Source organism: Mycobacterium yunnanensis (assembly GCF_025823185.1).
In the GTDB taxonomy this organism is placed as follows: domain Bacteria; phylum Actinomycetota; class Actinomycetes; order Mycobacteriales; family Mycobacteriaceae; genus Mycobacterium; species Mycobacterium yunnanensis.
Genome location: NZ_JACKVK010000008.1, coordinates 670,312 through 785,654, shown reverse-complemented (window position 1 = coordinate 785,654; position 115,343 = coordinate 670,312). Strand labels below are relative to the sequence as shown.

Genomic DNA, 115,343 nt, shown 5'->3' with positions numbered 1-115,343 from the left:
ACTTCTACGGCCAGGTGCTGGGCTGGAGCTTCGACCCCGGCCGGATCGACGACGGCTGGGAGCCCCGCGGCGTCCACCCCATGGCGGGCATGGCGGGCGGCAGCACGACGCCGGCGACCGTGCCGATGTGGACAGTCGACGACGTCGTTGCGGCGGTCGGTCGGGTGCGCGAGGCGGGTGGCACCGTGCTGCAGGAACCGTCCGCACAGTCCTACGGTCTCTCGGCATTGTGCGTCGACGATCAGGGCGTGCGCTTCTACCTCGGCCAGTTCTAGTGACTTCGGCGTGATCAGCGGCGGTCAGCGCCGGTGATCACGCCGACATCACGCGAGGACGTCGGCAATGGGCGCGCCGGCGGCGATCTTGGCGCGGGCCTTCATCACCTTGCCCGGCATGCCACCGCCCACGACGCCGACGACGGCGCCGTCGCGCTCGTAGTAGGCCAGGAACTTGCGGCCGTCGTCGTCGACGAGGTGCACGACGTCGTCGGCCTCCGGCTCGCCGAGGCACTGAATCTTGACGTCGTACTGGTCGCTCCAGAAGTAGGGCACCGTCACCGTGGACGTCGGCTCCTGGCCAAGCATGGCGGGCACGATGGCGCGGGCCTGCTCGGCGACGTTGCTCCAATGTTCAACGCGCACTTGCTCACCCAGAGCGTCCTTCCACGAGGCGACGTCTCCGACCGCCCACACGTTGGGCGCGCTGGTACGCCCGGCCGCGTCGCAGAGCACGCCGTTGTCCACGGCGATCTCGCTGCCCTCGAGCCAGTCGGTCGACGGACGGGAGCCGACGCCGACCACGACGACGTCGGCGTCGAGTTCGGTGCCGTCGGACAATACGACCTTCTCGACGTGACCGGTACCCGCGACCTCGGTGACGCCCACACCGCACCGGACGTCGACGCCCTCGGCGCGGTGCAGTCGCGCAACCAGCTCGCCGATCTGCTCACCGAGCACCGAGGCCAGCGGCGTGGGTTGCGGTTCGACGAGGACGACGTCGACGCCGAGCGCTCGCAGACTGGCCGCCACCTCGCAGCCGATGAAACCGGCACCGATGACGACGGCGTTCTTCGCCGAGCCGGCATGCGCGCGCAGCGCCAGGCTCTCGTTGAGGGTTCGGAGCACGCGGATGCCCTCGAGGTCGGGAAACGACGGAATCCGCTTGGGCACCAAGCCCGTTGCGATCACGAGCTCGTCGTAGGGAACGGTCTCGCCACTGGCCAGGGTGACCGTTCGAGCCGCGGTGTCCAGAGACGTCGCGGCCGAGCCGAGGCGGACCGTGATGTCCTTCTCCTCGTAAAAGGAGGCGGGCTTGAGCGTCACGTCGTCGGTCTCGGCGCGCAGCACGTCCTTCGACAGCGGGGGCCGGTCGTAGGGGAGGTGATCCTCGTCGCTGATGAGGGTGATCGGCCCGCCGAACTCGGCGCGGCGCAATTGCTCGGCGGTGCGCAGCGCGGCCAGTCCGCCCCCGACGATGACGATGCCCGCGGTAGTAGTCACGGGGCTTTTCTTACACGACGGTCGTCGTCTCCAGTGCGCCACCCATGCTCAGACGGGCGCGCGCTCGATGATGTTGGACAGCACCACGATGCTTTCGCTGCGCTCGATGTCGGCACTCGCGCGAATGCGTTCCAGCGCTTCCTCCAGATGGCGCATGTCGCGGGCGAGCACGTGCAGGATGGCGTCGGCCGTGCCGGTGACGGTCGCCGCGCTCACCACCTCGGGAATGCCGATCCACGCCTTGCGCAGCTCGGCGGGGGCGATCGTGCCGTGGCAGAACACCTGCACGTATGCCTCGGTGTTCCAACCGATTGCGTTGCGGTCGACGACGGTGGTGAAGCTGCGGATGACCCCGTCGTCGAGCATCCTGTCGACCCGTCGCTTCACCGCGGGCGCGGACAGGTTGACCCGCTGCCCGATCTCGGCGAAGGTCGCTCGGGCATGGTCGGCGAGCTCGGCGAGGATGAGCTCGTCGGTCTGATCCAGCCGGTCCACGGCGTCTCACTTTCTTAAAACAACAGATCGCCGCAATCCTAGCTTTGGCACAACGGATCGCGCATCGACACGCAATGAGTGGCGATTGATTGCGTCAGGACACCGCCATATCGTTTCTGGCATGACGATCGCTGATCTTGCCGGCACCCCGGCGCCCGAAGCCGCCTCCGCGACGGCCCGCGTCCGTACCCCGCGTCTGCGCCGGTACGCCATGACCGCTCCGACGTTCTTCGCCGTGGAGTACGCGATCAATCCCTGGATGGACACGTCGACGCCAGTCGACGCCGCGCTGGCCGTGCGCCAGTGGGATGCGTTGCGCTCGACGTACCGCACGCTGGGCCACACCGTCGAGATGGTCGAACCCGTCGCCGGCCTGCCCGACATGGTCTACGCCGCCAACGGCGGTCTGGTCGTCGACGGCGTCGCCGTCGTCGCGCGCTTCGCCTACCCGCAGCGCGCCGGGGAGGCCGTTGCCTACGCGGATTGGATGAGCAGTCGCGGCTTCACGCCGCACGCCACCCAGTACGTCAACGAGGGTCAGGGCGACCTCCTGGTGGTCGGCCCCACCATCCTGGCGGGCTACGGCTTCCGCACCGACCTGCGGGCCCACGCCGAGATCGCCGAGCTCACCGGCCGGCGCGTCGTCAGCCTGGAACTCGTCGACCCGCGCTTCTACCACCTCGACACCGCGCTGGCGGTGCTCGACGACAGCACCGTCGCCTACTACCCGCCCGCCTTCAGCGACGACGCGCGAGCGCAGCTGCGTCGACTGTTCCCGGACGCCGTCGAGGTCTCCTCCGCCGACGCCTACGTCCTGGGCCTCAACGTGGTCTCCGACGGCAAGCACGTGCTGCTGCCCGCCAACGCGGTCGGCTTCGCCGAACAGATCGGGGAGCTCGGCTTCGAGCCGATCGGGATCGACCTGTCCGAATTGTTCAAGGGCGGCGGATCCGTCAAATGCTGCACGCTGGAGGTGTACTCGTGACCATCCTGGAAACCGTCATGACCGGAGAAGGAGACCTCACAGGGCCAGTCGGCTCCTCGCGCGAGCGCTCGTCGGCGGCTGCCATCGCGGTCGACGAGCGCTACGCGGCGCACAACTACTCGCCGCTTCCCGTCGTCGCCGCCTCGGCCGAGGGCGCCTGGATCACCGACGTCGAGGGCCGCCGCTACCTGGACTGCCTGGCGGCGTACTCGGCGGTCAACTTCGGCCATTGCAACCCCGAGGTCCTCGCCACCGCGCACGCCCAGCTCGACACCGTCACCCTGATCAGCCGGGCCTTTCACTCCGACCGGCTCGGCCCGTTCTGTGCCGCACTCGCCAATCTGTGCGGCAAGGACATGGTCTTGCCCATGAACAGCGGAGCCGAGGCCGTCGAGAGCGGCATCAAGGTCGCCCGCAAGTGGGGCACCGACGTCAAGGGCGTGCCCGCCGACCAGTCGAATATCGTCGTGGCGCACAACAACTTCCATGGCCGCACCACCACCATCATCAGCTTCTCCGACGACGAGACCGCCCGTCGCGGCTTCGGGCCCTACACACCCGGTTTCCGCGCCGCGCCCTTCGGTGACGCCGATGCGTTGGCCAACGCGATCGACGAGAACACCGTCGCAGTCCTGCTGGAACCCATTCAGGGCGAAGCGGGCATCATCGTGCCGGCCGACGACTACCTGCCGCGAGTGCGGGCGCTGTGCACCGATCGTGACGTGTTGATGATCGCCGACGAGATTCAGGCCGGTCTCGCCCGCACCGGTCGGACCTTCGCCTGCGACCACTGGGGCGTGGTGCCCGACGTGTACCTCCTCGGCAAGGCCCTCGGCGGTGGCGTCGTGCCGCTGTCGGCGGTGGTGGCCAACCGCGACGTGCTCGGCGTGTTGCATCCCGGCGAGCACGGGTCGACGTTCGGCGGCAACCCGCTGGCCGCCGCCATCGGGACGACGGTGGTGACCATGCTCGAGCGCGGTGAATATCAGTCGCGCTCAGCCGAACTCGGACGACGACTGCACGCCCGCCTCGGCCAACTCGTCGGCCACGGGGTGCTCGCGGTGCGCGGAATGGGCCTGTGGGCCGGCGTCGACGTGGACCCACGGATCGGCACCGGAAAGTCCGTCAGCTTGCGGTTGGCCGCACGCGGTGTTCTCGTAAAGGACACACACGGTTCCACCCTGAGGTTCGCCCCGCCAATCGTCATCACCGAGGAGGAGATCGACTGGGCCGTCGACCAGTTCGCCACAGTTCTGGCCGAGGCCCTCGCATCACCAACGGCCGCCACCGCTTGACGCCTGCCGAGGAGGCACCATGGCATCACCCACACCGTCGGTTAGCTTGACCGAACAGATGCTGCGTCGCCGCCCAATCATGGGCGCACCCGTCGCACACGGCGCCTCCCAGGAACTCAAACGCACCATCGGCGTGTTCCAGTTGACGATGTTCGGCGTGGGCGCCACCGTCGGCACCGGCATCTTCTTCGTACTGTCCGAGGCAGTCCCCCAGGCCGGGCCCGCGGTGCTGCTGTCGTTCGTACTCGCCGGCGTCGCCGCCGGTCTTGCCGCGATCTGCTATGCCGAGATGGCCTCTGCGGTGCCGGTTTCCGGGTCGACGTACTCCTACGCCTATACGACCCTCGGCGAGTTCGTCGCGATGGGCGTGGCCGCCTGCCTGCTACTCGAATACGGGGTGTCGACCGCCGCGGTGGCCGTCGGGTGGAGCCAGTACCTCAACAAGCTGTTGCAGAACGTCTTCGGCGTCAGCCTGCCGCAGGCCATCACCGCAGCGCCGTGGGACGACGACCCCGGGATCGTCAACCTGCCCGCCATCGTCTTGGTGGTGATGTGCATGCTGCTGCTGATCCGCGGTGCGTCGGAGTCGGCCAGGGCCAACACCATCATGGTGCTGATCAAGTTGGGCGTGCTGGCGATGTTCTCCGTCATCGCCTTCACCGGCTTCACCACCGACCACTTCGCCAACTTCGCGCCGATGGGCACCGCGGCAGTGGGGCTCGCGGCCGGCACGATCTTCTTCTCCTACATCGGTCTCGACGCCGTGTCCACCGCCGGTGACGAGGTCAAGGATCCACAGAAGACCATGCCGCGCGCCATCATTGCCGCGCTGCTGATCGTCACCGGCATCTATCTACTGGTGACCTTCGCCGCCTTGGGCGCGCAGGACTGGACGGGTTTCGAGGGCCAAGAGGCCGGACTCGCCCAAATCCTGGACGACGTCACGGGATTGACGGTCTGGAGTACCGTGCTCGCCGCGGGTGCGGTCATCTCGATCTTCTCCGTGACGCTGGTGACCATGTACGGCCAGACGCGCATCCTGTTCGCGATGGGTCGCGACGGGCTGCTGCCCTCGATGTTCGCCAAGGTCAACCCCAAGAGCATGACGCCGGTGAACAACACCATCGTGGTGGCCGTCGTGGTGTCGATCCTGGCGGGGTTCATCCCCTTGGACAAGCTCGCCGACATGGTGTCGATCGGGACCCTGACGGCCTTCATCGTGGTGTCCCTCGGGGTGATCATCCTGCGCAGGCGCGAACCCGATCTGCCGCGCGGGTTCAAGGTGCCGCTGTACCCCGTCACGCCGATCCTGTCGATACTGGCGTGCGGTTACATCCTCTACAGCCTGCACTGGTACACCTGGATCGCGTTCGGCGCGTGGGTCGCCGTGGTGCTCGCCTACTACCTGGTGTGGGGACGGCATCACAGTGCGCTCAACGACGGCGGCGGTGGCGTCGTCGCGCCGGCGCCCGGGGTGGACGACGTCGAGATCGTCTCGCGCAGGGACGAGAACTAGTGACCGTCCAGCGAGAAGCGAAGCGAGATCGCGCATGACTTCCCAGCGAGAAGCGAAGCGAGATCGCGCATGACTTCCCAGCGAGAAGCGAAGCGAGATCGCGCATGACTGTCGTCGTCGGCTACCTGGCGGGCAAGGCGGGGACCTCGGCCCTCAACCTCGGGGTCGAAACGGCCAGAACACTGAAGACGTCACTGTCGGTGGTCACCGTCGTGCCCAAGCCGTGGACCACGCCGTCCCCTGCGCGCGTCGACGCCGAGTACGCGCAGTACGCCGACCGGTTGGCCGCCGACTCCGCGACGCAGGCCAAGGAATGCATTGCCGAGATCGACGCCAGCCTCGAAGTCAGCTTCCACAAGTACGCGCACCGCTCGGCGCCGGGCGGGTTGCTGCAGGCGGTGGCCGACATGAATGCCGAAGCGCTGGTGTTGGGTTCGGCGTCGGACGGCAGCCTGGGCCGCGTCGTGGTGGGCTCGACCGCCGACCGGTTGCTGCACTCCTCACCGGTGCCGCTGGCGATATCCCCGCGCAGCTATCGGGGCGCCAAGTCCCACGGGTTGACGCGGATCACCGCCGCCTACCCCGGCACCCCGGACTCGTTGCACGTCGTACGGCGCAGCGCCGCGCTCGCCGAACAGCTGCGGATCCCGTTGCGCGTCATCACCTTTGCGGTGCGCGGTCGCACGATGTATCCCCCGGAGGTCGGGTTGGATGCCGAGACGTCGATCTTGGAATCCTGGGCGTTGGCGTCACGCGAGGCGTTGGCGGCGTTGAAGACCGACGGCATAGTCGGTGACGACGTGACCCTTCAGGTGGTGACGGGCAACGGGTGGGACCGGGCTCTGGATGCACCGGACTGGGATGACGGCGACCTCCTCGTCATCGGGACCTCGCCGCAGGGACCGATAGCCCGAGTGTTCCTGGGCTCGAAGGGCACCAAGATCGTGCGCCACAGCCCGGTCCCGGTGCTGGTGCTGCCGAACTAGCCCGTCTAGTACTTCATCGTTCCGCGGTCGACGGCGATCTGAGAGCCCGAGATGGTGGCCGACGCGTCGCTGGCCAGCCAGGTCACCACGTCCGAAACTTCCTCGGCCGTCATGAACTCCTGCAGACCCTTCTTGCCGTCGTGGTTCACGGGGTGGAACGGCATCGGCGAGAAGCTGTGGATGTAGGTCGGGTACTTGCCGAAGATCTCCATCATCGCCTCGGGCTCGACCATCGGAGTGTCGATGGAGTACGGGTGAATCGAGTTGACGCGAATGCCGTACTCCCCCACCTCTAGTGCCAGTGAGTTGGTGAGGGCGACCAGTCCGTGCTTGGACGCCGCGTAGTGACTGTTGCCGGGTGTGGCCTTGAGCCCGGCCGACGAGCTGACGACGATGATCGATCCGCCGTTACCGGCCTCGATCATGGCGGGCACCGTGGCGCGGATGGTCCGCCAGGTGCCGTTGAGGTTGACGTCGATGACGCTGTCCCACTGCTGTTCGGTCATCTCGAACATCCGGCCCCAGCTGAGCACCCCCGCGTTGGCCACCACGACGTCGAGCCGACCGAACTGCTCAATCGCGTCGGCGACCACCTGCTGCTGGGCGGCGAGGTCGCGGATGTCGACCTCTCGAGCGAGCACCTTGCGGCCCGTCGCCTCGACGGCACTGGCGGTCTCGGCGAGGTCGGCCGAGGTGGCCGCCGGGTAGGTGATGGTGTCCGACACCGGCGCGCACACGTCGATGGCGACGACGTCGGCGCCCTCGTTGGCCAAGCGGATGGCATGGGCCCGGCCTTGTCCGCGGGCCGCGCCGGTGACGAATGCGACCCGTCCCTCGAGTGTGACTGCCATCAACCGACCCTTCGTCGTCCGTGCACGATGCCAGGTGCAGGCTAGCAGCCAAAATGGAACGTGTTCTAGAACGGGTCAGAGTTCGGCAATGATCTGCTGTCGCTTCGCGGTGTATTCGTCCTCGGAGATGGTGCCCATTGCGCGCAGCGTCTCCAGTTCCTGCAGGCGCTGCGCGGTCGACGGCCCGGCCGGAGCCAGCGGCGCGGCGGGCGCTGGTGGCGCGGCGGGCGCTGGTGGGGCGGCCGTGTGGGCGGCCGGAGCATTCCGTTGGGCGGCGGCGCGCCTGACCACGTTCATCACCTGCTGCCGGACAGCGGGATTGGAGCGAATGTCGACGGTGCCGTTCATCGGCACTCCGTGCGCCTTGAGGATTTGCATGATCTCCATCAGCGGTTCCGACTGCCCGGACAGGTCGTAGGTTCGGTCACCGTCTTCGGCAAGGGTGAATTGGGCGGGCATCATGCCGCCCACCAAAGCGCTTCGGTTCCAGTCGATCTCGTATTCGTTGGTGGCTGGGTCGACGAGCACCACCAACTTTCGCCCGGTGATGAGCGGCAGCCGCGTTACCGACGCAATGACCTTGTCCTGAACGTCGAAGGGTCGCAGGCCCGGTCCCTCGACGTGCAACCCGATCTTCACCAGCGGTTGGTCGTTGATCCGCGTGCCGGTCTCACCGATGGAGGTGACGCTCGCGAGCGCCAATACACCGTTGGCCTCGAGCATCTGGGTCTTGGCAGCCGAGCGCGCGCCGTAGTTCGCCAAGGCGAGGGCGACCAGGACGTCGACCACGGTGATGACCAGGCCGGTCCAGAACATCCAGCGCATCGAATCGCCGAACATGACCTGCCCGACGGTGAAGTACACGCCGAGGAAGATCGGGCCGACCAGTCCGCCGCACAGCAGCACCAACAACTGCGCCTTCACGTACCGCCCCACCATGGCCATCCTCCTCGTCGGCTGGGCCGTCGTGCGACAGACTATCCGTCGGAGGACAGTTCCGGAATCTCCACGATGAGGAACGAGAAGTTGTCGTGGGCGCCGTTGCGGCGGGTGGTTTCGATGATGGTCTCGGCCAACTCGTCGAGGTCTGGCTGCCGGACGGCCTCCCGCAATTCCTCGGGTGACATCACCCCGCTGACACCGTCGGAGCACAGGAGATACGTACCCGCTTCGACGGGCCGCACCTCGAGGTGGGGCTGAACCGGCGGGATCTGCCCCAGCGACTGGGTGATGATGTTCGTCGGACGTCCGTTCACGTCGAACACCGAGTCGTCGATGGAGATCTGGGTCAGGACGCCGTCGGTGATCGAGAAGACCGGGCTGTCACCGACGTTGAAGATGACGAGCCCTCCGTCGAGCAGACACAGGCCGGCCACGGTCGTCCCCAGCCCCTGCAGGTCGGCGTCGACTCCGACGGCGCGTACCTGCTCACTGGTCTCGACGAGGGTGTCCTCGATGTCGGACGGGTCGACCCAGTCCACCGACCGCTCGGAGATGACCGTCAGGGCGACCCGACTGGCGAGGTCGCCACCCGCATGCCCGCCCATACCGTCGGCGACGGCACACGTGAACGGTGCGGTCGGCGCGAAATCCATTGTTACGAGGGATCCTTCGCGGGTCTGGCTCAGCCATCCCGCCACCAGGATGGCGTCTTCGTTGCGTTTGCGCACCAGCCCGAGATCGGTGAATGCACGCACGTTGATCACGGACAACCCGCACCACCTTCGTCGACTGACCAGCTTGGTCCGCTCATCGTGCCAGACCACGAGGAAATCACAGCACCTGCCACGACTTCCAGGGCGAGCGAAGCGACGGGGAATTCAAACAAGGGCGAGCGAAGCGACGGGAAATGAAATCAAGGGCGAGCGAACACGAAAGCGGCGCCCACCCTTTCGGGTGAGCGCCGCTTTGCGGAGTAGCTAAGTCAGATCATCACTTGATGATCTTGGTGACGCGGCCGGCGCCGACGGTCTTGCCGCCCTCGCGGATCGCGAACCGCAGGCCCTCGTCCATGGCGACCGGCTGGATCAGCTTGACGCTGATGTCGACGTTGTCGCCCGGCATGACGATGTCGGTGCCCTCGGGGAGGGTCACGACGCCGGTCACGTCCGTGGTGCGGAAGTAGAACTGCGGGCGGTAGTTCGACAGGAACGGCTTGTGACGGCCGCCTTCTTCCTTGGACAGGATGTAGACGCTGCCCTCGAACTCCGTGTGCGGGGTGGTGGTGCCGGGCTTGACCACGACCTGGCCACGCTCGACGTCCTCACGCTTGACGCCACGAACCAGGAGGCCGACGTTGTCGCCCGCCATGCCCTGGTCGAGCAGCTTGCGGAACATCTCCACACCGGTGACGGTGGTCTTGGTGACCGTCGGGCGGATGCCGACGATCTCGACCTCTTCGTTGACGTTGATCACGCCACGCTCGACACGACCGGTGACGACGGTGCCACGACCGGTGATCGTGAAGACGTCCTCGACGGGCATGAGGAAGGGCTTGTCGGTCTCACGGACGGGGTCCGGGATCGACTCGTCGACGGCGTCCATCAGGTCCTCGACGGACTTGACCCACTTCTCGTCGCCCTCGAGCGCCTTGAGCGCCGACACCTGGATGACCGGTGCCTCTTCGTCGAAGTCCTGGGCGGCCAGCAGTTCGCGGACCTCCATCTCGACGAGCTCGAGCAGTTCCTCGTCCTCGACCATGTCGGACTTGTTCAGCGCGACGAGGATGTAAGGCACGCCGACCTGACGGGCGAGCAGCACGTGCTCCTTCGTCTGGGGCATGGGGCCGTCGGTGGCGGCCACCACCAGGATCGCGCCGTCCATCTGCGCGGCACCGGTGATCATGTTCTTGATGTAGTCGGCGTGACCGGGGGCGTCGACGTGTGCGTAGTGACGCTTGTCGGTCTGGTACTCGACGTGCGAGATGTTGATCGTGATGCCACGCTCACGCTCTTCGGGCGCATTGTCGATCTGGTCGAATGCGCGCGACTCGTTCAACGCCGGGTACTTGTCGTGCAGCACCTTGGTGATTGCTGCCGTCAACGTGGTCTTGCCGTGGTCAACGTGACCGATGGTCCCGATGTTGACGTGCGGCTTCGTCCGCTCGAACTTCGCCTTCGCCACTTCTGTGTCCTCCTGGACTTCGATGATGCTTGTTTAAAGGTTTTCGGTTTTCAGTTGTGTGGTCTTGCGTGAGGATACCGGTTACTGACCGGTCGCCTTCGCGATGATCTCCTTCGAGACGTTCGCCGGAACTTCGGCGTACGAATCGAACACCATGGAGTAGTTCGCCCGGCCCTGGGTCTTCGACCGAAGGTCTCCGACGTAACCGAACATCTCCGACAGTGGTACGGTCGCCCGCACGACGCGGGCCCCACTGCGCTCCTCCATGGCTTGAATCTGACCACGGCGAGAGTTGAGGTCGCCGATCACTTCACCCATGTAGTCCTCGGGCGTGGTGACCTCGACGGCCATGACCGGCTCCAGGATGACCGGCTGCGCCTGCGCGGCAGCCTTCTTCAGCACCTGGGAACCGGCGATCTTGAACGCCATTTCCGACGAGTCGACGTCGTGGTACGCGCCGTCGAGCAGGATCAGCTTCAGGTTCACCAGCGGGTACCCGGCGAGCACGCCGTACTGCATGGCGTCCTGTGCACCGGCGTCGACCGACGGGATGTACTCGCGAGGGATGCGACCGCCGCTGACCTTGTTCTCGAACTCGTAGGTCGCGCCGTCTTCGCCGCTGAACGGCTCGATGCTGACCAGGACCTTGGCGAACTGGCCGGAGCCACCCGTCTGCTTCTTGTGGGTGAACTCGACCTTGTCGACGGACCGCTTGATGGTCTCCTTGTAGGCGACCTGCGGCTTGCCGACGTTCGCCTCGACCTTGAACTCGCGACGCATGCGGTCGACGAGGATGTCGAGGTGGAGCTCGCCCATGCCGCCGATGACGGTCTGGCCGGTCTCGTTGTCCTGGTGGACCTTGAACGTCGGGTCTTCCTCGGCCAGCTTCTGAATGGCCAGGGACAGCTTCTCCTGGTCACTCTTCGTCTTGGGCTCGATCGCGACCTCGATCACGGGATCGGGGAACGTCATCGACTCGAGGACGACCTGCTGCTGCGGGTCGCTCAGGGTGTCACCGGTGGTGGTGTCCTTCAGGCCGATCACTGCGTAGATGTGGCCGGCAGCGGCCGTCTCGACCGGGTTCTCCTTGTTGGAGTGCATCTGGAAGAGCTTGCCCAGACGTTCCTTCTTGCCCTTGGTCGCGTTGATGACCTGGGCACCGGAGTCGACCTTGCCCGAATACACCCGGACGTAGGTGAGCTTGCCGAAGAACGGGTGCGTCGCAACCTTGAACGCCAGGGCCGAGAACGGCTCCGAGGTCGACGGCTTGCGGGTGACCAGTTCGTCTTCCTTGCCGGGCACGTGGCCGGTCACGGACTCGACGTCCAGCGGCGACGGCAGGTAGTCGATGACGGCGTCGAGCATGGGCTGAACGCCCTTGTTCTTGAACGCGCTGCCGCACAGCACCGGGTAGATCTCCGAGCTGACGACCATCTTGCGGATCGCGCCCTTGATCTCCTCGATCGTGAGCTCTTCGCCACCGAAGTACTTCTCGAGCAGCGCTTCGTCGGTCTCGGCGACCGTCTCGAGCAGCTTGGTGCGGTACTCGTCGGCCTGATCCTGCAGTTCGGCAGGGATGTCGATGGTCTCGTAGGTCTCGCCGAGCTTGGTCTCGCCGCGCCAGACCTTGGCCTTCATCTCGACCAGGTCGACGATGCCCTCGAAGCCACCTTCGGAACCGATGGGAAGCTGAATGGGCAACGCACGGGCGCCGAGGCGCTCCTCGATGGTGCGCACGGTGAAGTAGAAGTCCGCACCGATCTTGTCCATCTTGTTCACGAAGCAGATGCGCGGCACGTCGTACTTGTCGGCCTGGCGCCAGACCTGCTCGGACTGCGGCTCCACGCCTTCCTTGCCGTCGAAGACGGCTACGGCGCCGTCGAGCACCCGAAGCGAGCGCTCCACCTCGACGGTGAAGTCGACGTGACCGGGGGTGTCGATGATGTTGATCTGGTTGCCGTCCCAGAAGCAGGTGGTAGCGGCCGAGGTGATGGTGATACCCCGCTCCTGCTCCTGCTCCATCCAGTCCATCGTGGCGGCACCGTCGTGCACCTCACCGATCTTGTAGCTGATACCGGTGTAGTAGAGGATGCGTTCGGTCGTCGTCGTCTTACCGGCATCGATGTGCGCCATGATGCCGATGTTGCGGACCTTGGTGAGGTCGGTGAGCACGTCCTGTGCCACGGCGTCTTCCCACTCTTTCTTGCTTGTTGGTTGTCGATGAACGGCCGGCGGGCCGAATCGATCAGCCGCCGGCGACGATCACCAGCGGTAGTGCGCGAAGGCCCGGTTCGCCTCGGCCATCTTGTGGGTGTCCTCGCGTCGCTTGACGGCGGCACCCAGGCCGTTGCTCGCGTCGAGCAACTCGTTGGCCAGGCGTTCGACCATGGTCTTCTCGCGGCGTTGCTTGGAGAATCCGACCAGCCAACGCAGCGCCAGCGTGGTGGACCGCTCGGGGCGGACCTCGACGGGCACCTGGTAGGTGGCGCCACCGACACGACGGCTGCGGACCTCGAGGGCCGGCTTGACGTTGTCGAGAGCGCGCTTGAGGGTCACGACCGGATCGGTGCCGGTCTTGTCCCGAGCCTGTTCCAGCGCTCCATACACAATGCGTTCGGCGAGGGATTTCTTCCCGTCGAGCAGAACCTTGTTGACGAGCTGCGTGACCAGCTGCGAACCGTAGACCGGATCGTTGACCAGCGGGCGCTTGGGTGCGGGCCCCTTACGCGGCATTAGCTCTTCTCCTTCTTGGCGCCGTAGCGGCTTCGTGCCTGCTTGCGGCTCTTGACGCCCTGGGTGTCGAGCGAACCGCGAATGATCTTGTAGCGAACACCGGGGAGGTCCTTCACACGGCCTCCACGAACCAGCACCATCGAGTGCTCCTGAAGGTTGTGGCCTTCACCCGGGATGTAGGCCGTGACCTCGATACCGGTGGTCAGCTTGACGCGCGCGACCTTCCGAAGTGCCGAGTTCGGCTTCTTCGGGGTGGTCGTGTACACGCGGGTGCACACGCCACGGCGCTGCGGGCTGCCCTTGAGGGCCGCGGTCTTGACCTTGGCAATCTTGTCCCGGCGACCCTTGCGGACCAGCTGGTTGATGGTTGGCATGTACCGGCTTCCTGTGTTGCTTCGTGAAACTGCTCTGCTGTCTTACGGTCGTTCTCAAGTCTGTGTACTGCGGTTACGCCCTGCCGTACTACCCCGCGGCCGGGTGTGTCGCACGCGCTCGCGCACCGAATCTCGTCGATGCGTCGTGGACATGCGAATTGGCCCGGCGTGCAGGCTTGCTTGCTGGCATCACAGCCGCAAGCGCCCTAACGGCCAGGCACGATCGACCACGATACCCGGCCGCGGGGGCTCGGGTCAAAGCGCGACGACTCTACCCCCGACCTGGGCGATTCCCACCGATTCTAGAGCCCGCGGCAAGCCCTCAGCTCGATTCTCTGCTCTTCGCGCAAGCGCTCATCGCCCTCATCGCGCCTCCATGCCGGCCGCCAGCCTCAACACCATGTCCGTGAACACGGCGTCGGTGTCGATCGCGTCCATCACGCCCGTCATCTCCAGGAGCACGAAACCGTGCAACGCAGACCAGAACTCAAGCGCCGCGAAGAAGCCGTCCTCACCCTCAAGGCCGAACGAACCCAGCACCGCGATCACGGGTTCGGCGGCGGCGCGGGTCGCCGCGGTGTACTCCGGGTCGTCGCCACCGAGCGGCATCCGGGTGAAGGCCGAATACCTGCCGGGATGGTGGTGGGCGTAGCTGCGGTAGGCACCGGCCATCGCGACCACCGCGTCGTCCCTGGTGCGTCCGACGCCCACGGTCTCGAGCATGCCGATGATGTCTTCGATGACCCGCATCCGGACCGTCCGGCGCAGGTCCTCGAGGCTGTCGACGTGGTTGTAGAGCGACGGGCCCTTGGTGCCGAGCTGCGTCGCAAGGGCGTTGATGGTCAGCGCGTCCCAGCCCTCGCGGTCCAGGAACGTCAACGCCGCGTTCACGATTGCGTCGCGGCTGAGCTTGGTCGACCTCGCAGGCGGCCGCACCCTGCCCATGCCGGATGTCGCGTCCGACCGAGCTGCCATGGGGTCAAGTCCTTCTCATCGGCGGGTGAGCGTCACGTGTCCTTCGAGTGAGGACGGTCAATGACTGTAACCCGCGGGACGGTGGGCTAGTCAGTTCACTGCGTCCCGGCTGAGCTGGGCCAGAGCGCTGGTGCTCGAGCGCAGATCGGGCACGTTGCCGAGGGCGACCGGCTGCGGCCCGTGCCGCGTTCCAGCAATCGCTTGGCGGCTACCCGACGACAACGGCGGAACTACCGCCATGGGGAGTACTGCGCGACGTAGAGTCGTCGATGAGAAGATCCTGGCCGCGTCGCAAGGGGGACCACCGTGAGTTGGAAGGCGTCGAGCACGTCGCTGGGCCTGAGCGTGGTCGCGGTCGTCGCAACGTCACTGGCCGCCGCCCCGGCCGCCAGCGCCAAGAACGGCGACACCCACATCACCGGCCAGGGCGTCGTGCAGACCTTGGACTGCAACGACTCCGCGCTCATCGTCGTGGGCACCGGCAACCAGATCACCGCGGTCGGCACCTGCTGGGGCGTCTCGGTTCAGGGCTCGGCCAACGTCGTGGTGGCGGACAACGTCGTCAACGACATCACCGTGTACGGATTCGACCAGACGGTGCTCTATCACCAGGGCGAGCCCTTGGTCTGGGACCGCGGTCGCGAACTGGGCATGACCAACCGCATCGATCGGGTACCCGCCTAGGCATGCACGTTCGTTCCTGGAGACTCCTCGTGGCAGCGATGGGGGCGACGGTACTGGCGGGTTGCTCGGACTCCGGAGCTCCGACCGTGACCGCAGGCTCCTCCGGGGTGCAGGTCGAGATCGCCAACACCATCAACTACGGCTCGGTCGGCACGACCACCGAGATCGACTGCGCCGACGGTAAGTCGCTGACCGTTGGCGGCTCGAACAACACCCTCCAGGTCAAGGGCAGGTGCACCAACGTCAACGTCGGCGGCGCCGACAACAAGTTGACCTTCGCCGAGATCACCGACGCCCTCAACGTGGTGGGCCTTAACAACACGGTGAGCTACTCCGCCGGTCAGCCCAGGGTCGAGGACACCGGAGCCGGCAACTCGATTCGACGGGGCTGAATCACTCCTTGGCGCCGTGACGACCGGCGCCGTCAGCGAAACGCCGTGCCCCCGATAGTGATTCGGCCGCGACGCGCGACATGCTGCCGAATTCGACGTCCATCGCCTCGGCCTCGGACATCCCCCACTGCCCCAACGCCGAGAGACGGTCTGCGCGCAGACACTGCTGCGGCAGCGCGGCCAGGTCGGCGGCGAGCGCCTCGGCGGCCTGACGGGACTGCCCGGGAGGCACGACGCGGTTGGCCAGCCCGATCGCGAACGCCTCCGCGGCGTCGACGCTGCGCCCGGTGAGGATGAGGTCCATCGCGCGACTGTGCCCGATGAGCCGCGGCAAGCGGACGGTGCCACCGTCGATGAGTGGCACGCCCCAGCGGCGGCAGTACACGCCGAACACGGCGTCCTCCTCGACCACCCGCAGATCGCACCACAGCGCGAGTTCGAGCCCGCCGGCTACGGCGAACCCGCTCACGGCGGCGATGACGGGCTTGGACAGGGTCATCCGCGACGGCCCCATGGGTCCCGGCCCGGTGCGATGGACCGGGTTTGCCTCCGGCGTGCCGAAGGCCTTGAGATCGGCTCCGGCGCAGAAGGTTCCGTTGTCACCCCAGAGCACGGCGACGGCCGCGTCGTCGTCGTGGTCGAACTCCTCGAAGGCGGCGTGCAGGGCCGCCGCCGCCGGTCCGTTGACCGCGTTGCGCGCCTCCGGACGGTTCATCACCACCGTGGTGACCGGTCCGTTGCGCTCGACGCGTACGCCGCCGGGATGAGTCATGTGGCCTCCATCAGTTGGGTGTCGTCGCGACGGGCCACCAGTTCGGCGGCGAAGTCGTGGTAGGCCTGCCGCAACTGCGCGCCCGGCCAGTCCGCCGGCAGCAGCTCGGCCGGGAGCACCGGATCCGACAGCAGATGACGGACGGTGGCCGCGGCGGCCACGAACCGCGTCGGGACGTCCTCGGCGTCGGACAGTTCGGCGAGCAGGCGACCGCCGGCAGCCGCCCACCCGGGTAGATCCCACAGCGCGGCGACCAGACCGGCGGGATCGTCGTCGCGCGCGTCGAGCACCCGCACCCGGTCGCGCACGTCGTCGGTCAGCTGCAGGTCGAGGTTGGCCGGTCTCATCCACACCCCCTCACGCAATTCGCCGAACCGCTCGTCCTGCAACGTCGTCCGCAGTGTCGCCCGGCTCCGGGCGTCGGTGCCGACGCTGGTGATCACCAGCGTGCGCCACGTGCCGTCCCACCGATGCTGCCGAGGGTTCAGCGCGTCGTCCTGGCGCCGTTGCCTGGCGAGCAACCGGTCCGACAGGCGGTAGCCGTCCGCGGAACGCACCAGGTCACCAGCGCCGACCATGCGCGTCAGCGCCACCCGCAGCGTCGGTTCCCGGATGCCGAAATCAGATGTCAGGGTGATCAATTCGGCCGCCGACGCCCAGGCCGGGTGGGCGCCGAGCAGTACGCTCAGCACGACGGACCTGGCGGTCAGCCGGGCCAGCGTACGAGCCACCCGGTCACACCCCCGACGTCGCGCGACCGGCGTCGCCGAACGGCTCGTCTCGAGATCTGACCGCGTCGCGGAAGCCCCGCGCGGTGGCCTCGGCGACGAAGGCGTGCCCCTCCGGCGTGTGACGCGCGACGCCGTCGAACACGGTGCTGACCATGCTGCTGGTGGCCACGCCCTGGTTGAACAGCGCCGTGTTCAACGCCAGCTTGGCCATGATGAGCTGGTTGACCGGCATGGCGGCGATGCGCGCCACCAGGCGCTCGGTACGTTCGTCGAGATCCTCGGGGTCGGGTGCCTCGACGGCCAGTCCCCATTCGGCGGCCTGAGCGCCGCTGATGCAATCGCCGGTGAACAGAAGGCGTTTGGCGCGCTGATCGCCGAGGCGGTGGGCCCACAGGCCGGCGGCGGGCACTCCCCAGACCCGCATCGGCGGATAGCCGATCTTGGCGTCCGAGGCGGCGATGACCTGGTCGGCGTGCAACGCGATGTCGGTGCCACCGGCCACGCAGTAGCCGTGGATCTTCACCACCGTCGGCTTGTCGGCGTGCATCAAGCTGGCGAAGCCACGGACGAACCGGCTCATCATCTGGTAGTCGACCATGGGGTCCCACGGTTGATCGGGCAGATGGTTGACCGCCTGGGTCTTGCCGTCGAGCACCGTGCCCTTGTATCCGCCGGTGCCGCCCGCCGAGGACGTACGGTCCGCGTACGCCGACAGGTCGAACCCGGCGCAGAACCCCGCGCCGCGGCCGGAGATCAGCATGACGTGCACGTTGGGATCGAGGTCGGCGCGCTCGACCAGCGCGGAGAGCTCCAACGGGGTGTCGGCGACGATGGCGTTGCCCTTCTCGGGCCGGTTGAAGGTGATGCGGGCGACCCGGTCGGTGACCTCGTAGGTCATCGTCTTGAGGTCGTCGAAGTCGACCGGCCTGATGGCGTGCGTCATGCGCCGGTCACCCCTTCACCAGCGCCCGCTCGATGATCGGCGCCAGGTCCAGTCCGGTCGGCAGCGTGCCGAACGCGCCGCCCCATTGGCCGCCGAGCCGGCTGGCCAGGAAGGCCTCCGCGACGGCGGGGTGCCCGTGGCGCACGAGCAACGAGCCCTGCAGGGCCAGCGAGATGTCCTCGGCGATCTTGCGGGCCCGGTATTGAATGGTGGCAAGATCCTCCAGCTCGGCGCGCAGCGAGGTGACGTGCGCGTCCAGCCGCGGGTCGTGGCCCGCCGTGCGACTCAGCTCGTCGAACATCACGTCGACGCATTCGGGCCGAGTTGCCATGGCGCGCAACGTGTCCAACGCGCTGACGTTGCCAGAGCCCTCCCAGATGCCCATAAGCGGCGCCTCGCGGTACAGCCGCGGCATGCCCGATTCCTCGACGTAGCCGTTGCCGCCGAGGCACTCCATGGCCTCCGCTGCGTGCGGGGTGGCGCGCTTGCACACCCAGTACTTTCCGGCGGCCAGGCCGATCCGGCGCAACAGCGTCTCGCGCTCGTCGCCGCGGGTGGCCGCGTCGGTGGCACCGGCCATCCGCATCGCGAGCACGGTCGCCGCCTCGGCCTCCACGGCCAGGTCGGCGAGCACGTTGCGCATCAGCGGCTGGTCGATCAGATACTCGCCGAACGCCTTTCGATGCTGGGCGTGGTGAATCGCCCGGGTGAGACCGGTGCGCATGCTGGTGGCGCTGCCCAGCGTGCAGTCCAGCCGGGTCAGGTTGACCATCTCGATGATGGTCGGCACCCCGCGGCCTTCCTCGCCGACCAGCCAGGCGGTGGCGCCGTCGTACTCCACCTCGCTGGATGCGTTGGCGTGATTGCCCAGCTTGTCCTTGAGGCGCTGCAAGAACATTCGGTTGCGGCTGCCGTCGGGGAGTATCCGCGGAAGGAAGAAGCACGACAATCCGTTGGGGGCCTGGGCGAGCACCAGGAACACGTCGCTCATCGGGGCGGAGGTGAACCACTTGTGACCGCGCAGCGAGTAGCTACCGTCGCCGTTCGGGGTCGCCTCGGTGGTGCCGGCGCGCACGTCGGAGCCGCCCTGCTTCTCCGTCATCGACATGCCCGCGGTGATGCCGGCCTTGGTGGTGGGGATCTTCAGCTCGGGGTCGTAGGTGCGGCTGGTGAGCAGCGGCTCGTAGAGTACGGCCAGCTCCGGGTTGTGCCGCAGCGCCGGGACCACGGCGTAGGTCATCGAGATCGGGCAGACGTGCCCCGCCTCCGGCGTCCACACCGACGTCTTGGCAGCACGTACCACGTGGGCACCCGGCCGGTCGTCGGCCCACGGCGCCGCGTGCAGGCCGTGTCCGATCGCGACGGTCATCAACTGGTGGTACGCGGGGTCGTAGTCGACCTCGTCGACGCGGTGCCCGTATCGGTCGTGGGTCTGCAGGGTCGGCTGGTGGCGGTCGGCCAGCTCGCCCCACCGTTGAGCCTGACCGCTGCCGGCGAGCGCGCCGAGTTCGAACACCTCGTCGGCGCCCCATTGGCCGCCCTCGCGGATCAGGGCCTCGGCGAGCACGGGCGACGTCGCAGGGTTGTAGTCCTCCAACGGCGGAACCTGGTTGGTGACGACGTGCGTATCTGACATGCCAGTCACTGTTACATTTTTTCGACAACCGCACAAGGTTCGTAATGACAGCCGTGACCGCATACTGATGCCATGGAACCCAACTCCGTCGTTCACGCCGCGACGCTGGAACTCGACCACGAAGCCGTGCCCGCCGGGCAGGCCGTCCGCGGCGAGCCCACGACGGCCGCGACGGCCGTCGACGAGTTCTGCAGCCTCGAGGTCGGCGTGTGGGAGATGTCGCCCGGTGTGATGAACGACGTGGAGACCGACGAGGTGTTCGTCGTGATCGCCGGCGCCGCCACCGTCGAATTCGTCAGTGGCAGAGACCCGTTGGAGCTCGGCCCGGGTGACGTCGTCCGCCTCGCCGCGGGGACCGAGACCGTGTGGACCGTGACCGAGACGCTACGGAAGGTCTATCTCGCCGCCGGATGACGCGCGCGCTCGCCGCCGCGTTTCGTAGCGGTGCAGCACCGCCACCGCGACCGCCGCGAGTGCCCACCCCAGCAGGACGTCGACGACGTAGTGCTCGGCGCTGTACACCAGCGCGAACGCCATGACCACCGGGTAGGCGACCAGCACCGGCCGCCACCGGCGGGTGACCCTGGACCAGAGGAACGCCGACACCGCGGCCGTCATCGCGGCGTGCAGTGACGGAATGGCTGCCACCAGGTTGACGCTGGCTTGCCCCTGATCGATCAGCGCGCTCGCCGTGTGCAGGTGCATGCCGTCCCATCCTCGGCCCACGATGCGCTCCACCCAGGGGTTGGCCCCGTCGTGGCCGGGCGTCATCGTGCCGAGCAGACCGCCGTCGGAAACGCCGCGGCCGGAGGCGAACATGCACGGCGGGGACGACGGCCCGGCGGCGACGTCGGCGGGGGTGCATCTGGCCGCCGCCCACGGTGGAGCGGCGGGTAGCAACGCGTAGATCGCCAGCCCCGCGAACGACACTCCGACGAACAACCGCACGAAGGCCTTCCACTCCTCGCGGTCGCGAAGCCACAGCACCGCGGCCACGGCGTACGGCAGCACGAAGAACGACATGTAGACGATGCTGAGGACGACCTCCCACCCGGGCGGATCTGGCATCTTCAAGCGCTCCTGCAGCCACACCGTCGGCATCACCCCGGAGAACAGCCAGCGGTCGGCGTCGGCCTGCCAGTGCCACAGCGTCGGACGGCCGATCAGCGTGGCCGCACCCCTGCTGAAGTCGTAGGCCACCAGAACCAACGCGAACGGCAGCCAGTCGCGGACGAGGTAGAGGACGCGCCGACCCTGCCCGATGCTCGCGGCGGCGAGGCCGGTGCAGATGTACAGGAAGAGCAGTTCTCGGTTGAATGCGATACCCCGGGTGACCGTCAGGTAGGCCACCACCACCACCCAGACGGCCACCCCCACCCACCGTGCACGACGGAGCCGGCGGTCCCGAGCGTCGGCCGCATCCTTGGCCTGCACCTCGGGTGACGACGCGTCGAGTACGGACACGGGAACCTTTCGCCGTCGGGAGGGGAATGAGTTCCCGTGGAGGGAGTCGTCAACCCTGCCGACATCCGACGTTCACGAAGTTGACGCCAGAGGCGTCTGTGGGACTCGGCCTGGCCAGACACCCGGTCACGAACACCGCTAATTTGCGAAGAAATCAAGACCATCTGAGGAGCAAACAAGATCAGTCATTTCAGGCTACCCCGTACATAAACCACTGAGCTGCTTTTTTCCCATATTTGGGAGTCTTTAGCAAATTTCCTAAAACGTTAGCAGCAACACTCTCGCGTGATAACGTAACGATCACAGCGAGATCACTGCAACGCAGCGGTGCGCCAAGGCAAGGGGGGGCCGTGAAGTACAGCAGTTTCGTGGGACGGGTAGGGGCCTTGGCCGTCGCACTGGGAATCGGTACGGCGGTGGCCACCCCGGGGGGTGTGGCCACCGCCAGCGCCGACACGAGCGGCGACTCGACGACGTCCGCAAGTCAAACCACAGACACCGGCGACACGGCGGATCCCACGTCGGCGCCCCAAACCGACACGCCCGGCTCGTCGCCCACCAACGCGGGACCAACGTCCGCTCCGACGGCGCCGGAAAGCGGTACCGGAAACGAGGCGAGTTCCGCGACGTCGGTCGAGGTCGCGCCCGGCGTGACGGTGTCCCATTCCGGCGGTGCCCTGACGTCGACGCATGGGTCCGCGTCGGCGTCGAACACCGCATCCAGCGCTGCCGCGCGCGCGACCAGTTCGAAGGGCGTTCAGAGTCCGCAGCCGACCACCACGCAAAAGCTCCAGACGTCGACGTCCTCGGCTGCCACGACGACGTCGGTTCGGTCGCAGGTGTCGAACCCCTCCACGACGGAGACGCCGGCATCGGTGTCGGCATCGGCGTCGGCCCGAGCCGTCGAATCTCTCGCCACGACGCCGGTTGCGCCGGCCGCCGCCGTGGTCGCGAGCCCGGCGCAAAGCGTGGTCGCCACCGTCCTGAGCAAGGTCGTCGCACCCGCGCTCAACGCCTGGCTGACCACCCTGCAAACGGGATGGGCCGAATCGCCACTGGCGTGGATGGTCCTCGCGGCGACACGACGTGAGATCGACACCACCGCCGCTCCGACCCAAACCGCGCCCGCTGCCATGCGGTTGGCCGCCACGCAGACCGTGGCCGCGGCAGTGGTGAACCAACCCCCGACGGCCCAGGTGACGTTCTCGACGCCCAACCCACTGACCGGGCTCGTGACGGGCACCGTCGTCGCGACCGACCCCGAGGGCGTCAAGCCGACCGTCACGCTGACGACCAAACCCGCCGACGGAACGCTGGTCTTCGACGCCACCAAGGCCACCTTCACCTACACCCCGACGACCGCACAACGCATCACCGCGGGCGCCACGCCACAGGTCGACACCGTCGCGATGACCGTCACCGTCTCCGACGGCGTGAACAAGGTGCCGGTTCAAGTCAACATTCCGATTGCGGACATCCCGCTCGTGGTGCGAACCGACGTTCCGGTGACCGGCGCCGGGGCGGTCGCCGCGACCGGTACGCGCGCCTACGTGACCAATCGAGACGCCGGCACCGTCACGGTGATCGACACCGCAACGTCCAAGGTGATCGCCACCTACGCCGCCGGGTCGGCCCCCGATGCCGTGGCCGTCAAGCAGGATGGCACCAGGCTCTACGTCGCCAGCTCGACCAAGAACACGCTGACGGTCCTCGACGCCGCGACCGGAGCGGTCAAGGCCACCATCGCCGTCGCCAAGCCCACCGCCGTCACGATGAGCCCCGCCGGCGATTCCGTGTACGTCACCAGTTACGACCCGGCGAAGGTGCTGCGCATCAGCACTTCGACCAACGCCGTCGCCACCACGACGGCGATGCCGACCGGTTACCGTCCGACGGGTCTGGCCGTCAGCCCCGACAACACCCGCGTCTACGTCACCGCCGACGCACCGACCGGTGGCACCTCGGTGCTCACCTTCGCTCCCACCGCGACGACCACCACCGTCCTGGGGAAGACGACCAGCAAGGCCACCGTGTTGACGGTGAGCCCCGACAACGTTCGGGTGTACGTGGGCGCCGAGGACGGCACGGTGTCCGTCTTCGACACCAGGACCAAGGCGCTGGTGGGCATCGTCCCGACCGGCGGCTTGCCCACGGCCGCAGTGGCGGTCACCCGGGACGGCACCGCGTTCTTCGTGACCGACGCCGCCGGACGCGTCGGCGCCTTCTCGGCCACCACCGGCGCAATCCTGAGCGCCATGGCCACCCGTGCGACGAACGACGTCTCGCAGCGTCCCGGAGTCGCCTTCAACCCCGACGCGACGGAGATGTACGTCACCGATCGTCCGGCAGGCGTCGTGCACGTCGTCTCGTTGACCGCGGTGAACGCGAATCCGGTGGCGGGCGTTCCGACCAAGAGCGCACCCAATGCCACGACCGGTGTCATCACCGGGACGTTGGGCGTCACCGACCCCAACGGAGACCCGTTGAGCTACACCGTGACCGGGGCGCCGACGAAGGGCACCGTCGTGGTCAACGCGAACGGCACCTTCACCTACACGCCCACCGCCGCTGCCCGCCATGCGGCCGCGACGACGGGCGCGACGCCGAGCCTCACCACCGACTCGTTCTCGGTCACCGTGTCCGACGGCAGGCGCGGCGTGGTCGTCACCACCATCGGGGTCGACGTCAGCCCGACGAACGTGGCGCCGACGGTCACCAAGACCGTCGGCCTGCCGAACGGCACCACGGGGGTCGTCACGGGCAGCGTCGCGGCGACCGACCTCGACAAGGACGTCGTGACGTACACGCAAGGCACCGCGCCCACCAAGGGCACCGTAACCCTCACGGCGACAGGTGCTTTCACTTATACGCCCACCGCCGCCGCCCGGCACGCCGCACAGAGCCCGACGGCCACGGCAGCGGACAAACAGGACACCTTCACCGTCTCCGTCGACGACGGGCACGGCGGGGTCGTCGCCACGGCGGTCACCGTGAGCATCAGCCCCGTCAACTCCGCGCCCACCGGCGGCTCGGGATCGGTGACGCAGACCAACACCACGACCGGAGCGGTCACCGGCGTGCTGACCGCGGTCGACCTCGACGGTGACAAGTTGACCTTCACGTCGGCCACGCCGCAAAGGGGCACCCTGACCATCGGGGCCAACGGCAGCTTCACCTACACCCCGACCACCGCGGCGCGCGACGCGGCATCTGCGCCGAACGCCTCCGCCGCGGTGAAGAGCGAGGCCATCGCCATCACCGTGACCGACGGGTACGGCGGGACGTCCACGTTCACCTTGACGGCCCCCATCACGCCGTACCTGACCGGCAACCGCCCACCGGTGGCGGGCACGGCGACCGTGACCAGTTCGTCGTCGGCGATCGGCACCGTGACGGGCACCGTCGTCGCCACCGATCCGGACGGCGACGCGCTCACCTTCGGATTGAAGACTGGGCCCACCAAGGGCGTGGTGAAGGTCGACGCGACGACGGGGGCCTACACCTACACGCCCACCGTCGACGCCCGCTACGCCGCGCTCGTGACCCCCGGCGTGGACACCGACACGTTCACCGTCGACGTCAAGGACGCGGCGGGCGCCTCCACGACCGCGACGGTCTCGGTGACGATCGTGCCGCCGAGCGCCAACGCCGTCGACCAGCGTCCGACGAGCGTGGCAATCCACGTGCCGGACCTCCTGTTCTACTCGCAGGCAGACCTCGACAAGGCTCTCGACACGTTGCAGTCGGTCGGCATCACCGACATCCGGGTGCTGGTGCCGTGGGCAGCCGTTCAGCCCCTGCCCGGGTCGAACGACTGGAGCGCGGTCGACCGCGTGATCAACGGCGCCGCGGCGCGCAACATCAAGGTGCTCGGCATCCTCAACTCGCCGCCTGTCTGGGCTTCCGTGGCGAACACGCTGCCGCTGGCCGGGATGCCTGCGGACAACGCCCAGTTCGCCGCATTTGCCGGTGCCGCCGCCGCTCGCTACAAGGGAAAGGTCACGGCTTGGGAGGTGTGGAACGAGCCGAATGCCATCACGTTCTGGCAACCCGGGCCCAATGCAGCGCAGTACGCCGCGTTGCTGAAGGCGGCCTATCCCGCCATCAAGGCAGCTGACCCCGACGCCGTCGTGGTCGCGGCATCGGTGGGTTCGACGATCGACTGGTTCGGCCTCACGGTGAACCCGGTGCGATTCGTCGACGAGATGTACAAGGCGGGTGCCGCTGGCTACTTCGACGCACTGTCATTCCACCCCTACCAGTACACGACCCCGTTTTCCCAGGGCGGGTACATGTATGAGTCGCCGATCAGTCAGGCCAACCGGATCTACGCCTTGATGGTCGCCAACGGTGATGGCAACAAGAAGATTTGGGCGACCGAGTACGGCGAGCCCTCCTCGGCCGCCGGCAACGACAACCAGGCCTCGTATTTGGGTGACTTCCTGCGAAGCTGGCGCACCCTGTCGTTTGCCGGGCCGTCCTTCATTCACACACTGCTCGACAACGCGAGCACCGATCCGGCGGAGGCGTCGTTCGGCCTGTTCAACGCGGACTGGACCCCGAAGCCGGTGGTGTCGACGGTGAAGACCGTGATCGCCGAGAACGACGCCATCGAGGCGGCCAAGAACGCCAGCGCCATGTGAAGCCCGTGGGTCAGACGTTCTCCCGCAGGAACGCGATGTCGTCCTTGCGCCCCTCGTCGGAGGTCTCGCAGATGACGGGGGCGTCGGCGGCCTTCACCACGGCGACCAACAGCTGCGGGTCGATCTGACCGGTGCCGAAGTTGGCGTGCCGGTCGGCACCCGACCCTGCGGCGTCGCGAGAATCGTTGCAGTGCACCAGGTCGATGCGACCAGTGATCGACTTGATCCGCTCCACGGCGTCGACCAGTGCCTCGCCGGCTGCCCACGCGTGGCAGGTGTCGAGGCAGAAGCCAATGCCCTTGTCGCCGATGTGATCCCACAACCGGGCGATGGTGTCGAAGTGGCGGGCCATCGCATGGTCGCCACCGGCGGTGTTCTCCAGGTACACCGGCACGTCGGTCGTCAGCGAGTCCAGCGCCTTGACCCACCGCTCGAAACCGGCTTCCACGTCGTCGTCGTCGGCGTGCCCACCGTGGACGATGACGGCCGTTGCGCCGACGTCGGCGGCCGCATCGCACGTGTCCTGCAGGATCTTGCGCGACGGGATGCGCACGCGGTTGTTCGCCGACGCCACGTTGATCAGATACGGGGCGTGCACGTAGAGCGGCACACTGGACGCGCGCAGCGCCTCGGCGTCATCCCGCGGCTTCGGCTTCTTCCAGCTCTGCGGGTTGCCGAGGAAGAACTGGACGACCTCGGCACCCTCCGCCGCGGCGGCAGCCAGTGGGTCGTCGTCGTGGACATGCGATCCGATCAGCACGGCGCCAGTCTAGGTCCGCCGCCCGACACGTCAGGCCAGCGGTGCGTCGGCCCTGATGGGCGCCAGGTGAACCGGTCGACGCGCGTCAGGCACACCCAGCAGCGTGCCGTCCTGCTCGACCGCGGTGGCCCCGAACCGCAGGGCGTTGGCCAACGCGTCGGGACCGCCGCCGGGCACGGCCAGGTAGCCCGCCAGGAACGCGTCTCCCGCACCGACGGTGTTGACGACGCGCCGGGCCGGTGCGGTGCCGTGGAGCGCGTCGGGCAGGTCCGCGTCGACCAGCACGGCGCCGGCCCCGCCGAGACTCACCAGGACGGTCCGCACGCCCCGGTCGAGCAGTCTGCGCGCCGCGGCCTCCACGTCGCCCAGGGTGCGCAGCTCGATGCCGAGCACCTCGGCGAGTTCGTCGGCGTTCGGCTTGACCAGGTGCGGCGCGCCGGCGGGGTCGGCCAGTACCGCCGACAGCACCGCACCGGACGCGTCCACCCCCACCCAGCGGCCGGCCGCGCGTGCCTCGGCCACCGCGCGTGCGAGCCGGCTCGGAGTGAAGCCGGCGGGCAGGCTGCCCGCCCAGAGCACCCGGTCGGCGACCGCCGCCGCGGCACACAGGGCGGCGACCTCGTCCTCGGTCACCGTGGGGCCGGGCTCGTTGACCTTCGTGCTTCTGCCGTCGGCCTCGACCAGGGAGACGTTGCTGCGCACCTCACCGGCGATCGGCACGCCGACCACGTCGAGACCCACCTGCCTGAGGGCCGAGACGATCTCGCGCCCCGTCCCACCGCCAACGGGAAGCACCGCCCGCACCGGCACGTCGACGCCGTGCAGCGCGAGGGCGACGTTGACGCCCTTGCCGCTCGGTTCGGTCATGGTGGTGGTGGCGCGGTTGACCCCTCCGGGTACGAGCCGCGGGAGGTGCAGGGTGCGGTCGAGGCTGGGGTTGGGCGTGACGGTCACGATCATCGATCGGCCACCTCGACGGTGACGCCCGCGGCGCGCAGCCGGGTGCGGTCCGCGGCGGCGGCCCCGGCATCGGTGATCAACACGTCGACGTCGTCGAGAGTGGCGTGCCGGGCGTGACTGACGTGACCGAACTTGCTCGAGTCGACGAGGAACACCCGCTGCCGGGCCGCGGCCAGCATCTGGTGCTTGACGTCGGCCTCGTCGGGGTCGGGGGTGGTGAGTCCGCGGTCGAAGGACAGTGCGTTGGTGCCGAGGAAGGCGACGTCGGCGTTGACCGTGGCCAGCGCCTGGCCCGTCAGTCCCCCGACGGCGGCCATCGTCGCCGGCCGGATTCGCCCGCCCAGTGCCACCACCTCGACGCCGCGGGCGTGCAGTGCCGCGCCGACGGGCCAGGAGTTGGTGTAGACGACGAGTCCGCGGTCGGTCGGCAACGTCTCGGCCAGGCGCAGCGTGGTGGTCCCGGCGTCAAGCAGCAGCGAGCCACCGTCGGGCACGAATCGCAGTGCCCGCCGGGCGATCGAGGACTTCTCCGCCAGCCGAACCCCCCGGTCGGCGACGTGCGGCTCGGCGCGGCTGGGCTCGCAGGGCACCGCACCACCGTGGACCCGTCGCAGCAGGCCACGACCTTCCAGGAGGGCGAGGTCCTTGCGCACGCTCTCGGCGCTGACCGCGAATCTGTCTGCCAGGGCGGCACTCTCGGCCCGGCCATCGGCCTCGAGGAGCCGCAGGATTTCCGCGTGCCGTTCGTCGGCGAACCACGTCCTGGTCATGACCGGCCCAGGTGCTCGTCGACGTCGAGTTCGCCGCACGCTCGCGCGGCCAGGGTGGCCGCGCCAAGGGCACCCGCCTCCTCGACGCTCGACACCTCGAGCGGACCGAACCGAGAACGCTTGGCGCGCATCACCTCTGAACTGTGCCGCCACCCTCCGGTCACCACGACGCGCACGGCGGGGCCGACGACGTCGTCCATGGCGCGGTGCAGCGCCAACGCCTCGTCGGCGGCCGTGGCGACTACCGAGCGCCACTCGGCGCCCGGTCCGGTGCCGTCCTCGGCGGCGGCGGCGGCGTCGAGCTCGGCGACGTCGGCACCGAGGCGTTGCAGCGTACGCAGTTGCGCCAGTCCACCCTCGGTGCCGCCGAGCAGACTCCAGTGGCCGGGCTCGACGCTCGGGTCGGTGGTGATGCCCGTCAGGGCGAGGCGGGCGACGTCGGCCGGTGACGGTATCGGGGTGATGGTGCGCACCAACGCCTCCGCGGTGCCCGACGAATCCAGTTCGTAGCCTTGGCTCGTCGCGCGGGCGCCGAGGGCAGAGGCCTGGTGGTCGTGACCCGCCAGGGTCAAGACCGCGCCGCTCAGCAGCGGGCTCACCACGTCGGAGCGCACGACGCCGACCGGCACCCCGGCGGACACCAGGGGCGGCATCAGTTCGCGGCGCGCCCCCGACCACTGCAGCGCCGCGTCCCACCAGTCCCCCGCCGCGACGTCGAGCCAGCCGGTGCGGCCGGCGAGGGAGAGTTCGATCACCGCGTCGCCGCCGAGTCGGCGCACCACCCACCCACCGACGTCGAACCGCGTCGTGGCGTCGCGGGTGGCTGGGGCGTTGCGCAACAGCCAGCGGTGCTTGGTCAACGAGAACTGGCCGCGCAGTGGCTTTCCCGCGACGCCGCCGAACTGCTCGGCGCCGATGGTCGCGTCGAGGTCGGCCACCTCCTCGCCGTCGCGGTCGTCATGCCAGGCGATGACGGGGGCCAGCGGCTGCTCGCGTGCGTCGACCAGCACGCCGGACTCCCCCATGCACGTCACCCCGACGGCCGCAACCGCGACACCGGCGTCCTCGGCCGCGGCACTGAGCGCGCCGGAAGCGCTGCGCCACAACGCCTCCGCGCTCATCTCGGTGCCGTCGGCGGTGGTCTCCCACGTCGTGGGCGCCCGCCCGCTCCCCAGGACTCGGCCGTCGCGATCGTAGACGACGGCCTTGCTCGACGTGGTGCCGACGTCCAGTCCGGCGTATGCCGTCATCGCTCTCCCACCATTGCCCATTTGGATCTGCATGGATATGGTTGCGTTTGATTGGACATCAGTCAAGCCCGGACGGGAGACCCCAATGCCGCTGGTCACCACGGCCGAACTGCTGCGCACGGCCGTCGCCAACGGCGGTGGCGTGGCGGCGTTCAACGTCGTCACCCTCGAACACGGGGAGGGCATCGTGGCCGGCGCGCAGCGTGCCGGCGCGCCGGTCATCGTGCAGGTCAGCGAGAACACCGTGGCGTTCCACGGTTCGCTACGCCCGGTCAGTGCCGCGCTCGCGGCCTTGGCGGCCGACGCCGCCGTCCCCGTCGGCCTGCACCTCGACCACGTCGAGGCACCGCATCTGTGGGATCAGGCGGGCACCTGCGGCTACTCCTCGGTGATGGTCGACGGCGGCGCCCTGCCGTACGACCGCAACGTCGCCGTCACCGCCGAGGCCACCACCGGGCTGCACGCTCAGGGCCTGGCCGTCGAGGCCGAACTCGGCTACGTCGGCGGCAAGGACACCCAGGTGACGAGCGCCCACGCTCCCGGGGTGCGCACCGACCCCGCGCAGGCGGCCGAGTTCGTCGCCGCCACCGGGGTGGACGCCCTCGCCGTCGCGGTCGGCAGCTCACACGCCATGACCACGCAGACCGCCGAGCTCGACCTCGAACTCATTGGGGCGCTGCGTGATGCGCTCACCGTGCCGTTGGTGCTGCACGGCTCCTCGGGGGTGCCCGACGACGCGCTGCGCGCCGCGGTGCGGGCCGGCATCGTCAAGGTCAACGTCGGGACGGCGTTGAACGTCGCCTACACCGGTGCGGTGCGGTCCGCTCTGGCTGCCGACGACGCCGTCGACCCCCGCAAGGCCCTGCGGTCGGCACGCACGGCCGTCGCCGACGCCGTCGCCCACCTGCTCGACGTCGTCAGCCACTAGCCTCAGTTCGGGCTCAGCAGTTCGACTTGTACGCCGCGGCGCCACCCGGTCCGTCGAGATTGTCCTTGGTGATGATGGTGAACCCGGTCTGCACGTTGGGCGTGCTCTTGCCGCCGTCCAGCGCGGTCACCGCTTCGTCGACGCCGAATCTGCCGATGGCACCGGGATCTTGGGCGACGAGGGCCTGCACGGTGCCTTCCCGCAGCGCTTGAATCTGGTTGGGGCCGGCGTCGAACCCGACCACCTGCACCTGCCCGCTCTTGCCCGCCTGCTTGATGCCGGTGGCCGAGCCCTCGGCGCTGAACAGGTTCACCGCGAACACGCCGACCAGATCGGGGTCACGCTGAAGCTGCGCACCGATCAGCTGCGCCGCGGTCGCGGGATCGTTGTGGCTGTACTGCACGCCGACGTAGTTGAACTTCGGGTCGGCCTTGACGGCGTCCTCGAAACCCTTGGCGCGCGCGTCGGTGGTCGAGACGCCGGGCTCCAAGCCCATCACCATGACCTTGCCGCCGTCGGGGTGCAGCTGCTTGATGGCGTCGAACGCCGCCGCGCCGCCACCCTCGTTGTCGCTCGAGATCGCCGACGTGGCAAAGGACGGGTCGGCGGTCGTGGTGTCGACGAGGATCACCTTGATGCCCGCCGCGGCGGCCTGCTGCAGCGGCTGCTGCATGGCCTGAACGTCGGTGGGGGCCACCAGAAGTGCGTCGGGCTTGCTGGCCACGATCGAATCGAGGATTGGCTTCTGCAGTGTCGGGTCGAACTTCTGCGGGCCCTGGGTGTTCACCTTCACGCCCAGCTTGGCTGCCTCGTCCTGCGCACCGCACTGCATGGTGATGTAGAACTGGTCGCCGACCACGCCTTGCAACAGCGCGATGTCGTACTCCTTGCTGGCCTTGGGCGGCGCGGTCACGGTGGTGACCGCCGCCTGCGGGGAGGCCGACGACGAGGCGGCAGATCCGCCGGTCGAGGTACCGCTCGGTTCGGATTGGGGCTTGGACGACGTGCACGCGGCCATCGGCAACGCGAGCGTCATGACGCTGGCGACGAACACGAGACGGTTTCGCTTCATGAACTTTCCCTTCGTTGTGGACCTCGCGGAGACCCCCTGCGGTTGAGGAGGTTTCGAGAACGTGCACTGCGCATGGCGGCCGCCCGCCGGGACTGGTCGACGTAGACGGCGGCGATCAACACCGAACCGACCGCGACGCCTTGCCAGTACGGCTGGACACCGATGATGACGAAACCCGACTGCAGCACCGCCGGGATGAACAGGCCGACCAGAGTGCCGAAGACCGTGCCCTCACCACCGAAGATCGACGTGCCGCCGATGACGACCGCGGCGATCACGTTGAGGTTCGTCAGCGACTGGCCCGCGATCGTCGTCGTGCCGTACTGGGCCAGCGACAGCAGCGCACCGAACCCGGCCAGGGTGCCCGCCAGCGCGTAGACGGCGATCAGGTGGCGGGTCACCTTGATGCCGGTCCGGCGGGCCGCCTCCTGGTTGGAGCCGATGGCGTAGGTGTAGCGACCGAACCTCGTCTTATGCAGAAGGATCGCACCCAGGATCACCACGATCAGGGCCACGAATGGCAAGCCGGGGATGCCGAGCACCTTGATGTAGGCGCTGAAGTCGGTGAGTTCGGTTGGCACCGAACGGATGTCGATTCCCCCGGTGAGCACCTGCGCCAAACCCAGCGCCACCGAGAGCGTTCCAAGCGTCACGATCAGCGCCGGCACCCTCGCCTTGGCGACCAGGACGCCGTTGACCGCGCCCCAGGCCGTGCCGCTGAGCACGGCGGCAACCAGACCGGCTGCGGCGACACCGGGGCCGTTGCCGCCCATCGCCGCCATCACCTTCGCCGCCACGACCGACGAGAACACCAGCACCGATCCGACGGACAGGTCGATGCCCGAGGTGATGATGACGAACGTCATGCCAACGCCGAGCACCGCCCAGACCGCCACGTTCTGCGACATCAGCGAGAAGTTGCCCGCGGAGAGGAAACGGTCTCCGGCGACGATCGAGAACGCGATGCAGATGACGATCAGCACCCCGAGGATCCAGATCGCCTGCAGGCTCAGCAGACGCTTGACGAGCGACTCGTCGCCGCCTTCCGGCGCCGCGACGGCCACCGTCGACTGACTCGCGCCGCCGACGCGCGATCCACTCGTCATGCCGCCCCTTCCCTTCCGTCGAGCGCACCGGTCATGGCGCCCACCAACGTCTCCACCGTGGTGTCGCCTCCGCGGTAGGTGGCCACGCGACGGCCAAGGCGCAGCACCTGGATGCGATCGCAGATCTCCAGCACGTGCGGCATGGAATGGCTGATGAACACCACCGCGATGCCCTTGTCGCGCACGCGTTTCACCGATTCGAGCACGTTCTTGGTCTGCACGACGCCCAGGGCCGCGGTCGGCTCGTCGAGGATGACGACCTTGTCCGCCCATGCGATGGCGCGGGCAATGGCAATGCCCTGGCGCTGCCCGCCGGACATCGACCCGACGGGGGTGTTGAGTGAACTCACCGTCGCCCCCAGCTCCGCGAACGACGCGGCGGCCTGGCGGCGCATCTCCTTCTCGTCCATGAAGCCCAACCGGCCGAGCAGTCCCTTGCGGTCCAGTTCCCGGCCGAGGAAGACGTTCTGGACGGGGTTCAGGTGCGGCGCGAGCGCGAGATCCTGGTACACGACTTCGATCCCGAGGTCGTTGGCCTCGCGCGGACTGGTCAGCCGCACCGGGGAGCCGTCGAAGTAGATCTCCCCCTCGTCGAGTTCGAGGCTGCCCGAGAGCGCCTTGATGAGCGTCGACTTGCCGGCACCGTTGTCCCCGATGAGTCCGACCACCTCACCGGCCTGGACGTCGAAGTCGGCGCCGTCGAGCGCGCGGACGTGGCCGAAGCTACGGGAGATGCCCCGCGCCTCCAGCAGTGCGGTCACGAGTTGCCTCCCAGGGGGTTTCGAGGTCGTGGCGGCCAGGTGGTGCCTGGCCCGCAGACGAGCAGGGTCAGGTCGCCGTCGACGCGCCACCGCCCGGCGGCGGCCGGGACGACGAGGGTCTCCCCGGCCGTCAGTGGCAGCGGTTCGGCGCGGTCGGCGGTCAGCGTGCCGTCCCCCGTCAACACCACCGCGACGGCGAAACCGGCTGCCACGTCCGCCCCGGCGGTAACGAGGACCATCCGAAAGAAGGGGTTCGCCTCGACGGGCAGCGCGTCGACCACCTCGGCGGGGGCGCCCGTCGCGTGGCGTCGAAGCCGATCGGGATCGCCGACTGCATCGAGGTCGACGACGGACAACGCGACGTCGCGGTCGAGTCCGAGGAACACCTCTGCGTCGGACGCGTCGGTGTTGGTGCGTTCCAACAGAATCGACTGGTCGGTCGGCTCCTGGGCCTCGATCAGCAGGATGCCGGCGCCGATGGCATGGGGAACGCCGCCGGGCACCAGGACCCCGTCACCCGGGGCGACGGGGATGCGGTGCATGAGCGACAGCATGGCTTCGGCGTCCTGGGCGCTGACGAGGTCGCGCACGCGCTCCTGCGTCACGGGCTCACGCCATCCCACCCAGACCGCGGCGTCCGGACCGGCGTCGAGTACGTACCAGGCTTCGGTCTTGCCGTAGGCACACCCGAGGTGACGGGTGGCGTAGTCCCGGGTGGGGTGCACGTGTACGGGCAGGCGTTGGCCGGCGTCGAGGAGTTTGACGAGCACGCCGGTGTCGCCGGGGGCCGCGTCGGTGCGGCCCACCCAGCCCTCGGGGTCTGCGCGCACGGCGTCGACCAGGCGGGTGCCGTCGGCGAGCGCGGCCGGGCCGTGGTCGGCGTCGCCGAAGCGGGCGACGGTTGCTCCGATCCACTCCTCCGGTGAGCGGGTCCCCACCGGGGCCAGCCCCCGCCAGGCCGCCAATGCGGGGCCGCCGGCATACCAGTGCTCGATGACGTTGGGCGGCAACACTTGTGGACGCGGAATCACAGCTCGATCACCACCTTGTGGGCAGCGGAGTCCCCGCGCAGCGTCTGCAGCGCGCGACCGTAGTCGTCGAGGCCGAAGCGATGGGTGATGAGGCCGTTGGTGCGCACCCGTCCGCCACGCAGCGCGTCGATGGCTGCGCCGAAGGACGTCATCTCCGCGAAGGATCCCCTGATGGTGATCTCGCGGCGGAACACGTCGAAGGGGTGAAAGCGGACCAGGTCGTCTGCGCGGGTGACGCCGTAGATCAGCACCGTGCCCCCACGTCGGGTCAGCGGCACGCAGATGTCGCCGACCACCGGCGACCCGGTGGCTTCGACGACGGCGTCGTACCCATCCCCGTGGGGGGAAGCCGCCAGCAGCGTGGCGATGTTGGCGTCGGGATCGTCGCGCGCAATCCGCACGGTCGCGTCGACGCCGAGACCGCGTGCGGTGTCGAGCTTGAACCGACTGGGTCCGGCGACGGTGACCGACGATGCGCCACCGGCGGCGATCAGTTGTGCCAGAAGCAGTCCCGTCGGGCCCGCGCCCAGCACCAGTGCGCTCCCGCCGGGCCGCATCTGCAGCGATTCCAGGCCGTGCATGGCGCACGACGTCGGCTCGCAGAACACCGCGGTGTCCTTGTCCAGGCCCTCGGCCGAGAAGACCAGCGTGTGCTCGGCGATCGCGTACTCGGCGAAGAAGCCGGGAAAGTTGCTGCCAAAACCCAACATCGCCTCGCACTGCCCGAGTCGGCCGGCCAGACAGTACGGGCACTGCCCGCAGTAGACGTTCGGGTTGACGGTGACCTGTTCGCCGAGCCGGAAACGGGTGACCCCGTCACCGAGTTGGTAGACGACGCCGACCACTTCGTGACCGGGGATGAGCGGGAACACCGCGCCGAACTCGCCCTCGTGGATGTGTAGATCGGTGCCGCACACCCCGACCTGGTCGACCTTGATGCGCACCTGTCCGGGCCCGGCGTCAGGTGTGGGCACCTCGGTCACCGACCACGTCTTGGGGCCTTCGTAGAACACGGCCTTCATTGGTCGGCTCCGCCTCTTCCTACGTCGTTGCTGTTACCTGCGTCACTCCCGCAACCGCTTCGACGCGTGACGGTACGCTCTTTCAAGCGCCATGTCACCGGTGTCAGAAAAACGAACGCGCTTTGTCTGACATCGATGACATACTGTGCCGACCCGAACCGGGAGGACGGCACATGGCGACGATGCGCGACGTGGCAACGCGCGCTGGCGTGAGCGCGAAAACCGTGTCCCGCGTGGTCAACAACGACCGCTACGTGTCCACCGAGGTGCGGCAGCGCGTCGAGCAGGCGATCGAGGAACTCAAGTACGTCCCGAACATGCTGGCGGTGACGTTTCGCACCGGCCGGGACGCGGCCATCGGAGTGGCGGTGCCCGGTGTTGCAGACCCGTTCTTCGCCGGCATCATCAGCGCGGTCGAGCGCGAAGCGAGCCGCCGCGGCGTCGCCGTGATCGTGACCAGCGTGGGGTGGGAGCCGTCGCACGAACAGCAGTCGATCGAGGCGCTGCTGCACCGCCGGGTCGCCGGCATGATCATCTGTCCCGTCGGCCCCGACATGTCGTTCCTGCGACCCTGGCAGGCGCGCGCTCCGCTGGTGTTCGTCGACCGCATGCCGGGCAAGCTCGTGGCTGACGCCGTCGTTCAGGACGACGTGGGCGGCGGGCGACAGGCGGCGGCGCATCTGGTCGAGCATGGGCACCGTGCGGTCGCCTTCATCGGCGACGACGTCGTCACGGGAGTCCTTCGCCTGCGGGGGTGCCGCGAGGCACTGGTCGACGCGGGTCTGTCCCTGCCCGACGGACTCGTCCACCTCGGCGACGTTGACTCCGACAGCGTCACCGCCGCGCTGCGCCGAATCCTGGCCGAGCCCGACCCGCCGACGGCGGTGTTCTCCTCCAACGCCCGCTGCACGGTGTCGGTGGTGTCGGCGCTGCAGGCCTTGGGCCGCACCGACGTGGCGGTCATCGGCTTCGGCGACTTTCCCACCGCCGCGGCCTTGCGCCCGGCGATCACGGTGATCAACCAGGACGGTGACGAGATGGGGCGCTTCGCCGTGCAGCGCCTCTTCGACCGCCTCGACGACCCCGACCGCAAGATGCGACGACGCACGGTGCTGCCCGTCTCACTGGTGACGCGGGCGTCGTGCGCCATGCCGGCCGACGCCGTCCCCGCCGGCCACTAGCCCCCTCCCCCGCGCCCCCCACCCCCTCCATACCTGCGGCACCCCCACCACCCCGCGAGCAGACGCAAAAGTGCGCGACACGCCGACTGCCACCGCAACTTTGCGGCTGCTCGCCGAGGAATTAGGCGGCCGACAGGTGGCTTGCGATCCGCGCCACCAGTTCCCCTGGCCATCGACGAACGTCGTCCACGACCAAAGGAACGACGCGATAGCCGCATTCTTGCAAGCGCGCGGTCTTCATCCTGTCGTGTCGCAGGGCCTCAGGCGACGCGTGCCACTGCATGCTGTCGTACTCGGCAACCAACTTGCTTGCCGACCAGAGGAAGTCGGCCCGCCAGAGCGCGCCGCCGCGGTCGACGATCTCGCTTTGCAATTCGGGCAGCGGCAACCCGCCGTCGATGAAGACCAACCGCGCTTCGCTCTCCATCGGAGACTCGGCACGACCGTCGGCGTGCTCCAAGAGGTCCCTCGCGCGAACGATTCCGCGTCGGCCCCCTTGCCGCGCAATCGCAACGCGAAGGTCCGCGACCGTACATGTGCCGGAGCGCAGCGCAGCGTCGAGAACGGCGAGAGCGCGAGGTGGGCGCAAAGTCCTTGCCATCTCGACTGCGGTCCAGGCCGGTGCCGTCGCCAATCGGCTACCCACCCTGCGCAATGGCCCTCCCACCCGCTGGTGCACCATCACCGAGGCGTTGGGGCGCATGCGAATTCCCGGATCCACGACATGGACGCGGTCGTCATTCTCGATGTCGAAGCCATACAGCGCTGCCGCCGTGTTCATGCATGCGACGAGCTGTCGGCCGGTCATCAAGTCGAATGCAGCGAGCCGACCTTCGAGATCAGGCGGTCTCAGTGCGTAGACGCCGTGACACACCCGAACGATCGCCCCAGCCTCTACGTAGAGCGCCAACGTCCTGGCGTTCAGGGATGACGCGAGATCAGCCGTCGTGGCCAGACCGCTGCGCGCGCCAAATACCTCGTCGAGGTCCATCGTTCGATGCTGACGTGCCAATCGTCGAAGCGACAGAGCACCTCGGCAATTTGGGGATCAACTCGCCACTGTGGATGGCCGAGCAGTCGCAAACCTGCCGACATCAGCGGCGTGTCGCGCATCTTTGCGACTGCTCGCGGCAAACGGAGACTGGGACGCAAAAGGGCCCCGGCCGAAGCCGGGGCCCTTTCACACAGTGACTAGCGGTAGTCGCTGAATCCGTAATCGTCCAGCGGCACGGCCTGGCCGGCACCCTGACCGAAGTCGGGGCTGTAGTACTGATCCTCGTAGGACGGGATCGTGTACGCCGCGGCGCGGGCTTCCTCGGTGGGCTGCACCTGGATGTCCCGGTAGCGGGCGATACCCGTACCGGCCGGGATCAGCTTGCCGATGATCACGTTCTCCTTCAGACCGTTGAGCCGGTCGCTGCGGCAGTTGATCGCCGCATCGGTCAGCACTCGCGTGGTCTCCTGGAACGACGCCGCCGACAACCAGGAATCGGTCGCAAGCGAGGCCTTCGTGATGCCCATCAGCACCGGACGCCCGGCGGCGGGCTCGAGGCCCTCTGCCACCACGCGACGGTTGGCCGATTCGAACTCCGCACGCTCGGTCAACGAACCGGGCAGGAATTCCGTTGCGCCCGAATCGATCACCGTGACGCGACGCAGCATCTGCCGGACGATCACCTCGATGTGCTTGTCGTGGATCGACACACCCTGAGCGCGGTAGACCTCCTGGACCTCCTTGACGAGGTGGATCTGCACCTCGCGGGGGCCCTGGACGCGCAGCACCTCGTGCGGGTTGGCCGAGCCTTCCATCAGCTGCTGGCCCACCTCCACGTGGTCACCGTCGGCCAGGAGACGCTCCGAGCCGTCCTCGTGCTTGAACACCTTCAGGCGCTGACGACGGGTGAGCTTGTCGTAGACGACTTCCTCGCCACCGTCGTCCGGCACGATCGTCATCTTGTAGAACTTCTCGCCCACTTCGATGCTGATCCGGCCGGTGACGTCCGCGATCGGAGCGGTGTTGCGAGGCACGCGGGCCTCGAACAGCTCCTGCACGCGAGGAAGACCACCGGTGATGTCCTCACCGACGCCGCCCTCCTGCTTGAACGTACGCATGGTCAGCTGCGTGCCGGGCTCACCGATCGACTGTGCGGCGACGATGCCGACGGCCTCACCGATGTCGACCAGCTTGCCGGTGGCCATCGAGCGGCCGTAGCACGTGGCGCAGACGCCGGTGCCCGTCATGCAGGTCAGCACCGAACGCACCTTGACCTCGGTGATGCCCGCGGCCAACAGTGCGTCGATCGCCGGGTCGCCCAGATCGTGTCCACGCTCGACGATCACGTTGCCGTTGGCGTCGACCGCATCCACGGCCAGCGTCCGCGCGTACGTCGAGGTCTCGACGTGCGCGTCGCGGGTCAGGGTGCCGTCGGCCTCGACCTCGGCGATCGTGGTCATGATGCCGCGCTCGGTCTGGCAATCGTGCTCGCGCACGATGACGTCCTGCGACACGTCGACCAGACGACGGGTCAGGTAACCCGAGTCCGCCGTACGAAGGGCGGTGTCGGCCAGACCCTTTCGGGCGCTGTGCGTGTTGATGAAGTACTCCAACACGGTCAGGCCCTCACGGAAGGACGACTTGATCGGGCGCGGGATGAACTCACCCTTCGGGTTCGTCACCAGGCCCTTCATGCCGGCCAGTGTTCGCGTCTGGTTGAACGTACCGGTGGCACCGGAGTCGATCAGCTGAATGATCGAGTTGGACGCCGGGTAGTGGTCACGCAGTGCGTTACCGACCTCTTCCGTGGCTTCCTTCCAGATCTTGACCAACGCGTCGGTCCGCTCGACCTTCTCGAGCAGACCACGCTGGTACTTGCGCTCGATGGCGTCGGCCTGCTGCTCGTAACCGTCGAGGATCTGTGCCTTGTTCGGCGGCACCAGCACGTCGGCCATGGACACGGTGACACCCGAGCGAGTGGCCCAGTGGAAACCGGCGTCCTTGAGCTTGTCGACGGTCTGCGCGACGACGATCATCGGGTAGCGCTCGGCGAGATCGTTGATGATCGACGCCTGGACCTTCTTGTGCATCTGCTTGTTGACGAACGGATATCCGCGCGGCAGAAGCTCGTTGAAGAGCACGCGACCCAAGGTGGTGTCCGCCAACCAGGCGTCCCCCATCTTCCAGCCGTCGGGGAACTGAGCGGCTTCGACGTCGGCCGGCGGACGCAGGTGCGTCAACCGGACCTTGATCTTGGCCCGCACGCTCAGGGCGCCACGGTCGACGGCCATCTGCGCCTCGGCGGGCGAGCTGTACACGCCCGTCTCGGCCTGGTCGGTCGCCGCCGGGGTGGCCTCGCCGAGGTCCCCGTCGATCTCGGTGGTCAGGAAGAACAGACCGGTCACCATGTCCAGACGGGGCATGGCCAGCGGACGTCCCGACGCGGGCGAGAGGATGTTGTTCGACGACAGCATCAGGATGCGCGCCTCGGCCTGCGCCTCGGCGGACAGCGGCAGGTGAACTGCCATCTGGTCACCGTCGAAGTCGGCGTTGAACGCCTCACACACCAGCGGGTGCAGCTGAATGGCCTTGCCCTCGACCAACTGCGGCTCGAAGGCCTGGATGCCCAGGCGGTGCAGCGTTGGTGCGCGGTTCAGCAGCACGGGGTGCTCGGAGATGACCTCTTCGAGGACGTCCCACACCTGCGGGCGCTGACGCTCCACCATCCGCTTGGCGCTCTTGATGTTCTGCGCGTGGTTCAGGTCGACCAGACGCTTCATCACGAACGGCTTGAACAGCTCGAGTGCCATGAGCTTCGGCAGACCGCACTGGTGCAGCTTGAGCTGCGGGCCGACGACGATGACCGAACGGCCGGAGTAGTCGACGCGCTTGCCGAGCAGGTTCTGACGGAACCGACCCTGCTTGCCCTTCAACAGATCCGACAGCGACTTCAGCGGACGGTTGCCCGGCCCGGTGACGGGGCGGCCACGACGTCCGTTGTCGAACAGTGCGTCGACGGACTCCTGAAGCATGCGCTTCTCGTTGTTGACGATGATCTCGGGTGCACCGAGATCGATCAGTCGCTTCAACCGGTTGTTGCGGTTGATCACGCGGCGGTACAGGTCGTTCAGGTCGGAGGTGGCGAACCGGCCACCGTCGAGCTGAACCATCGGGCGCAGCTCCGGCGGGATCACCGGAACGGCGTCGAGCACCATGCCCATGGGCGAGTTGCGGTTCATCTGGAACGCCGCGACGACCTTCAGACGCTTGAGGGCGCGAAGCTTCTTCTGGCCCTTGCCGTTCTTGATGGTGTCGCGCAGGCTCTCGGCCTCGGCGTCGATGTCGAAGGTCTCGATGAGCTTCTTGATCGACTCCGCGCCCATGGCGCCCTGGAAGTACTCGCCGTACCGGTCGATGAGCTCGCGGTAGAGCACCTCGTCGACGATGAGCTGCTTGGGAGCCAGCTTGGTGAACGTGGTCCACACCTCGTCGAGGCGGTCCAGCTCGCGCTGGGCCCGGTCGCGGAGCTGACGCATTTCGCGCTCGCCGCCGTCACGGACCTTGCGACGGACGTCGGACTTGGCGCCGTCCTTCTCCAGCTCGGCCATGTCGGCTTCGAGCTTCTGCGCGCGCTCCTCCAGGTCGGCGTCACGCTGCGTCTCGACGGCCTTCTTCTCGACGACCATTTCGGCCTCGAGCGTCGACAGGTCGTTGTGGCGCTGCTCGTCGTCCACCGAGGTGATGACGTAGGCCGCGAAGTAGATGATCTTCTCGAGATCCTTCGGAGCCAGGTCGAGCAGGTAGCCCAGACGGCTGGGCACACCCTTGAAGTACCAGATGTGCGTGACCGGTGCGGCCAGTTCGATGTGGCCCATCCGCTCACGTCGCACCTTGGCGCGAGTCACCTCGACGCCGCAGCGCTCACAGACGATGCCCTTGAAGCGCACGCGCTTGTACTTGCCGCAGTAGCACTCCCAGTCGCGAGTCGGTCCGAAGATCTTCTCGCAGAACAGGCCGTCCTTCTCTGGCTTGAGCGTGCGGTAGTTGATGGTCTCCGGCTTCTTGACTTCGCCGTAGGACCAGTTGCGGATGTCGTCCGCAGTGGCAAGGCCAATGCGGAGTTCATCGAAGAAGTTGACGTCGAGCACGTAACTCCCTTTCCCCTTGCGGGACTAGATGACTATCAATCACATCGCGGGACGCGGAGTCCCCGAAAAAGCGGTTACGCAAGATCCTCGACCGACGGCGATTCGTTGCGGGACAAGTTGATTCCCAGGTTCGCGGCTGCGCGCTCCAGGTCCTCGTCGTCGCTGTCGCGCATCTCGATGGCGTGACCCTCCGAGGAGAGCACCTCCACGTTGAGGCACAGCGACTGGAGCTCCTTGAGCAACACCTTGAACGACTCCGGAATACCGGGTTCGGGGATGTTCTCGCCCTTGACGATTGCCTCGTAGACCTTCACGCGACCGACCGTGTCGTCGGACTTGATGGTCAGGAGCTCCTGCAGCGTGTACGCCGCGCCGTAGGCCTGCATGGCCCAGCACTCCATCTCACCGAATCGCTGACCACCGAACTGCGCCTTACCACCGAGCGGCTGCTGGGTGATCATCGAGTACGGACCGGTCGAGCGAGCGTGGATCTTGTCGTCCACCAAGTGGTGCAGCTTCAGGATGTACATGTAGCCGACCGTCACCGGGTACGGGAACGGTTCGCCACTGCGTCCGTCGAACAACTGCGACTTGCCCTCGGCGTTGACCATGACGTCACCGTCGCGGTTGGGCAGCGTGGCACCGAGCAGACCCTCGAGCTCGTTCTCCCGCGCACCGTCGAAGACGGGCGTGGAGACGATGCTGTCGGCCGGAGCCGAGAGCAGCTCGTCGGGCAGGTTCGCGGCCCACTCGGGCAGCTCGGCGTCTTCGCCGCCGGCCACCTGAATGTTCCAGCCTGCCTTGGCAACCCAGCCCAGGTGCGTCTCGAGGATCTGGCCGATGTTCATCCGTCGCGGCACACCGTGCGTGTTCAGGATGATGTCGACCGGCGTGCCGTCCGGCATGAACGGCATGTCCTCGATCGGCAGGATCTTGCCGATGACGCCCTTGTTGCCGTGGCGTCCGGCGAGCTTGTCGCCGTCGGAGATCTTGCGCTTCTGGGCCACGTAGACGCGGACCAGCTCGTTGACGCCGGCGGGCAGCTCGTCGTCCTCTTCGCGGGAGAACATCCGAACGCCGATGACCTTGCCGGACTCGCCGTGCGGCACCTTCAGGGAGGTGTCGCGAACCTCGCGGGCCTTCTCACCGAAGATGGCACGCAGCAGGCGCTCTTCCGGGGTCAGCTCGGTCTCGCCCTTGGGGGTGACCTTGCCGACCAGGATGTCGCCGTCGCGGACCTCGGCACCGATGCGGATGATGCCGCGCTCGTCGAGATCGGCCAGCACCTCGTCGGAGACGTTCGGGATGTCCCGGGTGATCTCCTCGGCGCCCAGCTTGGTGTCGCGGGCGTCGATCTCGTGCTCCTCGATGTGGATGGACGTCAGGACGTCCTCCTCGACCAGGCGCTGCGAGAGGATGATGGCGTCCTCGTAGTTGTGGCCTTCCCACGGCATGATCGCCACGAGCAGGTTCTTGCCGAGGGCCATTTCACCGTTCTCGGTGCAGGGTCCGTCGGCGAGGACCTGGCCGGCCTCGACCCGCTGACCGCTGTCCACGATCGGGCGCTGGTTGGCGCACGTGCCGTGGTTGGAGCGGGCGAACTTGCGCATCCGGTAGGTGTGCCGGGTGCCGTCGTCTGCCATCACGGTGATGTAGTCGGCGGACACCTCTTCGATGACACCGGCCTTGCTGGCGACGATGACGTCACCCGCGTCGATGGCGGCACGGAGCTCCATGCCGGTACCGACCAGAGGCGCCTCGCTGCGCACCAGCGGAACCGCCTGGCGCTGCATGTTGGCACCCATGAGGGCGCGGTTGGCGTCGTCGTGCTCGAGGAACGGGATCATGGCCGTGGCCACCGACACCATCTGGCGCGGCGAGACGTCCATGTAGTCCACGTCCATCGGCGAGACGTTCTCGACCTCGCCACCCTTACGACGGACGAGGATCTTCTCCTCGGTGAACCGGTTGTTCTCGTCGATCGGCGAGTTGGCCTGCGCTACGACGTAGCGGTCCTCTTCGTCGGCGGTGAGGTGGTTGATCTCGTCGGTGACGACGCCGTCGACGACCTTGCGGTACGGGGTCTCGATGAAGCCGAACGGGTTGACCCGCGCGTACACCGACAGCGAACCAATCAGGCCGATGTTCGGGCCTTCCGGGGTCTCGATCGGGCACATGCGGCCGTAGTGGCTGGAGTGCACGTCACGAACTTCGAGGCCGGCACGCTCACGGGACAGACCGCCCGGGCCCAGCGCCGACAGGCGGCGCTTGTGGGTCAGACCCGACAGCGGGTTGTTCTGGTCCATGAACTGCGACAGCTGCGAGGTTCCGAAGAACTCCTTGATCGCCGCCACGACGGGACGGATGTTGATCAAGGTCTGCGGCGTGATGGCCTCGACGTCCTGAGTCGTCATCCGCTCACGGACGACGCGCTCCATGCGGGACAGGCCGACGCGGATCTGATTCTGGATCAGCTCGCCGACCGTACGCAGACGACGGTTGCCGAAGTGGTCGATGTCGTCGACCTCGACGGGAACCTCGACGCCGCCGGGGGCGGTCATCGTGGTCTGGCCCTCGTGCAGGCGCACCAAGTACTCGATGGTGGCGACGATGTCCTCTTCGTTCAGCGTCGAGGACGTGATCGGCTGGCCCACGTTCAGGCCCAGCTTCTTGTTGACCTTGTAGCGGCCGACGCGGGCCAGGTCGTAGCGCTTCTCCTTGAAGAACAGGTTCTCCAGCAGGGTCTGCGCGGATTCCTTGGTGGGCGGCTCGCCCGGGCGCAGCTTGCGGTAGATGTCCAGCAGCGCCTCGTCGGGACCGGCGGTGCTGTCCTTCTCGAGGGTCGACATCATGATCTCGGAGAAGCCGAAGCGCTCGGTGATCTGCTCGCTGGTCCAGCCGAGTGCCTTCAGCAGCACGGTGACCGGCTGGCGGCGCTTGCGGTCGATGCGCACGCCGACGGTGGCGCGCTTGTCGACGTCGAACTCGAGCCAGGCGCCGCGGCCCGGGATGACCTTGACGCTCGTCAGGTCGTTCTCGGTGGCCTTGTCCTTCGACTTGTCGAAGTAGACGCCGGGCGAGCGCACCAGCTGGGACACGACGACACGCTCGGTGCCGTTGATGATGAAGGTGCCCTTCTCGGTCATCATGGGGAAGTCGCCCATGAAGACGGTCTGGCTCTTGATCTCGCCGGTGGTGTTGTTGATGAACTCCGCGGTGACGAACAGCGGCGCCGCGTAGGTCTGATCCTTCTCCTTGCAGTCGTCGACGGGTGCCTTGACCTCGTCGAACCGCGGATCGGAGAAGCTCAGCGAGAGCGTGCCCGCGAAGTCCTCGATCGGCGACAACTCCGTGAGGACCTCTTCGAGTCCGCCGACGGGGTTGACCTCGCCGCGCTCGAGAGCCTTCTCACGCCAGCTGTCGGAACCGATCAGCCATTCGAAGGAGTCCGTCTGCACGTCGAGCAGACCGGGAACCTCGAGCGGCTCGCGAAGCTTTGCGAAGGAAACTCTGTTAGGTGCTCCAGGAACGGAGTTGTTGGGGTTTTCTACTGACTTGCTCTGGCGAGAGACTGCCAAGATGCATCCTTCCAGCACCGGATGCGACGATCGGGTTGCCGGCCGAAGACCGGACCCTTGCCGCGTTATCTGCGTTAGGTTCGGCTGGCGTTCTCAAGCCTGAATCTCGGCCCAGAGGCACACCACTAGGTCACTGAGCAGGGCTCAGGCTAGGACGGTGACGAGCAGGGCGGATGAGGGTGGGCAGGATGCAGCCAGCGCAACGTCCAACACTAGCGCAGAACGGCGCATTCCTCAACCACGGCATGGTATGTGCTCCGGCGCTGGCTGGCGACTGGAACTTTCTCAACCCTCGAGTACATGCTGACCAACAGACTGGCCCGGTTTCGCCTTTCCGTCAAGAGTTCACACGCGGATTGTGGAGGAAAGTTCACGGGCACCCGCAGGCTGTGAAGTCACCGCGATCCGTCCATCTACGCCCTTCACCGACGCCCGATCTAGCAACTCCGGGCGCCGCCCGAGCACGATGCCGACCGCCGGCCCGAGTACGAGGTACTGATCGGGGTCCCCGTAGATGCCGGACTTGCCGTCATTCGGCCCGAGACCGGCGTAGACGTCGTTGATCCAGCCGGTGGCGAGCGTGTAGACGGCCTGGGTGTTTCCCGGCGGGGACGGCTTGATGAAGAGCTGGCTGAAGAAGTCGACGATCGGCGAGCCACCGATCAAGGAGTCGACGTGCGAGCCGTTGGCCAGGACCACGCCGACGAACTGACCGGGCTGCTGCGCGGACACCAGGTCGTCGGTGGTCTGCCCGTTGGCGTTCCACGGCTGCGGGGGTGCCGCGATCTGATAGATCGGAATGCCCCGACCGTCGAGGCTCGTCACCGCTGCGGCGAACGTGCCGTTGGACGACACACCGTCGTACATCACCACGCCGAGCAGGTCGTCGTCCTCGGGCTTGACCGCGTCCGCATAGAAGCCCCCCGCCGCCGCGGCCAGTCCCCCACCGGCCGAGTGCCCGGTCAGAATGAACTTGCCCGGCAGCGCGCCGTGGTACCCCGCGGCCTCGGCGCTGGCGGTGAGGGCTGTGCGGTTCGGGTCGATGAAGAGGTCGGCGACTCCCTGCTGCATCGCCGGGCTGCTCAGCGTGCAGCCGGCGCAGGTGAAGAAGCCGAAGGACGGGATGTTGGGGACGACGACGACACTGTTGGTGCGCTGAGCGAGGTCCTGGGCCAGCGCGGAGTACCAGGACTTCGACCCGAGGAAGCCGTGCTGCAGCAGCATGACTCCCTGGGCCCGCACGGTGCCGTCGGCCTGGGTCGGGAAGTACCAGTCGACCGCGCCGGTGTACGTGCCGGTGCCGACCGGGATCGACAGGTTGGAGCTGCCGACCTTGACCCCGGTCACCCCGTTGACGTTCGAGGTGCCGGGTGTCGGCGTCGACGGAATGCCGGTGACGTCGACGGGAACGGGCGCGACGGGGGGAAGCAGGCCGAAGGCCGACAGCAGACTGATCACCACGGTGGCGATGGGGCCGGGCTGGGGCCGCGGGGCGACGGGAGCGGCCAGACTGGTCACGGCCGCGACGTCCTTGGCGACGGTGACAGTAGCGGACGGGTCGTTGGCCACAGCGTTCCTCGGCGCCGCATTGCTCTTCGGGGCCGTGGCGTTCTTCGGGGCCGCGGGCTCGGGTTCGTCGACGGCCTTCACGGACTCGCCCTTCGCTGGCTCGGCGTCCGTGACGGACTCCACGACCTCGGCCGGCTCTGGATCGGGCGCCGTGACGGCGGGGATGGCCTTGGGCGTCTCGTCCGCGTGAACGGTCACCGTCGATGCACTCACCGTGCTCGTCGGCGCGCCACCATCCTTGGCCGGAGTCGAATTAGGGCTCGCCGCAACGCCTTTGGACACAGTGGATGCCTCGCTGTCGTCGACCGCGGCCGTCGTCGCCTCGGCACCCGAAGCGGACTGCTCACTCGACGACGTGCCCGATGAAGCCCCCGACGCCGACGCGGAGGACGACGATTCAGAGCCGCCGCCCGCAGAATCCGAGTCGGCGGCGGCCGCGACGCCGTGGCTCGCACTGAGCGCGATCCCCACCCCCGCGGCTACGACCCATACCCCTCGCAACCAGCGATTCGTTCCCACCGACGGAATGTAACCGACCGCCCCGACATTCGACCGAAAAAACATCGCCGGCGTCAGATTCCGCCGATCATCGGTCGTCCGGACGCCGCCCGCTCACGGTCTGCGAGACGGCCGACACGTCGCGGGTCACCTCGACCAGTCCCGCCTGGCGCAGGACACCGGTCACGTCGTCGACGTCGAAGAGTCGCACCGGCGCCCATCGTGACGCGGTGACGCCGACTCGCCGCACCGGCGCCGGTCCCCTGGCGCAGGTGGTGAGCACGGCGATGCGGCCGCCGGGCGCAAGCAAGCGGACCATCTCTTGCAGTGCGCCGAACGGATCATCCATCAGGTAGAGAGCGCCGTAGCAACTGATCGCGTCGAACGTTCCGTCGGCGAACGGCAGGTCGACGGCGTCGGCCCGCACGTAACCCACGGGGCTGTCCGGTGCCGTGTCGCGAACGGCCTGGGCGAGCATCGTCGCCGAACTGTCCACCCCGACCACGAGCCCGTCGAGCCCGACGACGTCGACCAGGGTGCGGGTGGTGTTTCCCGGTCCGCAGGCGACGTCGAGGACGGTGTCACCCGGCCGCACGTCGAGCAGCCGCAGCTTGCGTCGGTCCTCCTGCGCGGTGTTGCGGGCGGTGAAGCCCAAGAACAACACGGGACGCCAGAGCCGTTCGTAGATCAACGGCAGTACCGACGATCCCATCATGCGTTGGCCGGTCGTCTGCGGGACCAGCGCGTCGCCCATGACGTCCAGGTAGCCGTCGACCACGTCGGCAGAACGGTCGAGTAGGTCGCGGGTTCTCCGGCCGCCGGGACCGGGGAGCGTCACTCCTTCGAGACGGGGATCGAGGCCGTGGGGGCCTCTTCTTCGGTGCTGCGATTGCGCGTGGTGGCGTCGTCGCCGTTGTAGTTGTGGGCGTTGGTGCCGTCGAGGTCGGCGCGGATGGCTTCCTGCGCCGCTGGCGGCAGGGTGTGCATGATCTCGCGCACCCGCGCCTGACGACGACCGACGGCCTTGCGCTCGGGCATGCCGGGAGTCGCGTTCACCTGCGGCGGCACACCTTCGATCTCCTCGGTGCCACCGTCGTGGTGACCGGCGTCGATCATGGCCTGCTCCTCGGCCATCGTCGACTCGTCCTTCTCCTCGGACATGCCGATCGGCCCGATCCGGCGACCGTTGAGGAACTGCTTGACCACCGGCTCGTCGGAGGTCAGCAGCACCTCACGCGGGCCGAACATCACCAGATGCTTGCGGAAGAGCATGCCCATGTTGTCGGGCACCGTGCGGGCGATGTTGATGTTGTGCGTGACGATGAGGATGGTGCAGTCGATCTGGGCGTTGATGTCGATCAACAGCTGCGACAGGTACGCCGTACGCACGGGATCGAGGCCGGAGTCGGGCTCGTCGCAGAGGATGATCTGCGGGTCCAGCACCAGCGAGCGGGCCAGGCCGGCGCGCTTGCGCATACCGCCGGAGATCTCACCGGGGAACTTGCCCTCGTCGCCGGTCAGACCGACCAGGTCGAGCTTCTCCATCACGATCTGACGGATCTCGGATTCCTTCTTCTTCGTGTGCTCACGAAGCGGGAAGGCGGTGTTGTCGTACAGGCTCATCGAGCCGAACAGCGCGCCGTCCTGGAACATCACCCCGAACAGGGTGCGGATCTCGTAGAGCTCCTTGGCCGAGCACTCGATGATGTTGGTGCCGTCGACGATGATCTTGCCGCGCTCCGGACGCAGCAGACCGATCAGCGACTTTAGGAACACCGACTTGCCGGTACCGGACGGGCCCAGCAGCACGCTGACTTCACCTGCGGGCAGATCGAAGGTGACGTCCTCCCAAATTCGCTGGGGCCCGAAGGACTTCGTCAATCCCTCAACCTGAATACCGATGCCCACGCGCGACCCTTCCGCCAGTGCTTTTGCTCGCCAAACAGACATGCCCGCCTGTGGCTTGAGTCACTGTAGCGCACCGACTCTGGGCGCCCTCGGCTTTGCCGGCCTTTGGGTACACACTCCCACGGTGCCGACGTTTGCTCGAAGGGCCTCGGAGACGACGAAACCGCCCGGGATCGCGAGGATCCCGGGCGGTTTCTGCAGTCAGTACTACTTGACGGTGACGGTGGCGCCAGCGGCCTCGAGCTTGGCCTTGGCGTCGTCAGCCTGATCCTTGTTGACCTTCTCGAGCAGCGGCTTGGGGGCGCCGTCGACGAGGTCCTTGGCCTCCTTGAGGCCCAGGCCCGAGACGATCTCACGGACGACCTTGATGACGCCGATCTTCTTCTCGCCGGCACCCTCGAGGATGACGTCGAATTCGGACTGCTCCTCGGCAGCCTCGGCCGGGGCGGCTGCGCCGGGGGCGGCGGCAACGGCGACGGGAGCGGCGGCGGTGACGTCGAAGGTCTCCTCGAAGGCCTTGACGAACTCCGAGAGCTCCAACAGGGTCAGTTCCTTGAACGCGTCGAGCAGGTCTTCAGTGCTGAGCTTGGCCATGGTGTGGTCCTTCCTAGATTTCTTGCGTGGTTCTGTGGGTGGTGGTTATTCGGCGTCTGCCGGTGCTTCTGCTGCTGCGTCGTCCGCGGCCTCGGCGGCGGGAGCGGCGGGGGCACCTTCGGTGGCCTCCCTCTTCTCCTGCAGCGCGAAGACGAGACGGGCGACCTGCGACGCCGGGGCAGCGAAGAGCGCCGCGGCCTGGCTGGTCTTGGCCTTCATCGCGCCGGCCAGCTTGGCCAGCAGCACCTCGCGCGACTCGAGGTCCGCGATGCGGTTGACCTCGTCCACGGACAGCGCCTTGCCGTCCATGTAGCCGCCCTTGATGATCAGGGCCTTGTTGTCCTTGGCGAACGTCTTGATTGCCTTGGCGGCATCGACGGGCTCACCCTTGATGAACGCGATGGCGGTCGGGCCGGTGAACAGATCGTCGAGACCGGTTACACCTGCCTCAGACGCCGCGCGCTTGACCAGGGTGTTCTTGGCGACCGAGTAGGTCGCGCCGTTTCCGAGCGACTTGCGCAGATTCGCAAGGTTGGCCACGGAAAGGCCGCGATACTCGGTGACGACCGTGGCGGTCGCCTCCTTGAACTGCTCGGCGATGTCGGCAACCGCGGTGGCCTTTTCTGCTTTGGCCATGCATGCCTCCTATCTCAGTTGGGTTCGGTCAAACTAGGGAAGACCCCAGAAACGACGAACGCCCCGGGCGCAGTGCGGCCGGGGCGTGGAGATCCGTTGACGCTAGCCAACGATGGTGCCTCGTCCTCCTGCGTGGGCCGCCCGGATCCTGATGAGCCGCTTGCGCGAAGAACAACAGGCGTTGCCGGGACCTTCAACCGATTACTCGGTGACCGACGGTCTTCGGTGGAACGTGTCGAAGAATACCGCGCCCCTTGCCGATCAGCCAAAACGCCGGCCGCCGCCGGGTATGTGGCGACTCAAGATCGGCGTTCGGCGACGCCCCGAACCTGGGCAAACGCTGGGAACACGGCCCGCCAGCTACTCACAGCTCACGCACGGATTTGTCGAATCCCACGATGCTGGCTCGTCCAGATTCGACGTTCGATCGCGTTTTTCGCTGGTAACACGTAATACTTTCCGCATTGCAGTTGTGGTCGGGGGCTGTAATCATTGGTTCACTGATTGGGGGATCGGCAAACACATGAACAGTTTCAGGGGCCGTCGTCGCGAGGCGAACACGGAAGTCCGCTCGTCGTCTCGAACCAGCCCGGAGCTGGATCGTCTGGTCGATGCGCAGGCCACGCTCGACGCCGCGAGGCGCAATGCCAAGTGGAAGCGCGAGTGCAAGAACCTGCAATCCGCGTCGCACGCCGTGCAGGTGGCGGCGCTGGCAGCACACGACGCGGGGATCAGTTGGGCCGAGATCGGCGACGTTCTCGGCATCGAGCGCGCCATGCCCCAGCCGGGCGCAGTGACGGCCGCCCCTGAGCCGACACCGCTCCCGCCGGTGGCCCCCGTGGTCGAGACGGTCACCGAACTCGACGCGGTGCGCCACCGCAACCATCACGTCGTCACCGCCGCCCAGCATCTCTTCCCCGAACAGAGGCAGTGGGCCACCAGCTAGTCAGGAACCCGGGGCGCTCAGCCACGCCGTCGCGTCCGACGGCAGTGTGGTGGAGATGCCCGCCACCGACGCCAGCATCACCTCGGCCCCGACCGGCAGGTTCACCGGTGCAGTCCCGGTGTTGACCCAGCATTGAGCGTCACCCCGCCGAAACGCGGCCACCTCGGGCGCGGTCTCGATCCATTCCAGCTCCCCCGCGTCGACCCACGTCGCCGCCCGCACCGACAGCGCGCGGCGGTACAGGTTGAGCGTCGAATCCGGGTCGAGGTCTTGCGCGGCGGCCGTGCGCGACCCCCAGTTCGACGGCTGCGGCAGCCAGGTCGTGGCGCCGGTCGAGAATCCGTAGGGCGCAGCGTCACCCGACCACGGCAGCGGCACGCGGCAGCCGTCGCGACCGACGTCGGTGTGGCCGGACTGTTCCCAGATGGGGTCTTCGCGCACGTCGTTCGGCAGGTCCTCGACCTCCTCGAGGCCGAGCTCCTCGCCTTGGTAGACGTAGGCCGTCCCCGGCAGGGCCAGCTGCAGCAACGCGGCAGCCCGGGCACGGCGCAGTCCCGTCTCGTAGTCGGCGGGTTCCTCGGCCCAACGGGTGCGCTCCCAGTCGGTCTCGATGAGGTGGTCGGGTTGGGACCGCGCGTACCGGGTGACGGTGCGGGTGACGTCGTGGTTGGACAGCACCCAGGTTGGCGGGGCGCCGACGGAAGCCGCCTCGGTGACGGCGTCGTCGACGACGGTCCGCAGGATCTCCGCCCGCCACGGCGCACGGAGGAAGTCGAATTGGAACGCGGTCTGCAGCTCGTCCGGGCGCAGATAGCGAGCCAGCCGCTCGTTGTTGGGCACCCACGCCTCGGCGATGAAGATGCGCTCGGGGGCATAGCGGTTCGCGACCTTGCGCCATCCGCGGTAGATCTCGTGCACGCCGTCTTGGTCCCATGCGGGGTGAGACTCGTTGTGCTGAACCAACGTCGGTGCGGCGTCGTGGCCGGGGCCGCCGTCGGGCAACCCGTCGGCCTTCACCAACCCGTGGGCGACGTCGATGCGGAAGCCGTCGACGCCCTTGTCGAACCAGAACGCCAGGACGTCCTCGAATTCCGCGCGCACCTCCGGGTTCTCCCAGTTGAAGTCGGGTTGACCGGGCGCGAAAAGGTGCAGGTACCACTGGCCGTCGGGCAGCCTGGTCCAGGCGGGCCCGCCGAAGACGCTCTGCCAGTCGTTGGGCGGCTGTTCGCCGTCGGGGCCCCGCCCTGGGCGAAAGTGGTAGCGCTGGCGTGCCTTTGGATCACCCGCCAGGGCCGCGACGAACCACTGGTGGTGGTCCGAGCTGTGGTTGGGCACGATGTCGAGAAGCACCCGGATGCCGGCCTCGTGCGCCTCGGCGATCACCAGGTCGGCCTCGGCGAGCGTTCCGTACAGCGGCTCGATGTCGCGGTAGTCGGCGACGTCGTAGCCACCGTCGGCCAGCGGGGACGGGTACCAGGGGTTGATCCAGATCGCGTCGACGCCGAGCTGCGCCAGGTACGGCAGACGGTCGCGCAGACCGGCGATGTCGCCGACCCCGTCACCGCTTCCGTCGGCGAAGCTGCGGATGTAGACCTGGTAGACGACGGCGGTCTGCCACCAGGATTCGGCGGATGTCACGGCTCTCCTCGGATTGAGTGTCAAACGTCCGTCGGGGACTACCCGGTGGGTGGTCTGGTGATACCCCATACCGGCAGTCGGTCCGGAGTCTCACTTCTGCAACGGCTTTCGAGAGTCGGCGTCGACCATCGCCGTTCAGCATAGGCAACCTGCCCAAACCGCCTGTGAGGTGTGCCACACTCGTGTGCAGGTTGAGACGGCTGCTGCTCGACAGACGAGGATGCATGAAACGAATTCAGTTCGCCCATTCACCAATACGACGGGCAATCGCGCTGGCCAGCGCATCGATGGTCGCGGCAACCATGTTGTCCGGCTGTGGGAGTGAGGGTGGTCCCCCGACGCTGACGTGGTACATCCTGCCGGACAACGGCGGCTCGGCGGCACGCGCTCAGCAGTGCGCCGACGCCTCGGGTGGCGCCTATCGCGTGCGCATCGAATCGCTGCCCAGCACCGCCACCGCGCAGCGCGAGCAGATGGTGCGACGCCTGGCCGCCGGTGACAGCTCGATCGACGTCCTGAGCCTGGACGTGGTGTTCACCGCGGAGTTCTCCCACGCCGGCTTCCTGCGGCCGTACACCGCCGAGGAGACCGGCAAGCTCACCGCGGGGATGCTGCCCGCGCCGGTGAAGACGGGGATGTGGGAGGACAAACTCTACGGGGCGCCGTACAAGTCCAATGCCCAGCTGCTGTGGTATCGCAAGTCGCTGGCCGCCGCCGCAGGCGTGGACCCCACCAGTCCGACGTTCACCTGGGACGACATGCTGAAAGCCGCTGTGGGCCAGGGCAAGAAGATCTCCACCCAGGGTCAGCGCTACGAGGGCTACATGGTCTGGATCAACGCGTTGGTGCTCTCCGCCGGGGGGCAGGTGCTCCAGGACGTCGAGGCGGGTCGCAACGCCAAACCCACGCTGGCGAGCCCCGCCGGTGAGAAGGCCGCCGAGATCGTCGGCAACCTGGCGAGGTCCACCGCCGCGCCGGTCGACCTGTCCAACGCCGCCGAGGAGCAGGCCCGGGCGACGTTTCAGTCCGGGCAGGGCATGTTCATGCTGAACTGGCCCTACGTGCTGGCCGCCGCCCGCACCGCGGCCGAGGCGGGGACGCTGGACAAGGCCGTCGTCGACGACATCGGTTGGGCTCGCTACCCGCGGGTGTTCGCCGACCGTCCAAGCGCTCCCCCACTGGGCGGCGCCAATCTCGGGGTGGGCGCATATTCGAAGCACCCGGATCAGGCCGTCGCACTGGTCGAATGCATCAACGCCGAGCCGAAGGCCACCCAGTACATGCTCGACGAGAGTGAGGCCTCGCCGTACGCGGCGTCCTACGACGATCCGAAGGTCCGGGCCGAGTACGCCAACGCGGACCTGATCCGGGAGTCGATCGGCGAGGGCGGCCCCCGCCCGGTGACGCCGTACTACACCGACGTCGCGGGGGCGATCACCCAGACGTGGCACCCGCCGGCGTCGGTGACCGAGCAGACACCCAAGGAGTCAGATCAATTCGTCGCCGACGTACTGGCGGGAAGGCGGCTGCTGTGACCGCGGTCGAGGACAGGCCCGTCGAGAAGACGACGACCGGCAACAAGGTCACCAGTGAGCGGGTCCGTGGTGAGCGGCGCCTCGGCATCTACCTGACGCTGCCGTCGTACGTGGTGATGCTGCTGGTCACCGCCTACCCGCTCGGCTACGCACTGGTGTTGTCGCTGTACAACTTTCGGCTCACCGACCCGGAGGGGCGCACCTTCGTCGGGCTGAGCAACTTCGGTGTCATCCTCACCGACCCGGTGTGGTGGAACGACTTCGTGACGACGCTGGCGATCACCGTCGTCACGGTCGCGATCGAACTGGTACTGGGGTTCTGCTTCGCGTTCGTGATGCTGCGCATCATCCGGGGTCGCGGCCCGCTGCGCACCGCGATCCTGATTCCCTACGGCATCGTGACGGTGGTCTCGGCCTTCATCTGGCGCTACGCCTTCGCCACCGACTCCGGCTTCGTCAACCAGTGGCTGAACCTCACCGACTTCGACTGGTTCGGCAATCGGTGGTCGGCGATCTTCGTCATCTGCCTGTCGGAGATCTGGAAGACGACGCCGTTCATCTCGCTGCTGTTGCTGGCCGGGCTGGTGCAGGTGCCCGAGGACATGCAGGAGGCCGCCAAGGTCGACGGGGCGACGGCGTGGCAGCGGCTGTGGAAGATCACGTTGCCGAACATGAAGGCCGCCATCATGGTGGCCCTGCTGTTCCGCACGCTGGACGCGTGGCGCATCTTCGACAACCCGTACGTCATGACGGCCGGCGCCAACAACACCGAGACCATCTCGTTCCTGGCCTATCGGCAGAACGTGACATTGGTCAATCTCGGTATGGGGTCGGCGATCTCGGTGCTGTTGTTCATCACCGTCGTCGCCATCGCATGGATCTTCATCAAGGTGTTCAAGACCGATCTCTCGCAAGTCAGGGGTGACCAGTGAGCAGCGCCAAGAGCGCCCGGTGGTGGACCGTCGCCGGCATCGTGATCGTGCTCTACAGCTTCGTGCCGCTGCTGTGGATGATCAGTCTGGCCTTCAAGCCGCCCTCGGACATCGTGTCGGGCACACCGCAATTCCTGCCGAGCACGTTCACCCTGGACAACTTTGCGCAGATCTTCGCCAACCCGCTGTTCACCCGGGCGCTGATCAACTCGATCGGCATCGCCGTGATCGCCACCCTGATCTCGGTGGTGATCGCGATGTTCGCGGCGTATGCGATTGCGCGGCTGGAGTTTCCCGGCAAGAAGGTGCTGTTGTCGCTGGCGCTTGGCATCGCGATGTTCCCGCAGGCGGCGCTGGTCGGCCCGTTGTTCGACATGTGGCGCGGACTGGGCATCTACGACACCTGGCTGGGGTTGATCATCCCGTACCTGACCTTCGCATTGCCGCTGTCGATTTGGACGATGTCGGCGTTCTTCCGGCAGATTCCGTGGGAGATGGAGCATGCCGCTCAAGTCGACGGCGCCACCGCATGGCAGGCGTTCCGCAAGGTGATCGTGCCGCTCGCGGCGCCCGGGGTGTTCACCACCGCGATCCTGACGTTCTTCTTCTGCTGGAACGACTTCCTGTTCGCCATCTCCTTGACCTCTACCGACAGCGCCCGCACCGTTCCGGCGGCATTGGCGTTCTTCCAGGGCGCCTCGTACTTCGAGTCACCGGTGCCCTACATCATGGCGGCGTCGGTGATCGTCACGATCCCCGTCGTCATCCTCGTCCTCGTCTTTCAGCGCCGCATCGTCGCCGGCCTCACCTCCGGCGCAGTGAAGGGATAACCATGGCATCGATCACCATGCGCAACATCGTGAAGAAGTACGGCGACGGCTTTCCGGCCGTCAACGACGTCAGCATCGAGGTCGCCGACGGCGAGTTCATGATCTTGGTCGGCCCGTCGGGCTGCGGGAAGTCCACGCTGCTGCGGATGATCGTCGGCTTGGAGGACATCACCTCCGGGGACATGATCATCGGCGACACCCGCGTCAACGACAAGGCGCCGCGTGAACGCAACCTGGCCATGGTCTTCCAGAACTACGCGCTCTACCCGCACCTCACGGTGTTCGAGAACATCGCCTTTCCGCTTCGGTTGTCGAGCAAGCACTCCGAGGAGGAGATTCGCACACTGGTCTCCGAGGCCGCGTCGACCCTGGAACTCGGCGAGCACCTGGACCGCAAGCCCGCCAACCTGTCCGGCGGTCAGCGCCAGCGGGTGGCGATGGGCCGCGCGATCGTGCGACAGGCCGACGCGTTCCTGTTCGACGAGCCGCTGAGCAATCTCGACGCCAAGCTGCGTGGGCAGATGCGCACGGAAATCCTGCGCCTGCAGCGTCGATTGGGTGTCACCACCGTGTACGTCACCCACGACCAGACCGAGGCCATGACACTCGGCGATCGCGTGGCGGTGTTGAAGAAGGGTGTCCTGCAACAGATCGCCAGCCCCAGGGAGCTCTACGACCAGCCGGTCAACCTGTTCGTGGCCGGGTTCATCGGGTCTCCCCCGATGAACTTCGTGCCCGCGCGTATCTCCGGTGACACCGTCGAGCTGCCCTTCGTCAGCATCCCGCTGCGCGACGAATGGCGCGGCGCCGTCACCGACGGGAAGATCTACATCGCCGGCATTCGTCCGGGTGCGTTCGAGGACGCGGAATTCGTCGACGCGGGCAAGAAGTCGCGCGGTGTCACCTTCGACGTCACCATCGACGTGACGGAATGGCTGGGCAACGAGCAGTACGCGTTCGTGCCGTTCGAGGCGCCTGCCGAAATCGTCTCGCAGCTGGCCGAACTCGCGAGCGAGCTGGACAGCGAACAGATGCGCACGCAGATCTGCGTCGAGCTGGACCCGTTGAGTCGGGTGCGCAACGGCGACGAGGCGACGCTGTGGCTCGACGCCGAGCGGATCCACCTGTTCGACCCCGCCACGGGTGACAACCTGACCCGGGTCGAGGCCACCGAGGACGCATCCGGGCGTCACGCCGCCGCCAGGTAGGACGACGTGGCCGCGCCGGAGTTGCGGTTGCGGACCCCGTCCCCCGGCCTGCTGGGCCTTCCGTGGGAACGCCCGCTCGCCGAGTGGACCGCCGACCAGGTGCCGTTGCGCGACATGGCAGTTGGCCCGAGCCGGCACCTGGTGAAGTTCGTCGAGTGCGACGGTGCGCTGTGGGCGCTCAAGGAGCTGCCACCGCGCATCGCGGTCCGTGAGTACGACGCGTTGGGCCGCATCGAGGAGTTGCATCTCAACGCGGTGCGCCGAGCAGGCCTGGTCCACCAGCCCGACTTCGACACCGCCATCCTGCTGACCCGGTATCTGCAGGGGTCGTGGCAGTATCGCCGGCTGTTCCTCCGGCTGCCGCCCGACGCGCCCAAACAGCGGTCCCGGCTGCTCGACGGAATGGCCTCGCTGCTGGTGGAACTGCACCGGCGCGGCGTGTTCTGGGGTGACTGCTCGCTGGCCAACACGCTCTTCTCGCGAGACGGTCAGGTGCTGCAGGCGTCGTTGGTCGACGCGGAGACCAGCGAGGTGCACTCGCATCTGTCGAATGGCCAGCGAGAACTCGACGTCGACGTGATGGTCGAGAACGTCGCGGCCGGGTTGATGGACATCGCGGCCCGCATCGACGGCGGGCCCACGTTGCGCGATCAACTCATTGGGGAGGCGCTGAGCCTGCGACTGCGCTACGAGGGACTGTGGACGCTGCTGCACGACGAACCCGTGCTCGGGTACGCCGACCGGCACCGGGTGGAGAGTCGCATTCGCAAACTCAACGACATGGGCTTCGCCGTCGACGAAGTGTCACTGAGCCATGCCGAGGCGAACACGGACGAATTGCGGCTGAAAGTTGCGGTGGGAGATCGCAATTACCACGCCACGCAGTTGCGGGAGCTGGCCGGCATCGACGTGGGCGAGGGTCAGGCGACCCACCTGCTCGGCGATCTGCACGCCTACCAGGCCCAGTTGTGCAGCGAGGCCGGCCATGACGTCGACCTTCCGACGGCCGCCCAACTGTGGGTGATGGAGCTCGTCCGACCGACGATGGCTCGAGCGCACGCGGCCGTCGGGCGACGGGGCACGGCGATTCAGGCGTACTGCGATCTGCTGGAGGTCCGCTGGCTGCTCTCCGAGCGGGCTGGCCGCGACGTCGGCACGGAGCGGGCGTTGGTTGCCTTGGCCGAGGCAGTCGTGCCGGCCGATTCGGCCGCTCAGCTGATGGTGGTGGAGATTCCGACCGAGCCGTTCTCGGTGCTCGACGACGGGGAATGAACACCGCGGCCACTGCTGCCAGATTTAGTCATACTTGACGATATCGTCACTCTTTGGTTTGGTGGGTGTCACCCGCACCAGCCGACCAAGGGAGGGACGTCTGATGGGCAACGCCGCCCACGCCCCGGTGTACCGCCGGGACATGTTCTCTCGCAGTGGTATTCGCGACCCCTACCCGCACTACGCCCGGATGCGCGAGCTGGGACCGGTGGTGTGGTTGAGCCGCCAGCGGGTCTATGCGCTGCCGCGCTACACGGAGTGCAAGGCGGTGTTGCGTGACGACGTCACCTTTGCTTCCGGCCACGGAGTCGCGCTCAACCCGGTGACCAACCGGATGTCGCGAGGAACCACCCTCAACAGCGACGGCACCGACCACGAGCGGCGCCGCAAGCTGCTCGCCCACCGGCTCACCCCCAAGGCATTGCGCTCGATGAGCGACACCGTCGAATCGAAGGCCCGTACCGTCGTCGAGGCCGCGGTGACCCGCCGCCACGTCGACGGTGTGCGCGACCTCGCCATGGCACTGCCCATGGCGGTCGTGCCAGACCTGGTCGGATGGCCCGAGGACGGGCGGGAGCACCTGCTCGCCTGGGCCGGGGCGACGTTCGACTCGCTGGGCCCCCTGAATCGTCAGTGGCTGCGCACGACGCCGGCCGCCATCTCGATGCTGCGCTTCTCCCGACGCGTGGTTCGCGACCGCAGCGTGCTCGCCGGGAGCATGGGAGAGGACGTGCTGCGCGCCGCCGACGCTGGGACACTTCCCCAGTCGGAGTGCTCGGCGTTGATGATCGACTACCTCGCGCCCTCACTGGACACCACGATCAGTGCCATCAGCTCGGCGCTGCACCTCTTCGCCACCCACCCCGGTCAGTGGGACATGCTGCGCCAGGATCCGGCGTTGGTACCCAACGCCCTCAACGAGGTCGTGCGCCTGGAGTCTCCGCTGCGGGCGTTCTCCCGCAAGGCCGTCGCCGACGCCGACGTGGGCGGGGTGCGGCTTCCGCGGGGGTCGCGGGTACTCGTCGTCTACGCCTCCGCCAACCGCGACGAGCGCGAGTGGGACGATCCAGACACGTTCGACATCACTCGAGACGTCAACCGACACTTGGGGTTCGGCTATGGCGTCCACGGATGCGCCGGGCAGGGCCTGGCGCGCTTGGAATCTCAGGCGATCCTGCGCGAACTCGTCGCCCGGGTGAAGCGCATCGAGCTGACCGGCAAGCCCACCTGGGCGATCAACAACATCATCCACCGCTACCACCAGCTGCCGCTCGAGCTGGTACCCGCTTAGAAGGGACCCGTCATGAGAGTCATGGTCGACCACGACCGATGCGAGGGCCACGGCCTGTGCACCCAGGCCGCCCCGACGGTCTTCTCCTTCGACGACGACGGCGAACTGGTCAATGCCTTCGCCGGCGCCGACGTGCCCGACGAGCTGACCGACGCGGCGCGCGAGGCGGTCGACGTCTGCCCCGTCGCGGCCCTCCGCAGCGAGTAGTCGGGTCAGGCTGCCGGATGGGCCGGCGCGACGACGTCCAGATCGGGAAGGGGCCGCGCGCACACGTCGGCGGCGTCGGCCGCAGACATGCCGAACAGTCGGAGCACGTCCGCGGTGACGGCGTCGGCCGCCTCGGCGTCGTCGCGGTCGGGGTCATTGCTCAGCAGCGCGCCGAGCCCCATGATCGCTCCCCCGGCAATGGCGAGGGCCAGCTGCGGGTCCGCGACGCTGAAACGTCCTGCGGCGACGGCGGCCTCGATGTCGCGCAAGGCGCGGGGGGCAAGTCCACGATCGGATGTCAGCAGGGCAACGCCGTTGGCGAGGAGGATCTGACTTTCCCGAGGGCGACGGCGAAACAGCCGCCCGGTGAGGCGGAATCGGCAGCCAAAGGTCTCCGCCGGGTCCTCTATCTCGGCGGTCAAGACGTCCAGGAGCGCGCCGTGAGCGTCGAGCGCTTCACCCACTGCGGCGGCGAAGAGCTCTTCCTTGCTGTCGAAGTGGTTGTAGAACGATCCCATTCCGACGTCGGCGGCCTGGGTGATGTCGAGAACCGGCACGTTGAGCCTGCCGTCGGCGATGAAGCCCTGGGCCGCGGCGATGAGCGCCGATCGGGTGCGTTGCTTGCGCCGCTGCACCCGGCTGATGGCGGCGTCTTCCGACTCCTGCATCACTACCTCACCGTCGCGTCGGGGACGTCCGAATGTACCAGTTGAATCAGTCCTGACGATATCGTCAACACGCTTGACTGATCAATGCGTCGTATGTGACGATTTCCTCAGTTAAGAAAAGGAGCGGCGCGAATCATGGCCAACAGCCACAGCGATCTGCATAGCGAACAGGGTGCGGCGCGCGGCGAGCACCCCGGCCGCGCCGCGAATCCCACCATCAAGATTCGCGACATCGCGTGGCTCGAGTTCGAGAAGCCCGATTTGGTGCGAGCCGAGGCGTTCGCGCGCGCGTTCGGGTTTCAGACCGCCTTTCGCGGACCGGACGAACTTCGGCTGCGGGGCACCAATTCGGGCTCGCCGTGCGTCCTGCTGCGCCGCGGCGAGCGGTCACGGTTCACCGGAATCGCCTTCCGTGCCGAAGACGAGGCCGACGTGCGTCGTCTCGCCGCCAAGACCGGCGCGAGCGTGCAGCCCCTGCCCGATGACCTCGGCGGATTGCAGGTGAGCCTCGTCGATCCCAGCGGCATCCCGGTGCGTGTCGTCGCCGGAACCGATGATCTTCCCCAGTTGTCTTCGCAGACGCCTCTTCTCGTGAACGCCGGTCACGAGCTCGTGCGCGTCAACGCCACCCAGCGGGCTCCCCGCGCTCCGGCCAGGGTCCAGAGGCTCGGGCACGTCGTGCTGCAGTCCACCAAGTACGCCGCCGCCCTCGACTGGTACCTGGAGAACCTCGGGATGATCGTCAGCGACTTCCTGTTCTTCCCGGGCCAGCGCGCACGCGGGCCTGCCATGAGCTTCATCCGCTGCGACCGCGGCACCGAGCCGGCCGACCACCACACGCTGGCCATGGCGCTGGGCCCGGCCAACCGATACGTGCACTCGGCGTTTCAGGTCAGCGACCTCGACGCCCTGGCCGCCGGTGGCGAATACCTCGGCGAGCGTGGATATTTCCGTTCCTGGGGCATCGGCCGCCACATTCAGGGCAGCCAACTCTTCGACTACTGGCGTGATCCCGACGGGTTCCTCGTCGAACACTTCGCCGACGGCGACATGTTCGACGCCACACTCGAGCCCGGCTGGGCGCCGTTCACCGCCAGCGGACTGGCTCAGTGGGGCCCGCCGGTGAGCGGCGACTTCCTCGGTACCAGCCCGCGCGGGGCCCGCGAGGAAGCCCTGGCCATTCTCCGTGCGCTACCCCGGCGCAACGAATTCGACGTCCACCGCCTCATCGGCCTACTGAAAGTTGCCCGCTCATGAGCACGTCCGTCATCCGCACCCCTGACGCCTGGTGGGTCAGGAACGCCGACCGGGCCAATAGGATCGACACCGCCGCCGTGACCACCGGCGAACTTCTCGCCGACCGCGCGGCGATCGCGGCCGCCGCCTCCGGTGACTCCGTCGCCGTCGACGATCTGCACCTGCTCTCGCCGGTGACACGGCCGTGCCGTGTGGTGGCCCAGATGACCAACTTCGAATCCCACGTCAAGGATTCGGGCATGGACCCCAAGACGATTCCGCTGACCTTCTTCCGGAAGTCCTCGGCGTCGATCAGCGGACCGTTCGACGACATTGTGAAACCCTCACACGTCGGGCTCCTCGACTACGAGGTGGAGATCGGCTTGGTCATCGGCCGCGACATGCCGGTGGGCACCGCCGTCACCGACGCGAACCTCGCGGACTACGTCGCCGGCCTCGTCGTCACCAACGACGTCTCGGCACGCGACATCCAGCTTCCGCAAACCCAGTTCTACGAGGCGAAGTCCTACCCGACGTTCACCCCGGTCGGCCCCGAATTGGTACTCCTCGACGCCACCGAGCTGAGCCGATTCGGTGATCTACGCCTGACGCTGAGCGTCAGTGGCGACGAACGGCAGAACTCGACCGTGGAAGGCGACATGATCTTCCGACCGCTGGCGGCGTTGCAGTCGCTGACCCGCTTTCAAGACCTCAGTGCCGGTGACCTCGTGTTGACCGGCACTCCGTCGGGCACGGCGTTGAAGGCCCCGCCGAAGCCCATCGAGATGATCGGCGCGCTGCTGCCGCCCGCGGTGAAGTGGAAGACGTTCTTCAAGCGTCAAGCCGCCAATCCCAAGTATCTCCAGCACGGGGACGTCGTGGAGGCGACCGTCGCCACCGACGACGGCGCGATCGACCTGGGCGCCCAACGCATGACCGTTCGCAACGCGTGACGGGCTCGTGACCGAACCTCACCGTGCGTCCGTGGTCGTCGTCGGCGCCGGGCCGACTGGTGCTACCGCGGGGATCCTGTTGGGGCAGTATGGGATCGACACAGTGGTCCTGGACCGGTGGAACGGGGTCTACCCGCAGCCGCGCGCCGTGCACATGGACGACGAGGTATGTCGGGTCGTAGCGCGGCTCGGCCTCGCCGACCGGTTTGCGGCCATTTCCCGTCCGGCGCTGGGTCTGCAACTACGCGACCGGCACCACCGCGTGCTGGCCGAGTTTCGCCGCGACACCACCACCAGCGCACAGGGCTACCCGCAAGCCAACATGTTCGACCAGCCCGAGCTCGAGGCCGTGCTCCGCGACGAGCTGATGCGCCAGCGGTGCGTCGACGTGCGCGGCCGCGCCGAGGTGATCGCGCTCGAGCAGGTCGACGGCCGCGTCCGCGTCACCTACCGCGACCATGCCGGTGACACCATGGCCAGCGTCGACGCGGACTACGTTCTGGGCTGCGACGGCGCCAACAGCTTCGTGCGCTCGACCATCCAGGCCCGGATGGAGGACCTGCACTTCGACCAACGCTGGTTGGTCGTCGACGTCGACACCGACGCGAATCTTCAGCAGTGGGAGGGCGTCCATCAGGTCTGCGACCCCGTTCGGGCGGCCACGTACATGCGCGTCGGCGTGACCCGCTACCGCTGGGAATTCCAGCTTCTCGACGGTGAGTCCGCGGACCAGTTCTCGAACTTGGCGGTCCTGCAACCGTTGATCGCGCCGTGGGTCCGCGGCATCGAGACCGACCGGTTGCGACTGATTCGCGTCGCGCAATACACCTTTCGCGCCCAGATCGCCGATCGGTGGCGGCGCGGAAACGTCTTCATCCTCGGTGACGCCGCCCATCTCACGCCGCCATTCATCGGTCAGGGCATGGGCGCCGGCCTGCGGGACGCGCACAACCTGGCGTGGAAGCTCGCCGGGGTCCTGCGGGGCAACCTTCCGTCGCAGGTCCTCGACAGCTACCAAGCCGAGCGGAAACCACACGCGCGAGCCATGATTCGACTCGCCCTGCTGATCGGTCGCCTCATGACCGGGGGCGGCGAGCTGGGTGACCGGCTACGCGGCGTCGCCGTACCGCGGCTGGGACTCGTTCCCGGAGTTCGCCGCCGCATCGTCGACTCGTCGACGCCGGCGTTGCACCGGTCGGCACTGGTCGGGCGCCGGCGAGGTCCGCGGTCGCTGACCGGGACGCTGTGCCCCAATCCCGCGCTGCCGGACGGCCGTCGGGTCGACGACGTTCGAGGCATGGGCTTCTCGATCGTCACCGCGGTGCCGTTCACGGCGGACCAGCAGGCGCTGGCCGACCGGCGCTGCGTCACAGTGGTCTTCGCAGCAACGGGTTCCGACTTGGCCCGGTGGCTTCGTCGGGGCCGCACCACCGCCGCCCTCATCAGACCCGATGGCACGGCGATGGCCACCGCGAGGCGGCCCGCAGACCTGCTCGCGCAGACCCCACGTCTTGCGGTGGTCGTGCCCATGCAACGAAGGATTGAACCGTGAACGAACCCGAGATCTACGATGTGGTGGTAGTCGGGCTGGGTCCATCGGGGGCGGCCGCCGCGAACGCGTGCGGCCAGCTGGGATTGCGAACCGTGGTCGTGGAACGCGATCTGGCCATCTTCGAACGCCAACGCGCCATAGCGTTGGACGACGAAGCGCTCCGCGCGATTGGCAACCTGGGCCTCTTTGACGAAGTGACCGCGCACATGCATCTGGGAGTGACCGCTCGCTTCATCGGTCTCGACGGCAAGCCGTTCATCGTCGGCCCCACCGGGCCGACCAGCTACACCGGACATGCGGTCGCCAACTTCTTCCATCAGCCGCTGCTGGAGCATGCTCTGCGCGACGGGCTCAGGCGCTGGCCGCACGTCGAAGTGCTCGCCGGCTGGACCGCCGAGTTCGTCGACCAGGACGATCGGGCGGTCACACTCCGCCTCACCGATGCCGACGGGACCGACCGCCTGGTGCGAGCCCGGTTCGTTCTGGCCTGCGACGGCGGAAGTAGCCCCCTGCGAAAGCAATTGGGCATCGAATTCGCAGGCAAGTCCTACTCCGAGCAGTGGATGGACGTGCAGGCCCGCACCAAGCGGCCCCTACACCGCGGACCCCACTTCGACTTCGTGTGCTCGCCCACCCGACCCGGGGTGCGCTGTCCATGCCCCGGTGGCTACTACCGCTGGGAGTGGCGCATCAATCCCGGCGAGGACGCCGAAGCCATGCTGCAACCGGCCAACGTCTGGCGCATGCTGGCCTCGGAGGGTGTCACTCCCGACGACGTCGAAATCGCCCGAACCTGGTCCTACACCTTTCACGTTCGCAAGGCGCGCGAATGGCGCAAGGGCCGGGTCTTGCTGCTGGGCGACGCGGCCCATGTGATGCCACCATTCGCCGGTCAAGGGATTTCCGGTGCATTCCGTGACGCGGCGAACGTGGTCTGGAAGATTCAGGCCGTGGTCGCCGGGCACGCCGGAGACGACCTGCTGGACACCTACCAGAGCGAGCGGGAACCGCATCACGACGCCATGACCAACCGGGCGATCCTCCTGGGCCGGCTCGTCATGCCACCCAACCGTTCGATCGCGCGCCTGCGCGACCTCGCGTTCCGAGCCGTCGCCAAGGTTCCCGGTGCTGCGAAGGCCATCACCCGCAAGGTCGTGGAACCGACGCCTCTGGGCAGTGGCTGCCTGACGACGGCCCCGCGTAAACGGTCTCCGGTGGGGTACCTGCTCGCCCCGGCACGGGTGGCCACGCCGGACGCGCGACAACTCCGGGTCGACCAGGCCCTCGGGCTCGGGTGGAGCATCCTGGGGATGGACGTCGACCCTTGCGACGACATGACGCCGGCGAGCCTCGCGGCATGGCAGCGGATCGGCGCCCGCTTCCTCGTGATCCGGCCGGGCACGTCGGTCGTCGTCGACGGCGAACTGGGCGATCCTGCCGGAGAGCTGTGGGATGCCATAGCCGCCAATGGTTCTCGGTACCTCGTCGTCCGACCGGACCGATACGTCTATCAGGCCACCGACGACGGCGCCTCCATCGCGCCGCCCAGGTTCTATCTGCCCTCCGTTCGAGACCTCGACGGGCTCAGGGCGACGCGTTGAACAGTGCCGCCGCGCCCACCAGCCCGGCGTCCCCACCGAGCTCGGCGGGCAGCACGCGCAGATCCCGGATGAAGCTCAGCCCGGCGTAGTGTCCGAGCGCCGTGCGCAGCGGGTCGAACAGCAGCGCACCGGATTTCGCGACGCCGCCGCCGATCACCACCAGATCGAGATCGCACACCGCCGCCACCGACGCGATCATGCGCGCGATCGCGTTCGCCCCGCGGTCGAAGGCTTGCAGTGCCACCGGATCACCGGCATTGGCCGCGTCGGCCAGTTCCTTGGCGTTGGCCTCCGGTGGGGCGACCCACCCGTGGGCCCGCGCCCAGCGTGCGAGGTGCGGTCCCGCTGCGACGGTCTCCGCGCAGCCGTGGCCGCCGCAGGTGCACAGGTCGCCGTCGGGTTCGACGACGACGTGGCCCACGTGCCCGGCGTTGCCCGTCCGGCCGTCGTAGGGCGCGCCGTCGAGCACCAGACCGCCGCCGATGCCGGTCGAGACCACCATGCCCATCAGGAATTGAGCGTCGCGGCCCGCGCCGCGCCACCTCTCCCCCATCGCCATGCACAGCCCGTCGCCGCCAAGGCGCACCGGTAACCCCGTGGCCGCGGCGACGCGCTCGACGATCGGAAACCGTTGCCACGCGGTGATGTTGATGGGGCTGGTGGTCCCGGCGGGCAGATCGAGCGGTCCGGCCGACGAAATGCCGACCCCGCGGACGTCCCCGGTGGCCGCGGCCGTGGCGTCGACGATCAGCTTCTCGGTGACCGCCCAGATCGCCTCCGAGTCGGTGCGCGGGGTGGGCAACTGCGCGTGGTGCACCAGCTCGCCGTCGGCGTCGACGAGCCCGACGGCGATCTTGGTGCCGCCGACGTCGAGGGCAAGAACGAGCTCACTCATCAGTGCCTGTGGGTGTTGTCGGGCTGGCGCGGATCGCCGGGGTGTTCGTAACCGGGCGCCAAGTGCACCAGCTCCTCTCGGCGAGCGTCGAGCCAGCGGCGGAATTCCCGGCGCCGCGCCGAGGCCAGGAGGTGCTCGGCGACGTCGGTGCGCACCTGATCGATCGGGACCTCGGCCGGGCGGCGGCCCCAGCCGCCGGTGCCGACGGTGCGGCGCGCGAATCGACGGGGGTTGCGGGCGTGGTAGTCCACGACCTCCTGCTCGGTGACGACGACGCCCGCGGTGACGTGGACGAACACCGCCCTGGCGAGCGCGTCCTCGAGCGCCGAGGCTGCCACGCTGCCGATCTCGAGACGGGCGGGCACGTCGGGCAACAGGTCGTCCTCGGTCGGTGCCCCCTCGGCGACCACGCCGGCGTCGGCGGCCGCCGCGGCGACCACGCGGGCGGTGACGAGTGCCTGAACCAGCCACCGACGGAGCTGACGGCCTTCGCTGGTGCCCGGTTGAGGCAGCGCGCTGGCCAGCCGGGTGTCGCGCAGCCGGCGCTCGCTGGCATCCACCTCGTCGACGAGCACCGGCTCGCCGCCGACCATCGCCACCACCTGGGCGCTCATCGCACCACGACCTTCACCGCCGGTGAATACAGCAGTTCGCCGGCGCAGGCCACGCGGATCAGCGCCCACCATTCACCGGGGTCCTGCCACGCCGGCGGGGTGACGTCGAACTCCAGGTCGACGGTGCCGCGGGCGGCCAGGTCGGCCCCAATGGCGTTGGGCCCCAACCACTCCCAGGTACCCCATGGGCTGACCAGATGAGCCTCCACGGCGAGGTCGGCGTAGGCGTCGGTGCCGACGGTGACGCTCAGGATGGCCGAACCACCTGCCGCCACCTCCACGGGGTCCGGATCGGTGACGAACCTCAGCACGCGGTCGTCGGTCGCGCCGACGGCGATCACGCACACGTCTTCGACGACCTGGCGCCACGCCGACGGGATGCCGCTGCCGGTCAGGCCGAGCTCGGCGCGCAAGGGGTAGAGCCCGGGCGGGGTACCGGCGGGCATCGTCAGGTCCACGATCGACTCCAGGAAGTCCCCCGGCGGCAGCACGAACGGCAGTTCGGCCATCTCCACCGTCCAGCCCGGCGCGGGGATGAGCCGAACCTTGCCGTGCAGCGCCACGTCGGTCACGTCGCTGACGGCGGTCAGTTGCAGGCGGATCGAGTCGTCGGCGTCGACCGCGAGTTCGTGAGGGTGCAGGTGTGCGACGGCGGGCAGACCGCCGAGCGGCGCGGGGCCGCGGTTGTGCAACCAGTACCTGGCGTAGAGGGGTTGTGCCGCCTCGGCATCCGGGCCGAGCGCCACGTCGTCGGCGTCGAGGACGCGCGGCAGGTTGAGCTGGGCGCCGAACGTGGCGATCTCGAACCCGTGCAGTGACAGACCGGCTGATTGGTCGAGCAGGGGTTCTTCGAGCAGGTCGAGTCGGCGGGGCGAGGTCACCGTGCGCAGCCCGGAGCGGATGACGACTTCTGCGGATGTGCCGCGCGTTTCGACCAGCCGCAGCGCGATGCCGTCCTCGGCGTGCACCCGCCGGCCGCTGCCGCGGGCGGTCGGGTTGCCGAGCACCTTCAGCGCCCCCAGGGCCACGTCGCGCGCCGGCTCGACCTCGAGCAGTGATCCCCACGGGGGCAGGCCCCCGGAGGTCGGGTCGTGTTCGGCGATCACGGCGAGCAGGGGTTGACCGAACTCCGCACTGCGCGAGGGGATGCCCGCCTCACGCCAGTCGCCGCTGCCACTGGCGACGGCGTAGTCGAAGGTATGCGTCCAGTGCTGCAGCTGAAAGTTGGACCCGTCGGGTGCGGTGCGTCGCGGGGGGTCGATCCACGTACCCGAGGGCCACCCGGAGCACGACCGCATCAGCGAACTGTGCAGCGTCCCGTCGACGTCGACCGCGAAGCTGGGCACGCCGCGGTTGAACACCGCGACGGTGTGGTCCTCGAAGTCCTCGAGATCGTCCGGCGCGGGCTGGTCGACGGTGATCTCGGCGTCGGCGAGGTCCTCGACCAGCGCGGCCACCGCGGCCACGTCGACGATGAGCACGGGCAGGGCAGCCACGTCGCGTAGGTCGGCACCCGGCACCCAGACGTCCTTGAGCGGGCGCGCCGCCGGTACCCAACTGCGTTCGGCCGCAAGCGAACTGCCGCGCAGGACTGCGGCAGTGAAGGCGTTGACCTCCGGGCCGCCGACGGAGATCCGCACGTCGGGCAGGTTGGAGTCGACGGTCAGGTCGCCGTACCGCGGGGCGGTGGCGTCACTGCAGGTGGCGGTGACACCGGCGCGGGCCAGAGCGACCATCAAGTCACGCACCACCGGGTCGGCGTCCCCGCCCGGGGAGACCACTTCGGCCACCGAGATGGCACGCATGCCGGAACCCGATCCCCGGTCGCTGCGCTCCTGCCCTCCGACACCCTGGAACCGCACCCTTACCGCCGACGACAGACCGAACCACCCGTAGGCCGGATTGTCCAGGGTGGACGGAAACTTGGCGCTATCAACGGCTTTGACCGAACCGCGGTCGTGAGTCAACCCGAAGCCGCGGCCGATCACCGCGTCACCCACCTCGCTGACGGGCATCGCGCCGGGCACGGGACACGGCCATCGCAGCCTGAGCATGCGGTCCTCGCCGGTGAAGTCGTCGACGGTGGTGCGGCAGTCGACGCGGTCGACCCCGTGCCACAGCGTAATCGTCTGGGTGTAGCGCAGCAGGTTCTTGATGCGGCCGGCGACGACGATCCGCTCGCCGAGCGCGGACCGGTAGCACTGCACCAAGGTGGCGGCGGCGCCCGCGGAGGTCGTGACGTGCCCCTTGGGCAGCAGATGCCACGGCCCCTCGCCGGCCTTGGGATGGGCGGAGTACTCGTCGTAGACGGCGAGTTCGTTGCCGACGCGGCCCGGGGCGATGAGCTCTCGACCGCCGACGGTCAACGAGGTCACGGCGCCACCTCGTCCGGCGTCGACCCGCAGCTGATGGAACTCGTTGCCGATCGCATCCCCGGGCACCGGCTCCCACTCCGAGGCGCCGTGGCCGTCGACGAAGCGGTAGGACCGCCAGCCGAGCGAGGGCACATCGCGGGCCAGCCAACTCACCGAGTGGCCGCCGTGTTCGATCAGAACGTCCACCGGTGCGCCGTCGGGGTCGACGACGGCACCGGTGAAGGGTTCCTCGAGGTGCACGGTGACGAGGTCGGTTCGGTCGTGCGCCAACGGATTCCACACCACCACCGACGCGTCGACCGCGGTCGACAGCAGGCGCAGGGCGGTGTCGCGCACATCCGTGCCGAGCTGCCACGCGTCGCGCCAACTGGTGAGCAGATCGAGGTACACCTGGTCGGATTCCGACCCGGTGATTGCATCGTGGTGGGCGCCGTAGGCCAGCTGCACCCATGCCTTCGCCAGCGCTGCCTCCGGATAGGCTGCGCCGGCGAGCAATCCGGCGAACACGGCAAAGCGTTCGGCGTGCAGGACGGCGTGCTCGGCGGCCCGGTTGCCCTGCTTGGTGTCGACGTAGGAGACGTCCTTGCCCGTGTAGATCGGGTTCATGTCGCGGGTTTGGGGTGACGGTGCGATCGCGCGGGACTCCAGTTCGGTGCGCACCGCGGCGAAGAACTCGCTCGGTAGGGCGCACACGAAGCGGGGCCAGGTGTAGCGGGCGTTCCAGTCTCGGTGAATGTCGGTGACCCACTTGTTGGGCGGGGTGTAGTCGGTGCCGACGGGCAGCAACACGTTGCGGGTCAACGCGACCGTCTTCATCTTCGAGAACAGTTCGTAGGTCGCCCGTTCGGCGTCCTCCAGGGAGGCAGAGGAGTCCATCCACCAGCCGGCGGCGTAGTGCGCGGGCATGTAATGGGTCAGCAGTCCGCGGCCCGAGGGCGCCATCCACTCGAACTCGCTCGGAAATTGCATGCGTCGGGCGTCCCCGCCGTCGGCCATCGGGCCCCACTGGTGGAAGGGGCCGCGCGCCCACGAACTCGACGTCAGTCCTGCGTCAGCCGCCATCCCCGGGAATTGCGGGTCGTGGCCGAAGACGTCGAGCTGCCAGGCCGTCGCCGGATCGGCCCCCATGACGTCGCGTTGAAAGCCGATCCCGTGCACGAAGTTGCGAATCGCGGTCTCGGGGCTGGTCAGGTTGGTGTTGGGCTCGTTGTACGTGCCGCCCATGATTTCCACGCGACCGAGGTCGATCAGCCGGCGCAGATCGTCGCGATCTTCGGGGTTGGTGTCCCAGTAGGGCTTGAGGTAGTCGACCTCGGCCAGCACGAACTTGTATTCGGGCTCGCGTCTTGCCATTTCGAGGTGCGCGGTGACCAGCTCGAAGCCGTTGGTCTGCCGGCAACGTCCCGGCGGGTCCTCGGTCCACACGCTGGTGTAGGCGGCCTGGGTGTTCCACCAGACCGGGTCGTAGTGGAAGTGGTTGACCATGTGCATGGTCCACCCGGGCTCGGCGACGACGAAGTCGAATTCGGTGACGCCTCGGCCGGCGACCACCTGAGCGCGCCGCCTCTCGCCGACCACGGGGTCGTCGACGCGCACCGACACCTCGACGTGACGCCCGCGCGGCACCGCCGTCGCCTCGCCCACCGTGTGCAGCCCGGGACCCTCGACGTGCACCGGCGTGTCGTGGGCACAGAAGCGGTAGGACACCCGCACCACCTGGAGAGGTTCGTCGGCCGGGCCGGTGAACAGCTCCGTCGACTCTGCCGAGGTGACGTGCATCCCGTCACCCTACGTGCGCACCCTCGTCGCGAGGGCGCAGTCCGAGCACACTCGCCCCATCACGGCGTGGCGCGCCGCAACCTGTCGGCCACGGTGCGCACAGCGGCCGCCACCTCCGCGGGCGCGAGCACCTCGAACTCGACGCCCGGCATCGCCAACCACGGCACCATGCGTTCGGGATCGTCGGCACCCGCGGTCAGGATGCACGCATCCGGCCCGTCCTCCTCGATCTCGGCGGACGCGTCGGAGAAGCATTGGGCGACGGCGTCTCTCGGGGCGCGGTAGCGCACCCGCGCGACGTAGCGGTACGGCGAGGCGGTGATCGCGCGTCGCACGTACTGGGCGGCGTCGGGCGCCTCCCGCGGAGTGAAGGTGGTGCCGCGCGCGATCACGTCGGACATGCGGTCCAGGCGCAGGCTGCGCCAATCGTCGCGGTCGCGGTCGAAGCACAGCAGATACCAGCGCCGTCCGGTGGTCACCAACCGGTAGGGCTCCACGCGCCGGTCGGTCGTGGTCCCGGCGCGGTCGACGTAGCCGGCCGCGACGTGTTCGTGGTCGCGGCAGGCGCGGGCCAGGGTCATCAGCACGTCGGGGTCGACGAGATCGTCGGTCTGACCGGGAGTCAGCGTCGTCGTCGCGTCGTGCACGGCGGCGACCTGTGAGCGCAACCGCGACGGCATGACCTGGTCGAGCTTGGTCAGCGCGCGCAGCGCGGACTCACCGACGCCGGCGACGCTGCCGCCGGCGGCAACCCGGAGGCTGACGGCCATCGCGACGGCCTCGTCGGGGTCGAGCAGCAACGGCGGCAGCGCCGCACCGGCACCCAGCTGATAGCCCCCGCCGTGTCCCTTGCTGGCGTGGACGGGATAGCCGAGTTCCCGCAGGCGTTCGACGTCACGGCGGACGCTGCGGCCCGTCACTCCGAGCCGTTCGGCGAGCTCGTCGCCGCCCCACACGCGTCGCGACTGCAGGAGCCCCAGCAGACGGAGGACGCGACCGGTCGTCTCGGACATGCCTCGAGTCTGCCCCATTCATAGGACGGAAAGTGTCCTATGACGTCGCGCCCGATGACTCGGGTATCTCGCCCGGCCGATATGACGGCAGTCGCAGCGCCGGCAGTATCGCCACGACGCTGACGCCCGCCAGAATGAGCAGTCCGAGCCTGAGGGCGCGAAGCCGAGCATCGGTGTTTATCTGCACCGCGGCAGCCACTTCGGCGTCTGACGCGTCAGTTCTGCTCAGGACGTCTCGCAGTTGATCATTGCTGACGAAGTTGACCTGGTCGAGGTCGACCTGCGCGATGAGCCGGTCGGGAATGTTCACGTCGTCGATCACGGCCTGACCCACGTTCAGCGAGAGAATGCCCACCAGCATGGCGCCCGCGACCGCCGTTCCCACGGCCGAGGCGAGATTCTGGGTCGTGCCTCGCACCGATCCAACGTCGCCGGCCAACTCCTTGGGCGCTGCGGTCACCAGCACGTTGAACACGAGGGTGACCAAGGCGCCTTGACCTATGCCGAAGACGACGAGCCCGAGAATCGTCGGCAGGGTCTCCCAGTCGTTGGTGACGACGAACGAGAGCCACAGCAGTGCCGCGGTGGTGAGGGTGAAGGAGAACACCCCGATGACCCTCGGCGTAAAGCGCTGGTAGAACCGGACCACGAGGGTGGCGGTGAGGAAGACCGTCAGGTTGAACGGCAGCATAGCCAATGAGGTGTCGAAAGGCGTTCGGCCCTGGACGATTTGGATGTACAGCGGCACGGTGAAGTTCAATGCCGCCTCGAGCGTGACGACGATGAACATTGCGTACACCGCGGAACGCTCGCGCCCGGAGCCGAGCACCGACAGGCTCACCAGAGGCACCTTGCCCAATCGGGTCCGGCGTCGCGTCCAGACGAAGAAGGCCTGTCCGAGCACGATCCCGATGACGGCCAGCAGCGGCGCCGGGGAGAGGCCGCCGACGTCGAACGGTGCGTCGCTGGTGGCCTGCAACAGCCCCCAGCCGTTGAGGTTGTTGAACCCCAGCGTCAGGCACATCACGCCCAGCCCGATCATCAACGCGGCGACGACGTCGACGTCGACTGACGCGTCACCGGGCGCCGAATGCAACCGAAAGCTGAAGAGGAACACCGCCACCGCCAAGGCGAGGACGATGAGGAAGACCGGCCGCCACCCGACGAACGTGCCGAGCGTGCCGCCGATCAAGAAGGCGCTGACTCCGGACAGCGCACGTGCCGATCCCAATGAGCCGACGGCGGTAGCCTGTTGCGTCCCACGGTAGTTCGCCGCGATCAGAGCCACCAGCGACGGCACGATGATCGCCGCGCACGCGCCCGCCACGGCTTGTGCGGCGATCACCCATGCCACGGACGGGGAGAGCACCATCATCAACGCCGACGCAGCGAACGCGGCGACCACGACGCGGAAGACCACGATCCACCCCACCCGCTGGCCGATCTTGGCGCCCACCATCACCAACGCGGCGACCACGAGCCCATAGGTGACGATGGCGGTGCTGACTGCCGTCGGCGGGACACCGAAGTCCTCCACCATGCCGCCGATGGACACCGGAAGCGCCGCGACGTTGAACGACATCAACATCTGGGCGAGGAACAGGCCCACCATCGGCAGCCAGGAGGCGCGCTCCTCGTCGATCCCGTTCGGTTCGGTGGTCACGCCTGGCCCCTTCCTCGGGCGGCCAACGTATGCGCATGCGAAGCAAAGATGTTGAGCCCCAACACTCGCGACAGGTAGGCCGTGGCGCGTTGACCCCGCACACTGTTGCCGGCCACGTCCAGGGGTGGTGAGAACGTGCCGATGCCGGCCTTGCCGGGCGCAACGGTGATCAGGCCGCCCGCCACCCCCGACTTGCCGGGCAAGCCGATCTCGAAGAGCCATTCCCCGGAACGCTCGTAGGCACCGTTGGCCGCCAGGATCGCCAACGTGTCCCGGCATACCCCCGCCGACACCACCCGCTCACCGGTGACCGGGTTGACCCCGCCGTCGGCAAGGGTCGCCCCCATCACCGCCAGGTCCTTCGCAGTGACCCGTAGGGAGCATTGCCGGGTGTAGACGTCCACGACCTCCAGCGGATCGAGTGCGATGCGTCCATAGCTCTCCAGCAACCGCGCGATCGCCCGGTTGCGGTGGTTGGTCTCCGCCTCCGACCGGTACACCGTCTCGTCGACCTGCAGCGGGCGACCGGCGAAGGCCGACAAACCGGACGCGATGTGTTCCCACTGCTCGTCGGGAGTGAGTCCCGGAATCAACGCGGTGGTGGCGATCGCCCCGGCATTGACCATGGGGTTCATGGGGTGACCGTCGTTGAGCTCGATCGCGATCACCGAATTGAATGGCAAACCCGTGTTGTTGACCCCGATCCGGTCGGCGACGACGTCGTGGCCATATGCCTCACACACCAGTGCGTAGACGAACGCCTTGGAGATCGACTGAATCGAGAACTCCACGTCGGCGTCGCCTGCGCAGTGAGCCTCGCCGTTGGTCTCGACCACCGACACTGCGAACCAGTCCGGGTTCGCCTGCGCAAGCACCGGGATGTAGTCGGCGACCACTCCCGATGCGTCCGCCTCATATCGCCGATGAGCCGCTTCGACGAGTGACTCGACTTCGGACCACTCGGGCAAGAGTCCCGTATATGCCCGTTGCTCGACGTCGCGAGAGTCGACTTCCATGGCCTTCCCCCTCCCGCGTGCGGCCAGCCGGCACGGTGCACGCGGACGTATCGAGCGTAGGCACCCTTGGTGCGCTGGCGGGCACCTTTGACCGGGTTGGTCGACCCAATCGTTGAATCGACAGGCGTTCGGCGCACGTCAGTCGGCGGTGCCGGACCCACCCGCGGCGGCACGCAACTGACGTATCGCAGCCACCGACTTGACCACCGCCGCGAGCAGCGGTGCGCCGAGGACCATTCCCAGCAGACCGGCGACGGTGCCACCGATCATCGTGGCGAGCAGAACCGCGACCGGGTGGAGGCGCAACGACGACCCGAGCGCCCACGAGCTCGCCACGCTCTGGATGGTGCCGTTGGAGATCACGAAGGTCAGACCGAGGATGAGTGCGGCAGTCGGGCCACCGGATCCCAGCGCGATCAACACGACGAACGCGCCGGTGATCCACGCCCCCAGGTAGGGGATGAAGGACAGCACGAAGTACAGGATGAGTATCGGGATCGCCAGCGGCACACGGAGAAGCAGGAGTGGAATCATGAAGATCGGCGCCGTCACCAGAGCGGTCAAGGCGGTTCCCCGGAAGTAGCCGCGCACCGACTGCCGAGTCAGCGAGATGACTGCGTCGACTTCGGCGTCGACCAGGGGTGTCGAGCGCGCCAGCCACGCGGGGAAGCGCTCGGCGTCGCGCAAGGCGAAGAACAAGAAGAACGCCGCCAGGAACGCGCCGACGACCAGCGAGAGCGCCCCGTAGAAGGTGCTGGCGACGGCACCCAGAATTCCCTGCCCAAGGTCCGGTGCATGGTCCGCGAACGCCGACTGGAGCCGGGGAAGCCACTGTGCGTCGGCGTCCATCTCGCCGGCCCAATCCACGAATGCCGTCCATCCGAGGAGCAGCTGTCGGTAGATCTCCGACCATTGCTGCAGGAAGCCCCACACCACGATCGCGACGGTGCCCGCGGCCACCGCAGTAGTGACGAGAAGTGTTGCGGCGACGGCGATCACGGCCGGAATCCCGAGGCGTCGAAGTGCCGCCGAGAGCGGTTCGAGCACGATTCCGAGGATCAGCGCCACCGTCAACGGCACCAGGATGCCGCTCAAGGCGCTCAATGCGCCGGCGATGACGACGACCAAGGCGATGACGCCCAGCGCCGACCAGCTGACCACGCCAGCTCGCCGCATCCTGGCGGCCAGGGACCAGCCTCCCCCAGCTTGAGCGCTCTCCCCGCGGCCCGCGTCGTCGGCCATGACGACACTCGATCACATTTGGGGCCGGTATCGACCGCCTTCCGCGGACACTCCCATTTTGGCCGAGCGGAACGCCCATGTGATTGGACAGATTTTCAACGATTCGTGGAGAGGACTTCCACGAATCGTTGTAGCGTCGCCCGCACCACACTTGGAGGTCACGATGCCTCTCAAGACACCCGAACACGAACGCACACGACAGTTCCTCGCGCGGGTGCTCCCGTGACGCCGATCTCACCGCGGTACCTGCTGCAGTTCTCCGAGCCCGCGGGGTATCTGGACTTCGCGCGCTTCGGCCCGCCGTCGCACGCCGTGCTGGACACCACCGCCCGGCTGTTGGAGAAGGCGACGCATGCCGGGCCGGCCACGGTCGACGAATTGATGCGCGAGGAAACCCGCGCCAAGGCCGCCGCTGCCCGGTTGTGCCGCAGCGACGTCGACCACGTCGTGCTGCAACCCAACACCAGCCTGGGGCTGCTGCAGGCGGCCTTCAACTCCGCCGGCGGCACGGTGCTGGTGTCGGCCGCCGAATTCCCGGCCAACACCTACCCGTGGGCCAGGGCCGAACAGGCGGGGCGCCTGACGGTCCGGCGCATGCCCGGCGGATTCGTCACCGCCGACCGTGTCGACGACGCGCTCACCGACGACGTCACGACGGTCTCGGTCAGCGCCGTCGACTATCGCACCGGGTACCGGGCCGACCTCGCGGCGCTGCGCGACGTCGTCGGCGACCGCGTCCTCGTCGTCGACGGCATTCAGGGCTTCGGCGTGATCGAGGCGCCGTGGGAGGTGGCCGACGTGTTGGTCGTCGGTGGGCAGAAGTGGTTGCGTGCCGGGTGGGGAACGGGTTTCGCGGTGCTGTCGGACCGCGCGCTGGAGCGTATGGATCCGGTGCTGTCGGGCTGGACCGGCGCACGTGACCCCGGTCTGTTCGACGACGAGATCCACCCCGCCGACGGCACGGCGGCCGCATGGTCGATCTCCAACCTGAGCCCGGTGACCTCCGGCGCGTTCGCGGTGGCGCTCGAACTGGTCGAGGAGACCGGTGTCGGCGTCATCGCCGCCCACGTCGCCGACCGGGTAGCCGAACTCGAGGACGTCCTGCTGTCGCGGGGCGCGGAGATCGTGTCCGCCCGCGAGCGGCGCGCGGGCATCCTGGCGTTCACCGTGCCGGAGCATGCCCCCGAGCAGATCGGTGCGGCCTTGGCCGCGGCCGGGGTGACGGCAACCGTTCGGCCAGAACACGTTCGGCTGTCTTCCCACGTGAGCACCACCGCCGAGACCGTCGACCGCTTGCGTGCGGCCCTGCTCTAGCTGATCCGCCGTGGCACCACCCAGGACCTCGTCGACTACCGGACCAACAGTCCCGACGGTCGCCCGATCCGGTAGTCCACGTTGTTCCTGCGGGACGCCGACGGCGTTGCGATCGGCTGCCTGTGCGTCAACAGCCTGCAACGGTTCCTGGTCGACCGCGCGATCGCCAAGGTCGGTGTACCGACCCCGGAGATGAAGATGCACCACAAGGCGGCGGTGGTGCGCGAGCTCGACGAGGCCGGCTTCTTCCTCATCCGCGACTCGGTAGACCTCGTGGCGAGCCAGCTCGAGGTGACCCGCTACACGATCTACGACTACCTCAACGAGATTCGCGGCTGACCGGCGCTAGAAGAACGGGTCGGTGGTGGCGACCGGTCCCCGATCCGCCAGCTTCTGAACCACCCAGTGGTTCAGGGACACACCCTGTTCGGCGGATTCGACCATCAACCGCGAGTGCAGCAACGACGAGGTGCGGACCAGGAAGTTGCCGCTGTAGTGCCGGTCGGTGAGCGACGGAGGAGGATCGGCGTCGTCCACTTCGTACTCCTCGAGGATGGCGGCGACTCTTTCGGTGATCTTTGCGATCGCCTCCAATGCGGTCGGGGCGTGGGTCTCCTCCATCCGAAATTCGAGGCAGACGCCGACGTAGTCGCCGGACTCCATCGACCACTGTGCTCGGTAGGTGTAGTTCTTCATGGGCCGATGGTGTCGGGGCGGTCCGACACGACCCGGGGCGAAGTGCGTCGTCGTCGGGGGCTCATCCCCAGGAGAGAGTGCCCACCCACTCTGGAAGTCGTTATCGCCGGCGCTATCAGCCAAGCAGTGATATCGCCGGCGATAGAGAGTTCGAGGGTGGGTCCCGCCGGCAGCGGCGCCCTTCATTCGTCGATGGGCGACTCGGCGGTTTGAGCGGCGGGCGTTGGGTACGCGGGGCCGACATGACGACTGATGCGATCCGACCGCTGCGTGCCGTCGGATTGATTTGTAGCCTCAAGCCAAGCCCGGCGCCGTCGAGCAGTGCCGTGATCGCCGACCAGTTGTTCGAACACTTGGCGAAGGCGGGTGTGGAGTGTGAGACGGTGCGCTGCGTCGACTACTCCGTCCTGCCGGGGGTTGAGACGAACATGGGCGACGAGGACGAATGGCCGGCGATCCTGGAGAAGATCGTCGCGGCGGACATCGTCTTGGTGTCGACGCCCACGTGGGTGGGGCACATGTCCAGCGTCGCTCAACGCGTTCTCGAGCGCCTCGACGCCGAGCTGTCGGAGACCGACGACGCGGACCGCCCGCGCCAAGTCGGCAAGGTTGCCTTGGCCGCCGTGGTGGGCAACGAGGACGGCGCCCACAAGATCGTGGCCGATCTGTTCCAGGCCTTGAACGACGTCGGCTTCACCATCGCAGCCCAAGGCTGCACCTACTGGAATGACGAGGCCATGGGCGGCCGCGACTTCAAGGATCTCGAACGGACACCGGAGGCGGTGGCGACGACCACGGCGACGGCGGCTCGCAACGCACTACATCTTGCGAACCTGCTTCGTGCGCAGCCCTATCCACCGTATTCGTGACCGCCCGGAACTACAGCTTCGCCACGTCACCGTCATTCGTCGACGGACAACGGCGCCGACGCCAACACCACTGCACTGTCCCTCAGGTCGTGCCAAAACTGATCGGAGACGACGCAGTTCAAGGCGTCGACGTCTTCTCCGATTCGACTGGGCCGGCTCGAGCCGGGGATGACCTCATCTCACTCTTAGGACCGAAACCGTCCTAAGCGCCTGCGAAGCTCGTCTCCATGAACCTCATCGCCCACCTCGTCGAGCAACTCGACTGGCACTGGCAGCATCAGCTGCGCCCCCGGTTGGCCGGTCTCACCGACGACGAATACTTCTGGCAGCCGGTGCCGAACTGCTGGACGGTGCACCCGGATGGTGACGTCGACTTCGTCCACCCGCCCCCGACACCCGAACCCGTCACGACCATCGCGTGGCGGATGGCCCACGTCATCGTCGGCGTGCTCGCCGTCCGGGCCCATTCCCACTTCGGTGGGCCACCCGCGTCGTACGAGTCGTGGGACCACGCGACGACCGCCGACGACGCCCTGCGCCAACTCGAGGACGCCTACGCCCACTGGACCGCCGGCGTCCGGGCCCTGACGACGGCCGATCTCGACACTCCGGTCGGGCCCGCCGAGGGACCGTGGGCCGACCGGCCGATGCTCGACCTGATCTTGCACGTCAACCGCGAGGTGATCCATCACGGCGCGGAGATCGCGCTGCTGCGAGACCTGTATGCCCACACCACTACGAAGGAGAACTGACGATGCCCGCCATGCCCGGACCCGTTGCCGATGAACGACACGCCTTGCGCGACTTCCTGTTTCAGCAGCAGTACGCCTTCCATGCCATGGCGTATGGTCTGACCGACGTGCAGGCGCGCTCGACGCCCACGGTCAGCGCGCTGTCGATCGGCGCGCTCATCAAGCATGCGACCGGCTGTCAGCGCGGCTGGATGGCGCGGGTCGCGGCGGCCCCGGAAGCACCGCCAGCCGACGACCGTTCGGCGGAGGTCCGTCAGGCGGAGTACGCCGACGAATTCACGATGCGCCCCGACGAGACCTTGGCCGCACTGCTCGAGGCGTTCGCCGCGCAGAACGAGGAGACGCTGCGGCTGGTCGAGACGGCCGATCTGGACGCCGCGGTGCCGGTCCCACGGGACGCGCCGTGGTTCCCGAAGGACGTCGATGCGTGGTCGGTGCGGTGGGTGGTGATGCACATGATCGAGGAACTGGCGCGCCACGCCGGACAGGGTGACGTCATCAGGGAGAGCATCGACGGCGCGACGATGTACGAGCTGCTGGCCGGGCTCGAAGGATGGCCGGCGACGGACTGGCTGACGCCGTTCACTCCAGCAAGCACAAAAGATCAAGATTGACTTCGGCCAAGGGCGGGTAACAGCCCACACAGGTCCTCATTGGGGAGAAGTCATCTACACAGAATCGAGACCGCACATGGCCGTCGCTCGCAGTTCCCTCCGTTTTCGTGCCGCTGCCGGCATCGCCGCTGCGTTCGCGGTCGGCACGCTGACCGTGGCGTGCGGAGGCAGCGACAGTAGCTCCGACTCCAGCACCTCCAGCACGACGGAGACGACCACCACCACGACCGTCAGCACGGCTCCCTCGGAGTCGACGATGGCGCCGACGACGTCGGGTGCACCGGGCGCAGGTGCCGGTGAGGGTGGCGCCAGCGCGACCGCGCCGGGTGCCGGCGCAGGTGCCGGCCCCGGTGGCGCGACGGCGAGCGTGCCCGGCAGTGACACCGGTGCAGGAGCCGGACCCGGCGGAGCGTCCGCCACGGTTCCCGGCGGCGGCGCAGGTGCCGGACCCGGCGGTGCGTCCGCTGGCGTGCCCGGAGCCGGAGCGGGCGCCGGACCCGGCGGAGCCTCGGCGTGCGCCGGCGGCGTGTGCGTTGGCACCGGCGGCTAAACGCCTCTAGCAGTAGACGCGGCGGGACCCGATGCCGGAGACGGCATCGGGTCCCGTCGCGCGTTGCAGGTAGAAAGGCGTCATGCGCAAGCGGACTGGCCGGGCCAAGGGCGGCACCCCGGACCATCCGGTCGAGCTGTATTACGAGGACTTAGGTGACCGGAAGCATCCCGCCATCTTGCTGATCATGGGCGTCGGCGCCCAGCTGCCGATGTGGCCGGACGGGTTCTGCAAGATGCTGGTCAAGCGGGGCTATCGGGTGATCCGGTTCGACCATCGTGACGTCGGGTGGTCGACCAAGATGAGCGGGCAACGCGCGGAGGGCGCGGTGGTGCCGCGCATCGGGCGCTATCTGTTGGGCCGCCCCAGCCCGGTGCCCTACACGTTGGTCGACATGGCGCAGGACGCCACGGATCTGCTCGACCACCTTCGCATCGACGCCGCCCACGTCGTCGGCGCGTCGATGGGCGGCATGATCGCCCAGATCCTGGCGGCCACCCACCCCGACCGCGTCATGTCGCTGGGTCTGTTGATGACCAGTGCGGGCAAGCCGTTGTCGGCACTGCCGTCGTGGCGGGTGATCAGGTTGGCGCTGAATCCGCCCGGCAAGGACGCGCCGCGGGCGGCCAAGATCGCCGTCGAGATGCACAACATCGCGGTGATCAACGGTCCCAACTTCGTGCCGACGCAGGAGCAGCTGCGCCACCGCGTCGAGACGCTGACCGCCCGCAGCGACTACAAGCAGGGCGGCCTACGGCAGTTCGACGCGATCCTCGGCACCGGCAGCCTGGTGCGCTTCACCCAGAGCATCACGGCGCCGACGGTCGTAGTGCACGGCTCTCACGACCCGATGATGCGAATTCGCAACGGCCGCAACCTCGCTCGCCTGATCGACGGGGCCCGCTTCGTCGTCGTCGACGGCATGGGGCACGACCTACCCGAGCCGGTGTGGCGGCCCGTCGTCGACGCGGTGCTCGAGAACGCCGTCAGCTCGCCCCGTACCGGGCGGCCTTGACCACGGGCACGGCCTTGGCGGGCATGTCCTTGCCCGGGGTCGTGCTCGTCGTGGTGGCCCCTAGGTTCATCGCCCCGGAAGATGCGTGCGCATCGGGGGCGTTGTCGCCCATGACTCCCACGAGTCCCATCGCCACGACGGCGAGTCCACCCGCTGCTGCGGCCGCGGCCTTGACGCGCCGGGTGCGTACCTGGTTCACGGACATTTGATCGAACCCCTTGTCGTTCTTCGTGATCCAACCTCGTCAGTTGGTGGCACTCCGTTGAGTGATAGCTGGGAGTCTGAGGTGCCGATCGGGCGGATGGACAGCACCCCAAGCAAGCCTTGCGAAGATCGGCAGGATACTGCCAGCGATTCCGGGAATACGGCGGCCGTTGCGGCGCCCGCGGAGGGAGTTTGAGCACTCTTCCCAATCGTTGCTCATAGCGCGACCTGAGCAGCGTGCACGTACGCGTTCCCCGACGTGAGCTGGTCTTCGAATTGATATCGCCAGTGGCCCCTGACATCATGAGTCGTCACTGATCGGGGGGTCGGCAAACACAATGAGCAGGCATCGTCGGGTCGAGCCCGACGCTGAAGATGATGAGCCCGTCTACGTTCCACACCTGGCTCGCTTGGCGGAAGCTCAAGCCAAGCTGGAACGGGCCAGGCAGCTGCCTGAGAGCCGCTCCCGCCGGGCCCGCAAGCGTGCCGAGGCCGGCGTCGAGGCCGCTTCGCTCGCCGTCCAGTCCGCAGCGGAGGCCGCGCATGATGCCGGTGCGACGTGGACCGAGATCGGCGACCTGCTCGGGATCAACCGGGCGACGCCGACACCGCGCGCAACGCCGTTGGTGTGACGGTCACCACACCACATTTCCGCTGACCGAGGCTCCTTTGAGACACTCGAATGATGACCACCACCAAGCACCGCGAGGTTGCCCGGCTGGATCGGGTGCCGTTACCCGTCGAGGCCGCCCGCGTCGGAGTGACGGGATGGCAGATTGCCCGCACCGGAGCGCGGGTCGTCAGCAACCTCGCCAGCCGCGGCTCCCTGCAGCAGAAGATCGTCAAGCAGATCCCGCAAACGTTCGCCGATCTGGGCCCCACCTACGTCAAGTTCGGCCAGATCATCGCCTCGAGCCCCGGCGCCTTCGGCGAGCCGATGAGCCGCGAATTCCGGACCCTGCTCGACCGGGTGCCCCCGGCCGACACCGCCAAGGTCCACGAGCTGTTCAAGCAGGAACTGGGCGGCGAGCCCGCCAACCTGTTCAAGAGCTTCGACGAACAGCCGTTCGCCTCGGCGTCGATCGCCCAGGTGCACTACGCGACGCTGCACTCCGGCGAGGAGGTCGTGGTCAAGATTCAGCGGCCGGGCATCCGCCGTCGCGTGGCCGCCGACCTCCAAATCCTCAAGCGCGGTGCGCAATTGGTCGAGCTGGCCAAGCTGGGTCGTCGCCTCAGCGCCCAGGACGTCGTCGCCGACTTCGCCGACAACCTCGCCGAAGAGCTCGACTTCCGGCTCGAGGCGCAGTCGATGGACGCCTGGGTGGCGCACATGCACGCCTCGCCGTTGGGCAAGAACATCCGGGTTCCCCAGGTGTATTGGGATCTGACGAGCGAACGCGTGCTGACCATGGAACGCGTTCAGGGTGTGCGCATCGACGACGTCGCCGCCATCCGCAAGGCCGGCTTCGACGGCACCGATCTGGTGAAGGCCTTGCTTTTCAGCGTGTTCGAGGGCGGGCTGCGGCACGGGCTGTTCCACGGCGACCTGCACGCGGGCAACCTCTACGTCGACCCCGACGGCAAGATCGTCTTCTTCGACTTCGGCATCATGGGCCGCATCGACCCCCGCACCCGGTGGCTGTTGCGAGAATTGGTCTACGCCCTGCTCGTCAAGAAGGACCACGCCGCGGCGGGCAAGATCGTCGTGCTGATGGGCGCGGTGGGTAACGTCAAACCCGAAGGCGACGCCGCGAAGGACCTGGAGGCATTCGCCACTCCGCTGACGATGACGTCGCTGGGCGACCTGTCCTACGCCGAGATCGGCAAGCAACTCTCCACGCTCGCCGAGGCCTACGACGTGAAGTTGCCGAGGGAGCTGGTGCTGATCGGCAAGCAGTTCCTCTACGTCGAGCGCTACATGAAGCTGCTGGCGCCAAAGTGGCAGATGATGAGCGACCCCCAGCTGACGGGCTACTTCGCCAACTTCATGGTCGAGGTGTCCCGCGAGCACTCCGACGAGTTGGACGCCTAGTGGACATCAGGACCGGTACGGCCAAGTCGGGTGAGCTCGACATCTACTACGAGGACATGGGCGATCCGAACCACCCCGCCGTCCTGCTCATCATGGGGCTGGGCGCGCAATTGACGTTCTGGCGCACCGGTTTCTGCGAGCGGCTGGTCGACCACGGGTTGCGGGTCATCCGCTACGACAACCGCGACGTGGGCCTGTCCAGCAAGCTCGACGGCGCCCGCACCGGCGCCAAATTGTTGCCCAGGCTTGCACGCACTCAGCTCGGCCTGCGCAACGAGGCGGTCTACACCCTCGAGAACATGGCCGACGACGCCGCGGCGCTGCTAGACCACCTGCAGATCGAGAAGGCCCACGTGGTGGGTGCGTCGATGGGCGGGATGATCGCGCAGATCTTCGCCGCGCGGTACCAACAGCGCACCAAGACGCTGGCCGTCGTCTTCTCGAGCAACAACCAGGCGATGCTGCCCCCGCCAGGATTCAAGCAGCTGCAGGCGGTGACGACGCGCCCCAAGGACACCTCGCGCGAGGGCGTCATCGCCAACACGGTGGCGGTCAGCAAGATCATCGGCAGCCCGGGCTACCCCGTGCCTGACGACCAACTCCGGGCCCAGGCCATCGAGGGCTACGACCGCTCGTACTACCCGGCGGGCGTGGCGCGGCACTTCAGCGCCATCCTCGGCAGCGGCAGCCTGCTGCGTTACGACAAGCAGATCACTGCCCCCACGGTGGTGATCCACGGTCGGGCCGACAAGTTGATGCGCCCGTCCGGTGGCCGCGCCGTCGCCAAGGCCATTCGACGCTCCCGGCTGGTGTTGTTCGACGGCATGGCCCACGATTTGCCAGAACCCCTGTGGGACGACATCGTCGGCGAGTTGAAGACCACGTTCGCCGAGGTCCCCTGATCGTGGCGGGAATTCGGCAGGCACCGTCACGCGGCGTAGAGTGCGCGGTTGAGCGCATGAGGGGGCCTTGGCGAGTCATCGGCGACGATGCCGGCCCACTGACCAGCCAGAAAGGCACCTTTCACCATGTCGACTACCCGTAAGAAGGGTGGCCTCAAGCCGCACTTCGAGGACGTCCAGGCCCACTACGACCTGTCGGACGACTTCTTCGCCCTGTTCCTCGACCCCAGCCAGACCTACAGCTGCGCGTACTTCGAGCGCGACGACATGACGCTGGAGGAGGCCCAGCTCGCCAAGGTCGACCTGGCGCTGGGCAAGCTCGGCCTGCAGCCCGGCATGACGCTGCTCGACGTGGGCTGCGGCTGGGGTTCGACCATGCTCCGCGCCATCGAGAAGTACGACGTCAACGTCGTCGGCCTGACCCTCAGCGAGAACCAGAAGGCGCACGTCGAGGCGGAGTTCGCCAAGAACGAGAGCCCCCGGACCAAGCGCGTCCTGCTCAACGGCTGGGAGCAGTTCGACGAGCCCGTCGACCGCATCGTCTCGATCGGCGCCTTCGAGCACTTCGGCAAGGACCGCTGGGACGACTTCTTCGCGATGGCCTACAAGGCCCTGCCCGACGACGGCGTGATGCTGCTGCACACCATCACCGCGCTGACGTTGCCGCAGATGACCGCGGCCGGGTTGCCGCTGACGATCGGCATCGCCAAGTTCGTCAAGTTCATCCTCACCGAGATCTTCCCGGGGGGATACCTGCCCACCACCGAGATGGCTCAGGAGTACGCGACCCGGGGCGGCTTCAACCTCACCCGGACGCAGTCGCTGCAGAAGCACTACGCCCGGACGCTCGACACGTGGTCGGCGGCGCTGGAGGCCCACAAGGACGAGGCCATCGCCATCCAGTCCCAAGAGGTCTACGACCGCTACATGCACTACCTCACCGGGTGCGCGAAGGGCTTCCACGAGGGCTACATCGACGTCTGCCAGTTCACGCTCGAGAAGTAGGTTCTCGCTCCGCCAGGGGTGGCGTGGTGGTGAATTGGAGTAGTCCGCGGGGTAACCGATACTCTGTTGCGCTTGACGGGCGGGTTTGCGCGTTGGCACCCACCGCCGCGGGTAGGGTCCGACACGACGCGACACCCGTAGGCACCCTGCGCCCGCTGCAGTGAATCAAGAAAGGCCCAGCAGAACACCATGGCTGACAACACCGGCATCAAGGACATGACGCCTCACTTCGAGGACATCCAGGCCCACTACGATTTGTCGGACGACTTCTTCGGGGTGTTCCAGGACCCGACGCGCAAGTACAGCTGTGCGTACTTCACCAGCCCCACCCAGACGCTGTCGGAAGCGCAGATCGCCAACGTCGACCAGCACTTGGAGAAGCTCGACCTCAAGCCCGGCATGACGTTGCTGGAGGTGGGGTGCGGCTGGGGTCTGACCCTGTTGCGGGCGATGCAGAAGTACGACGTCAACGTCATCGGCTTGACGCTGAGCAAGAACCAGCAGGCCTACTGCCAGCAACTGCTGAGCGGAGTCGACACCGACCGCAAGTACGATGTGCGGCTCGAAGGCTGGGAACAGTTCGGCAGCTCGGTGGACCGCATCGTGTCGATCGAAGCGTTCGAGCACTTCGGCTTCGAGCGCTACGACGACTTCTTCAAGATGTGTTACGACGTGATGCCCGACGACGGCCGGATGACCATCCAGAGCAGCGTCGCGTACCACCCCGACAACCTGCAGGCCCGCGGCCGCAAGCTGACCTTCGAGATGGCGCGCTTCATCAAGTTCATGATCACGGAGATCTTCCCCGGCGGGCGCCTGCCCAGCACCGACATGATGGTCGAGCGCGGCGAGAAGGCGGGCTTCACCGTTCCCGAGCCGCTGTCGCTGCGCAACCACTACATCAAGACCCTCGGCATTTGGGCCGCCGCCTTGGAGTACCACAAGGAGCAGGCCATCGCCGCGGCCGGCGTGGAGAACTACGACCGCTACATGAAGTACCTGACCGGGTGTCAGTACTACTTCGTCGACGAATCCATCGACGTCAGCCTGGTCACCTACCTGAAGCCGGGCGCCGTACCGGCCGCCTAACGCACTGACGACGAAGCCCGGCACTCCTCGCGAGTGCCGGGCTTCGTCGTTGGATCAGGCGGCTTGCTTGTCCGCGTCGCCGGTGCCGGTCTCCCTCGCGGGGGCGGCGGTGCCGGTGTCCGTACCGGTGACTTTGGTCTGACCGTCGCCGGCCGCGCCGGCGGCCTTGGCGTTGTCGCTCGCCTCCTTGGCCTTGTCCGCGGCGGCCTTCGCGGCAGCATCCTGCTGCTTGTCGGCGGCGTCCTTGGCGTCGTCCTTCAGCTTGTCGGCCGCGGCTTTCTCTGCGGCCGTCTTCTCGTCTGCCGCCTTGTCGGCCGCGTCCTTCGCGTCGGCCGCATCCTTTGCGTCCGCGTCCGCCTTGACTTCAGCAGTAGCCGTGTCAGCAGTCTTCGCCTCCGTGGCGGCCTTACCTGTGGCCGGGTCGGCATCTTGTTCCTCGGTCTTCGCGTCTACCGACGCGGACCGAAGATCGATTCCGACGGAAGCCGTGTTCACCACTGCGGCGACCTTCTTGTTCTCGACGGGGTCGACGGTCTGAGGTGCCACGCTGCGAGCCACCAGGGTGGACGGCGCCTGGGTGGGCGTGGTCGCTGGCGTCAGCGACACCCCGCCGGCCAGGGCATCCTTGATGCCCTGAACGATCGCGGCGACGAACTTGACCGAGAAGTCGATGGGGTTGATGGCGAATGGGTTGAACGGCAGGATCGACAGCGTCCGGGCTATGCCTGGGTCGGTGACGCGGTCATAGCCCAGGTCGACGAGCAGCTTGGTTACCGGGTTGACCAGCGCCACAAGCGGATTGACCAGGGCACTCAGTCCCAGCTGCTTTCCGAGACCGACAATCGGCTGATACAGCGGCAGCGCTCCCTGCTGCGGAATGAGGACGAAGGTGGCATCGCCGCTCACCCGGTGTGGCGCGTTGGCGATGGCGGTCGCCAACGTGCCGTTGTCGTATCCGTACGGCAGTGAGTCATTCGGAGAGTTGCTGTTCGGATCCAAGTAGTAGCCATGGACGGACTCGAACGCGAAGAGTGCGTTCAAAATGGCCAACGGGTTGCCCCAGTACTGCGGTGCGTCGCCGACGGGGTCGTATTCGAAGCTGTAGTTGGTGCTCTTGACACCGATGTTGGTGGGCAGTTGCGGGTTGAAGGAGATGTCCAGGCCGGGGATCGTCGGCAGGAAGCCCAAGCGTGACCACAAGCCCAGCGGGTTGTTGATGTTGCCGATGGTGACCACCGAGACGCGACCCTTGGCCGAGTCGGGGATCGCGTACATCTCGCGGGAGACCACCGCACCGCCTTGGGAGTATCCGAAGATGATGATCGGATCGGTGCCTGGTGCGGCCAATGCGGCGGTCAGCGCCGTGTTCAGGTTAGTGACGCCCGTGCCGACCGACTGGTTCCAGGTGTCGCAGGAAAAGCCGGGGCACCAGTTCGGGATGAAGCCAATCGGGTAGAAGCTGGCCGGGTAGTCGACGCCCTGAAGGTTGCATCCGTCGGTCGAGCTGCAGGGTGTGCCCGACACGTTGATGTAGCGATTGGCTGCGTTCTCCTTGTACCCGGTGACCGCGTTCGGAGGGAGGATGTTGTGAGTTCCGGTGCCGGGCACGATGAGTGCGGTCGTGGCCCCGAAGGCCAAGGCAGCCGCGAAGGCCGAGCCGATGGCGAGGGCGACCGACCCGAGCATCGCGACGAGGACAACCCCAATTGAACGAATCGTGCGACGCACCTGACGACCTCCACCTACGCGCCTTCGAGTCTGCGAGCGCTGACCCCTCGGGCATGTTCGCACAGTGAATGGTCTGGCACAGACAGATTGACTAGCGCGTCAGCAAGCTGTGAACGGCTGTCCGCGGATCGGACGTTGAGACTTTCCGACTCTAGGCAGCTGCGACCGCGGCTAGTGGCTGGGGCATCGGGACGGCCGGCACCTCTACCGTGACCGCGGCGTCGTCCACACTGCCCCGGACCAGCCCAAGAGCGGCCTTGAGAACGAGAAGCCCCCCAATCTGTACCACCGCAACGGCCAGCAAGGGCCAGACCAGACCGGCCGACACCGTCAGTTGCGTCACCGTGCGCCGCGGCATCTGGTGAGACTGACGTCGCAAGAACGCGACGAGAGATGTCGCCAGGAGAGCCGGCACGATTCCGGCCGCATAGATGAAGAGCCAAAGAGCCACGTTCTAATTCCCCCTGTGCCAACTACGGACACCACCCCCCGGTGGCGCTAGCCACTTCGCATTATTGACCCGTCCGCCAATGCCCGCAAGATAACCTCCGAAAATGGTTTGCAGTGGGGCGTGCAGCATTCCCAGGTTTTCGCGCCCCGCGCGGCATTGTGCCTACCATCGTCCCACCTCAGCGTGCGTTTCGTGTTGACAACAGCCTCACAGTCTGGGATGTTTGTCGCACTTAGCTTGGTCCAACATCTGGGGGAGAAATGTCGACCGTCACCACTCGATACACGAAGTTCCAGGTGGGAGCCGCCGCGGCAGCCCTCACCGCCGCCACCGTGCTCACGCCTGCCGCGATCGCGCCGACGATGGCGTACGCGGCCCCGAGCACCACGATCGTCGAGAGCGTCGGCGCCGGCGTGTCAGCGCTGGTGGATCCAGTCGTCACGCTTGCCGCTCCGAGCCCGTGCGCCACGGCGGACTTCTCGCTGGGTTGCTATGCGGTTGAAGGGTTCGCCGCCGGAACTCAGGCCTTCGTCCGTGGCGCGGTCGTCTTCGTGGGAACCGCGGCCTATGTCGTGGCCTCGGGTACCGGACAGCTCTTCAAGCTGATCGGCAGCTTCATCCCGGGACCGATCGGCGCGTTCTTCACCAGCGTGGGCGACGGGGTAACCGCTTTCGCCAACCAGATCGGCCAAGCCTTCCAGGTCGGGCCGTACCAAACCGCTCAGTAGAGCTGAAGACTTCGATACAACTCGCCAGTCAATGCCATTAGGCATTGGCTGGCGAGTTGCTTTTTAGCCACGTTGCGGCTGTTCAGTTGGCGCAGCAGACCGTAACCAGAGCGCGGGGAATGTAACTGAGTGGGCCTCTTTTCTTGGCGTCGGCGGTCCGCCGACGAAACTGGCGGCGATAGATCTCGGGTTTTCCACGACGACGATCAGAGGCGGTTGTGGTTCAGGCGCCGCTCCGTCGCCCGGACAGGGCTCGTGGTGCTAGCGATCTTCATCGTCTTCGGCGTGTGGCTGGGTTTCCGGGCGCAGACGGCGAAGACCAACCTCGAACAAGCGCGCACCAGCGCGCAGCAGACCAAAGATGCCTTGTTGCAGGGAGATACGGCCGACGCGGCCCGCTTTGCGGGCCAGGCGGAGTTCCACGCCCAGGCAGCTCGCGATGCGACACACAGCCTGCCGTGGAATGTTGCTTCCGCCGTGCCGTGGTTGGGTAGCCCCTTCGAGACCGGTCAACAAATATCCGACGTCGTGCTCGGCTTGACCGCCGAGGTGTTGAAGCCCGCCGCAGAGGTCGGCACAAGCATCGCGCCCAATCAGCTGCTGGCTGACGGCCAGCTGGACGTGGACGCCCTGCGCAAGGAAGAGCCCGCTCTCGACACCATCGCCACAGCCGCCGCCCGGCTCGACGCCGACGCTCAAGCAATTTCGAATCCGAACTATCTCTCCGCACTTGAAGAGGCTCGATCCAAACTTCAGGCCCAGACATCGGATGTCTCACACCTTCTCGGTGGCACCGCCATTGCCGCCCGGCTGGCGCCGTCGATGATGGGCGCCGACGGCCCGCGCAGCTACTTCATGGGTTTCCAGACCAACGCGGAAGCACGGGGCACCGGCGGCTTCCTTGGTGGATTCGGGATCTTGCGATTCGACCAAGGCAAGCCCAGTGTCGACTCACTCGGTCAGAACACCGATCTCGACAGGCCCTTCACCCCCTTCAGCCTCGACAAAGACTTCGACCAGCAGTACGGGTTCACCAAACCCACCACCGATTTCAGGAACAGCAACCAGAGCTCGCATTTCCCGTACGCAGCGCAGATCTGGAAGTCGATGTGGGCGCAGCAGTCGGGTATGGACGTCGATGGCGTCGTCGCCATCGACCCGGTCGCCTTGAGCTACATCCTTGGTGCCAGCGGCCCCGTGGTGATGCCCAGTGGCGAAACGGTGACCGAGGGCAACGTCGTCGAACTCACCGAGTCCACGGTGTATGACCGGTTCCCCACAGACCAAGTCGCTCGCAAACAGTACCTGCAGGATGTGGCCAACGAAGTCGTCAAGAAGATCAGCGGCCCGGTGAAATCACCGCGAAAGTTGTTCGACGCCTTGGGTCGAGCAGTAAGCGAGCGCCGAATCTCGGTCTGGAGCTCCGTACCCGATGAGCAGAAACTCTTGGAGGAAACCCCGCTGGCCCATGAGGTTCCCGACGATGCTGCACCATACGCCGGCATCGTCGTCAACAATCTCGGCGGCAACAAGATGGACTACTACCTGAAGCGGCAAATCGACTACATGGCCGATGGCTGTGGCGGTGATACGCGGCTGTCGACCGTGACGGTTCGGTTAACCAACACACTCCCTGACGCGACGCCGTTGTCGGACTACGTCGCCGGAAAGATGGGTTTCTTCACTGGCCTTGCAGACAATGTCCCGAAGGGGTCGATGGTCAGCTCAGTTCGGCTGGTCGCTACAAAGGACGCAAAGATCATCGGTGTTCTCGCCAATGACACACGAATTCGCGTCTTTGGAGCGGTAGAGCGCGGACACCCAAGCTATGAAGCGCAAGTAGCGATACCCCCTGGAAAGACTGCCGTTCTGACCTTCCGGCTCTCAGAGCCGACGGCCGCGGGTGAGGCACGGGTACCGGTTCAGCCATTGATAGACAATGTCTCTCCAACGGTTTCGGTCCCGACGTGCACCAAATGAGATGCATGACCAAGTCTTAATCGGCGGATCGGCTGTAGCACCTCAGACCGAGTCGGAACCAACCCTAGTGACTTGAGGCTCAGCGTTACAGGCCACACGAATTCAAAAGACTCGAAGCGCGACACCCACCCTCCCACCGGCCTCAGAGGACGACCCCTCTAATTCCGAGTCGGTCGAGACGCACTGACAAACCTCGATAGCGCGGCGTCGGCAGCCCGAACGAGCCTTACGGTGTTAGCCAGCACCCATAAGGGGCCCAACCTACGTGTAGCATCCTCGGCAGGGGAGCACGTCGGTTCGGACGCTGCTGTAATTGGGGGAAGGCCTAGTCGTGACTATAGATTTCAGAATTTGCGCGATCGCGGTGGCCATGTTGTTCGCGCTACTGGGCCTGGGTGCCGGAACGGCCACTGCGGATAGTTATGCCGGTCAGACATACGGTGACGCCGCCGGCAAGCTTTCGGCCAAAGGCTACACCCCGGTAATTTCGACCGTGGTTGGAGACCAGCTTTCGACAAACGACTGCATCGTCACGTCCTCGCGCAAGCCCACCTACGTGCGGACTGACAATTTCGACCACGGAAAGGATTACCTCCTTTCGCTAAACTGCTCCGCGAAATTGGCGCACCCTGGGCAACCCGGAAACTCACTCGCATCGCCCCAGGGGCGTAAGGAAAAGGGCGTTGAGGATCGGGCCGCGAAGTACAACGCGAAGCCCGAGAACTGCGCGAAGAACCTCGACAGCTGCAAGAAGTTCTGCGACAAGTACGAGGGTCAATGCTCCGCGGAGGTCCTCGCGCTGTTCTGATAGGCCGGTAGTGCAACGGTTTGGTGGGGCAAACACATGAGCCCATAATTCTTCTCGACCGGGCTTGTCGAATGCATGTCGACTCGGCGTCGCCGGACACGCTCGGTCCCAGAGATGCCCGGATTGTCATCGTTTTGCCATCGGCGAGACACCAGCAGCATCACGGAATTTTTTGCCAGCGCTTCTAGAATTCCTGCTTCGGAGGCGTGAACTCTCAAGGCAATTCGCAGTGGCTGCTATCAGCAGATTGAATATTTCCTGTTCGAGAACGGGCCGCGACGCCCGTTCCACTTTGAGCCCCAACTCGTTCCGTTAAACATATGTAACTCACCGACGCCTCGGCCCTCGGGCATGGCTGCCGCGTCCCCACCACCGAGGCCAGTAGGCTTAGCCGCTATGGCGACAATCCTCTGCCATGCGTAGGGTTGACGAAAATCTTGCAATTGCAGCAACTTTCATCGACGTCAGCGATACGTGCGTCAATCGCCTAAGCCGGCCGATTGGCCGCAGCGTGATGACACACTTCTGCGTTGATCCATCCGCTGCCGTAAGACCATGCCCGCAAACTCCTCGGCCGTGCGGGGCCTCCCGCCCGTCTAGACGGGTTGCCCAACAACGTGAATCCCGTACTATCTGGGCCTAGATGTTTGAGCGTGGCTGGCGCCTCGCCAACGGCGGCGGGCCTCTTTGGTTCAGTTTTGCTGAGTCCCCGGTTCATACGCTGTCTGGAAATGAGAACGGTATAGTTCTCGAACGCATAAAAGAATTTGTGCACGGGGGGCTGGGAGACCAGCAGTGAAGGGGTCGACTTGAATATTCAAGACTTTGTCAGGTTGTTGCGTGCTCGGTGGGTCACCGTGCTCGTCACCCTCATTGTCACGGTGCTTGGAGCCGTTGCGGTCACTCTCCTCACTACGCCTCTGTACCAGGCATCAACGAGGCTATTCGTCTCGACCTCGGCAGGGACATCGCTTGCGGAGACATACCAGGGCAACCGGTTTTCTCAGGAGCGAGTGATCTCCTACACCGAATTGCTCACGGGCGAAACGCTCGCCCAGCGCACGGTTGACAAGCTTGGGCTGGAGATGAGCGCCGAACAGTTGCGCGACGAGATCACGGCGACGGCGAAGACCGATTCGGTCTTGATCGATGTTCATGTCCTTGACTCATCCCCTGTGCGTGCAAGCGATATCGCCAACGCGCTATCTGACCAATTTGTGCTGATGGCTCGGGAGTTGGAAACCCCTGAAGACGGGGCGCGACCGGACGCACGTGTCGTCGTCGAGCAGCGTGCCTCAGTGCCCGACCGGCCGGTGGTACCGAAGACCATGCGCAACATAGGTGTCGGAATAGCACTCGGTATTCTTTTCGGGCTTGGCCTGGCAGTGCTCCGCGATCTGCTCGACAACACGGTCAAGAGCCGCGAGTCGCTTGAGGAGCTCGCCGGAGCTGGTCTCGTTGGCACCATTCCGCTCGATAAGGATCGGCGTAAGCAACCGGCGATATCTTTTGACAGCGACAATACAGCCATCGCGGAATCGTTTCTGAAGTTGCGAACGAACCTTCAGTTCCTTGCGGTCGACAATCCGCCTCGGGTAATTGTCATCGCCAGCTCGATGCCAAGTGAAGGAAAGTCGACCACGGCCATCAACATCGCCCTCGCCCTCGCCGAAGCCGAGCACAATGTGTTGCTTGTGGATGGGGATATGAGACGTCCAATGCTGCATAACTACCTGGACGTAGTCGGTTCAGTGGGTTTCAGCACGGTTTTAAGCGGCGCGGCGACGCTGTCCGACGTACTTCAAAAATCGCGCTATCCGGGCCTTTCGGTGCTGTCGGCTGGCGCTGTTCCGCCCAACCCAAGTGAGCTTTTAGGGTCGCAGGCAGCAAAGAAGTTGATCGCCGAGATGCGATCGCAGTTCGACTACGTAGTGATGGATTCGTCTCCCCTCCTAGCAGTCACTGACGCCGCGATTCTTGCTGCCGGCGCTGACGGCGTATTGATCATCGCGAGATTTGGTCAGACTAAGCGCGACCAGATAAGCCATGCGGTCGGGATCCTTAAGAATGTAGACGCCTCGCTACTCGGTGCCGTCTTAACGATGACGCCCCCTCGAGGCGACGGATCGTACAGCTATAGTTACAGCTACTACGGGGCCAACGACGGCAGCAAGAGGCAGAGCTCCGATGCCAAAGAATCGGTCAAGGATTCCGAAGCGACCAACGACGTGGTGGCCTCTGAGGCAGGCCGCCACAAGGGTAACTTGGATAACTGACCTTTACGAACTGGCTCGGCGACGGTCATCCTTGAATGTCCGCAGCATATGCAGATCAACCGATCCGTGGAGTCATCCCTGATGACTGGTCGCCTTAAGCCGACAAATGACGGATACGCCATTGCAAAGTTTGCGGGCATCGCGCACGTTCAAGCAGTTCGCCGACAGTTCGGACTGCCGTGGATTTCCGCGATACCGACGAATCTTCGGACCTAACAACAATTTTGATCCGGCGGGCTCACATACGTTCCCGGCGCTCATCCGGAGGCCGTTGAAGCCGTGCGCGACGGTGCGCGGACTGCCAGCAATTTAGGCACCGGTTCGGCGAGACGAGAATTTCTGCACGCTGCTGATACGGCGGACGCCTCCCCCACCTGCTCGACCAATACGACGGCCCAGAGCAGATCAATATCGGCACTGGCACCGATGTGACCATTCGGGAGGTCGCCAAACTAATAGCCGGTGTCACCGGATACCCGGCGGGACCATGTGGGACACAATAAAGGCCGACGGTACGCCTCAGAAGCTCCTTGACGTCAGCAATCTCGCGACTACGGGATCACAGTCCAAAATTGATTTGACGGAAGGCATCAAGCGCACGGTTGCCTGGTATCGACAGAATCGAGATCGCCTTCGGGGTTCCGCCAATTGATTACGTGTCGAACGTTTGGGCACAAGAGTGGCGCACCGAGTCAGAATCGTATTCGTTGTTTTGCTGTAGTCGGGCGCTTGGGAGCTTGCGAGTGGTAACCGCGATCACGCGACACGGCGACGCCGTGGCGGGTGCGGGTCGGAATGAAGTTGCGCTGGCGGATCATCGCGCTTCTCGTTGTCGTTCCCGGGGACGGTCCGTGGGCCCGCAAACATTGCTTCGTCGAGCGCATCCTCCGCGATCCGCTCGTCGAAGGTTTCGCCAGCAGCACCGCAAGCACGTCCCACACCTCGCGCCATCAGCCCCGCCGCAGCTACGCCTGCTAGTAATCTCCACACAGAAATCTCCGGTTCCGTTGACGCCGTGACAAGGGTGCGGTTTGGCCCTGAGAGGTACCACCCTCGGAGACTGAGAATCGCCTATGACTCCCCTGTTGAGCTCAGGCACGTCTCACACCATTCTGCTTAGTGCAGGCACGGCCGAGGGTCGGAAAACCAAAGCTCATCAATCTTGAAGGTGACTCACGCTGCAGCACGAGAACCGTACGGGCTTACTGTTGCGGCTCGGCAGGAATTCTCGGCGACGCGTCAGTGACGGCGGTCTAAATAGGCGGTGAAACTATTGCGCGTTCTGTCCAGCGAGCCGCCGCGCCCGTGACCTCTGACCGCGTCACCGACCGGCCAGCTTCACAGGCCAGAATCCGTTCAGTGTAGGTGGTTTCGCGCCGCCCGTGGCTGCCCTCGGTTACGAACGTGTTCTCCCGAAGCTTGCTGTGCCGCTGAGTTCAGTACGGCCTCGTGCGCAACCCATCTGCCTTTCCCAAGAGCGGCCTCAACGAGCCGGGACCAATGATCTATCGCTACCCGCTCGTCCAACACCGACTCACGATGCTGGCGACCGTTCGACCCGAAGCGACTGGCGGCGGCTTGGTCCGCGCTGATCGCGGTGACCGCCGTGAGAAGTTCTTCAGGACAACCGGCTGGCACGACGACCCCCGCGTCCGCCGCGGCAACCTCGGAAGCCGTTATTCCGCCGAGGTCAGTGGCCGCTACGACGGGGCGTCCCGCGGCGAAGTAAGAAGTGAGCTTAGACGGAAGCGCCATCGCGGACACGCCAGGCTTCTCATTGACAACTAACACGTCAGCGGCGAAGAGGGCCATGCGATATTGCGCGTCATCGAGTGGATCGACAAACGAAATGCGCTCGATACCGCGGGCGAGTTCAGTTAGCGCCCGTCGCTCACCACCATCACCGACCAGGATGAAATGCACTGATGCACATCGGTTGTCGGCAACTCTCGCCGCCTCCACAATGTTCTCGAGGCCTTGTTTCGTGCCCATGTTGCCCGTATGGACGGCGAGTGTCACGTCGGCCGGCCAACCAAGTACCGACTTTGCAAACGCCTTCTCCACCGGTTCGGCTGGCGGCAAATGCGTCCAATTTCGCACTACCTCGACGGCAGAGGCATCGACTCCCAAATCCCGCGTCACGAAGTCTGCAAACCGTGGGTGAATTACGACGACCATGTCGGCCGCACGCAACGTGGATGATTCAACCCAGCGTACGACTCGACGCGCGAGAGCACTGCCCTCACCGGTTTCGACAAGACCGAGAGTATAGATGTCTTGCACCCAAACGATCAGACGTGGGCGGAATGGAGTGAGGCGAATTCGCAACACAGCCGCAGCCGTCGAGAACAGCGAGGGGGACACGGCGATGACGACTCGAGGCCGGTTCCAGAGCGAAAAGAAGAGACGGAGTCCAAAACTGAGCTCGGACAGCAATCGCCTCACGCCGCGCGGCGACGCCGGCACGTAGTGCAGTTGGCGACGCACCGTCACTCCGCCCATGTGCTCGCTGCGATTCCATTGCCCATATCCGTCATGTATCGCCCAGCCCGGGTAGTGCGGATGCGCAACGTGAGCCGCCACCTTGTAGCCGAGACGGCGGAGTCCTGCGGCTAGGCCTCCGGTATATGGCGCAATCCCAGTCGGTTCCGGAGGATAGTTCACGCTCATTATGGAAAGGTCGGGTCTTAGGGTCATGGGGTGACGGCCTCATCCACAGGCTCCAGCTTTTGCCGTCGCCCTGCCAACACCGGCGACAACCAAAAGGTCGCCCAGAAAAGTAACAACACCCAAAGCAGTGGTCTCACCGGAAACGACAATGCGTAGCGTGGCATCTGCGCCACCAGTGCGAACGTAGTCAGGTAGAACGTAGCCCGCCACAGCGACGACGGACGCCGAGTGACGGCATTTTGCGCGTGGGCAACTCCGAGACCAAGCAAGAACAAGAGCACGGGAACGCTCAGCAGCCCGAAGTCCATGTAGACATCGGCGATGACGTTGGTACCCACGCCCCAGGTGGGCGAGGGGCCGAGCAAGACTGCGTTCAGCACATCCGAACTGGACGTGAACTTCATGTCGTCTGGCACCAAAAATCCGCGTATGAATGGCAAGACTCCAGCGAAACCTACAAGTTTGTAAACTCCGTACCCGTAATCGACACGGTCTGGAACTGCAGCAAGTGCGGCACGCAATGAGATTGTGCTGATGTTGAAACTGGTGTCGCCGTCTCTCGAGCTTGCCGTTGATGCGTCACTAGTAAAGACGAGGTCAACCAACGAGTCCGTCTGACCCCGGCGAAATTGCTCGACCGCGCTATACAACGTCAAGGCAAAGACACAGAGCGCCAGCAGCGCCCATCGGCCTGCACGAAATCGGAAGGTGAAAAAACCGCCTACAGCCACGATTGCGATGAGCAAAAACGCATTTCGATCACCAGCCAAGAGGAGACGAACAGCCCACCCAATCGATAAGATAACTGAGAGGGTCACGAAGACTGACCGCTTCGGCTGTTCTTTCGAGGGCGGAAATACCCAAACTGCCATCGCCACCATCGATAGCACGGTGATTCCCAAATATACGCCTTCTGCGAAGGACCCGCCTGTCGTGGAGTCGGTATATCGGCCTTCGCCAGCAGCCCTCCACCCGGCCACGCGATAGCCGATGAGAAGAACTAATTGCAGCATGAACACGGGGATTGCCAAAGCGTGCGCCGATACCAAATCTAGGCGGCCCAGTTCGTTATTTGCCGGCTGGGCCCGACGCGAATTTAGCGCCCGGAACCCAGCCCTGAACGAAACCATTGCTATCACCGATAAAATGATGGCGTGATTTGATTCGTCTGCGAACGTCTTTCCAGGAAAGTAGTGACTCTGCGAAACACCATATATCCCAAGCACGTGAAGTTGGTATGGGTAAAAAAAGATCAAGTACGAGAAGAACAAAAAGAAGAATTCCGCAGACATAAATGTCGGAATATTGCGATATATTCGTTGCGGCCTAAAAATTGATCCAACCATCAAAGCGTACTGCAGGACTAGGCACACCCACACTACCGTGTTGTCAATTCCGGCTGAGACGTTGAAATAGACAACTAGAAGTACCAGGACAACCCAAATTTCGGCTAAGGGAATCCGTTTACCAGTTGAGTTGTTTCCTAGCACGTATCCAGTTCGGGTCCCGCTCATCTCTTCACCCCCAGCGGACTCACGCGTTGGCTCGTGTTTCAAACGAACAAGGCATCACTCGAGGACCGCCGGGGCCGTCGAGAAGCATCTCGGCATTTGGGCCATGGTTAGGACCGCCGGACGGTCTTGCCTCCGACCCGGGCCTGCAGAGTTGCCCGCGGTACCTCGTTGCCTGAACGACGGGCTCATGGCCGGCTACCCGCCAAGATCGAGTCATAGTGAGCGGCCATCTGCTGGGCGATGCTGGGCCACAGATATCGGCGTGAGAATTCCCGCCCAGCGGCCGAAAGGCGCGCAAGATCCTCTTCCGACCGCCGTTCAGCGTCAGTAACCACTTTCGCAGTATCTTCAAAGTTGGTCTTGATGCGAAGAGCGACACCGGCGTCAAGGACCTCGGGCAGATTACATTTATCGGTTATGACCGGTATCGCGCCCGCCTGCAGGGCCTCAAGAACTGCCATTGGTAGACCCTCACTCAATGAAGGGAGAATGAAGAACCGAGCTGAACTTAGCGCTATTCTCTTTTCCTCCCCGTACAACGACCCAACGAAACGCACGTTGTCGACGCCAGCAATTTCTTCTACAAGTCGCCCCTCGTAATCCGAATCGCCCCAGCCCGCAATTGTAAGCTCGATATCTTGCAGGTCCGGCGTCGACCGCCAGTGGCGCGCAAGCTCGATAACCTGCTTTTTAGCATGCAACCGTCCAATGTATAACACGCCTGTACGCTTACGTGGTTCTTTATCAGTGTGTTCACTAACTCCGTTGGGAACCACGAAAGTCCGTGCGGCGGCGGCCGGCAGGTATCGCTTTACCGACTCGTATTCCGACAAATTAAGGGCATGGACGTGCGCTTTGCGTAATGTGGGCCTCTCGAGGAGAGCTCCGTGGACCCGCTTTACAGGCGAGCGGCGCGCTAGGATCCATCTATCCAGCATGCCTCGTGGCGAGACGACGACCGGGATACCAGCCGAGGAGAAAACACGGGCGTAAAGCGATGCTGCTGACCATATGCCGTGCACGTGGATCAAATCCGGCTTACACCTCGTAAGATCCCTTAAAGCCTGAAGGCTAAGCCCGTAACTACCCGTCGACAATTGATGCGGTCGGAGATCAACGCTACGCCACTGTTTTCGGTCGAGCTCGAGATAGTGGTCGGCACCGCCGACCACGAACACATCTGCCCCCGCCTCAGCCTGTGCATTCGCAAGACCAGACACCGAGTAAAAGAGACCCCCGGCGGATCGCGAGAGGAAAGTCGAGTAGTGGGCGATCTTCATGCCGCAGGCCTGATCGTCGATCGGCGGTGGGCAACTCGACGGCGACGACACAGCGAATGGTTAGCGCGTCCCTCGCGAGGACTGAATGCTTTCGCGTCGCCGGCCGGAAGGCCGCCCATGGACATGCCCATCCACCACGGCGCCGGGCTTACGCCACTAGCAGCCGAAAGGTAACCCCCGGTTTGTCGCACATTTACCCTTCCCCCCGAGCCGGAATAGTACCTCAGTGCCCGCCGGGTTGTGATTTGGTCAGACGTGGCGGGAATCATGTTGGCCAGGTTTCAACCCTCCGGCACAGACTGGCATTGCGCCGCTACCCCCGGCCGTTCGCCGTTCGGATGCAGCAAGCGGGAGCCAAGTGGTTGAAGAAGGCGAACTCTGTTGCGCGACAGTTCTTCTGATCGCTACGCCGAGATGCAGAGTATCGGTCGGGGCCCAATACTCGTCACAGGCGCCGACAACTCACGTCTGACGTCTGTCGTCGCCCGTCTACCTTTTCCAACTTCGTCGCGCTGAACCGGCCCTGGCAGGGGGTTGGCTCTGAATGGGCGCAAACGCACGCGGTTCGGGCGTGGCCCGTTGTGCGACGATCCGGCCTTCGGGTCATTCGAAGCGTTCACCCGCAGCCTTAAGCAACCCCAGCCGCCATGAGGTCGCTGGAACGCGGGAGGTGCGAATTGGCAACTAATCGAAGGGTGGGACTGGAAACACCTCGCACAAGCCGACATGCGGCCGCAGCTGTAGATCAGTCTTGGATGTCAGTCGGTCGACGTAGAAGTCCTTGGGCTGCAAACAGTCACATCCTGGTCGCCAGTGCGACATCGCGGGCAATGTGGCCACCCGGCGACGCGTACTGGCTCGTCCTGCCGGGGATGCCGAAACGCGAGCCGATTGCGGACAAGCGCCCTGCGGCCCTACAAGTCGAACAGGTTATCGGCGGCCGCAGCGGAGTTACTCATGTTGTTTCGAATGCTGGCTTGCGCCAGCGGGCATCGGCGCAGCGACATCGCCAAGTCGTTGCATCTCCCCCTACATTAGGGTGTCCGAAAAGGCAGAGGGGGAACAAATGAAAACACTAGTCACCGGCGGCGCGGGTTTCGTCGGCGGGCACTTGTCGCGCGCACTTCTGGATCGTGGAGACGACGTGGTCATCGTGGACAGTCTCACCGACTATTACGATCCAAGCCTGAAGAAAGCTACGGTCGCAACCTTGACTGATGGAGGCGCCCGATTCGTCGAGGGCGACATCAACGAGATCGACCTAGAGGCGCTTCTCGACGTCGATGTGATCTTCCATCAGGCAGGCCAACCGGGAGTTCGGAAGTCCTGGGGAGATGATTTCGCCGCGTACATCTCGGCCAACATCGCGGCGACCCAGCGTCTGTTAGAGGCCGTCCACGCGTCACCTTGGTCACCCAAGGTCATCTATGCGTCCTCATCGTCGATCTATGGCACCGCGGAGACATACCCCACCAACGAACTTACGCTTCCACGACCCCGGAGCCCATATGGGGTGACGAAGCTGGCCGCCGAACATCTGGCTTGTCTATATGCCGAGAACTTCGGGCTAAGGACTGCGTCGTTGCGATATTTCACGGTTTACGGCCCCCGTCAGCGGCCGGACATGGCATTCACGCGGTTCACGCGTGCGGCGCTAGAGGGAACTGAAATTCCCCTATTCGGCGACGGTGAGCAGATACGCGACTTCACGTTCGTCAGCGATATCGTTGCCGCTAACCTCGCAGCTGCAGACTCAGAAATTGCACCCGGCGCTGTGTTCAACGTATCCGGAGGAAGCAATTGTTCCGTTAATGAGGTGCTCGATATCCTTGCGTCGATAACAGGTAACGAGTTGCAGATCAAACGCCTCCCTTTCGTCGAAGGCGATGTCCAACGCACGGGAGGGGACAGCTCGAAGCTGACCAACGCGACGGGCTGGCGTCCTCTCACCAAGATCGAGGACGGTCTGCGCGCCCAGGTCGGCTGGATGAGGTCGGTCCTCGACGGCGAGACCCGTTGACCACTGTCTTGAATGCTCAGACATCAGCAAGTGAACGACTCGCCCGACACCTTCACGCACCGAGTTTGCAGTGGTGAGTAACGCACGGAAGAACGCCCTGTCCTACTACTTAAATACGGCAGTCACTGCCATAGTTGGACTCGTCATCAACCCTCTGCTGCTTAACGCGCTAGGAAACACGAACTTTGGCGCGTGGAAGACAATACAACGGCTTCTTGACGTCGGCTCTTCCGCCAACGGCGGAGCCATGCAATCTCTCAAATGGGTGATTGCGCATCGTTCCAAAAGCGCCACCGACGAGGAAAAGCGGCGGGATGTAGGCGCGGCACTGGTTGTACTTCTCTATTGGTCTCCGATCTTGCTCGCCGTAAGTGCTGTCATAGTCGTGTTGCTGCCGACCCTCATGCACGGTGTACCGGACGAAGACATCAAGATGGTCTACGTCACCGGGAGCATTCTTGGCATCAATGTGGTCCTGCTATCGCTGGCTGCAGTGCCCGACGCCGTTTTGATTGGCACTAATCAGGGCTACCGCTCCGTCAACGTCACAACGGTGGTGTCAATAATCACCAACGCCGCCATGTTGGTTGCCGCCAACCTTGGCTGGGGCCCAGAAGGGGTCGCAGCCACTATCGCGGTTGGCACCGGTGTCAACGGCGTCCTGACGTTCCACGTTCTCCGCAGGCGGGTCAGTTGGTGGGGATATGGCAAACCATCCAAGGACGACATCCGGCGTGTGTCGAAATTTAGCGGCTGGGTGCTCGGGTGGACATTCGTAAACCGCCTGTCTTTGGCGACCGAAGTGATCGTCTTGAGCGCTCTGGCTGGCGTAGCGTTTGTCTCCAGCTACACGTTTACCAGCTATGTTGCGGCTTTCGCTCTGTCCATTTGCCAGCTCACCACGAGCTCGCTGATGCCGAAACTTGGGTCGCTGGTCGGGGTCGGCGAGTGGGAACAAGCTCAAACGGTAGCCCGTGAAGCACGTGAGTTGACAATTGCACTCTCTGCAGGCATTGGCTGCTTGGTTATCCTGCTAAACGGGACTTTTGTCGCGCTGTGGGCTGGTCACGACCAGTTCATGGGCCAGGGGGTAAATGTCATCATGGCGATCACTTTCGTGCAGTTTGCGATTATGCGTACCGATACCCAAATCCAAGACACTGGCCTCGACATCGGATTGAAAGTAATCTTTGGCGCGGTGATGACCGTGAGCGCGCTGGCCGCGGCGGGCACCGCCTACGCACTCTCGAACTCCATCGAGCTGATGTTCATTAGCATCTGCGCTATCAGAAGTGTCGGGAGCATTGCCTTTCCCCTACTGGCCAATAGGGCGATTCACAGCTCTACTTGGCCCATAGGGCGCGCAGCCGTAGCTGCTCTCGTGCTGTCGATGTCGATCGTTGGCGCCACCTTCATTCACCCGACCGGGCTGGCAGAGTTCATAGGGGCCGGCCTTCTTTCGACGGGCGTATTGGCGCCCCTCTTGTTCTTCACGACGCTCTCATCCTCGACGCGCCGCAAAATCGTTAATCGATAGCTACCATTATTGGATTGCCGCTGGGCGCTGACACCGATCGACGAGGACATCGTCGACTAGACGAGCCAGCCGATGAACATTGATCTATGGACAGAGGCTCAACCGCAATGGACCGAAGTCGACGCAAGTTCGTGATCTACGCTGCTGGCGGAATTGCCTTAGCCGCCGCAACGCCGTTCGCGACAGGTTGCTCTTCGAACCAAGGCAGCTCAGAAGTCAAGACCCCATGGGACGATCTTCCCGGTGTCTTGGCGCGCATCGTCCCGCCTACGTTCCCAGACCTGCACTTCGACATCGCTGACTACGGTGCATTGGGTGACGGAGAGACCGACAGCAGCGCAGCGATTGCTGCCGCGATTCGCGCATGCGGCCTTTCAGGGGGCGGCTACGTAGATGTTCCGCCTGGGGTATTCATCACGGGCCCAGTCCATCTCGAGAGTAACGTCAATCTCCACGTCGGTGAACGCGCTACCCTGAAGTTCTCTACCGACCCCAATCGCTATTTGCCAGCGGTGTTCACGCGTTGGCAAGGCATCGAATGCTTCAACTACTCGCCATGCGTCTACGCATTTCAGAAGACGAATATCGCCGTAACAGGAAAGGGCACTCTCGACGGACAAGCCTCCAATGACAATTGGTGGCGTTGGAAAGGTCTCGAGAAATTTGGGTGGGCGCCAGGGTCCCCGAGTCAGGATGCTGCTGCAGCTCGACTAAACAGTATGGGCGAGCGCGGCATACCGGTTGCGCAACGCGTCTTCGGCGAGGGAGACATGTTGCGGCCGATGTTGATTCAGTTTTACGACTGCGCCAACGTGACGGTGGATGGTCTAACTGTCCGGCGGTCGCCGATGTGGGCTATTCACCCAGTGCTCTGCACGAACGTAACGGTGCGCAGCGTTACTGTTGAGTCGCGTGGGCCCAACAACGATGGCTGCAATCCTGAATGCTGTACCGATGTCCTGATCGAGGGCTGCACATTCGACACGGGCGACGATTGCATTGCAATCAAGTCCGGTCGAGATAACGACGGTCGTCGCATCGGCACGCCCACCGTCAACGTGGTGATCAAAGCGTGCCACATGAAGTACGGACACGGCGCCATGACGATAGGTAGTGAGATTTCGGGTGGGGCGCGCTTCGTTTTCCTTGATGGATGCACGATCGACACCGTTGGTTGGGTGGTGCGGGTCAAGAGTAACGCTCGACGCGGGGGTACGGTCGAGCACGTCTATGTCCGCAACGTCGATGCCAACACAATTCGCGAGTCGGCGCTGACGGCGGACTTTCAATACGAAGAGGGCTCAACGGGTTCCGAGGTACCCGTGCTCCGTGACGTCCATGTGAGCAACATGCGCGTGCGAGAGTCGCACCAAGTGATGACCCTTCTAGGGATTCCTGGCGCCACCATCGACGATGTAGAACTCGAACAATGCACGTTCGACAAAGTGGAAGAGTCGAGCACCGTACAAAACGCCGGCGCTATCGAACTATCAGAGGTGATCGTCGATGGAGCTGCAATCCGTGATGTCGCCGGTCTGATCAAGTAAGTGCCCGTCACCGCTGCAACGAACGGCTTCAGGGCCGCTTGCGCTGGATGGTTCCTTACAGCTTGCGCAACAAATAAGAGTACTCAACGCCGACCGGAGTTGCTGCTTTGCGCGAGTCGACTACGCGCAATCCGCTCCGCGCGACAGTCGCTTCGAACGAGCCTCGCGACACTGCTACCGCACCCTTTGCCCGCCGCACTCGACGAAGTGCACCGGCAGGCCCACGTAGAACCGATGCCGTGACGATCACATTCTTTGAAGCAACTCTCGCAAGCTCTTTGATCACTTGCTCCTGCGCGGATTCCGGTAAGTGCTTCAGGAGTGCGTGGCAGAAGACCAAATCGACACTTCGGTCCTCGAACGGAAGTTGTTCGGCGACGCCTTCCCGGTAGTCAACTGCTACACCGGGCAAAGCGACGGTTCGCGCCTGCTCGAGCATGGTCGGCGAAACGTCCATTGCCACAATGCGTCGCGGCTCAAGCGTCGCCAGATTGGGTAGCCATCGTCCAATGCCCGTCGGGCAGTCCAGTATCTCGTCGACATCATTCGCCGGCACTTGTGCGATCAAGTCGTTTACCGCGCGTTGCTCGCGTTGGAAGCGGTAGCGGCCTAAACGTCCACTAAAGCGATTAGGGATATAGTTTTCCACGACATCCTGTGCCAAGTACTCGCCCCGGGCCGTATAACCGACTTCATCTGAATTCCTACTGTTCAACGCAGTTCCCCCTATTGTCTTCTCAAAAATAGCAGCCCGTGAGGCAGCCAGAACGTCTGGACTGACGGTGACTAGCGTCCGCTGGCGCGACCGTTCGCCCATCTCCCGCCTGAGCGGAGCATCGTCCACCAGCTCCTGCAGACACGACCTCAACTGCGAGACGCTTCCCGCTTGAAACACTCGCCCCTCACGCGGCGAGACCAATTCGGGCAGAATGCCGCTGTCGCTCACGACACACGGTAGGCCCGATGCCATGGCCTCCAGGACCGCACGACCGTCGTGCTCCTCATGGTCGGGTAGCTTCCGGGCTGGCATTACAAACACGTCGATCTGTCGCAGACACTGATGCAGGTCATTGTTATTTAACGCGCCCGCGTAGATCACATCGCTGGTCGAAGCGACCCTTCGCTCTATTTCCGCGTCATCGAAGTTACCAGCTAACCAAAGCTCAACCCCTACCCCAGCAGGTCGCTCGATTCCCTCAAAAGCAGATAGCAGCTCGGGTAGACCTTTGGTACGTCCGATCTTCCCCACGAAGCCAATTCTGATACGTTCAGAGTTGACAGTTGAACTGTGAGGTGCAAATCGTTTCGTATCGATCGCGAGGTGTGGTTGCACCACAATTTTCGAGTCTGGGGCGCTTAGATCACGGATATACATGTCGCGAGTCATCGAGCTCGCTACTACTATTGCACTTGCCTTGCCAATTCCCCATTTCGCAACTGCCCTCTTTGCTCGTCCTGTGGGCGACCGAGGTTCTCGGAAGGTATTCTTCTTCACTACCAGCACAATGCGAGCAGTCGAGCGCGTCACTGCTAGAAGCGCGGCGGCCTGGAGGAATTGCAATTGCCAGGGGTCGTATTCGATGCAGACGATGTCAGGTCTTGACGAACTTAGAGCTTTCGCGAGTCCGCGCAGCGCGAATTGCGAACCCGTCACGTGCAGCCTGCGCAAAGCAATCACGTTAACTTCGAGGCCCCGATCACCGTTGCCCGGCACGGCCAGCGGGCCATTGGGGTGCGTTGCCGGGCCGATGAGTGTGAGGTGCACCTGCCTGCCCAGGGGCAGGAATGGGTCCATCCGACCGGGCCCATTGTAGGCATGGCTGATGACAACGACTCGGGTGCTACGAGGCGGACATGACTTTAGGCTCACTTGGTCAGATCCCCCGCGCTTCAGCTGCACCGCGAGCGGTAACGTCTCGGAAGATGTCCATGTAATTAGCCGCGACTGCCGGTGGCGCCATCCGTGCCAAATGCCCGCGTGCATGGTCCAATTCATTTGGGGACACATCCGCTTCCAGGGCATCCAAGATTGACTGTGCCGCAGCATCCGCATCATGATGATTTCGAACAAGGAACGGATAGTCGGAACCGAGAAAGTTCGTGTGCTCCGCGATTGCGGAAGCGACAATGCGGCAACCTGCTTGCACGGCCTCCATGAGCACATTGGGCATACCTTCGTGATTACTTAAACTCACGACAGTAGTTGATTTCGCCATCCACTCGCCCGGATTAGGTCTAAACCCCAGGAAAGAAACATTTTTAGCGACTTGAGCCCCCTCTACTATGGCCTCCATTTCTGCGCGCAACGCACCGTCGCCACATATCCATATTGTCACGTCAGGTTGCGCCTGCACTACGCGCAAAAGGGCTTCAATCATCGTCAATACATTTTTTTGCGCCTCTAGCCTGCCCACATAAAGAACGCTTCGCGGCACGCGATCCGAACTACGCGCCAGTGGAGGCGCGGCGATGTTGTCGACGAGATGAACGGACCCAAGCGCATTCTTTTCTCTCCACCAGTCGACACCCCCTTGAGAATTGGCGGCGATCGCGTCCGCCCTTCGACCCAAGAAATCACGTACACGAAAGATCAAGTTATTGGGATGGCTCGAATTACGCTGCGTCAGCACCCATTTCAAGCGCGGGTGCCCCAGCCGCACGAAATATGAATACACGTCGCATACGCGGACCCAAGACATAATGATGTCAGCATGCGATGCTGATACCAACCGACCAACAGCCAAAATAGCGCGGACGTCAAAATTTGAGCGGACATCGACGAACTCGTTCCGCAAGCCTTCGGTTTTCAAGAGGTGGTCCTGGGCCCCCTTCCGGAAGCGAATCAAAGTCACAGCTACGTCGTCGCGCCGCTGAAGCTCGTTGAGCAAGAGGATGCACTGTTTCTGCGCACCGCCATAGTCGAAATCAGGGATGAAGACGCAAACACTGATTTTGGTTCGCGTGCTTTGTCCACTATTCTGCATCGGGCGTCCTATGAGGTCCCTGGGCCGGAGCGTGACCGAACCGCACGACCTCTCCCCTCGCAGTCGAATTCGCCTGGGCGCTTCTTTCGACACGCGTCCTCAGACCAAACCTGCGTCGATAGGTTGTTGTCACTTCATCCCCCCGGACCAAACAAATTGTCGCTGTCGCAGCAGGATAACGGCTAACCGGTCAATCCGTCGATGTCGCAACGACCGACCACAGACGACGAACCTGGATGGCAGACAACACCACCCCGACACCGCATCCATGGAACACCGCTCCACGTGCACGTCACACCACTGGGCGGTTACCGCTCTTCGCCGGATCTGGCACATCGAGCGTGCGCTACGAATTCACGACCACAGATCCTCGGCCGCGGGTGCCGTAGACTTCGCCAGAGTTGACTACTGATAGGCCCGGGGGTTGTGCTTTGCGATATCTTTCCGTTCTGCTTCTTACTCTCATGTCGGTTCTCATTGGCTGTCAACAGAATCCGCCAGATTACACATCAAAGTACACGGCCCCTCCCTCGGTCGAAACCAAGCCCGGCGTCCCCATGGCGATTATCGGTGACTCGTACACGGGCGGCTCCCCGATGGGAGGCAAGGGCCCTCGAAGTTGGCCCTCGCTTGTGACATCGCAGCTTAGGGAGCAGGGCACCCCGATCGATCCCGACGTCGCCGTCGAGAGTGGCGCAGGATACGCCGCGCTTGGGAATCAGCGGGCTCGGGTATTCGCCGACTTGATACCGTCGGTTGTTAGGCCGAAGGACAAGCTCGTGGTGTTCTTCGGCTCTCGCAATGATACGAATGTGGCTGCGCCAGAATTGATTTCTGCTGTAAGGCGAACCTTCAGCGATGCGCGCGCCGCGGCGCCGGGCGCAGGACTGTTCGTGGTCGGCCCGCCGTGGGTCGATGCCAACCCATCCCCTGGGGTCCTACAAGCCCGAGACATCGTGAGGGCCGAAGCCCAGGCCGCTGGTGCAGTCTTCATCGATCCCATCGCGGATGGGTGGTTTGTCGGGAGACCCGACTTGATCGGCAAAGACGGCGTCCATCCAACTGACGCCGGGCACCAGTACATCGCGGAGAAGCTAGCGCCGCTGCTAGCTCAGCAGGTTCAGGCGGTCCCCGCACCGTAAGCCAGCCGCTGTCGACTGCTGGAAGTCGCGTCGGAGCAATTAGAACCCAAAAGTCTTAGACGTACCCAACGCGCAAACTAGCCGCGATGCCAACAACAACGGCTCAGAGGAGATGGAACATGGCAGAGCACGTTCGACGGAGCCTCGCGGGTTTTACCGGCGCCGGGTATAGCCGTGGAAGATCTGTCGTCTGGCAAGTTTGTTGGCTGTTGGTTTCCGGTTCGATAATCATGCGATGGTGGTGCCCTGGTCGGGTGAGGATCATGATTCTCCGCCTCTTTGGCGCGACGATCGGAGAAGGCGTAGTCCTACGCCACAATGTGCGTATTCATTGGCCATGGAAGTTGTCGATCGGAAATAACAGCTGGATAGGCGAGAACGCCTGGATTCTCAATCTGGAACCCGTCACCATCGGTTCGGACGTGTGTATTTCTCAGGGCGTTCTGTTGTGCACCGGCAGTCACAGTCGGAGATCGCCCACCTTTGAGTTCGACAATGGGCCAATTGTCATCGAAGACGGAGCTTGGGTCGCTGCCCGCGCCACCATACTTCGAGGTTCCTTAATCAGACGTGACGCAGTAGTCGGAGCTACGGCGCTCGTAACTGGCGGCGAGGTTGAGGCCGGTTCGGTGTACCTAGCTCCCGCAGCCGGACGATATAGAGCCCGGTAGCGTTCGAACATCGACCTCTAAATCCCCCCTCGCCGGAGCTTGATCGAGAGGCAGCATCTATCGCCGTCCGACACCTCGGTATTCCCAACCTGCGCCACGCCACTTGGCTTGGTCCAGACAGTTCCGACCGTCGATTATTCTTCGCTGGCGGACTATCGAGTCGAGGTACGCTGGCTCAAGTCGTCGAAACTCCTCCCATTCAGTGAGCACCAGAGTGATGTCCGCCCCGTCGCAGGCCTCTCGAACATCTGCGGCATATCCCAAGGTCGGGAAGAGTGTTCGAGAATTCTCAATCGCCTTTGGGTCGTAAACGGTGACCGAGGCGCCCTGAAGCTGAATCTGGCCGGCAATGTTGAGCGCAGGTGAGTCTCGTATGTCGTCGGAATCTGGTTTGAAGGCCGCACCCAAAACCGCCACTCGCGCGCCGATAAGAGATCCGCCCGCAACCTCTCTGGTCATCTCCATCATCCTGGTGCGGCGCCTCATGTTGATGCTGTCGACCTCACGGAGGAACGTAAGGGCCTGATTGGCGCCCAACTCACCCGCACGGGCCATGAATGCGCGGATGTCTTTAGGAAGACATCCGCCGCCAAATCCGATTCCGGCGTTGAGAAACCGCCTACCGATACGAGCGTCGTAGCCGATGGCGTCGGCGAGTTCGGATACGTCTGCACCCGCCGCTTCGCAGACCTCCGCCATGGCGTTGATGAACGATATCTTCGTGGCCAAGAAGGCATTTGCGGCCGTCTTCACCAGCTCCGCCGTTTCTCGATCAGTGACGAGAAAGGGAACCCCTTCGGCGAGGATGTCGGCATAAACCTCCCGAGCCGCTTCTTCGGCTCGGCCAGGCGTCATCACATCAACTCCGAGGACTATTCGGTCTGGATGAAGGGTGTCCTTCACCGCGAAGCCCTCTCGTAGGAATTCTGGATTCCAGGCGACTTCCACCGCGTCGCCGAGACTGGACAGTTCGCGAGCCATCGCGCCCAACCTGGCCGCTGTACCAACTGGAACGGTCGACTTTCCGAAGATCACAGAAGGTCGTGTGAGCAGTGGGGCCAACGTGGCCACTACCGAGTCAACGAAATTGACATCCGCCGCGAACTCGCCGCGCCGCTGAGGCGTTGCGACCCCGATGAAGTGGATGTCAGCGAACTCTGCAGCCTCTGCGTACGACGACGTAAAATTCAATCGACCGGCATCGATATTCGCCTGCAGCACTTCATCCAGGCCCGGTTCGAAGAATGGCGCCTCACCGGCGGCTAGTTTTGCGAGCTTGCTTTCGTCAACGTCCACACCAATCACTTCGTGGCCCAACTCGGCCATGCACGCGGCGTGCGTAGCACCCAAGTAGCCAGTGCCAAAAACAGCTATTCGGCTGCCCATTGCTTCCCCCTGCGACCATGATGCACCCACTTGCGGCGCGTCCCACCCCGAACCAACGACCACAATCTCACCACACCTCGCGCCTTCACGCCCTCGCGGCGCCTCACCGGTGGTCGCGTTCTTTCCGAAGCGTCGGACAGGACGTCCGCTCGCCTGCTTCACACCTAGCGCAGGTTCAGATCTATCGGCGTGCCGGGTGATTCGACACTTCCTCGGACCACAAGGACCACGGGAACTTGGCTGAACCGCTCGGCGCGAGCGCCGCTGACTCGAAAGGCGACCGCGACCTCGGCCTCCGATTGAGCCTTCAACGACTGCGCCGCCGGTATGCCTGGATAGGCAACTTCCCCTGCCAACTGGTTGGCGACACATTCCCGCCCATTCACGAACAGTTGTTGAAACATCGGAGCAAAGAGTTTTGGCGTTGAAGTGCCATTCCGTAGGTGGAGCGTTACAACCACCCACGGCCCCTCTGCGTACGGGCCAACTTCATCGCGGGATGAAGCAGTCAACACCGACATCGTTAGTCCGGCGTCGGTGACGACAGACTGCTGCGACACCGGAGGGCTCGCTGGCAAGTCCCAACCATTCGAGATTGGGTTGGTAAGCAGTGGTAACGATAGGTACCCAACGACAAGCACCGCGGCGGCGATAGCACATGTCTTCACCGAAAGTCGCACCGACAGAGCCTAACTACTGCCAAGTCATGTAGCATTCGTCGCCGACGCCCACCTCACTCAAGCTCCCGAATACGATGTGATCGCGGCCGTCTCTGCGCCCCTAACCGGACCCATATGCCAAACGTGCGGTCGTGAGCGGTCGTGAGTCGAATATGAGGAGTAGAGCTGCACGTCCTGTTCGTTTGCACTGGAAACATATGCCGATCACCCACGGCGGAGCGCCTCGCCGCGGCGTCCGGAGCTCAGCGAGGGTTGGCACAGTTTGAGACGTCGAGCGCTGGCACCCGCGCCGTGATCGGACGTCCCATCCATCCTGACGCTGCACAAGTACTCCATAAATTGGGCGGAAGTCATTCCGACTTTGCCGCGCGACAGCTCAACCTAAAGATTGCCTCAGCGGCAGACCTCATTCTGACCATGACGCGGGAGCACCGAGATGCCGTACTGGCGCTAGCGCCCCAGCGACTTCACCGGACCTTCGTACTCACGGAGGCTGCTCGATTGATCTCCGACCACGGCGTACGAACCGTCGCCGACCTCGCTGCGAAAAGATCTACGGTGAACGCGGACGACAGCCTCGACATCCCCGACCCCATCGGTCAATCACCGGCAGTCTTTGCTGAGATCGGAACCCAGATCGCTCACCTGCTAAACCCTATTCTCGACGTTTGCCGAGACTGAATGATCAGCGTGGTTAATTCGTTGACCAGCGCGTTTGGAACACGATCGGGGCCGGCGACGTTCTGAGAACACCAGGGTTATCCCCGATACACGAAGCGTTGCCTTGGGCTAATGTTCTTTCATCGGCCAGGGGGAGCTTGCGCCGATCGATATCGGGGGAAATGATGATCAATGGTCTACTGACACTGCCGGGCAACGCGTGGGGGGCTTTGATTCATGCACCTCACCAACCACGGCCAGTGCCGGAGAGCACCGACGGCGCCTGTGTCACATGCGACTTTCCGTTTGCCAACCTGTCGCACGTCTGCCTCGGCGGCGGCGAACAGATTGCCAGCTGACCTCAGTTCCCTGGCATTTCCATAATCGGCCGCGGACAGTTCGCGCCGGGCACGTCGAGATGCCACACACCCACGGATGCAGCGTCCATCCGCTCGCATTCGCAATAGCGTTGCCGACGCCATGCGAACTTGGCGATGCACCGAAGATGTTCGTCGTACTTCGTGCCTGCCTGATTAGTGAGCGCGCCTCGCGCTATGCGATGGCTGGGCGTTCAACTGCTGTTCATCACCGCAATCCTCGCTAGCCACCTGATCTCGCTAGCCTCGCCGTGGGACCCCCCCGGCTCCCCAGAAGGCCCGGACTCCGTCACCGATCCCCCTCAGTGGCGGATCCGTGGTCTTCACACCACCATGCGGTTCTCGAGCTACTTGCCGACCTTGCTCGCGCGAATTCTGCCCGGCATGGGGGTGTACACCTGCAGTAGCTGTGATGTCCAGGGAGGTTGGTCAGTCTGGTGACTGGTGGGCGGCCTCCGATGGCGGAGTGGGCTCGGTGGTGATTGTAGAAGTGCAGCCAGCCCGGTAGCGCGGTGTTGCGTTGGTCGGTGGAT

Annotated in this window: 99 protein-coding genes and 2 pseudogenes (1 of these 101 running past the window's edge); 47 read left to right on the top strand and 54 right to left on the bottom strand. The window is 65.8% G+C overall.

Translation table 11 applies throughout. The annotated features are described in order from the left end of the window. Nucleotides 1–275: the 3' end of a VOC family protein gene (locus tag H7K45_RS13730; protein WP_263996352.1), read on the top strand. It extends 988 nt beyond the left edge of the window; 275 of the gene's 1,263 nt are visible here — the last part of the coding sequence; its start codon lies off the left edge, out of view; its stop codon occupies nt 273–275. Nucleotides 276–323: 48 nt separating this feature from the next. Here the strand turns inward: H7K45_RS13730 and H7K45_RS13725 are convergent, their stop codons facing one another. Together H7K45_RS13725 and H7K45_RS13720 are read right to left on the bottom strand one after the other, a co-directional pair. Beyond that, the gene (locus H7K45_RS13725) at nt 324–1,499 is read right to left on the bottom strand and encodes an NAD(P)/FAD-dependent oxidoreductase (protein ID WP_263996351.1); all 1,176 of its coding nucleotides are present in this window, start codon (nt 1,497–1,499) and stop codon (nt 324–326) included. A 48-nt stretch (nt 1,500–1,547) separates the two neighbouring features. Continuing rightward, nucleotides 1,548–1,994 (bottom strand): Rv2324 family transcriptional regulator, encoded by a 447-nt coding sequence (locus tag H7K45_RS13720; RefSeq protein ID WP_263996350.1) that lies wholly within the window; start codon nt 1,992–1,994, stop codon nt 1,548–1,550. Nucleotides 1,995–2,115: 121 nt separating this feature from the next. On the opposite strand from H7K45_RS13720, the gene ddaH reads away from it, so the two are divergent. From ddaH to H7K45_RS13700, 4 genes are all read left to right on the top strand, one after another. Beyond that, complete coding sequence (ddaH, locus tag H7K45_RS13715; protein ID WP_263996349.1) at nt 2,116–2,979, top strand: dimethylargininase; 864 nt, start codon at nt 2,116–2,118, stop codon at nt 2,977–2,979. Then, entirely contained in the window at nt 2,976–4,274 is a 1,299-nt protein-coding gene (rocD, locus tag H7K45_RS13710) for an ornithine--oxo-acid transaminase (RefSeq protein WP_263996348.1), read from the top strand. Before ddaH ends, rocD begins: the two co-directional genes overlap by 4 nt. Before the next feature lie 58 nt (nt 4,275–4,332). Continuing rightward, entirely contained in the window at nt 4,333–5,790 is a 1,458-nt protein-coding gene (locus H7K45_RS13705) for an amino acid permease (protein WP_263996998.1), read from the top strand. A 104-nt stretch (nt 5,791–5,894) separates the two neighbouring features. Next, nucleotides 5,895–6,776 carry a universal stress protein gene (locus H7K45_RS13700; protein ID WP_263996347.1) on the top strand — a complete coding sequence of 294 codons (882 nt, stop codon included), beginning with the start codon at nt 5,895–5,897 and terminating at the stop codon, nt 6,774–6,776. A 5-nt stretch (nt 6,777–6,781) separates the two neighbouring features. Here H7K45_RS13700 and H7K45_RS13695 read toward each other — a convergent pair whose 3' ends face one another. The 8 genes from H7K45_RS13695 to H7K45_RS13660 form a co-directional block, all read right to left on the bottom strand. Further along, a complete protein-coding gene (locus tag H7K45_RS13695; protein ID WP_263996346.1) occupies nt 6,782–7,627 on the bottom strand; it encodes a mycofactocin-coupled SDR family oxidoreductase in 846 nt (281 codons plus the stop codon). A 75-nt stretch (nt 7,628–7,702) separates the two neighbouring features. Continuing rightward, complete coding sequence (locus H7K45_RS13690) at nt 7,703–8,566, bottom strand: SHOCT domain-containing protein (protein WP_263996345.1); 864 nt, start codon at nt 8,564–8,566, stop codon at nt 7,703–7,705. A 38-nt stretch (nt 8,567–8,604) separates the two neighbouring features. After that, nucleotides 8,605–9,333: a PP2C family protein-serine/threonine phosphatase gene (locus H7K45_RS13685; protein ID WP_263996997.1), complete on the bottom strand. Its 729-nt coding sequence runs from the start codon at nt 9,331–9,333 to the stop codon at nt 8,605–8,607. 226 nt (nt 9,334–9,559) lie between these two features. Beyond that, nucleotides 9,560–10,750, bottom strand: a complete 1,191-nt coding sequence (tuf, locus tag H7K45_RS13680; RefSeq protein WP_263996344.1) for an elongation factor Tu — start codon at nt 10,748–10,750, stop codon at nt 9,560–9,562. 81 nt (nt 10,751–10,831) lie between these two features. Beyond that, nucleotides 10,832–12,934: an elongation factor G gene (gene fusA, locus H7K45_RS13675; RefSeq protein WP_263996343.1), complete on the bottom strand. Its 2,103-nt coding sequence runs from the start codon at nt 12,932–12,934 to the stop codon at nt 10,832–10,834. A 78-nt stretch (nt 12,935–13,012) separates the two neighbouring features. Beyond that, nucleotides 13,013–13,483, bottom strand: a complete 471-nt coding sequence (rpsG, locus tag H7K45_RS13670) for a 30S ribosomal protein S7 (RefSeq protein ID WP_149480312.1) — start codon at nt 13,481–13,483, stop codon at nt 13,013–13,015. After that, complete coding sequence (gene rpsL, locus H7K45_RS13665) at nt 13,483–13,857, bottom strand: 30S ribosomal protein S12 (RefSeq protein ID WP_263996342.1); 375 nt, start codon at nt 13,855–13,857, stop codon at nt 13,483–13,485. Before rpsL ends, rpsG begins: the two co-directional genes overlap by 1 nt. Nucleotides 13,858–14,220: 363 nt before the next feature. Next, a complete protein-coding gene (locus tag H7K45_RS13660) occupies nt 14,221–14,802 on the bottom strand; it encodes a TetR/AcrR family transcriptional regulator (protein WP_263996996.1) in 582 nt (193 codons plus the stop codon). A gap of 363 nt (nt 14,803–15,165) precedes the next feature. Between H7K45_RS13660 and H7K45_RS13655 the strand changes: the two genes are divergently transcribed. Both H7K45_RS13655 and H7K45_RS13650 read left to right on the top strand, forming a co-directional pair. Next, nucleotides 15,166–15,516 carry a DUF3060 domain-containing protein gene (locus H7K45_RS13655; RefSeq protein WP_263996995.1) on the top strand — a complete coding sequence of 117 codons (351 nt, stop codon included), beginning with the start codon at nt 15,166–15,168 and terminating at the stop codon, nt 15,514–15,516. Between the two features lie 38 nt (nt 15,517–15,554). Next, nucleotides 15,555–15,908, top strand: coding sequence for a DUF3060 domain-containing protein (locus H7K45_RS13650; RefSeq protein WP_263996994.1), 354 nt, complete (start codon nt 15,555–15,557; stop codon nt 15,906–15,908). A 1-nt stretch (nt 15,909) separates the two neighbouring features. Here H7K45_RS13650 and H7K45_RS13645 read toward each other — a convergent pair whose 3' ends face one another. From H7K45_RS13645 to H7K45_RS13630, 4 genes are read right to left on the bottom strand one after another with little or no spacing between them, the layout of a single operon-like run. Next, nucleotides 15,910–16,680 carry a crotonase/enoyl-CoA hydratase family protein gene (locus H7K45_RS13645; RefSeq protein ID WP_263996341.1) on the bottom strand — a complete coding sequence of 257 codons (771 nt, stop codon included), beginning with the start codon at nt 16,678–16,680 and terminating at the stop codon, nt 15,910–15,912. Beyond that, a complete protein-coding gene (locus H7K45_RS13640) occupies nt 16,677–17,411 on the bottom strand; it encodes a PaaX family transcriptional regulator C-terminal domain-containing protein (protein WP_263996340.1) in 735 nt (244 codons plus the stop codon). Before H7K45_RS13640 ends, H7K45_RS13645 begins: the two co-directional genes overlap by 4 nt. A gap of 4 nt (nt 17,412–17,415) precedes the next feature. Then, entirely contained in the window at nt 17,416–18,354 is a 939-nt protein-coding gene (locus tag H7K45_RS13635; RefSeq protein WP_263996339.1) for a crotonase/enoyl-CoA hydratase family protein, read from the bottom strand. Between the two features lie 7 nt (nt 18,355–18,361). Beyond that, nucleotides 18,362–19,990, bottom strand: a complete 1,629-nt coding sequence (locus H7K45_RS13630) for an acyl-CoA dehydrogenase family protein (protein ID WP_263996338.1) — start codon at nt 19,988–19,990, stop codon at nt 18,362–18,364. A gap of 72 nt (nt 19,991–20,062) precedes the next feature. Between H7K45_RS13630 and H7K45_RS13625 the strand changes: the two genes are divergently transcribed. After that, nucleotides 20,063–20,404, top strand: a complete 342-nt coding sequence (locus tag H7K45_RS13625) for a cupin domain-containing protein (RefSeq protein ID WP_263996337.1) — start codon at nt 20,063–20,065, stop codon at nt 20,402–20,404. Here the strand turns inward: H7K45_RS13625 and H7K45_RS13620 are convergent. Both H7K45_RS13620 and H7K45_RS13615 read right to left on the bottom strand, forming a co-directional pair. Beyond that, entirely contained in the window at nt 20,375–21,454 is a 1,080-nt protein-coding gene (locus H7K45_RS13620) for a phosphatase PAP2 family protein (protein ID WP_263996336.1), read from the bottom strand. The genes H7K45_RS13625 and H7K45_RS13620 overlap by 30 nt on opposite strands. A gap of 757 nt (nt 21,455–22,211) precedes the next feature. Further along, a complete protein-coding gene (locus tag H7K45_RS13615; protein WP_263996335.1) occupies nt 22,212–22,433 on the bottom strand; it encodes a hypothetical protein in 222 nt (73 codons plus the stop codon). On the opposite strand from H7K45_RS13615, the gene H7K45_RS13610 reads away from it, so the two are divergent. After that, nucleotides 22,423–26,097: a cadherin-like domain-containing protein gene (locus tag H7K45_RS13610; protein ID WP_263996334.1), complete on the top strand. Its 3,675-nt coding sequence runs from the start codon at nt 22,423–22,425 to the stop codon at nt 26,095–26,097. The genes H7K45_RS13615 and H7K45_RS13610 overlap by 11 nt on opposite strands. A gap of 10 nt (nt 26,098–26,107) precedes the next feature. Here H7K45_RS13610 and H7K45_RS13605 read toward each other — a convergent pair whose 3' ends face one another. Genes H7K45_RS13605 through H7K45_RS13590 form a run of 4 tightly spaced genes read right to left on the bottom strand, consistent with a single transcriptional unit; the run spans nt 26,108 to nt 29,837 of the window. Beyond that, nucleotides 26,108–26,857, bottom strand: coding sequence for a deoxyribonuclease IV (locus tag H7K45_RS13605; protein WP_263996333.1), 750 nt, complete (start codon nt 26,855–26,857; stop codon nt 26,108–26,110). A gap of 30 nt (nt 26,858–26,887) precedes the next feature. Continuing rightward, nucleotides 26,888–27,817, bottom strand: coding sequence for a 1-phosphofructokinase family hexose kinase (locus H7K45_RS13600; RefSeq protein ID WP_263996332.1), 930 nt, complete (start codon nt 27,815–27,817; stop codon nt 26,888–26,890). Further along, a complete protein-coding gene (locus H7K45_RS13595) occupies nt 27,814–28,587 on the bottom strand; it encodes a DeoR/GlpR family DNA-binding transcription regulator (RefSeq protein ID WP_263996330.1) in 774 nt (257 codons plus the stop codon). The genes H7K45_RS13600 and H7K45_RS13595 overlap by 4 nt, the downstream gene beginning before the upstream one ends. Beyond that, nucleotides 28,584–29,837 (bottom strand): FGGY family carbohydrate kinase, encoded by a 1,254-nt coding sequence (locus H7K45_RS13590; protein ID WP_263996328.1) that lies wholly within the window; start codon nt 29,835–29,837, stop codon nt 28,584–28,586. Before H7K45_RS13590 ends, H7K45_RS13595 begins: the two co-directional genes overlap by 4 nt. A gap of 85 nt (nt 29,838–29,922) precedes the next feature. Between H7K45_RS13590 and H7K45_RS13585 the strand changes: the two genes are divergently transcribed. Beyond that, nucleotides 29,923–30,765: a class II fructose-bisphosphate aldolase gene (locus H7K45_RS13585; RefSeq protein ID WP_263996327.1), complete on the top strand. Its 843-nt coding sequence runs from the start codon at nt 29,923–29,925 to the stop codon at nt 30,763–30,765. A 13-nt stretch (nt 30,766–30,778) separates the two neighbouring features. Here H7K45_RS13585 and H7K45_RS13580 read toward each other — a convergent pair whose 3' ends face one another. Genes H7K45_RS13580 through H7K45_RS13560 form a run of 5 tightly spaced genes read right to left on the bottom strand, consistent with a single transcriptional unit; the run spans nt 30,779 to nt 35,757 of the window. After that, on the bottom strand, nt 30,779–31,837 hold the full coding sequence (locus H7K45_RS13580; RefSeq protein ID WP_263996326.1) for an ABC transporter substrate-binding protein: 1,059 nt from the start codon (nt 31,835–31,837) through the stop codon (nt 30,779–30,781). Then, the gene (locus H7K45_RS13575; RefSeq protein WP_263996325.1) at nt 31,834–32,943 is read right to left on the bottom strand and encodes an ABC transporter permease; all 1,110 of its coding nucleotides are present in this window, start codon (nt 32,941–32,943) and stop codon (nt 31,834–31,836) included. Before H7K45_RS13575 ends, H7K45_RS13580 begins: the two co-directional genes overlap by 4 nt. Further along, nucleotides 32,940–33,704 (bottom strand): ATP-binding cassette domain-containing protein, encoded by a 765-nt coding sequence (locus H7K45_RS13570; protein WP_263996324.1) that lies wholly within the window; start codon nt 33,702–33,704, stop codon nt 32,940–32,942. Before H7K45_RS13570 ends, H7K45_RS13575 begins: the two co-directional genes overlap by 4 nt. Continuing rightward, nucleotides 33,701–34,735, bottom strand: a complete 1,035-nt coding sequence (locus tag H7K45_RS13565) for a class I mannose-6-phosphate isomerase (RefSeq protein WP_263996323.1) — start codon at nt 34,733–34,735, stop codon at nt 33,701–33,703. Before H7K45_RS13565 ends, H7K45_RS13570 begins: the two co-directional genes overlap by 4 nt. Further along, complete coding sequence (locus H7K45_RS13560) at nt 34,732–35,757, bottom strand: zinc-dependent alcohol dehydrogenase family protein (protein WP_263996322.1); 1,026 nt, start codon at nt 35,755–35,757, stop codon at nt 34,732–34,734. The genes H7K45_RS13565 and H7K45_RS13560 overlap by 4 nt, the downstream gene beginning before the upstream one ends. 173 nt (nt 35,758–35,930) lie before the next feature. On the opposite strand from H7K45_RS13560, the gene H7K45_RS13555 reads away from it, so the two are divergent. Beyond that, nucleotides 35,931–36,938 carry a LacI family DNA-binding transcriptional regulator gene (locus H7K45_RS13555; RefSeq protein WP_263996321.1) on the top strand — a complete coding sequence of 336 codons (1,008 nt, stop codon included), beginning with the start codon at nt 35,931–35,933 and terminating at the stop codon, nt 36,936–36,938. Between the two features lie 121 nt (nt 36,939–37,059). On the opposite strand, the gene H7K45_RS13550 is transcribed toward H7K45_RS13555, so the two are convergent. The 4 genes from H7K45_RS13550 to H7K45_RS31505 all read right to left on the bottom strand — a co-directional run bounded on the left by H7K45_RS13550 (nt 37,060) and on the right by H7K45_RS31505 (nt 47,425). Further along, nucleotides 37,060–37,929, bottom strand: coding sequence for a type IV toxin-antitoxin system AbiEi family antitoxin domain-containing protein (locus H7K45_RS13550; protein ID WP_263996320.1), 870 nt, complete (start codon nt 37,927–37,929; stop codon nt 37,060–37,062). Between the two features lie 200 nt (nt 37,930–38,129). Further along, a complete protein-coding gene (locus H7K45_RS13545) occupies nt 38,130–42,080 on the bottom strand; it encodes a DNA-directed RNA polymerase subunit beta' (protein WP_263996319.1) in 3,951 nt (1,316 codons plus the stop codon). A gap of 74 nt (nt 42,081–42,154) precedes the next feature. Further along, nucleotides 42,155–45,658, bottom strand: coding sequence for a DNA-directed RNA polymerase subunit beta (gene rpoB, locus H7K45_RS13540; RefSeq protein ID WP_372512536.1), 3,504 nt, complete (start codon nt 45,656–45,658; stop codon nt 42,155–42,157). Between the two features lie 345 nt (nt 45,659–46,003). Next, entirely contained in the window at nt 46,004–47,425 is a 1,422-nt protein-coding gene (locus H7K45_RS31505) for an alpha/beta fold hydrolase (RefSeq protein WP_263996317.1), read from the bottom strand. Between the two features lie 85 nt (nt 47,426–47,510). Between H7K45_RS31505 and H7K45_RS13530 the strand changes: the two genes are divergently transcribed. After that, nucleotides 47,511–47,759, top strand: coding sequence for a hypothetical protein (locus tag H7K45_RS13530; protein ID WP_263996316.1), 249 nt, complete (start codon nt 47,511–47,513; stop codon nt 47,757–47,759). Between the two features lie 54 nt (nt 47,760–47,813). Here H7K45_RS13530 and H7K45_RS13525 read toward each other — a convergent pair whose 3' ends face one another. From H7K45_RS13525 to rplJ, 4 genes are all read right to left on the bottom strand, one after another. After that, entirely contained in the window at nt 47,814–48,563 is a 750-nt protein-coding gene (locus H7K45_RS13525; RefSeq protein WP_263996315.1) for a methyltransferase domain-containing protein, read from the bottom strand. After that, nucleotides 48,560–49,633 (bottom strand): ABC transporter ATP-binding protein, encoded by a 1,074-nt coding sequence (locus H7K45_RS13520; RefSeq protein ID WP_263996314.1) that lies wholly within the window; start codon nt 49,631–49,633, stop codon nt 48,560–48,562. Before H7K45_RS13520 ends, H7K45_RS13525 begins: the two co-directional genes overlap by 4 nt. Before the next feature lie 207 nt (nt 49,634–49,840). Next, entirely contained in the window at nt 49,841–50,227 is a 387-nt protein-coding gene (gene rplL / locus H7K45_RS13515) for a 50S ribosomal protein L7/L12 (protein ID WP_263996313.1), read from the bottom strand. Nucleotides 50,228–50,272: 45 nt separating this feature from the next. Further along, entirely contained in the window at nt 50,273–50,863 is a 591-nt protein-coding gene (gene rplJ, locus H7K45_RS13510) for a 50S ribosomal protein L10 (RefSeq protein ID WP_263996312.1), read from the bottom strand. Between the two features lie 151 nt (nt 50,864–51,014). Here rplJ and H7K45_RS13505 point away from each other — a divergent pair, with 151 nt between their 5' ends. Then, nucleotides 51,015–51,809 carry a hypothetical protein gene (locus H7K45_RS13505; RefSeq protein ID WP_263996311.1) on the top strand — a complete coding sequence of 265 codons (795 nt, stop codon included), beginning with the start codon at nt 51,015–51,017 and terminating at the stop codon, nt 51,807–51,809. Here the strand turns inward: H7K45_RS13505 and H7K45_RS13500 are convergent, their stop codons facing one another. Next, nucleotides 51,810–53,447, bottom strand: a complete 1,638-nt coding sequence (locus H7K45_RS13500; RefSeq protein ID WP_263996310.1) for a glycoside hydrolase family 13 protein — start codon at nt 53,445–53,447, stop codon at nt 51,810–51,812. It abuts the gene before it with no gap. Between the two features lie 224 nt (nt 53,448–53,671). Between H7K45_RS13500 and H7K45_RS13495 the strand changes: the two genes are divergently transcribed. The 7 genes from H7K45_RS13495 to H7K45_RS13465 all read left to right on the top strand — a co-directional run bounded on the left by H7K45_RS13495 (nt 53,672) and on the right by H7K45_RS13465 (nt 60,722). After that, nucleotides 53,672–54,982, top strand: a complete 1,311-nt coding sequence (locus tag H7K45_RS13495) for an extracellular solute-binding protein (RefSeq protein WP_263996309.1) — start codon at nt 53,672–53,674, stop codon at nt 54,980–54,982. Further along, nucleotides 54,979–55,914 carry a carbohydrate ABC transporter permease gene (locus H7K45_RS13490; protein WP_263996308.1) on the top strand — a complete coding sequence of 312 codons (936 nt, stop codon included), beginning with the start codon at nt 54,979–54,981 and terminating at the stop codon, nt 55,912–55,914. The genes H7K45_RS13495 and H7K45_RS13490 overlap by 4 nt, the downstream gene beginning before the upstream one ends. Further along, on the top strand, nt 55,911–56,744 hold the full coding sequence (locus H7K45_RS13485; RefSeq protein WP_263996307.1) for a carbohydrate ABC transporter permease: 834 nt from the start codon (nt 55,911–55,913) through the stop codon (nt 56,742–56,744). Before H7K45_RS13490 ends, H7K45_RS13485 begins: the two co-directional genes overlap by 4 nt. Before the next feature lie 2 nt (nt 56,745–56,746). After that, nucleotides 56,747–57,952, top strand: a complete 1,206-nt coding sequence (locus H7K45_RS13480) for an ABC transporter ATP-binding protein (RefSeq protein ID WP_263996306.1) — start codon at nt 56,747–56,749, stop codon at nt 57,950–57,952. 6 nt (nt 57,953–57,958) lie between these two features. Then, nucleotides 57,959–59,224, top strand: a complete 1,266-nt coding sequence (locus H7K45_RS13475; protein WP_263996305.1) for a DUF4032 domain-containing protein — start codon at nt 57,959–57,961, stop codon at nt 59,222–59,224. A 103-nt stretch (nt 59,225–59,327) separates the two neighbouring features. After that, entirely contained in the window at nt 59,328–60,515 is a 1,188-nt protein-coding gene (locus tag H7K45_RS13470; protein ID WP_263996304.1) for a cytochrome P450, read from the top strand. A gap of 12 nt (nt 60,516–60,527) precedes the next feature. Next, on the top strand, nt 60,528–60,722 hold the full coding sequence (locus H7K45_RS13465; RefSeq protein WP_263996303.1) for a ferredoxin: 195 nt from the start codon (nt 60,528–60,530) through the stop codon (nt 60,720–60,722). Nucleotides 60,723–60,727: 5 nt separating this feature from the next. On the opposite strand, the gene H7K45_RS13460 is transcribed toward H7K45_RS13465, so the two are convergent. After that, the gene (locus tag H7K45_RS13460; protein ID WP_263996302.1) at nt 60,728–61,390 is read right to left on the bottom strand and encodes a TetR/AcrR family transcriptional regulator; all 663 of its coding nucleotides are present in this window, start codon (nt 61,388–61,390) and stop codon (nt 60,728–60,730) included. 135 nt (nt 61,391–61,525) lie between these two features. Here H7K45_RS13460 and H7K45_RS13455 point away from each other — a divergent pair, with 135 nt between their 5' ends. The 4 genes from H7K45_RS13455 to H7K45_RS13440 are packed head-to-tail and all read left to right on the top strand — an operon-like array spanning nt 61,526 to nt 66,732. Next, nucleotides 61,526–62,647, top strand: coding sequence for a VOC family protein (locus H7K45_RS13455; protein ID WP_263996301.1), 1,122 nt, complete (start codon nt 61,526–61,528; stop codon nt 62,645–62,647). Then, on the top strand, nt 62,644–63,579 hold the full coding sequence (locus tag H7K45_RS13450) for a fumarylacetoacetate hydrolase family protein (protein WP_263996300.1): 936 nt from the start codon (nt 62,644–62,646) through the stop codon (nt 63,577–63,579). Before H7K45_RS13455 ends, H7K45_RS13450 begins: the two co-directional genes overlap by 4 nt. A gap of 31 nt (nt 63,580–63,610) precedes the next feature. Then, nucleotides 63,611–65,131, top strand: a complete 1,521-nt coding sequence (gene mhpA, locus H7K45_RS13445) for a bifunctional 3-(3-hydroxy-phenyl)propionate/3-hydroxycinnamic acid hydroxylase MhpA (protein ID WP_263996299.1) — start codon at nt 63,611–63,613, stop codon at nt 65,129–65,131. Further along, on the top strand, nt 65,128–66,732 hold the full coding sequence (locus H7K45_RS13440; protein ID WP_263996298.1) for a bifunctional 3-(3-hydroxy-phenyl)propionate/3-hydroxycinnamic acid hydroxylase: 1,605 nt from the start codon (nt 65,128–65,130) through the stop codon (nt 66,730–66,732). Before mhpA ends, H7K45_RS13440 begins: the two co-directional genes overlap by 4 nt. Here the strand turns inward: H7K45_RS13440 and H7K45_RS13435 are convergent. From H7K45_RS13435 to H7K45_RS13405, 7 genes are all read right to left on the bottom strand, one after another. Next, complete coding sequence (locus H7K45_RS13435; RefSeq protein ID WP_263996297.1) at nt 66,716–67,627, bottom strand: ROK family protein; 912 nt, start codon at nt 67,625–67,627, stop codon at nt 66,716–66,718. The genes H7K45_RS13440 and H7K45_RS13435 overlap by 17 nt on opposite strands. After that, nucleotides 67,627–68,241, bottom strand: a complete 615-nt coding sequence (locus H7K45_RS13430; protein WP_263996296.1) for a DUF7158 domain-containing protein — start codon at nt 68,239–68,241, stop codon at nt 67,627–67,629. The genes H7K45_RS13435 and H7K45_RS13430 overlap by 1 nt, the downstream gene beginning before the upstream one ends. Continuing rightward, a complete protein-coding gene (locus H7K45_RS13425; RefSeq protein ID WP_263996295.1) occupies nt 68,238–72,395 on the bottom strand; it encodes a glycoside hydrolase family 38 N-terminal domain-containing protein in 4,158 nt (1,385 codons plus the stop codon). Before H7K45_RS13425 ends, H7K45_RS13430 begins: the two co-directional genes overlap by 4 nt. A gap of 59 nt (nt 72,396–72,454) precedes the next feature. Beyond that, nucleotides 72,455–73,408, bottom strand: a complete 954-nt coding sequence (locus H7K45_RS13420; RefSeq protein WP_263996293.1) for a helix-turn-helix transcriptional regulator — start codon at nt 73,406–73,408, stop codon at nt 72,455–72,457. Between the two features lie 37 nt (nt 73,409–73,445). Next, nucleotides 73,446–75,071 (bottom strand): MFS transporter, encoded by a 1,626-nt coding sequence (locus H7K45_RS13415; RefSeq protein WP_263996291.1) that lies wholly within the window; start codon nt 75,069–75,071, stop codon nt 73,446–73,448. Continuing rightward, a complete protein-coding gene (gene glsA / locus H7K45_RS13410; protein ID WP_263996289.1) occupies nt 75,068–76,087 on the bottom strand; it encodes a glutaminase A in 1,020 nt (339 codons plus the stop codon). The genes H7K45_RS13415 and glsA overlap by 4 nt, the downstream gene beginning before the upstream one ends. Nucleotides 76,088–76,225: 138 nt before the next feature. Further along, nucleotides 76,226–77,329 carry an AI-2E family transporter gene (locus tag H7K45_RS13405; protein WP_263996288.1) on the bottom strand — a complete coding sequence of 368 codons (1,104 nt, stop codon included), beginning with the start codon at nt 77,327–77,329 and terminating at the stop codon, nt 76,226–76,228. 222 nt (nt 77,330–77,551) lie between these two features. On the opposite strand from H7K45_RS13405, the gene H7K45_RS13400 reads away from it, so the two are divergent. Together H7K45_RS13400 and H7K45_RS13395 are read left to right on the top strand one after the other, a co-directional pair. Then, complete coding sequence (locus H7K45_RS13400; RefSeq protein ID WP_263996287.1) at nt 77,552–78,643, top strand: aminotransferase class V-fold PLP-dependent enzyme; 1,092 nt, start codon at nt 77,552–77,554, stop codon at nt 78,641–78,643. Between the two features lie 81 nt (nt 78,644–78,724). Beyond that, nucleotides 78,725–78,982 (top strand): helix-turn-helix domain-containing protein, encoded by a 258-nt coding sequence (locus tag H7K45_RS13395; protein ID WP_263996286.1) that lies wholly within the window; start codon nt 78,725–78,727, stop codon nt 78,980–78,982. A gap of 6 nt (nt 78,983–78,988) precedes the next feature. Here the strand turns inward: H7K45_RS13395 and H7K45_RS13390 are convergent, their stop codons facing one another. Further along, nucleotides 78,989–79,339 carry a toxin-antitoxin system HicB family antitoxin gene (locus tag H7K45_RS13390; protein ID WP_263996285.1) on the bottom strand — a complete coding sequence of 117 codons (351 nt, stop codon included), beginning with the start codon at nt 79,337–79,339 and terminating at the stop codon, nt 78,989–78,991. 242 nt (nt 79,340–79,581) lie between these two features. Here H7K45_RS13390 and H7K45_RS13385 point away from each other — a divergent pair, with 242 nt between their 5' ends. The 5 genes from H7K45_RS13385 to H7K45_RS13365 all read left to right on the top strand — a co-directional run bounded on the left by H7K45_RS13385 (nt 79,582) and on the right by H7K45_RS13365 (nt 83,139). Then, nucleotides 79,582–80,208, top strand: coding sequence for a flavodoxin family protein (locus H7K45_RS13385; RefSeq protein WP_263996284.1), 627 nt, complete (start codon nt 79,582–79,584; stop codon nt 80,206–80,208). 227 nt (nt 80,209–80,435) lie between these two features. Continuing rightward, nucleotides 80,436–80,960 carry a DinB family protein gene (locus H7K45_RS13380; protein WP_263996283.1) on the top strand — a complete coding sequence of 175 codons (525 nt, stop codon included), beginning with the start codon at nt 80,436–80,438 and terminating at the stop codon, nt 80,958–80,960. Nucleotides 80,961–80,962: 2 nt separating this feature from the next. Beyond that, a complete protein-coding gene (locus H7K45_RS13375) occupies nt 80,963–81,574 on the top strand; it encodes a DinB family protein (RefSeq protein ID WP_263996282.1) in 612 nt (203 codons plus the stop codon). Between the two features lie 76 nt (nt 81,575–81,650). Beyond that, on the top strand, nt 81,651–82,124 hold the full coding sequence (locus tag H7K45_RS13370) for a hypothetical protein (protein ID WP_263996281.1): 474 nt from the start codon (nt 81,651–81,653) through the stop codon (nt 82,122–82,124). Between the two features lie 82 nt (nt 82,125–82,206). Beyond that, on the top strand, nt 82,207–83,139 hold the full coding sequence (locus tag H7K45_RS13365; RefSeq protein ID WP_263996280.1) for an alpha/beta fold hydrolase: 933 nt from the start codon (nt 82,207–82,209) through the stop codon (nt 83,137–83,139). Here H7K45_RS13365 and H7K45_RS13360 read toward each other — a convergent pair. Further along, on the bottom strand, nt 83,111–83,344 hold the full coding sequence (locus H7K45_RS13360) for a hypothetical protein (RefSeq protein ID WP_263996279.1): 234 nt from the start codon (nt 83,342–83,344) through the stop codon (nt 83,111–83,113). The two genes, H7K45_RS13365 and H7K45_RS13360, sit on opposite strands and share 29 nt — an antisense overlap. Before the next feature lie 337 nt (nt 83,345–83,681). Between H7K45_RS13360 and H7K45_RS13355 the strand changes: the two genes are divergently transcribed. From H7K45_RS13355 to H7K45_RS13335, 5 genes are all read left to right on the top strand, one after another. Continuing rightward, a complete protein-coding gene (locus H7K45_RS13355; RefSeq protein ID WP_263996278.1) occupies nt 83,682–83,975 on the top strand; it encodes a hypothetical protein in 294 nt (97 codons plus the stop codon). 53 nt (nt 83,976–84,028) lie between these two features. Beyond that, entirely contained in the window at nt 84,029–85,375 is a 1,347-nt protein-coding gene (locus H7K45_RS13350; RefSeq protein ID WP_263996277.1) for an ABC1 kinase family protein, read from the top strand. Then, nucleotides 85,375–86,277: an alpha/beta fold hydrolase gene (locus H7K45_RS13345; RefSeq protein WP_263996276.1), complete on the top strand. Its 903-nt coding sequence runs from the start codon at nt 85,375–85,377 to the stop codon at nt 86,275–86,277. Before H7K45_RS13350 ends, H7K45_RS13345 begins: the two co-directional genes overlap by 1 nt. Before the next feature lie 126 nt (nt 86,278–86,403). Next, nucleotides 86,404–87,282 carry a cyclopropane mycolic acid synthase family methyltransferase gene (locus tag H7K45_RS13340; RefSeq protein ID WP_263996275.1) on the top strand — a complete coding sequence of 293 codons (879 nt, stop codon included), beginning with the start codon at nt 86,404–86,406 and terminating at the stop codon, nt 87,280–87,282. A 189-nt stretch (nt 87,283–87,471) separates the two neighbouring features. Continuing rightward, complete coding sequence (locus H7K45_RS13335; RefSeq protein ID WP_263996274.1) at nt 87,472–88,371, top strand: cyclopropane mycolic acid synthase family methyltransferase; 900 nt, start codon at nt 87,472–87,474, stop codon at nt 88,369–88,371. A 54-nt stretch (nt 88,372–88,425) separates the two neighbouring features. On the opposite strand, the gene H7K45_RS13330 is transcribed toward H7K45_RS13335, so the two are convergent. Together H7K45_RS13330 and H7K45_RS13325 are read right to left on the bottom strand one after the other, a co-directional pair. Next, nucleotides 88,426–90,057, bottom strand: coding sequence for a PE-PPE domain-containing protein (locus H7K45_RS13330; protein ID WP_263996273.1), 1,632 nt, complete (start codon nt 90,055–90,057; stop codon nt 88,426–88,428). Between the two features lie 193 nt (nt 90,058–90,250). After that, on the bottom strand, nt 90,251–90,457 hold the full coding sequence (locus H7K45_RS13325; RefSeq protein WP_263996272.1) for a hypothetical protein: 207 nt from the start codon (nt 90,455–90,457) through the stop codon (nt 90,251–90,253). Nucleotides 90,458–90,810: 353 nt separating this feature from the next. Between H7K45_RS13325 and H7K45_RS13320 the strand changes: the two genes are divergently transcribed. The 5 genes and pseudogenes from H7K45_RS13320 to H7K45_RS13300 all read left to right on the top strand — a co-directional run. Beyond that, nucleotides 90,811–91,278: a hypothetical protein gene (locus tag H7K45_RS13320; RefSeq protein ID WP_263996271.1), complete on the top strand. Its 468-nt coding sequence runs from the start codon at nt 90,811–90,813 to the stop codon at nt 91,276–91,278. Nucleotides 91,279–91,533: 255 nt separating this feature from the next. Next, nucleotides 91,534–93,258, top strand: coding sequence for a DUF4012 domain-containing protein (locus tag H7K45_RS13315; RefSeq protein WP_263996270.1), 1,725 nt, complete (start codon nt 91,534–91,536; stop codon nt 93,256–93,258). 331 nt (nt 93,259–93,589) lie between these two features. After that, entirely contained in the window at nt 93,590–94,066 is a 477-nt protein-coding gene (locus H7K45_RS13310; protein WP_263996269.1) for a hypothetical protein, read from the top strand. A gap of 809 nt (nt 94,067–94,875) precedes the next feature. Further along, complete coding sequence (locus H7K45_RS13305; protein WP_263996268.1) at nt 94,876–96,342, top strand: tyrosine-protein kinase domain-containing protein; 1,467 nt, start codon at nt 94,876–94,878, stop codon at nt 96,340–96,342. A gap of 50 nt (nt 96,343–96,392) precedes the next feature. After that, a pseudogene (locus tag H7K45_RS13300) lies at nt 96,393–96,994 on the top strand (NAD-dependent epimerase/dehydratase family protein); the annotation flags it as partial. A gap of 704 nt (nt 96,995–97,698) precedes the next feature. On the opposite strand, the gene H7K45_RS13295 reads toward H7K45_RS13300, so the two are convergent. From H7K45_RS13295 to H7K45_RS13285, 3 genes are all read right to left on the bottom strand, one after another. Then, on the bottom strand, nt 97,699–99,012 hold the full coding sequence (locus tag H7K45_RS13295) for a glycosyltransferase (protein ID WP_263996267.1): 1,314 nt from the start codon (nt 99,010–99,012) through the stop codon (nt 97,699–97,701). A gap of 23 nt (nt 99,013–99,035) precedes the next feature. Beyond that, nucleotides 99,036–100,526 (bottom strand): O-antigen polysaccharide polymerase Wzy, encoded by a 1,491-nt coding sequence (gene wzy / locus H7K45_RS13290; protein ID WP_263996266.1) that lies wholly within the window; start codon nt 100,524–100,526, stop codon nt 99,036–99,038. A gap of 185 nt (nt 100,527–100,711) precedes the next feature. Beyond that, entirely contained in the window at nt 100,712–101,806 is a 1,095-nt protein-coding gene (locus tag H7K45_RS13285; RefSeq protein ID WP_372512535.1) for a glycosyltransferase, read from the bottom strand. Nucleotides 101,807–102,872: 1,066 nt separating this feature from the next. On the opposite strand from H7K45_RS13285, the gene H7K45_RS13280 reads away from it, so the two are divergent. The 3 genes from H7K45_RS13280 to H7K45_RS13270 all read left to right on the top strand — a co-directional run bounded on the left by H7K45_RS13280 (nt 102,873) and on the right by H7K45_RS13270 (nt 106,910). Beyond that, nucleotides 102,873–103,826 carry an NAD-dependent epimerase/dehydratase family protein gene (locus tag H7K45_RS13280; RefSeq protein WP_263996265.1) on the top strand — a complete coding sequence of 318 codons (954 nt, stop codon included), beginning with the start codon at nt 102,873–102,875 and terminating at the stop codon, nt 103,824–103,826. A 73-nt stretch (nt 103,827–103,899) separates the two neighbouring features. Further along, nucleotides 103,900–105,363, top strand: a complete 1,464-nt coding sequence (locus H7K45_RS13275) for a lipopolysaccharide biosynthesis protein (RefSeq protein ID WP_263996264.1) — start codon at nt 103,900–103,902, stop codon at nt 105,361–105,363. 131 nt (nt 105,364–105,494) lie between these two features. Beyond that, entirely contained in the window at nt 105,495–106,910 is a 1,416-nt protein-coding gene (locus tag H7K45_RS13270) for a glycoside hydrolase family 28 protein (protein ID WP_263996263.1), read from the top strand. Between the two features lie 55 nt (nt 106,911–106,965). On the opposite strand, the gene H7K45_RS13265 is transcribed toward H7K45_RS13270, so the two are convergent. Both H7K45_RS13265 and H7K45_RS13260 read right to left on the bottom strand, forming a co-directional pair. Beyond that, the gene (locus H7K45_RS13265; protein WP_263996262.1) at nt 106,966–108,705 is read right to left on the bottom strand and encodes a glycosyltransferase; all 1,740 of its coding nucleotides are present in this window, start codon (nt 108,703–108,705) and stop codon (nt 106,966–106,968) included. A gap of 79 nt (nt 108,706–108,784) precedes the next feature. Continuing rightward, entirely contained in the window at nt 108,785–109,894 is a 1,110-nt protein-coding gene (locus H7K45_RS13260) for a glycosyltransferase (RefSeq protein WP_263996261.1), read from the bottom strand. A gap of 431 nt (nt 109,895–110,325) precedes the next feature. On the opposite strand from H7K45_RS13260, the gene H7K45_RS13255 reads away from it, so the two are divergent. Both H7K45_RS13255 and H7K45_RS13250 read left to right on the top strand, forming a co-directional pair. Beyond that, nucleotides 110,326–111,036: an SGNH/GDSL hydrolase family protein gene (locus H7K45_RS13255; protein ID WP_263996260.1), complete on the top strand. Its 711-nt coding sequence runs from the start codon at nt 110,326–110,328 to the stop codon at nt 111,034–111,036. Nucleotides 111,037–111,122: 86 nt separating this feature from the next. Beyond that, nucleotides 111,123–111,707, top strand: coding sequence for a DapH/DapD/GlmU-related protein (locus tag H7K45_RS13250; RefSeq protein ID WP_308206406.1), 585 nt, complete (start codon nt 111,123–111,125; stop codon nt 111,705–111,707). A 57-nt stretch (nt 111,708–111,764) separates the two neighbouring features. Here the strand turns inward: H7K45_RS13250 and H7K45_RS13245 are convergent, their stop codons facing one another. Then, entirely contained in the window at nt 111,765–113,093 is a 1,329-nt protein-coding gene (locus H7K45_RS13245) for a UDP-glucose dehydrogenase family protein (RefSeq protein WP_263996258.1), read from the bottom strand. 164 nt (nt 113,094–113,257) lie between these two features. Further along, complete coding sequence (locus H7K45_RS13240; RefSeq protein ID WP_263996257.1) at nt 113,258–113,497, bottom strand: hypothetical protein; 240 nt, start codon at nt 113,495–113,497, stop codon at nt 113,258–113,260. Nucleotides 113,498–113,938: 441 nt separating this feature from the next. Between H7K45_RS13240 and H7K45_RS13235 the strand changes: the two genes are divergently transcribed. Beyond that, entirely contained in the window at nt 113,939–114,454 is a 516-nt protein-coding gene (locus H7K45_RS13235; protein ID WP_263996992.1) for an arsenate reductase/protein-tyrosine-phosphatase family protein, read from the top strand. Nucleotides 114,455–115,219: 765 nt separating this feature from the next. Here the strand turns inward: H7K45_RS13235 and H7K45_RS13230 are convergent. After that, nucleotides 115,220–115,343 (bottom strand): annotated as a pseudogene (locus tag H7K45_RS13230) (IS481 family transposase); the annotation flags it as partial.

What these genes read in the sequence shown, in the direction of transcription:
- rplJ (WP_263996312.1), bottom strand. Translation starts at nt 50,863, where the DNA reads ATGGCCAAAGCAGAAAAGGCCACCGCGGTTGCCGACATCGCCGAGCAG.
- H7K45_RS13350 (WP_263996277.1), top strand. Translation starts at nt 84,029, where the DNA reads ATGACCACCACCAAGCACCGCGAGGTTGCCCGGCTGGATCGGGTGCCG.
- H7K45_RS13465 (WP_263996303.1), top strand. Translation starts at nt 60,528, where the DNA reads ATGAGAGTCATGGTCGACCACGACCGATGCGAGGGCCACGGCCTGTGC.
- H7K45_RS13250 (WP_308206406.1), top strand. Translation starts at nt 111,123, where the DNA reads ATGCCAACAACAACGGCTCAGAGGAGATGGAACATGGCAGAGCACGTT.
- H7K45_RS13325 (WP_263996272.1), bottom strand. Translation starts at nt 90,457, where the DNA reads ATGCCGCGGCGCACGGTGACGCAACTGACGGTGTCGGCCGGTCTGGTC.
- H7K45_RS13430 (WP_263996296.1), bottom strand. Translation starts at nt 68,241, where the DNA reads ATGAGCGCCCAGGTGGTGGCGATGGTCGGCGGCGAGCCGGTGCTCGTC.
- H7K45_RS13575 (WP_263996325.1), bottom strand. Translation starts at nt 32,943, where the DNA reads ATGACGAGTGGATCGCGCGTCGGCGGCGCGAGTCAGTCGACGGTGGCC.
- H7K45_RS13340 (WP_263996275.1), top strand. Translation starts at nt 86,404, where the DNA reads ATGTCGACTACCCGTAAGAAGGGTGGCCTCAAGCCGCACTTCGAGGAC.
- H7K45_RS13470 (WP_263996304.1), top strand. Translation starts at nt 59,328, where the DNA reads ATGGGCAACGCCGCCCACGCCCCGGTGTACCGCCGGGACATGTTCTCT.
- H7K45_RS13380 (WP_263996283.1), top strand. Translation starts at nt 80,436, where the DNA reads ATGAACCTCATCGCCCACCTCGTCGAGCAACTCGACTGGCACTGGCAG.
- H7K45_RS13555 (WP_263996321.1), top strand. Translation starts at nt 35,931, where the DNA reads ATGGCGACGATGCGCGACGTGGCAACGCGCGCTGGCGTGAGCGCGAAA.
- H7K45_RS13370 (WP_263996281.1), top strand. Translation starts at nt 81,651, where the DNA reads ATGGCCGTCGCTCGCAGTTCCCTCCGTTTTCGTGCCGCTGCCGGCATC.
- H7K45_RS13335 (WP_263996274.1), top strand. Translation starts at nt 87,472, where the DNA reads ATGGCTGACAACACCGGCATCAAGGACATGACGCCTCACTTCGAGGAC.
- H7K45_RS13630 (WP_263996338.1), bottom strand. Translation starts at nt 19,990, where the DNA reads ATGTCAGATACGCACGTCGTCACCAACCAGGTTCCGCCGTTGGAGGAC.
- H7K45_RS13595 (WP_263996330.1), bottom strand. Translation starts at nt 28,587, where the DNA reads ATGACCAGGACGTGGTTCGCCGACGAACGGCACGCGGAAATCCTGCGG.
- H7K45_RS13460 (WP_263996302.1), bottom strand. Translation starts at nt 61,390, where the DNA reads ATGCAGGAGTCGGAAGACGCCGCCATCAGCCGGGTGCAGCGGCGCAAG.
- H7K45_RS13385 (WP_263996284.1), top strand. Translation starts at nt 79,582, where the DNA reads ATGACGACTGATGCGATCCGACCGCTGCGTGCCGTCGGATTGATTTGT.
- H7K45_RS13450 (WP_263996300.1), top strand. Translation starts at nt 62,644, where the DNA reads ATGAGCACGTCCGTCATCCGCACCCCTGACGCCTGGTGGGTCAGGAAC.
- H7K45_RS13245 (WP_263996258.1), bottom strand. Translation starts at nt 113,093, where the DNA reads ATGGGCAGCCGAATAGCTGTTTTTGGCACTGGCTACTTGGGTGCTACG.
- H7K45_RS13280 (WP_263996265.1), top strand. Translation starts at nt 102,873, where the DNA reads ATGAAAACACTAGTCACCGGCGGCGCGGGTTTCGTCGGCGGGCACTTG.
- H7K45_RS13420 (WP_263996293.1), bottom strand. Translation starts at nt 73,408, where the DNA reads ATGTCCGAGACGACCGGTCGCGTCCTCCGTCTGCTGGGGCTCCTGCAG.
- H7K45_RS13320 (WP_263996271.1), top strand. Translation starts at nt 90,811, where the DNA reads ATGTCGACCGTCACCACTCGATACACGAAGTTCCAGGTGGGAGCCGCC.
- wzy (WP_263996266.1), bottom strand. Translation starts at nt 100,526, where the DNA reads ATGAGCGGGACCCGAACTGGATACGTGCTAGGAAACAACTCAACTGGT.
- H7K45_RS13695 (WP_263996346.1), bottom strand. Translation starts at nt 7,627, where the DNA reads ATGGCAGTCACACTCGAGGGACGGGTCGCATTCGTCACCGGCGCGGCC.
- rplL (WP_263996313.1), bottom strand. Translation starts at nt 50,227, where the DNA reads ATGGCCAAGCTCAGCACTGAAGACCTGCTCGACGCGTTCAAGGAACTG.
- H7K45_RS13265 (WP_263996262.1), bottom strand. Translation starts at nt 108,705, where the DNA reads ATGGACCCATTCCTGCCCCTGGGCAGGCAGGTGCACCTCACACTCATC.
- H7K45_RS13260 (WP_263996261.1), bottom strand. Translation starts at nt 109,894, where the DNA reads ATGCAGAATAGTGGACAAAGCACGCGAACCAAAATCAGTGTTTGCGTC.
- H7K45_RS13240 (WP_263996257.1), bottom strand. Translation starts at nt 113,497, where the DNA reads ATGTTTCAACAACTGTTCGTGAATGGGCGGGAATGTGTCGCCAACCAG.
- H7K45_RS13580 (WP_263996326.1), bottom strand. Translation starts at nt 31,837, where the DNA reads ATGAAGCGAAACCGTCTCGTGTTCGTCGCCAGCGTCATGACGCTCGCG.
- H7K45_RS13330 (WP_263996273.1), bottom strand. Translation starts at nt 90,057, where the DNA reads ATGCTCGGGTCGGTCGCCCTCGCCATCGGCTCGGCCTTCGCGGCTGCC.
- H7K45_RS13645 (WP_263996341.1), bottom strand. Translation starts at nt 16,680, where the DNA reads ATGACTCATCCCGGCGGCGTACGCGTCGAGCGCAACGGACCGGTCACC.
- H7K45_RS13360 (WP_263996279.1), bottom strand. Translation starts at nt 83,344, where the DNA reads ATGTCCGTGAACCAGGTACGCACCCGGCGCGTCAAGGCCGCGGCCGCA.
- H7K45_RS13425 (WP_263996295.1), bottom strand. Translation starts at nt 72,395, where the DNA reads ATGCACGTCACCTCGGCAGAGTCGACGGAGCTGTTCACCGGCCCGGCC.
- H7K45_RS13405 (WP_263996288.1), bottom strand. Translation starts at nt 77,329, where the DNA reads ATGGCCGACGACGCGGGCCGCGGGGAGAGCGCTCAAGCTGGGGGAGGC.
- H7K45_RS13550 (WP_263996320.1), bottom strand. Translation starts at nt 37,929, where the DNA reads ATGGACCTCGACGAGGTATTTGGCGCGCGCAGCGGTCTGGCCACGACG.
- H7K45_RS13700 (WP_263996347.1), top strand. Translation starts at nt 5,895, where the DNA reads ATGACTGTCGTCGTCGGCTACCTGGCGGGCAAGGCGGGGACCTCGGCC.
- H7K45_RS13455 (WP_263996301.1), top strand. Translation starts at nt 61,526, where the DNA reads ATGGCCAACAGCCACAGCGATCTGCATAGCGAACAGGGTGCGGCGCGC.
- H7K45_RS13365 (WP_263996280.1), top strand. Translation starts at nt 82,207, where the DNA reads ATGCGCAAGCGGACTGGCCGGGCCAAGGGCGGCACCCCGGACCATCCG.
- glsA (WP_263996289.1), bottom strand. Translation starts at nt 76,087, where the DNA reads ATGGAAGTCGACTCTCGCGACGTCGAGCAACGGGCATATACGGGACTC.
- H7K45_RS13495 (WP_263996309.1), top strand. Translation starts at nt 53,672, where the DNA reads ATGAAACGAATTCAGTTCGCCCATTCACCAATACGACGGGCAATCGCG.
- H7K45_RS13480 (WP_263996306.1), top strand. Translation starts at nt 56,747, where the DNA reads ATGGCATCGATCACCATGCGCAACATCGTGAAGAAGTACGGCGACGGC.
- ddaH (WP_263996349.1), top strand. Translation starts at nt 2,116, where the DNA reads ATGACGATCGCTGATCTTGCCGGCACCCCGGCGCCCGAAGCCGCCTCC.
- H7K45_RS13375 (WP_263996282.1), top strand. Translation starts at nt 80,963, where the DNA reads ATGCCCGCCATGCCCGGACCCGTTGCCGATGAACGACACGCCTTGCGC.
- H7K45_RS13590 (WP_263996328.1), bottom strand. Translation starts at nt 29,837, where the DNA reads ATGACGGCATACGCCGGACTGGACGTCGGCACCACGTCGAGCAAGGCC.
- rpsL (WP_263996342.1), bottom strand. Translation starts at nt 13,857, where the DNA reads ATGCCAACCATCAACCAGCTGGTCCGCAAGGGTCGCCGGGACAAGATT.
- H7K45_RS13285 (WP_372512535.1), bottom strand. Translation starts at nt 101,806, where the DNA reads ATGAAGATCGCCCACTACTCGACTTTCCTCTCGCGATCCGCCGGGGGT.
- H7K45_RS13505 (WP_263996311.1), top strand. Translation starts at nt 51,015, where the DNA reads ATGAGCCGCTTGCGCGAAGAACAACAGGCGTTGCCGGGACCTTCAACC.
- H7K45_RS13435 (WP_263996297.1), bottom strand. Translation starts at nt 67,627, where the DNA reads ATGAGTGAGCTCGTTCTTGCCCTCGACGTCGGCGGCACCAAGATCGCC.
- H7K45_RS13355 (WP_263996278.1), top strand. Translation starts at nt 83,682, where the DNA reads ATGAGCAGGCATCGTCGGGTCGAGCCCGACGCTGAAGATGATGAGCCC.
- H7K45_RS13560 (WP_263996322.1), bottom strand. Translation starts at nt 35,757, where the DNA reads ATGAAGGCCGTGTTCTACGAAGGCCCCAAGACGTGGTCGGTGACCGAG.
- H7K45_RS13650 (WP_263996994.1), top strand. Translation starts at nt 15,555, where the DNA reads ATGGGGGCGACGGTACTGGCGGGTTGCTCGGACTCCGGAGCTCCGACC.
- H7K45_RS13690 (WP_263996345.1), bottom strand. Translation starts at nt 8,566, where the DNA reads ATGGTGGGGCGGTACGTGAAGGCGCAGTTGTTGGTGCTGCTGTGCGGC.
- rpsG (WP_149480312.1), bottom strand. Translation starts at nt 13,483, where the DNA reads ATGCCGCGTAAGGGGCCCGCACCCAAGCGCCCGCTGGTCAACGATCCG.
- H7K45_RS13295 (WP_263996267.1), bottom strand. Translation starts at nt 99,012, where the DNA reads ATGAGCGTGAACTATCCTCCGGAACCGACTGGGATTGCGCCATATACC.
- H7K45_RS13660 (WP_263996996.1), bottom strand. Translation starts at nt 14,802, where the DNA reads ATGGGCAGGGTGCGGCCGCCTGCGAGGTCGACCAAGCTCAGCCGCGAC.
- H7K45_RS13585 (WP_263996327.1), top strand. Translation starts at nt 29,923, where the DNA reads ATGCCGCTGGTCACCACGGCCGAACTGCTGCGCACGGCCGTCGCCAAC.
- H7K45_RS13635 (WP_263996339.1), bottom strand. Translation starts at nt 18,354, where the DNA reads ATGACGCACGCCATCAGGCCGGTCGACTTCGACGACCTCAAGACGATG.
- H7K45_RS13705 (WP_263996998.1), top strand. Translation starts at nt 4,333, where the DNA reads ATGCTGCGTCGCCGCCCAATCATGGGCGCACCCGTCGCACACGGCGCC.
- H7K45_RS13625 (WP_263996337.1), top strand. Translation starts at nt 20,063, where the DNA reads ATGGAACCCAACTCCGTCGTTCACGCCGCGACGCTGGAACTCGACCAC.
- H7K45_RS13600 (WP_263996332.1), bottom strand. Translation starts at nt 27,817, where the DNA reads ATGATCGTGACCGTCACGCCCAACCCCAGCCTCGACCGCACCCTGCAC.
- H7K45_RS13390 (WP_263996285.1), bottom strand. Translation starts at nt 79,339, where the DNA reads ATGAAGAACTACACCTACCGAGCACAGTGGTCGATGGAGTCCGGCGAC.